This is a genomic window from Clostridium sp. AF15-41 (assembly GCF_003604095.1).
Taxonomy (GTDB): domain Bacteria; phylum Bacillota; class Clostridia; order Lachnospirales; family Lachnospiraceae; genus Coprococcus.
On the sequence record NZ_QTMQ01000010.1, the window covers coordinates 1 to 115,343 of the forward strand.

Consider the following 115,343-nt stretch of genomic DNA (forward strand, 5'->3'; position numbering starts at 1 on the left):
GCCATTCGCTTTCCGGACTTTCGTCCTTCATGCTCATGTCTGTTTGCCCGGCAAATAATTACACAGCATGCCTGCTAGCAGGCATGCTGTGTAATTGCTTGCCGGGGTTATTCACTCATTATATCACTTGTTTTGGCGCACTGTACACTGGACAAACGGCTAGTATTGCACATTTTTTTATTATTTTTCATTCTTTCAAATAAAACACTTGCTTTTTTCAGAATAAATATTTATACTAGTACAGGTATTGAGATCCATACATTTGAGTATGGATTTTCTTTCGGCGCGTGGCTCAGCTTGGTAGAGCGCTTCGTTCGGGACGAAGAGGTCGCAGGTTCAAATCCTGTCGCGCCGATTTTTTTGTGCTTTTTTACGCACAGTTATAAAACAATCCGTTTTTCCGAATCTTAAAAATGGAAGAACACATTACCCATTATTACGCAAGACGTTGGCACTCTATTCTAACGCAACGGTGCTAAGTTCCCCGCCTTTGGCGGCTCACTAAGAACTGGCGTTAGAAAAGGCTTGCTGCATAATAGTAATGTATCCTTCCATTTTTGTATTTCAACACAAGAAACGGATTGTTTTATAACCGCGCATACAGGTAAGCGAATTTTTATCTTGTCACCGACAGTATTTTTCTCTGTTTTAAAGTTCGTTTAAGGATTCCCTTTTAGAATACAAGTAAATTAAATAGTTCCTGTACATCTATATCATCTACCTATTATTTCGTAAGTCGTTTCCACTCTAATCCTCGTGCAGCGATATTTACATTACAAATACGAATTGTGTGATCTCTCTTTCCGATGGAACGATCACAAATAAAGACAGCGACAGCTACCTGATGAATATTTGCGGCAACTCCGCTTCCCATGGCTGGGGTACCGCTGGAGCAAATGGCGCACAGGTAACATTTTCCGCAAGCGACCAGACCTTAGACGGTGGATATCGTTGTGGATACGATCTCCACGCTTGATATGACATTATCTGATAACAGCACCTTTAACGGAACGATCAACATTATCGATAATGCCGATGGTGGTACTGCTGTCTCCGACAATGCCGTTGTTACGATTGATTCCGGAAGCACCTGGAATCTGACTGGTAACTGCACGATCAGCAGCCTTACCAATAATGGCACGATCAATTTCAACGGCTACACCATCACTCTTGCAGATGGCACGGTGTTGAAGTAAATTTCTGAAAGCACCCTATGGTTACTCATAGGGTGCTGAGAAATTGATCCAGCATATACAATGGAACATTCACCATCCAATCTTGTTTTCTAAATTTCGACATAGAAGATCGTATTGCCATTTCAGGTTTATATTTTTCACAAAAAGCTCGCAAACTCTTTGCTCGTAGGTTTTCTTCTGCTTTTACCTCAATAGGAATACACTGCATCTCCTGTTGTATCAAAAAGTCAATCTCCCCACTGGAATTTTCTGTAGAGTAATAATACAATTCTCTATCAGCTGCTTTTAACTGCTGTGCAACAAACTGTTCTGTCAATGCTCCTTTAAATTCTTCAAAAATTCTACACCCATCCAGCAACACTTTTGCTGCAATATTTCCCTTTGCCCCAAGAAGCCCTACATCAATCATAAACATCTTGAAGCTGCTCATCTCCATATATGCAATCAAAGGAATATCCGGTTTACTAACACGATAACTTTTTATAATCAAACCGGCATCTTCCAACCATTGGATTGCTAATTCAAAATCCTTTGCTCTGGCGCCTTCCCTCACACAACCATAAATAAACTTACGATTTTCTTTTGCAAGCTGAGCCGGAATAGAATTCCATACCATCATAATTCTTGGAATTACATCTCTGGGTGCATGCTTACTAAAATCCTCTTCATAATACTTCAGTAAATTCTTCTGGATTTCTCTTACTTCATTAAAGTCATCTGTATCTAAATATGTTTGAATAACTTCTGGCATTCCACCTATATAGTAATATTTTTTTAATAGCTCCGTATATTTTATAGAATAGGCATTTATCATTTCATAATCACGCGATTGTAATAATTTTGCCAACTCATTTTCACCATTTGCGCATAAAAACTCGCTGAAATTCAAAGGATAAAGCTGCATGAAGTCTACCTTTCCAACAGGAAATGAAGTACCACTATGAAGTGCTACTCCTAATAATGATCCTGCAGCAATTATGGCATATTGTGGTGCATTTTCATAAAAATATTTTAACGATGTAAGAGCCTCAGGCGCTTCTTGTATTTCATCAAATATAATCAATGTATCTGCTGCTTCAAAACTTTTTCCATACTCAATTTTAATAGCAGATACAATACGCGCAATATCAAAATCAATTTGAAATACCCTTTTCATAATTTCATTATTATCAAAGTTAATATATACTGTATTCTTAAAATATCGCGCACCAAATTCCTTCATAATCCATGTTTTTCCAACTTGTCTGGCACCTTGGATAATTAAAGGTTTTCTTTTTTTCTTATCCTTCCATTTTTCTAACTTTATAAATAAATCTCTTTCCATAACTTCATACCACCTTTGCACTTATCCGTAGCAGTTATGCCAATATTATATGCTTTTATTTATATTTTATCAACATTTTTCAGGTGGTAATTTGTTCGTCTATAGCATTTTTCAGGTGGTAATTTTTATAAACTCAACAATTTTCAGGTGATAAATATACTCATTCAATTCTTCCATCCTCTATCCTGTACCGGATCGGACACCGCATCGCAACCTTTGGATCATGCGATACGATAATGATCGTTATCCCCTGTCTGTTTAGTTCCAACAATAAATCCATAAGACTATCGGTATTTTCAGAATCTAACGCTCCCGTTGGTTCATCTGCAATAATTATTTTTGCATCCATTGCCAATGCTCTGGCGATCGCAACCCTCTGTCTTTGTCCACCGGATAACTGATTTGTCTTTTTTTGCTCTAGTCCTGAAAGCCCGACAGCCGACAATATCTCCTTTGCTTTATTTTCAAATTTGCGGTTATATCGTCCTCCGATCACTTCGGGCAGACATACATTTCGCAGAACTGTATCGTTTCCAAGAAGTCCAAAATCCTGCATGATCATCCCTATCTTTTGATTGCGTATTCTGCATCTTTCTTTATCAGACATATCAGAAACCAGTTTCCCACAAAAACGATATTCTCCGGAACTCGGCGAATCAATTCCCGCAATAATATGCAGCAGAGTTGATTTTCCGGAACCGGAAGGTCCCGTAATGGCAACCATATCCCCCTCTTCTATTCTCAGATTAATATCCTTTAATGCATGCGTCTCGGTTGCTTTTCCTGCATTATATATTTTTTCAATCTTTTCTAATTCGATCATATCAGTCACCACCCTTTAATAATTCAATCTCCGCCTGTTTTCCGGTGCGCCGGAATCCCATCCATATGCTCAATAGCAAAATAAACAAAAGCACACCTGCTGAAAATCCATAACTAAATATCCCTATGTATCCGTAACTCTCCTGTATTTTTAATACCGTTTTTGTAAACCATGGATATAAAAGTACCGCTATTCCAAATGACACAGCCAGCAAAATTGCACCGGATGAGAAGATAACCGCTATCATCTTCTTTCTTGTCATTCCTAATATATAAAATACTGCAAACTCATTTTTCTTCTGTGCGATCATAAGATACAGATACCCTCCATATCCAAATACTGCGATCAAGGTCAACAAAGCAAATGCCAGCACATACCATGCATTTTCTTCCAGCATATTCTTAAAAGCTCCTGCTGCTATCGTCCGATAAGTATTTAAAGTTCCATAATTTCTCATTTTGCTTTGCAAAGAGGTTGCCAGATTTTCTCCCGATATATGTTCTTCCGGTTCTATCAGGAAATTAACATTTGTCAAACGAGCAAATAATTCATCCATAGCCTTGCCAAATACAATAAATCTGTATTCCGATAAATCTTTCGACGGAACTGCCATATCTCCCAGTTCCATGATATCTCCATAACTGAAAACCACAGGAACCGCACTGTCTTCCTGTAAGATACCCACCACTTCACACGGTATTTTTATCGTATTATCAAAAGCAAGATTGATTTCCGTCTTTGTTCCAACTGGTAATTCCTCTGCCAAAGAATCGCTGACCAATATCGGAACATATCCTTCCGATACATTTTTCAACGCCGCTGATTCCGTATTTAACTGGATAACATCTAACATTTCACTCGAATATAAAACCAGATTTGCGCTGCTCATCTTCCCATCCGTCTGCATATAAGTACCATTTTCAAATGCACATCGATCTACTTTTTTCACACCGTTCGACTCCCGCAGCAGCTCATAAATCTCTTTTGCCGCAGTTCCATTTCCGGTCATTTCCTGCGCATATATTGAATTATTCTTGCTAAAATGAACCATAGAATCAAAGTCTAATGTATATACCGCTTTTACCTGCTTTTTCTCCATCAAATATGAATCGACCGGTTTTAATACAACAAATGACATTTCAAGCATACATATCAACTGAATGAATAAAACGATCTCCCCAAATAACTTCTTTGTATATAAATACCTGCATATCCGAAGAAAATTCATACGATCTCCCCCTTTGTATATAAACGAACCACCTTTCCCATCGGTCTTAACGTGCATAATATCGAAAATCCAAACATAACAGCTAATATATATATCAGGCTGTCAGGCATTGGGAACGCATTTCCATAGACATATTGAAGTAATGGAAATGTAAGATATTGCAGAATAATCGCAATGATACTGCCAACGCCATAATATAAAAGCCAGTGTCCATATATCAATAACATGCACCGTACTTTTGGCATCCCACACAACCACAAAACGGTGATCTCTTTTTTATAAGTTGTGATCCATTCTGCCATGAGTCTGATCACTGTTATCCCGGCGATCATACACAAAAGAAATGCCAGTATTTCATATTGCGTCCGTCCTTCTTCCAGCACATCATCGGAATTGCTATCGGGTAAATATACTTGTGTCGATGGAAACATATCCTGTATTTTTTCTGCATATTTCTTCAAATCCTCATAAGATGCATAATTGAATTGCGCCAAAATCTGTTCCGGTTGAAATTCTTCTTTATAGCATTTATATGGGATCAACATATATTGCATTTCCTCACCGGCTTCTTCCCCTAAAATGTCGATCTGTGACTGTGATGATCTGGCTGAAGCAAAGGACCATGGAATGATCCAGCCCATACCGATTACTTCATATGTATGCTCGCCTGCCTCAAAGCTTCCGCTTCCGGCTATTGCATTTTTCATATTATCAGATACAAAACCAACATATTCACCTGCTGCCTGTTCCTCCTTGTTAAAAAAATTTCCTGAAGTAATCGGGAACCAATTGTTTCCTTTTGTTCCATCCCAGCCTACCAATACTTTTTTGTTTTCCAATCTTGTGAAATATAATACATTTACCATGCCTTTCTTTGAAATGCTGTTCAGATATGCAGACATCTCATCCATATTTATACCGTTTTTCTCGTCTATATCGATCGTCAGAGATGCTTCCGTATTGCTACAGGTAGCCAACTGATACTGTCCAACTGCCAGACCAAGCATGATACTGATACAATATACACATATGACAACGCCCAACAATAACAACCCGGATATGACAGGATTCATGCTTATGTGTTTCTTTAATACATGTCCGAATATCATAGATATGCCCTCCTTCCTAAACAACCTTGCAAGCAGACAATTTTACGGCCATGGCTCATTCCATACACCTGAAAGATCATCCCTTGCAAGTAAATGATTTTCATCATCATACCATCCACATTCCCCTGTTCAAGGCACGCCGGCGCAAACAACATCCTGCCGGATGCAAACAACATACGGAAATGAAATTATAGTCTTCACAGCAAAGGCTGGTATGTTACAATAAATATTGTAGAAGTGTAGATTTATCGAAAATGAACACAAACGATATGGGAATGCGAGGGGATATTTTTGAGTGACTATATTGCAGAATTTATTATAAATATCTGGGTATCATTTCTTTTTCTGATACTTGCAAACGGAAAATTAAACCGGCGAAGCTTCAGATATTCTTATCTGTTACAGATCCTGTCGGTTCTCGTATTGGCAGAATGTGCCTTATTACTGGATGTCATGCAGGCTCCCGTTATCATCAAATCCCTGACTATACTATTGGTCTTACATTACCTGTATACCTGTATATTCTTTACGTTCCAGATCAGCAATCTGTTCTGGGTCGTTATATTCTGCATAGTAGAACTTGCTTCCAAATTCACAGCGACCATATTCCCTGTAGAATGGCTGCACACAGATGCCGATGGGATGCTGACGGATTATGCAGTACAAAGCTCGGTTACGATCCTGTATCTTCTGACCCTTACGGTATTGACATCCATTCTGCTCTGTTTCTCATCCAGAGCCTTCAAGCTCTCACGAACAGAAAAAATAATCTTCGTTCTGTTGTCAGTCTTATGCATCGTGATTGAAAATCTTATCGTTGCCGGTCAGGTAAATATCCATACCGGAAGCCCGGAAACCTATGCAGATCTTCTGTCTGCCATCTGTTTCCTGATCTTGATCTTATTTGTCTCCCTGACAATATACCTGTACCATCTCGGCATAGAACGTGAGAAAAATATCCAATTGTCCAGGCAACAGCTCCTATCAGAAATGGAGCGTAAGCAATACGACCAGATCATCAGCTCCATATCAGAGCTTCGCTATCTGAAGCATGACATCAGCAATCATCTGGACACCCTTCACGCCCTGATGGTAAATCATGCATATCCGGAAGCAGAGGCATTTATCCGGGACCTGACCGCAACCGTAAATAACAACCACTACATTCTTGCGAGCGGCAACTCCACGGTAGACAGCATCCTCACAAATAAACTGATCCAATGTAAATCTGCACAGATTCAGGTTGAATACTCGGTATTTCTGCCGGACAACATTCCGCTATCGGATATTGAATTATGTTCCTTACTTGGTAATTTATTTGACAATGCCATCGAAGCATGTGAACAGCTTCCGGAAACAGAACAACGCTCGATTGATTTTTCGATGAAACCATTTCAGAATATGCTTTCCATCGCCATAAGCAACCGGACAAATGGATATTACAGAATAGATAAGAAGAATCATTTCCTATCAACGAAAACCATAGAGGATACACCCGAACATGGATTGGGGCTGTCGAGAATCCAAAGTATTATAAACGATCATAATGGTATTTTTAACATTCAACCAACGACGGATACCTTTATGATCCAGATATTGTTGCCACTTAAACGAAAGGATGAATTGATCGAATGAATATAAATATCGCTGTACTGGAAGACATTCCAAAACATTATAAACAATTAGCGGAAGTTATACATAACTGGGCTGAGAAAAAGGAATATGCTGTTTCTGTCAAATGGTTTCACGATGAAACTTCTATTTTAGGATCAGCATTTATGAAAGATTGTAATTTGCTGTTTTCCGATATTGAACTGAAAAATGCCGACACGAATATACCTGCCGATGATCACATCAAAAATGGAATCGATATCTGTACACAATTAAGGAAAAACGGATATCAAGGAGATATTATTTTTCTTACAGCCTTCCGTGAATATGTCTTTGACGGATATCAGGCACAGGCAATCAACTATTTATTAAAACCTGTTTCACCTGAAGCAATCGAACGTTGCCTGGATCAGTATATTTCACTGCATTCTTCAGACTATTATTGCCTGCATAAGGACAATAACATCACACGGATTCCGTTCAATGATATCATTTCCATAAGCAGGTTGGGGCATGACTGCTGTATCACAACAGCTTCCGGATTATACACAGAACGAACCTCGCTGAAAAACATGGAACAGCATCTGCCCGAACCATTTATACGGTGTCACAAGTCCTGCATTGTCAATATAAATCATGTCACCTCATTATCCGGCTCCACGATCTATCTTGCAAATAAACAAACCCAGACGGTCGGAAGAAATTATCTGGATGATGTACGAAAAGCATTGCTGCGAATCGCACAATAAAACAGCACCCTATAAGCATGATACCTTTCAAGCAGTCAATGAAAATAACCAATGTCTGCTCAAAAACGTATCACTGCCCACAGAGTGCCTGAAATAATACATCTCTTACTGATTCTTCACATTCTCCACAAATCTCAGGATCTTCTCCCGGTCTTTGCCGATTCCGGTGTCGTTCTCCACACCGGAGCTGGTGTCTGCACCATCCACATGAGTTGCGGCAAATGCCTCTGCCACATTGTCAGGATTTAAACCTCCGGCAAGAAGGGCAAACTTCTCATCGTGCGGAATATCGGAGAGCACAGACCAGTCAAAGGTCTTCCCGCTGCCCGGTGTCTGTGCATCAAAGATATATCCTTTTACTATGTCCGCCTGATGATATCTCTCATAAGAAGACAGATCATGTACATTAAATGCTTTGATAACAGGAATACGGATCTCCTGCAGCAGTTCTTCGCTGACATCCCCATGAATCTGGATCATCTGAATTCCGGCAGCTTCGATCTCCCGGATCTGATCGAGCGTCGGTTCTACCGTTACCGCTACGGATGTGACCGCAGGGTTCAGTTTTTTTATAAGGGAAGATGCTTTTTCTACTGTGATATTCCGCTTGCTTTTCGGAAAGAACATCACCATTCCCATAAAATCCACGCCGGCTTCATTTACATATTCAACTTCCTGTTCTTCTGTGATTCCACAGATTTTTACCAGACTCATAGTTTCTCCATTCTGTCATTTATATGTACGACCTCTTTATCATAGTGGTAGAACAATACTTCTATATAAGAATCGATTATTTACACAGTTCATCTGCCAGTGCATCGATCTGTGCAAGGCTTGCGTCATTTAATGCCGCCTTGATCTGAACTGTTGTATCAGTAAATGTCAGATTCTTGCTGTTTTCAAACATACCCTTCATAACCTTTGCAGCCATTGGAGCCCATGCGCCATTCTCGATCAGACCGATCGTGCGGTTCTGGAAATTACGCTCTGTCAGGTGATTGATGAACTCTCTCATAAATGGGAAAATGTCACCGTTATAGGTCGTTGTTGCAAGCACCAGTTTGCCATAACGGAACGCATCCTCTACTGCCTCTGCCATATCACAGCGGGCAAGGTCATTGACTGCTACCTTTGGACATCCCTTTTCAGTCAGCTTCTTTGCAAGAAGCTCTGCTGCTTCTTTTGTATGTCCATAAACAGATGTGTAAGCGATCACTACGCCATCTGTTTCCACTCCATACGATGACCATGTATCATATAAACCGATGTAGTATCCGAGATTCTCTGTCAGAACCGGTCCATGAAGCGGACAGATGATCTGGATATCCAGTCCTGCTGTCTTCTTCAACAATGCCTGAACCTGTGCACCGAACTTTCCTACGATTCCGATGTAGTAACGGCGAGCCTCACATGCCCAGTCCTCCTCTACATCCAAGGCTCCGAATTTGCCGAAGCCGTCCGCGGAGAATAATACCTTATCTGTGCTGTCATAAGTCACCATAACCTCCGGCCAGTGTACCATCGGAGCCATGACAAATGTCAGCTCATGCTTTCCAAGTGATAAGGTATCTCCCTCTTTCACCATCATTCTTCTATCAGCATAATCTTTTCCAAAGAAGTTCTTCATCATGTTAAATGCTGCCGCTGTTGCAACAACTGTTGCTGTCGGATACTTCTCCATGAAATTTGCAAGATTCGCCGAATGATCCGGCTCCATATGCTGAACCACGATGTAATCCGGTGTCCGGCCTGCAAGCTCCGTTTCCAGCTTTGCTAACCATTCATCCGTAAAATTCTGATCCACCGTATCCATAACGGCAATCTTCTCATCCATGATCACATAAGAATTATATGCCATGCCATTTGGCACAATATACTGTCCCTCAAACAGATCGATCTCATGGTCATTCACACCGATGTACTTAATATCATTTGTAACTGTCATTTTTTCTTCCTCCTGCCATTTCATATATATATTTCTGCCTGCAATCACTCTGTACACCTGCAGTTTTCTTATAACATATGGTATCAACACAGAACCCGATACAATATGTTCTTTGCATTTTTTATCTTATCCGCTTTAATCCACAGACTTCAAGGACTCCGCCATATTGATCCGCTCCAGTCTCACCGACATGAACAGGTTGACACAGCCATTAAAAGCAAACGTCAGAATAATGCTGTACACATAACTAAGCGGTGAAATGTAAGTGTCAAATGAAACCATATCCACACGGATCTGATCCATAACAAAGCTATGCAGAAATACTCCGAGCACCAGACCGACCGCTATTCCGATTGCCGTCAGCACCCAGTTTTCACGGAACACATAAGATGAGGTTTCATTTCTGAAAAATCCAAGCACCTTTACGGTTGCAATCTCCCGGATTCGTTCTGTAATATTGATATTTGTCAGGTTATACAGCACGATAAATGCCAGTGCTGCCGCCGACAGGATAACGACCAGAACGATATAGTCCAGACTCTTCATCATATTGCTGATACGTTCGCGCATATCTCCATTCACGACTACTGCAGAAACTACATTTTCTTTCATAAGATCGGCAGCCACTTCATGTGCATCCATATCAGGCTTCAGATTGAAATAGACGGAATGATATACCGGAGCTTCTCCCATCTGATCCATGTATGTTTCCGGCGACAGATATACATAATTATATACATAATTTTCAAAGATGCCGGAAATCTTTGCCTTGATCTCTTTCATATCACTGTTCCGGATCGTAATGGTATCCCCAACGGACAGATCATACCGGGTTACCAAAGCACTGTTGATAACCGCCTCATCCTTGCCCGGATATGCGACCTTCTCATTCTTACTGTTGTGAAAATCCATATATTTGTCCGAATGCTCCGGTTCTTTCATAATAATTAGATTAATGCTCTTAATGCCATCGGACTCTATCAGATCCCAGCTTGTCTCACCAACAAAATCATAGTCCTGCATATATTTGTCTAATTTATCATACAGATCACCGGCTGCCGCTGATTCCGAACCCGTCTGCGTTGCTTCCTGCTGATCCTTCTGATTTTCCTCAGAAGCTGCATTCGTTTTCTTTACATCATCAACACTCTCTGCAAGGGTCATCGTTCCGTCTAAGATCTGGATCTCATCAAACTGACGATCTGCAAAACCGGCGATCGAATCATTGATACCAAATCCGGTCAGAAGCAGGGCTGTGCATCCGCTGATTCCTATTACCATCATAAAGAAACGCTTCTTATACCGAAAGATATTTCGAACCGATACCTTATGCAGAAATTTTAATCGTTTCCATACAAATGATATTTTCTCAAGGAATACACGTTTGCCCGCCTTCGGTGCCTTCGGCCGCATCAGACCTGCCGCAGTCTCCGACAGCTCATACCGGCAGGTAAACCATGTCGTTCCTACCGAACATGCCAGAGATACCAGCATAGCAATTCCTGCCAGCTTCCAGTCTACAATATATTTTAAGCTAATATTCAGATACATCATATGATATGCTTTCCAGATTACCCGTGGGAATGCATACGTTCCTGCAAAAAAGCCTCCTATACATCCGATAACTGCTGCCAGCCCTGAATAGATCATATATTTGCTCATGATCGTATGCTCACTGTATCCAAGTGCCTTTAGCATTCCGATCATTGTTCGCTGTTCCTCGACCATACGATTCATCGTCGTCATACAGACAAGCACAGCAACCAATACGAAGAACACCGGAAATACCTTTGCTACACCATCCACAATATCGGAATCACTCTCAAAACAGACATAACCGACATTCGTCTCCCTGCCAAGAATATAATAACTGACATCCGGTGCGTCATCTATGGTTACGCCGGCAACCATATCTTCGGTAAGCCCGGTCTGCATCAGAAGCGCCTGATATCGTTTCGTAACACGGTCATGACAGATAGCATCCCAGGCATCCTTTTTCTCGTCCATATAGGTATCGTACGCATCATCGTATAACGCATAGTCCTGATCAAACCTGACATAGACGTCAGTGTAGCATTCACAGTCAAATGCTTCCGGCTTCATATATACAAATCCACTTAATTTACCGGTCCCGAGAGTAGTCGTTCCACGTTCAAAATTAATATAAAGGGAGGACTGTACGGTTCCAGTAACCGTAAATTTCCTATAGCGGAGCTTTGTCTCAGTGGCATCACCATTCGTATCTGCCACGGTAATGACATCACCGATTCTCACATCTGTCAGCTTGTCATCCACTACGCATTCATCATCCGCTTCCGGCAGTCTGCCATCCACCAGACGGATGTCATTCACATGCTCCGGCAATGACAAGGTTTTGAGTGCACGTTCATTATCACCCATACCATCATAAAGCACATCAAATGAATAGCTGCCCTCTGCATACCGGACATCATCCTCACCCGCAAATGCTTCCACATCCTCATCTGTATAGCCAAGCGTAGACACCAGATGCAGATCATAGAATTCCGAATCACTGAGGAAATCCGTAATCGTCTTTACCATAGCCGGCTTGGTCATCTTCAGGCCTGAAAAGAAACCAACACCTAACGCTATGATCGCGAGAATCGCTGCAAACCGTCCAAAACTGTTTTTAATTTCTCGAAATGTCGTACGACGCATCATTGATTTCATAAGACATACCTACCATTCCAGATCTTCTACATTTTTAATGTTATCATTCAGAACAACCTTCTCTACTGTTCCGCTCTTAACTGTGATCACACGATCTGCCATTGCTGTAAGTGCCTGATTATGTGTGATAACGATAACCGTAGTTCCGGTGTTCCTACAGGTATCCTGAAGCAATTTGAGTACGGATTTTCCTGTATTATAGTCCAGCGCACCGGTCGGTTCATCACATAAAAGCAGCTTCGGATTCTTTGCAAGTGCTCTGGCGATCGCTACCCGCTGCTGCTCTCCACCGGATAACTGTGCAGGGAAATTTGCCATACGATCCTCAAGCCCTACCTGCTTTAATACCGTTGCCGCATCTAACGGGTCCTTACAGATCTGTGCCGCAAGCTCTACATTTTCCAGTGCCGTCAGATTCTGCACCAGATTATAGAACTGAAATACAAATCCTACATCATATCTCCTGTATGCCGTAAGCTGCCGCTTGTTCAGCCCGGAGATTTCTTTTCCGTCCAGATATACACTGCCGCCGGACAGCGTGTCCATTCCGCCCAGGATATTCAGAATCGTTGTCTTTCCCGCTCCTGACGCTCCAACAATGACACAGAATTCTCCTTTTTCAATCTCGAAGTTCACATCCCGCAGAGCATGGATCTCAACCTCGCCGGTCTTATATATTTTCTTAACATCCTTAAACTCAACATATGCACTCATGCCGCCTCGCTCCTTTCTATCATGACAGATAATTGTGAATTAAATATTCTCTTTTTTATATGAACAGTATTGACATTACCAACCAGTGGACGCTTCCGCTCGTTTCCCCGCTGTGTAACTTCGAACTAACCTCGGTAAACCTCGCTAAGGTCTCAGTTAGCCCTGCAACGGTACTAAGATGCTGCTAATGCACCATCTAAGGACCGGCGGACTCAAATGCCACTGTTTTGGTAATTCAAACTGTTCATATATAACTTATAATTTTTAATTTCACAATTATCTGTTACTCACTTCTAAGTGCTATTACAGGGTCTTTCTTCGCTGCCATCTTAGATGGGATAAGACCGCCGATCAAAGTAAGCACAACACTAATGATCACAAGGATCACCGCACCCTTTACCGGAAGTGAAGATACATTTGGCACATTTACAAATTTCTCTATCACCTTGCTTATCGGGATATTTAACAGCACCGTAACCAGAATACCGATCGCACCGGATACCAGTCCGATAATAAATGTCTCTGCGTTAAACACACGGGAAATATCCTTTTTCGACGCTCCGATACTTCGAAGAATACCGATCTCCTTCGTTCTCTCCAGTACAGAGATATAGGTAATGATTCCGATCATGATCGATGATACGATCAACGAGATAGCTACAAATGCGATCAATACATAAGTGATCGCATCGATGATCTTCGTAACGGAAGATAGCATCAGCCCGATATAATCGGTATAAGTGATCTCGCTGTCTGAATGTGAATCATTATATTTGTCGATCAGATCTGTCAGCTTATCCTTGTCCGCGAATTCTGAACAATACAGGCTGATAACGGACGGCTTTGCCAGATCCGCAAATCCAAGCTTCTCGATATTATCATCATAGGTTGCGGTAGACTGTGCAAAATAGCCCTGTTCCTTTAACATTTCAAATAACTGCTCATCAGACATCTGTGAAATATATGCCTGCTGTTCCTCTGACAGGTTCATGGATGCAACGATCTGCTGCATGTCCACCTGACTCATGTCGATATCTTCTCCGTTTGAAAACGGAAGTCCTGTAAATACATCGGTATCCGGATTGTCAAGCTGCCGTTTTACGATCTCCGATTTTTCATTTTCGGATACAACATACTCTGCAAGTTCAGCGGTATAACCGATCATTCCCGCATCGATCGATGCTGCATAAGAGGATTCGCTCTGACGGATGATACCACAAACCTGAATATCCAGACCTTTGCTGATCACATCTGCCATATAATCTTCATCGGAACTCTTGTCTGCCCATGTTCCGTCTGCATTTTTTTGATAAATGTCACTCGGCAGAATGAGCTTGAATTTGAGATTTAAAAGATCATCATAGGAGAAGCTCATTTCCTCCGGTGCATCGTAATCTTTACCTGCCATGATCTTCGGAACCATCTCTCCAAGATCAGAAGCATTTCTGACACCTAATGTATATAAGGTAAAATCACTGATCTCGTTATTCTTATCAACGACCAGTACAACTTCATTTTTATTCTGAGGCCAGTGTCCTGCAAGCACATCGTACTGCTGTTCCAACAGCTCCCGATTACTCATTAACTGCTTCCACATATCCATGGAATTATTTCCGTAACTGAATGCCGACATGAAGCCTGACAGGGATTTCTGGGATTCTTCCATATCGCCAAATCCCATCTCTCGCATCATGATACTTGGATTTACCTGCTGTGTACCGCCTGCTGCATTTTCGTTAAATACATACATCGGAGTATCATAGGTATACTTGATATCACTCACGATATCCTTGAATCCATTTGTATCATCTTCAATATATTTCTTAAATGTTTCCAGATCGTTTTCCTTTACCTCTGAGAGCATGGACACCATCATATCGCCCATGACATCACCAGAGTATACACGATCCGGGTCATGATCACTCAGATCTTCTTCCTTTGTATTACCCGCCATTTCCGAGATCAGGTCAGAATAATCCATTGCCTTTTTCTGGATCTCGATTGGATAGGATGACAGGGTTTCCTCCTGCACATCATTGATATAGCCCTGGAATCCACTGGATAATGACAGAATCAGTGCGATACCGATGATACCGATACTTCCGGCAAATGCCGTTAAAAGGGTTCGTCCTTTCTTCGTCAGCAGGTTATTAAAGCTGAGGGAAAATGCCGTAAATACAGACATAGATGTCTTTCTCGGTGCATATGCTTCTTCTGATTCTTTCGCTTCGTCTTCATCTGAAAATGGTGCGGAATCATCTATGATCTTACCATCTAACAGCTTCACGATTCTTGTAGAATATTTGTCTGCAAGCTCCGGATTGTGTGTTACCATGATGACCAGCTTTTCTTCTGCGATCTCCTTTAACAGCTCCATGATCTGGACACTGGTTTCGGAGTCCAGGGCTCCGGTCGGCTCATCTGCAAGCAGGATATCAGGATCATTGATCAATGCTCTGGCGATCGCTACTCGCTGCATCTGTCCACCGGACATCTGATTCGGCTTCTTATAGATCTGATCGCCCAGACCAACCTTTTCCAACACCTCTTTTGCACGTTTTCTACGCTCGGATTTGGATACACCGGATAAGGTCAGCGCCAGCTCGACATTTGCGAGAACCGTCTGATGCGGAATCAGATTGTAACTCTGGAATACAAAACCGATCGAATTATTCCGGTATGAATCCCAGTCTCTTGCCTTGAATTCTTTTGTTGATCTGCCATTGATAACCAGATCACCACTCGTATACTGATCAAGTCCGCCTATAATATTAAGAAGCGTTGTCTTACCACAGCCGGACTGACCAAGTACCGATACGAATTCATTCTTTCTGAAATTAATGGAAATGCCTTTTAACGCCTTTACCACTTCATCTCCGGTCTGATAGTCCTTCACAATCTTCTTTAACTGAAGCATATATTGTTTCCTCCACGAATTATATTATAAAAATTTTACCATCCCAGTTTTAGCATTTCAAGGAAATGGCGGATTCTTTTATAAATGTTTTACATAATGATAAAATACTACGCTGCGACATCAGGGTTATTATGGCGCAGTATTTTTTTATTTTTATCAAGTTTTTGTAAATGGCTTTTATTTTGGAAATAAATAATGTATAATGGCGACAGAGTAGGGTTATCTAACCGGATTTTTACATTATAAATGTGGACAATTCGGGCAGATGAAAGCCCAAAATAATTTTTATAATGGAGGAATTTATAATGTTAGTTTCAGCAAAAGAAATGTTGGAAAAGGCTAAGGCTGGAAAATATGCCGTTGGTCAGTTTAACATCAATAACCTTGAATGGACAAAGGCTGTTCTTCTTACAGCTCAGGAACTTCAGTCTCCTGTAATCCTTGGTGTTTCAGAAGGCGCTGGAAAGTATATGACTGGATTTGAAACAGTTGCAGCTATGGTTAAGGCTATGCACGATTCTTTAGGAATTACAGTTCCTGTAGCTCTTCACCTTGATCACGGAACATATGAAGGATGCTACAAGTGTGTTAAGGCCGGATTCACATCTATCATGTTCGATGGTTCACACTATCCATTCGAAGAGAACCTTGCTAAGTCAACAGAGCTTGTTAATGTTGCTCATCAGCTTGGTCTTTCTATCGAGTGTGAAGTTGGTTCAATCGGTGGTGAAGAAGACGGTGTTATTGGTATGGGCGAGTGCGCAGATCCAGAAGAGTGTAAGATCATCGCTGATCTTGGCGTAGATATGCTTGCTGCCGGTATCGGTAACATCCATGGTAAGTACCCAGCAAACTGGAAGGGTCTTTCATTCGAAACACTTGATGCTATCCAGCAGAAGACAGGTACTATGCCATTAGTTCTTCACGGTGGTACAGGTATCCCTGCTGACATGATCAAGAAAGCTATCTCACTTGGCGTTTCAAAAATCAATGTTAACACAGAGTGCCAGTTATCATTCGCAGATGCTACAAGAAAGTACATCGAGGCTGGTAAGGATCTTGAAGGTAAGGGATTTGATCCTAGAAAGCTTCTTGCTCCTGGTTTCGAAGCTATCAAGGCTACTGTTAAAGAAAAGATGGAACTTTTCGGATCAGTTGGCAAAGCTAACGACTAATTTCTTTCGTAATACGAATATCGTATAACAATAATATGCCCCATATGGATTTATTTCACAGACCACTTGTGTTCTGTTGTATAAACCATATGGGGCATATTGCTGTTACAGGTTTTCTGCCATATATGCCCCAAGGGCGTTCTTACATGCTTTTACCAGATTCCCATAACATGCTGCATAAGCAGGCTGACCAAGGTAATGCCGATCCAACAGCATGCACCTAGCAAAATCGGCTTGCCACCGGTTTTGATCAGCTTAATAACATTGCTGTTTAACCCGATCGCCGCCATAGCCATGATAATGAAGAATTTGGACAGCTCCTTTAACGGTGCAAATACATCCGCATTTACGCCCAGACTGATACAGATCGTTGTGATTATAGATGCGATCACAAAATACAGAATGAACATAGGAAATGCTTTTTTCAAGCTGAATCCATTTGTCTTCTGCTCTGTCTTTGCCGCCTGTCTTGCACGAACTGCCGCAAGCACTAATGTGATCGGTATAATTGCCAGTGTTCTGGTCAGTTTTACCGTTACTGCCTTATTGAGAGTCTCACTTCCAAGATTCCACATGCTGTCCCATGTTGATGCCGCCGCTGTTACAGAAGATGTATCATTGATGGCTGTTCCCGCAAATATTCCAAATGCATCACCGGATGCCGTATCAAATCCTATTGCTTTTCCTATGATCGGGAAGAAGATAGCCGCAAGCACGTTAAAGAAAAAGATAACAGAAATAGCCTGTGCGACTTCATCGTCATCTGCATCTATAACCGGTGCTGTTGCTGCGATTGCGGAACCACCACAGATAGAAGATCCAACACCGACAAGAATCGAAGTATTTGCCGGAACCTTCATCACCTTTCGAAGGATCCATGCGATCAATAAGGATGTACCGATCGTACAGATAATGATCGGAAGCGACTGTTTTCCTGTCTGCAGGATTACTCCGAGATTCATGCCAAATCCTAATAATACAACGGCTGTCTGCAAAACAATCTTTGATGTCCATTTGATACCGGCTTCTGCCTTTCCCTTATCCGTCCATACGAGTGCGATCAACATACCGGCTAATATCGCAATGATCGGTCCGCCGACAACCGGAAACCGTTTTCCAATTAACCATGAAGGAACTGCTATGATAAAACACACCAGAATTCCTATCCAGTTTTTCTTAATAAAATTCATTTATTCCTACCTCACTGTGTTTTTTGCGGATGCTATTATAACACCCGCATACAAAAAATGCCATAAAATTGATTGACATTTTCTATCAACTTGGTATAATAGGCACGAATCGGACGGTATATATGATATACCTTGCAAGGTGTTCTGAATGTTATTCAGGATTCCCGGATGGACATGAATGTTATGAGCCAGATAAGATTATCTTATCTGGCTCTTTTTTTGTGAACAGCACAGCATAGGAGGACTTATAATGGATTTATTAAAAGACAATCTGAAAAAATTATACTTCAAATTTCTGATACCATCACTTGGAAGTGCCATGGTTATGTCTATTTATACACTGACAGATGCGATCGTCATTGGAAAAGGTGTCGGCGCAGATGCTCTTGCTGCCCTAAGTATTACAACACCACTTCTCTGCATCCTGATGTCAACCGGAATCCTGTTTGGTGTCGGCGGCTCTGTACAGATGAGTGTTCACAGGGGAAGTGGTAATCATCAGAAATCCAATCGTTATTTTACAATCTCTTTTTTCCTGATTACGGCTGTTACTACCCTATTATGGCTGATCTATGCCACCTGCATGCCTAAGCTGCTTCATCTGATGGGAGCAAATGACACCTTATTCCCATACGCCATGTCCTACATGCGTTATATCAACATTTTCCTTCCGGTTGCTGTATTTTCAAATTATGTAGCAATCTTTATCCGTGCCGACAATGATCCAAACCGTGCAATGGCGGGAGTTCTGCTTGGCGGCGTCGTAAATATCGCACTGGATATCATTTTTGTATTTCCTATGCATATGGGAATGGGCGGTGCCGCATTCGCTTCCGTTCTCGGTATGACTATCCAGGTAATTGTCGGTGGCTCACACTTTTTCTCACGCAAAAACGGTCTTCATTTCATCCGACCGATTCACACGATTCCCAGTATCCGTCATATTATTGTCGGTGGTATCCCAAGTTTTTTCAATGAATTTGCAAATGGATTCATCGTACTGCTGTTTAATATCCAGATCCTGAAATACTGCGGTGAAAATGCACTCTCGATCTACAGCGTGATCTCAAACTGTGTAATCCTGTTCAACTCCCTGTTTACCGGAGTCGGTCAGTCGATCCAGCCTGTTATCTCTACTAATTATGGTGCAGGAAATGGGGTCCGAATCAAAGGAATAAAAAAGATGGCATATACCACTATCCTTATAATGGGTGCCATCTTCTCGCTTAGTGGAATCTTATTCCCGACTGCGGTCTGTCGTATTTTTATTAAAATGAATCCAACACTGACTGATATTGCAAATCTGGGTATACGAACCTACTTTTTTGCATTCCTGCCATTTGGCATTAACCTGCTGACTTCTTACTATTTACAGGCGATACTGCGATCTGCACAATCCCTGTGCATCTCACTGCTCCGAAATATCATCTTAAGCAGTATCTGTATCCTTGTATTTCCATTGTGTCTGGGTGCATCCAGCCTGTGGTTTGTTATGCCGATCGTTGAAGTCGTAGTGTTATTTGTCAGCCTTGGCTACCTGAAAAGCAAATCTATATAGAACATAAACGCTAAGATATAACTGTAACTCTATCTGCAGTTCTACTCTTAAACAGTTTCGGCTATATTATGGAAGTCGCTCATTAAAGACTCGTATGCAGCTTCGTCCATGCCATAGGAAAAGCATGCAAGTGCACGGAAACAGACCTCAGGTAATCTCTTAAGATTTCCGCTGTTATACTGTTCTGCCACCTGCTGTAATTCATTGATTATGTCATGCTTACGCTTCTGTTCTTCCAGGCTGCCATTCCAGAAACAGCTCATATCATAATCAGATGTATTCCCGCATGGAGCCGTACAGGTGGAACACCCGGGAGAAAGTCGGTATTTCTCCCGGTGTATTTCCTCTATTGTCTCATCATTGTCTTCCTGTAATAACGCACTTGCGATCATCTGATCTGTTTTCTCTGTCCAGCCGGAATTACCGGCCGCACCTACAAGGCCGATCAATGCGCCAATGATCTTATCATTCCTCATGTTGCTAATTCCTTATGTTTCCAAATTTCTATATCTCTAATTCCTCTATATCAATTCTACACATTCTATAAAACTGATATCTATATAAGAGCTTAATTGTATTCTCTATCTTCACACTTTATAAATACCGCTTCAGATATTGTCCGGTATATGAATTCTCACATTCTGCGATCTCCTCCGGTGTTCCCTGTGCGATCACTGTTCCACCGCGAACACCGCCTTCCGGTCCCATGTCGATGATATAATCGGCAGTCTTTATAACATCCAGATTATGCTCGATAACAACTACGGTATTTCCACTGTCACTAAGTCTGCGAAGAATATCCACCAGACGATGAACATCGGCGAAATGAAGTCCGGTCGTCGGTTCATCCAGAATGTAGATCGTCTTTCCGGTTCCACGTCTGGCAAGCTCCGTCGCAAGCTTTACTCTCTGTGCCTCTCCTCCGGATAAAGTGGTAGATGGCTGTCCCAGACGGATATAGCCCAGGCCAACATCCTTTAACGTTTCGATCTTTCGCAGAATGCTTGGAACATTTGCAAAGAACTCGCAGGCTTCATCCACAGTCATATCCAGAACATCATAAATGCTCTTACCTTTATATTTTACTTCCAGTGTCTCACGATTGTACCGCTTGCCACCGCATACCTCACAAGGAACATAGACATCCGGCAGGAAATGCATCTCGATCTTGATGATACCATCACCACGGCAGGCTTCGCATCGTCCACCCGATACATTGAATGAAAATCTTCCCTTCTTATATCCTCTTGCCTTGGCATCCTTTGTATTTGCAAACAGATCACGGATCATGTCAAATACACCTGTATAGGTTGCCGGGTTCGATCTCGGGCTTCTTCCGATTGGTGACTGATCGATATTGATCACCTTATCGAGTGCATCGTAACCCACGATGTGATCATGATGTCCCGGTTTGATACGGCTCTTGTTCAGTCTTCTCGCCAGCTTCTTATATAAGATCTCATTTACAAGTGAGCTCTTTCCCGAACCGGATACACCAGTCACGCATACCATAATACCCAGTGGTATATTCACATCAATATGCTTCAGGTTGTTCTCATACGCATTCTGAACGGTCAGCCAGCCCGTTGGCTTTCTTCGTACCTCCGGTACCGGAATCTTTTTTCTTCCGCTTAAATAATCACCGGTAATCGAGTTCTCATTTTTCATGATCTCCTCTGCTGTACCTTCCGCAACAACATAACCACCATTTTCACCGGCTCCCGGACCGATATCTATAATATAATCTGCTGCACGCATCGTATCTTCATCATGCTCTACCACAATCAGAGTATTTCCAAGATCACGCAAATGCTCCAATGCTCCGATCAGCTTATCATTATCTCTCTGATGCAGACCAATACTTGGTTCATCCAGAATATAAGCAACTCCCACAAGCCCGGAACCGATCTGTGTCGCCAGACGGATTCGCTGTGCCTCTCCACCGGACAATGTGCCTGTAGAACGATAAAGTGCCAGATAATCAAGGCCTACATCGATCAGAAAATGCAGTCTCGCCCGGATCTCCTTTAAAACTGCCCCGCCGATCAGCATCTGCCGGTCTGTCAACTTAATATTATCCATAAAGTTTGTAAGATCCTCGATCGACATTCTGGTCAGATCATCAATATTCTTATCGGCGATCGTAACAGCCAGTGCTGTCGGTTTCAGACGTTTTCCTTTACATTCTTCACATGGCGTGATCGTCATAAAAGTCTCATACTCGGCCTTGGTCGTCTCACCTCCGGTCTCCCGATATCTTCGCTGGACATTCTTGATCAGTCCTTCAAATGTAATATCATAGACGCCTTCTCCACGCTGTCCTTTATAGTGAACCTTTACCGGACGGCTGTTCTTGCCATATAATAACAGATCTTTGATCTCATCACTGTAATCCTGAAATGGTGTGTCCAGTGAGAAATGATATTCCTCTGCCAATGCACGAAGTACTGCATTTGTGAAACTCTTTCCATCATTACAGGACTGCCAGCCCAGCACAACAATTGCCCCTTCATTGATCGACAGCTTGGTATCCGGGATCATCAGATCCGGATCAAATTCCATCTTAAATCCCAGACCGGCACAACATGGACATGCGCCAAATGGATTGTTGAATGAAAAGCTTCTGGGCTCGATCTCATCAATGCTGATTCCACAATCCGGGCAGGAAAAGCTGTCAGAGAAATTCAAGATTTCATTTTCTCCATCTGTATTTATAACCTCAATCTTCATCAGACCTTCTGCCATCCGCAGAGTTGTCTCTACAGAATCTGTCAGTCTTCGTTCCATATCAGGACGAACGACCAGACGATCCACAACAATATCAATATTATGCTTCTTATTCTTATCCAGCTTGATCTCCTCGGATAACTCATACATACTGCCATCAATGATCGCACGGACAAAACCGCTCTTTGCCGCCTTCTCCAACAGCTTCACATGTTCCCCTTTTCTGCCTCTTATAACCGGTGCGAGTACCATGAATTTTGTCCGTTCCGGCAATTGCATGATATCGTCTACCATCTGATCCACGCTCTGTTTGCTGATCACTTTTCCACATTTCGGACAGTGTGGGATTCCTGCTCTTGCATATAACAGACGGAAATAATCATAGATCTCCGTTACTGTTCCGACTGTGGATCTCGGATTCTTATTTGTCGATTTCTGATCGATCGATATCGCAGGCGACAGGCCCTCGATCTTCTCGACATCCGGCTTCTCTGCCTGTCCAAGGAACTGTCTTGCATAGGAAGATAAGGACTCCATATAGCGTCGCTGACCTTCGGCATAGATCGTATCAAATGCCAGTGAGGATTTGCCCGAACCGGACAGACCTGTCACAACGACAAATTTATCTCTCGGAATCTTCACATCTATATTCTTCAGGTTATGTTCTTTTGCACCTTTAATCGTAATATACTTAATATCACCCATTTCGGTTGACCTTCTTTCTGCTCATTTTATTTGAATCTTATAAACATGTATGATCATTATATTTATTATTACTTTTATACAATATGAAAGATACATTACATATTATTCCGTAAGACGCTTCCGCTCGTATCCTCGTGCAGCGGTACATAAAGTTGCAAAAAACGCAACTTAAGTACCGGCCTCGGATAAGGCTTACTTCATAATAGTAATGATATCTTTCATATTAGTTTAACAACTAATATTCAAACAAATAATAATATGATCATACATGTTTATACACTTTCAATTAGTACGACAGCATGATCTGTATTGTATTTTCTACTTATCATAATCTCGTAAAGCTTCTTTATATTTTTTCAGCTCATCACGGACGATCGCTGCCATTTCAAAGTTCAGGTCGGCGGCTGCCATGTTCATCTTCTTTGTCAGCTTATCGATCATTGCTTTCAGCTCTTTCTTTGTCATGGATTCAATATCTTTCTCTGCATCCACAACCGGTTTATCTTCTGTGACTTCATTTGTAATAAGATCACGGATACTCTTCTGGATCGTCTTCGGTATGATCCCATGTTCCTTATTATAAGCATCCTGAATCTTTCGACGACGATTTGTCTCCGAGATCGCACGTTTCATGGAGTCTGTCATCATATCTGCATACATGATAACATGACCTTCTGAATTTCTCGCAGCACGTCCGATCGTCTGGATCAATGAAGTCTCCGAACGCAGGAAGCCCTCTTTATCTGCATCCAGGATAGCCACCAGTGTGATCTCCGGAATATCAAGTCCCTCACGAAGGAGGTTGATACCAACTAATACGTCAAATACACCCATTCTGAGATCACGCACGATCTCTACACGCTCCATTGTATCAATATCAGAATGAAGATATTTGACCTTAATGCCATTCTCACGCAGGAAATCTGTCAGATCCTCTGCCATACGTTTTGTAAGTGTTGTAACCAGAACCTTGTGTCCCTGTTCTGTCTCTTTCAATATCTCTGACATCAGGTCGTCGATCTGTCCTTCTACCGGACGGACATCCACCGGTGGATCCAGCAATCCGGTCGGTCGAATGATCTGCTCGGCCCGGAGCAGCTCATGTTCTGCTTCATATTTGGATGGTGTCGCCGATACAAATAACACCTGATCTAACTTCGATTCAAATTCTTCAAAGTTTAACGGACGGTTGTCCAATGCGGATGGCAGACGGAATCCATAATCCACCAGATTCTGTTTTCTGGAACGATCACCTGCATACATTCCTCCGACCTGCGGAATCGTCATATGCGACTCATCTATGATCAACAGGAAATCATCACCGAAGAAATCCAGCAATGTGCTCGGAGTCTCCCCGGATTCTCTGCCGGATAATGGTCCTGAATAATTCTCGATACCGGAGCAGAAGCCTGTCTCCCGCATCATCTCTATATCAAAATTTGTCCGTTCTTCAATCCGCTGCGCTTCGATCAGCTTATCATTTTCCTTAAAATACTGTACCCGTTCAGCCAATTCCGCTTCGATCTTTGTAAGTGCACGTTCCAGCTTCTCATGTCCGACAACATAATGAGAAGCAGGAAAGATACAGGTAAAATTCAAACTGCGCCTGATCTCCCCGGTCAACGGATCAAATTCACAGATACGGTCGATCTCATCACCAAAAAATTCAACCCGCACAGCATCTTCAAATGTCGATACCGGAAGGATCTCCAGCACATCCCCGTGTACACGGAATGTTCCACGGTGGAAATCCATATCATTTCTGACATACTGGATATCCGTCAGTTCATCGATCACCATATCCCGATCCTTGATCATTCCGACACGGAGCGACAGCATCTGCTCCCGGTATTCATCCGGATCACCGATACCGTAAATACAGGATACCGAGGATACGACCACAACATCTTTTCTGTCGATCAAGGCTGCTGTTGCACTGTGACGCATCTTGTCAATATCATCGTTGATCGCAGAATCCTTCGCTATATAAGTATCAGTCGATGCCACATATGCTTCCGGCTGATAATAATCATAATAAGAAACAAAATATTCTACCGCATTTTCCGGAAAAAATTCCTTCATTTCCGAATATAACTGTGCCGCCAGCGTTTTGTTGTGCGCAAGCACCAGCGTCGGTTTATTCAGTTGTGCTATTACATTTGCCATGGTAAATGTCTTACCGGAACCGGTTACACCTAACAGGGTTTCAAACTGATTTCCTTCTTTAAATCCATCCACCAGCTCTTTGATCGCCTGCGGCTGATCACCGGTCGGCTGATATTCTGATACTAATTTGAAATGATCCATTATGTTCTCCTGATATATCTATATAAATACAATCAATATTCTTATTATTGTTCTCTGTCTAATATATCATTCCATTTAAAAAAAGTACAGAGCAAATCGAATATTTGTTCTTTATTCTGTAAGAACCTTCTGCTTCCCACTGTTTCATCCGCAAAGCGGATTTAAAAAACATGCCATCCATGATATACTATAATTTATCAAAAAATGAACGAGGTGTAACATGAGCGCAATCGTAACATTAAAGAAGGGCGAGGGCAGAACCATCAAAGCCGGCGGCGCCTGGATTTATGACAATGAAATAGATACCATCATGGGGAGTTTTGAAAACGGGGATATCATCATTGTAAAAGACTTTGACGGATATCCGATGGGAAAGGGATTTATCAATACGAATTCCAAGATCACTGTCCGTATGCTGACACGTCACGTCGATACCGAGATCAATGAAGATTTCTTCCGCATGCGTCTGCAGGCAGCATGGGATTATCGTAAGAAAACCGTAGATACAAGCAGCTGCCGTATCGTATTTGGCGAGGCAGACTTCCTACCCGGTATTGTGATTGACAAATTTGAAGATGTGCTAGTCGTTGAGTCACTTGCACTTGGAATTGACAGAGTTAAAAATTTGTTAATAAATATTTTAAAAAATGTCCTTAAATCAGATGGTATAATAATCAAAGGTGTTTATGAGCGTAGCGATGCTAAAGTTAGAATAAATGAAGGGATGCAGCCATTCAAGGGATTCATTGGGGATGAATTCGACACGAACGTGGAAATTATTGAAAATGGCGTACACTATATTGTTGACGTAAAAGACGGTCAGAAGACCGGCTTCTTTCTTGACCAGAAATACAACCGACTTGCGATCCAGCGTCTTTGTAAGGATGCAAAAGTTCTTGACTGTTTCACACACACAGGCTCTTTTGCGCTGAACGCCGGAATTGCCGGTGCCACAAGCGTACTGGGTGTAGATGCTTCCGCACTTGCGGTCAGACAGGCACAGGAAAATGCAAAGCTGAACCATCTGGAGGATTCGGTTACATTTATCTGTAAAGATGTCTTTGATCTGCTCCCTGAACTGGAAGAACAGGGCGAGAAATTCGACGTTGTAATTCTGGATCCACCTGCATTTACAAAATCACGCAACTCAATTAAAAACGCTGTAAAAGGTTATCGGGAAATAAATCTGAGAGCCATGAAGCTCGTTAAAGATGGCGGCTTTCTTGCCACCTGTTCATGCTCCCATTTCATGGACTATGAACTCTTTACAAAAACCATCGGGCAGGCTGCTTCCAACTCTCACAAACGACTGAGACAGGTTGAATTCCGTACTCAGGCTCCTGATCATCCGATTCTGTGGGCTGCAGATGAATCATATTATCTGAAGTTCTACATATTTCAAGTAACCAGCGACAAATAGCTGGAGTTTCAGAGATTGGTTCTCTGTCATTTATCTTACTTGTAATACTTTTGGGAGGTAAACATGAAGCTAATACAGAGAAATAGGGATGCAGCATATCTACAGTATGATAAATATGTCGATTTCGACAATCCCATGGTTATGGAGAAGGCTATGGATCTTACCAAAAACTGCAGATCTGTTTACGAAAAAATAGAAACCATATATTATTTTGTCAGAGATGAAATTGATCACACCTGGGACGCCAAAGATTCCACGATCACGATCTCTGCATCAGATGTTCTGGAAAAGAAAACCGGTATCAGCTATTCAAAGGCAAATCTGTTAGCCGCACTGATGCGTGCAAATGGTATTTACACCGGATTCTGCTACCAGAGGATCAAACGATTCACATATGATAACAAGCTGGCACTTCATGCACTGAATGCAGTATTTGAACCGGATGTCAAGAAATGGATCCGCTTGGACGCCAGAGGAAACAATTACCAGTTTCAAGCTGATTTCTCGATCAACGAACGAAATCTTGGATATGAGATCCGACCGGAGCTTGGTGAATTTGAATTCGACGATCTGATCGCGGTTCCTCTTCCATCGACAATGGCAGTTCTGGAAAAGAGCACAAATGCGATCAAAATGTACTATAACGATCTGCCGGACTACAACGATTAATATTATATTTTACAAAATCATCGGTCCTGCCGACCGACAGTTTTTCCTGATCATTCTAAAAACTGTTCTGTTGGCGCGGTCGATGATTTTTTATGTCTGTCTGAAATGATTTCCGTTGATTTTTCCGGTATCGCAGGGTTTAATTTCCTGTTGTCTTATGGTAGAATTATACACAGTTAAAAATTTTACGAAAAGGGGTTACCGATATGAGTAATGTCACAATTATGAATCATCCTTTGATCAAACACAAAATATCAATGTTAAGAAACGAGAACACCGGAACAAATGAATTCCGTACACTTGTAGAAGAAATCGCTATGCTTATGGGCTACGAAGCACTTCGTGATCTGCCTACAGAAGATGTAGAGATCAAGACTCCGATCGAAACCTGCAAATCTCCTATGATCGCAGGCAAAAAGATGGCAGTTGTACCGATCCTCCGTGCCGGTCTTGGCATGGTAAGCGGCATCCTTGCTCTGGTTCCATCAGCAAAGGTTGGACACATCGGGCTCTACAGAGACCCGAAGACACACGAGCCGCATGAGTATTACTGTAAACTGCCGGATCCGATCGAGCAGAGAACAATCCTTGTTGTTGATCCAATGTTAGCAACCGGCGGTTCCGGTTCCGAAGCTGTTTCATTTATCAAACAGCACGGCGGCAAGAATATCAAATTCATGTGTATCATCGCTGCTCCCGAAGGTCTGGAAAGACTTCAGAAGGATCACCCGGACATCCAGATCTATGTTGGTCAGCTTGACAGATGCTTAAATGAAAATGCTTACATCTGCCCGGGTCTCGGTGATGCCGGCGACAGAATTTTCGGAACAAAATAACAGGAAGGCTTACATTATGAGATATATACACGAGCTTCGCGAAGGCGAAATGGTTTCAGAGGTTTACCTCTGCAAAAACAAGATCACAGGAAAGACAAAATCAGGTAAATCCTACTATTCTCTGCAGCTGGTAGATGCCAGCGGAACAATGGATGGTAAGATCTGGGAACTGAACAGCGGAATTGGGCATTTTGAATCCATGAACTATGTTAAGGTTGACGGTCAGGTTACCTCATTTAACAACACTCTCCAGTTGACAATTAAGAAGATCCGTATCGCTGAAGAAGGGGAATACGATATCAACGACTATATGCCATGCACGAAGAAAAATGTCGATGAAATGTTTGACAAGCTGCTTGGCATTATCGCAACGATCGAAAAGCCTTACTACAAAAAGCTTCTGGAAAGCTTCTTTGTAGAGGACAAAGCTCTTGCAAAAGAATTCAAAAAGCATTCGGCTGCCAAATCCATTCATCATGGATTTGTCGGTGGTCTGTTAGAGCACACTCTGGCAGTTACCAGCATGTGTGACTACTACACTACATACTACCTGATCTTAAATCGTGACCTGCTCCTGACTGCTGCCATGCTTCATGACATCGGCAAGGTCTATGAGCTTTCAACATTCCCGGAAAATGATTACACAGATTCCGGTCAGTTACTTGGTCACATCGTAATGGGTACTATGATGATCCGCGACAAGATTCGTGATTCTGTTCCGGAATTTCCTGCAAAGGAAGCAAACGAACTGGAGCACTGTATCCTCTCCCACCACGGCGAACTGGAATACGGCTCTCCAAAGAAGCCTGCCCTGATCGAAGCACTTGCATTATCATTTGCCGATAATACAGATGCCAAGATCCAGACATTCATGGAAGCATTAGACAGCAAGGACGAGACCGGCTGGCTTGGTTACAATAAAATGATAGAAAGTAATATCCGCAGATCTACAAAATAAAGGATACGATATTTATTTTATGGAACTTAAAAAGAACAGTATATATACAATAGAAATAACGGACATGGGAAATGAGGGAGAAGGCATCGGCCATCTCTCTCTTTCTGATGTAGCAAATAACAAAACAGGCACAGACATTTCCACGAAAGCTTCATCCGAAGATGGAAATAACGTGCAGAATATCACTGTATTTGTCAAAGATACAGTGATCGGTGACGTAGCCGAGATCTCGATCATGAAAGCAAAAAAATCGATCGCCTACGGACGGCTGGTTCGCCTGATCACACCATCCCCTTACCGCGTAACTCCGGTCTGCCCAGTCGCAAAGAGCTGTGGTGGATGCAGTCTTCAGCACATTTCCTATGAGAAGCAGTTGGAATACAAATGGAATAAAGTAAGAGAATGTCTGCGCCGGATCGGCAAGATTGAGAATCCCGATACTCTGATGGAACCAATCTATGGTATGAAAGAACCATACCACTATCGAAATAAAGCACAGTTTCCGGTTGGCAGAGACAAAAACGGCAATATCGTGATCGGCTTCTATGCCGGCAGAACCCATTCGATCATCGATTCCGATACCTGTGCGATCGGTGCAGAAGTAAATGATCAGATTCTGCCGATCATCCGCGCATTTCTCACGGAATATAACATTTCCACTTATAACGAAACAACCGGACAGGGTCTGGTACGTCATATTCTGACTCGTGTTGGGTTTACAACCGGCGAAGTTATGGTCTGTCTCATCGTAAATGGAAAAAAACTACCTCATGCAGATGAACTCATCTCCCGTCTGACAAAAATTTCCGGAATGACTTCAATCTGCCTGAACATCAATACAGAAAAAACAAATAAGATTCTTGGACCAACCTGCAAAACACTGTGGGGCAGTCCATACATCACAGATTATATCGGCAATGTAAAATACCGGATCTCACCTCTATCCTTCTATCAGGTAAACCCTGTGCAGACTAAGGTACTTTATGAAAAAGCATTGGAATATGCAGATCTGAACGGCGAGGAAACCGTCTGGGATATGTACTGCGGCATCGGAACCATCTCCCTGTTTCTTGCTCAGAAAGCAAAACAGGTATACGGTGTGGAGATCGTTCCTCAGGCAATCCTGGATGCCCGTAAAAATGCGGAACTTAACGATATCCACAACGTCGAATTCTTTACCGGAAAAGCGGAGGAAGTCGTTCCTGCCATTTACGAAAAAGGCGGCGATGGTTCCCATGCAGATGTCGTCGTTGTCGATCCACCAAGAAAAGGCTGTGACAAGGTACTCCTTGACACCCTGATCCGGATGAATCCAAAACGGCTTGTCTATGTAAGCTGCGATCCCGCAACCCTTGCCCGTGACATCGCCATCCTCACTCCCGCCGGCTACCACCTCGAAAAAGTCGCTGTCGTCGACCAATTTGGTCACACCGGGCACGTTGAAACTTGCGTTCTCTTAGAGAAGACAAGTGCAACGCACGAAGTCTGAACTTAGAAACGCAGTTGTTCTGGCGAGCGAAGCGAGAGCAGAACCTCCTTGAACCTTGTCAAGGAGCGTTAGCGACGCAGAGAAGCATTAGCACTGACCATGCGATAGCTGTCCACGATTGGCGTGCACGAAGTGCAAAGACAGCGTAGGAAAGAGGAATGTGTAATGCTCCAGATTATGTCCTTAGGCTGTTGGCATACTATATTAAAACGGAAAACATGGTGAAAGATAAGAGCAACGAGAAAATATGAGAAATTTGGAAATGATACAGTCTGGTTATCACTTGACCAGATGGCAGAACTGTTTCAAAGGGATAAATCAACTATATCGAGACATATTAAAAAGATATTTGAGGAAAGAGAATTGGATGCTTGTCAGACATTCGGAAGATAAAAAATTATATCTATAGGAGATACAACAATGTTATACATCATGCGACATGGAAAAACAGACTGGAATGCCATGCGGAAACTACAAGGTCGGACAGACATTCCATTAAATGAAGAAGGACGCCAGATGGCGGAGCATGCCAGAACAGAATATGCCGATATCCATTTTGATATCTGCTACTGCTCTCCCCTTATCCGAGCAAAGGAAACAGCCGAGATCGTATTAAAAGGGCGGAACATTCCGATCATAACGGACGACCGGTTAGAAGAAATGAGTTTTGGCAGCTATGAAGGAACCGCAAACTGCATAACTACTCCCGGCTGTCCAATAAAAGATCTCTTTCTTGATCCGGCAAACTATAAAGTTCCAAAGGATGGTGGAGAAAGCTTTGAACAGCTATTTGCAAGAACAGGAGAATTCCTGAAAGAGGTTGTAAAACCACAACTGGACGAGGGAAAAGATGTCCTGATCGTAGGACATGGAGCTATGAATTCCAGTATCATCTGTCAGGTCAAAGGGATCCCGCTGTCAGAATTCTGGAGCGCAGGAATCGAGAACTGCAAACTGAAACGTATACTATAAATATCATTTATAAATCCAAACAAAAGCAACACAGTTCATTCAATAGCAAATGAGGAGATATTTGAAAATGAAGACCTACAACTTCTATGGTTGGGAACAGGCAACCGTTCCTGCCATAACAAACAAGTATAAAGGAATCCATACACCACAGGATCTGTATGACAGATTATCTGATATCTGGTGTGCTGATACTTGCGCACCAAGACTGCGTGATGGCTGGACACCGGAGAATAAAACCTTGGGGCAGTGTTCTATCACAGCATTTCTGGTTCAGGACATCTTTGGCGGCAAGGTGTATGGCATCCTGCGTCCCGGCGGAAACTATCATTGCTATAACGATGTCAACGGTCATATATTTGACCTGACCAGTGAACAGTTTGGTGATGAGACTCTTTCTTATAAGAACAATCCTGAGCAGTTCCGTGAAGTACATTTTGCAAAAGAAGAAAAACGTTTAAGATATGAATATCTGAAACAACAACTGGCATGCTTAAACCAGCAATCCACTTGCTGATTTTCGTAAGATCAGGTATGCTGAAAAATAAATATGACATCTGAGAAAGGAACCCATACTATGATAGGATTAATCGTCGCACGTTCAAAAAATAATGTAATTGGAAAAAATGGACAGATCCCATGGCGGATCAAAGGAGAACAGAAACAGTTTAAAGAACTGACAACAGGGAATACTGTGGTTATGGGACGTAAGTCATATGAAGAGATCGGACATCCTCTCCCGAACCGAATGAATATCGTTGTGTCAAATACTGCCAATTACTCCGGTGAAAACCTGCTTACCGTTCATTCTTTACAGGAAGCTCTTGATGCTGTAAAAGAGGGAAATATCTATATCTCCGGTGGATATGGGCTGTTCAAAGAGGCACTTCCACTGGTTGATACGATGTATATCACAGAAGTTGATACTGTCGTTGAAGACGGAGATGTCTTCTTCCCAGAATTCAATGCAGATGAATTCGATATTACAACCGGTGAATCCGGTGGTGACGACATTATATTTACCCGCACGACCTACACCCGCAAGAAACTGTAAACAAGGACAACTCACATGAATACACAGACAACGAATGAAAATCCTCTCGGCACTCGACCCGTAAAAAAATTATTAATGCAATTTGCTATTCCAAGTATAGTAGCCATGCTGGTCAGCTCTCTTTATAACATTGTTGACCAGTTTTTCATTGGGCGAAATGTCGGTGAACTCGGAAATGCCGCAACCAATATTTCATTTCCACTTTCCATATCCTGTATCGCGATTGCTCTGCTGTTCGGCATCGGCGGCGCATCTGCTTTTAATCTGGCTATGGGAAAAGGAGAAAAGAAAAAAGCAGTTTATTATATCGGCAATTCCGCTGTCATGCTCTTTGGCTGTGGTGTAATTTTAACCACGATCACCCTGCTGTTCTTAGAGCCTCTGCTCCGTTTCTTTGGATCTCCCGACAATGTACTTTCCTATGCAAAAACTTACACAGGCATTGTTGCGATTGGTTTTCCTTTCCTGATCCTCACGACCGGAAGCGGTCATCTGATCCGGGCAGATGGCAGACCAAAGATCAGCATGATCTGTAACCTTACCGGAGCCGTGATCAACACCATCTTAGATGCTCTGTTTGTATCCGTTCTTCAGATGGGTATGACAGGCGCAGCCATCGCAACCGTTATCGGTCAGGTAATATCCGCCGGTCTTGTCATCTGGTTTTTATCCCACTGTAAGACTGTAACGATAAGAAAAGAACATCTCCGCATCAGTAGACCGATCATAGCGAGAGTCACATCCCTTGGTACTGCTCCTTGCAGCAATCAGCTTGCCATGATGATCGTACAGATCATTATGAACAAATCTCTCAAATACTATGGCTCCCTTTCCATCTATGGCGAAGCAATCCCTATCGCCTGTGCCGGAATCATCACAAAAGTAAATCAGGTATTTCTATCTCTGATTATCGGTATATCACAAGGCTTACAGCCAATCACCAGCTATAACTACGGTGCAGGAAAATACAAACGGGTAAAGTCTGCCTATCTGTTCGCCTCTACCTGTGGATTTGTGATCGCGCTCATTGCGTTTCTATTATTCCAGTTTGTGCCAAGGCAGATCATATCCATTTTCGGAAATGGCTCCGAAAGCTACTTCCAGTTTTCGATCAGCTATTTTCGTATTTTTCTGTTCTTTACGTTTATAAACTTTATGCAGCCGATCACTTCGAACTTCTTTACATCGATCGGCAAACCGAAAAAAGGAACATTCCTGTCATTGACCAGACAAATCCTGTTCCTTCTTCCATTATTAATTATTCTGCCGCTTTTTATGGGTATTGATGGCATTATGTATTCCGGTCCTATCGCCGATGGACTTGCCGGAGCGGTCGCCATCTTCATGGTCTTTAACGAATTCCGCACCAGACCTTTCCGCTAAAGAGGTTGTTGTTGTTCAACCTCTTTTTTACTCACACATCGGGAAACGGACAATAAATCGGGTGCCGATCTCCGGACGGGATACGACCTGGATCGTGCCGGAGTGAGCATCGACGATCCATTTGGCTATGGAAAGTCCCAGGCCGGAACCGCCGGTCTCGCTGTTTCTCGCTTCGTCCGATCGGTAGAATCGTTCAAAGATATGAACGACATCTGACGACTCCATTCCGATGCCCTCATCCTGGATCATATAACTGACATAACCGGATTCCAGCATAACTCCTAATGTAATATCCGCACCATCCGAAGAATACTTTGCCGCATTCTGTACAAAGATCCGGATGGACTGTTTGATCATGGCTATATCACCTGTCATATATGCAGGATCTGTGCCCCGAAACAGATAGCGGTGCTTCTCATCGATCATCTGGGATTCCTCCCAGACCTCACTGACCATCTGATTCAGATCCAGTTTCACTTTATTCAGAGTATTTCTTCCGCTGTCACCCCGCGCAAGGAACAGAAGCTGTTCTACCAGCTCCTTCATGTGCTGGGACTCATTCTTAAGGGCTTCGATGGATTCTGTCAGAACCTTTTCATCCTCTTTTCCCCATCGATCCAGCATATTCACGTATCCCTGGATCACAGCAATAGGTGTCCGAAGCTCATGTGATGCATCCGATACAAACCGTACCTGCCGCCTTTCGTTTTCCTTCATATTCCGAAGCAGGTTATTCAACGCGATCTCAATACTTTTCAATTCCTTGTCTCCGGTATGGACTCCCTGTTCGGCATCATCCGGAGAAATATGTGATATTGCCTGTTCCAGATGATCCATCTGATTCTGGTCAAACGTCTTTGCAGACTTCTTATCGGAACGTTTCTTCTGGTCCTCCATACCATTTTGCTCAAATGACATCTTACTGATCTGTTCTGCCTTTACCGCCAGATCATTTAACGGCTTCAGCTTTCTTCTGACAACAGAAGTCCGGAATAACGCAAAGAACAACACAAATCCTTCTGCCGATAACAGTATGATTCCCGGTACAGCTACCAGATCCCTTACATCCCGGAAATCATATGCATATGATTTCCGGTCATTTCCATCGATCACATATTCCAGTGTATGCTTTTCTTGATTGACATTAAAATAATAATGCTCACCTGTTACCTGACCCGGAAGCTTTGTGGTACACCAGTACATCCAGGTTCCCATAATAAGAAAGGCAATGATAATATTGATTCCTATTACATTGCCTACTTCCTTCAGCCAGAAGCTGATATTTATTTTTCTGGCGATCGAGGTCATCCTCTTATTTTCATTCATCCGTGATACCTTTTCTTATACATTCTTTCAATCTTGCTCTTGTTTCTGCATCTACCCTTATCATCAGACCGTATACTCTATCCCGTTACACCTTCCTATGATTCCCTGATCACATAGCCTACGCCTCGTACCGTTGTGATCAGCTTGATACCGAACCGGTCATCGATCTTCGTACGCAGATACCGGATATATACATCTATGATATTTGTCTCACCGACATACTCATAACCACAGACAATATTCATCAGCTTTTCCCGATCCATGACGATATTCTTATTCTCCATCAGAGTATGCAGAAGCTCAAATTCCCGATTGGTAAGCTCCACCGGTTCTCCCGCCACCATTACCTCATGCCGGTCGGTATCCAGGCTGACCCCATGGATCTCTAGCTTATGTGTCTCCTGCCGGTCGGTGCTTTTCCGCTTCAGCGCTACACGGATACGAGCCAGAAGTTCTTCGATCGCAAATGGCTTCGTAATGTAATCATCCGCTCCCGCATCCAGCCCGGACACCTTGTCCATTACCGCATCCCTTGCAGTAAGCAGCAGGATCGGAACATTATTTCCTTCTTTACGAATACGGCGAAGGACCTCCAGACCATTTAGCCTTGGAAGCATAACATCCAGCACGATCAGGTCAGCATGTTCTGATAGTGCCAGATCCAGACCTGTCCGCCCGTCAAATGCCTTTATTACTTCATAGCCTTCATGAACCAATTCCAGCTCTACAAATCTGGCAATCTTTTCTTCATCCTCTACAATCAAAATCTTCCGGCTCATCTCTACTCCTTGTTGTGACAATTTATTTTAAGGGAGTATCTTGAGTACCTATGTCCATATTCTGATATACTATTATTCCGCAAGACGCTCTCGCTCTGTTGCTCATGTAGCGGTTCTAACCGCTCCACTCCGTGGATCGCTAAGTACCGACATTCGCAAAGGCTTGCTGCATAATAGTATATCAGAACATGGACAATGTATTTTCGTTTCATGTCCCTTAAAATAAATCTGTGTATTGTAAATTAATCTCTCACATTAGTTCTTGTTAATGTCTGTCTTAATAGTTTCTACCGTATCCGCAACCTTGTCACAAGCACTGTTCAGATCTACATTGATATTGTCGATTCCTGCAAAATGGTATCTGCATTCACAGAATAAACCGACCACTAATAACGGGATCGTGATCCAGAATGCGAAGATAATCGCAAGTATCAATACCAGAACAGGTACATTCACCATAGTGCTGCCACGTCTTTCTATGATGAACTTGGAATCAACGCTTTTCTTCAAAAGTCTTCCACACCAGGAAAAGAACTGATCCATCATCTGACCAAAGGTCTTTTTATTGCAGTCTCTAGTATATTCCTGCTGTGCCTGTTCGAATTCTGTTGATGTCTGCTGTGCCTGTTCCGTCGTGTAATCGGTTACTTCCGGTGCTTTTACCTTACCCTTCTTTTCCAGATAAATGATCGCATCCAGCACATCATAATTATTTGCTTCTAATGCCTCCTTGGCTTCCTCATAGCTGACACCTGTTTTTTCTCTTAACTTTTCTACTTTTTCTAAATTATCCATATCTTTTTCCTTCTTTCTCTATTCTCTCCTCAGCTGATGGTATTACTATACCAACCACGAATTAATCTAAAATAGGAGAAAGATTAAAATCAGATTAAAAATCTGACCATTTTATTTTAAAGCTGCTTTTTCGATGGAATAACTGTCAATCAGCTCATCCTCTGCCGTATAGATAGATACGCTTGCGGTTAACTCTTTTATACTTGCCGGATCTGTTACATCACACAGAAGCTTTCCATATGTATGCCCAAGAGCCTCTGTCATATAGGATGGTTCTTCGTCCGTTCCATTTACAAGGATAGTGTCAAATGTTGCCTGAATTAATTCATCTGTCTTATTATAGATTTCAAATGCCAGGCAAGTCTCTGCATCTTCACCCTCTCCGTCAGTCTCTATACCTGTATATGCAATGGTAATCTTATCATTATCAAACACCTGAACTGCACCATCCTTTAATGTAAAGCTCTGATCACCCGAAGCTTCTGCCTTACCAGATAAAGGAACATCCTTAACCTCATAATGTCCAACTGTTTCTCCCGCATCGTTATCAATAAAAAGTATACCATTCAATACGGAAACTGCTTTATCACACTCAATCATACACACATCTTCTTCTGTTGCATTTGCTTCCAGTTCAGGACCAAACAATGGCTGTATCGTCTCTCCGTTAATTGCTACATCCCCAAAATAAATATTAACAGGATCACCCGTCTTATTGGAAACAGTAAACGTCATACCATCAGCTTCCTTGTCATATCCTGTATATGTAAGAGTCACTTTGTCATTATCTAGCACAATGACAGTTACATTCTCCTCTTCTGTTGATGATTCTGTCTTTTGTTCCTTTTTTCCACAACCACACAGACTTGCAAATACACACAAGCCAGCTGCCAGAATATAATGTCTTCTTTTCATAATAATTCATCCTCCACATTTCTATCAAAACCGGGGTACACCACTTCTATCTGATGCGCCCCGATTTTTCACATATTATTTTTTTATTTTGGCCTTAGTATAACTGCTCCATGCAGAATATGTCTTTTTCGAACCTGACTTCTGATAAGAACGTATTCTGACATAATATGTCTTTCCCTTTTTCAATTTCTTAATTACTGCTTTATCGGAAGATTTAACTATATTTGTCATCTTTGTCCCTTTTGCAAAAGTCTTGCCGGTAGAATACTGAATTTGATAACCGGAAATCTTCTTCTGCTTTTTCCACGTTACTGAAAGCTTTCTTCCCTTCTGGTTCGCAATCTTTAACTTAGTTGGTGCAGTCAGACGAAGGATCTTCTTTTCTTTACTAACCGCCTTTGCCGTCTGTCCGTTCACAGATTTATAAGATTCTATTCTATAACTATAAACTGTGCCATGCTTTGACTTCACTGTTGAATCTGTATAAGTATTCTTCGAAGCGCCCTTTACTATCTTAATCTTTTTCCATGACTTGGACCCTAAGTTTTTACGGTAGACAACATAACCGGTAGCATCCGAAACCTTCTTCCATGTAAGCTTGACACCTGTTGCTTTGTTTTCCACCTTGGAAATAGTTGTCTTATTTACCGTGATTATTGCAGGTACATCACCCGGCTCCGTCTTACCGCTGTCGCCCGGTTTTGTCTCACTTCCGTCGCCCGGCTTTGTCTCGCTTCCGTCGCCCGGCTTTGTCTCGCTTCCGTCGCCCGGCTTTGTCTCACTTCCGTCGCCCGGCTTTGTCTCGCTTCCATCTCCCGGCTTCGTTTCGCTTCCGTCGCCCGGTTTTGTCTCGCTTCCGTCGCCCGGCTTTGTCTCACTTCCGTCATCTTTCTTTGCTTCTGTTATCGTAAATGTAGCAGTTTCCTTACAAGATGGATTATACTTTGGATAAATGCAGATCTTCACAATACCCGGTTTAAGCATATTAACGGTTCCACTTTCATCTGTCAGATTACTGACTGTTGCAATACTTGTATCTGAAGATTCCCATACCATCTCGCTATTCTGATTGGTCGAATCAGATTCAGATGAATAGGTCTGATTTCTTAACAGGAACTTGAGCTTCGTACCTGTATCATATCTAGACTCATAATTGGTATAATAATAACCATTATCTGCAGATCCATACCAGTAAACGGCAAAAGACTTAACAACATATTCCGTATGCGACTGACCACATTTTGAACATGTTAATACCACTGATGCATCTGATGCATTTGTAGCACTCACCTGATAGCTATGCCCTAACACAACATTTTTTACTGTATAGTCTGACAGATCATTTATGTTGATCTGATAGAACTGCAATATTTCATTTTTCCATGTATACCAGACCAACTTATCTCCCGCAAGAACAGGAACGCAGTCTGACAGATCACCGGCCAGACTATAGATAGCTCCGACCTGATTTCCGTTTCCATCGATCTTCGTGTAATATACGGAAGAACCTCTATGCCATAACAGCATATAACTGTTTGTTCCAATTTTCACAAACTGCGGTGTATCAGTCGTACCCTGACCCGCTGTATAATTCGTTATCTTGTTTACTTTCACCGCATCTGTACTCTTAGATACAACACCTACAAATATATCCTGACCTGCTGAATATTTGGCGGTACTGTCAATATCAACGCTTCCTGCCGTCAGATATGCAGTATCTGATATCTCAAATCCGCCAACCGTCGCTCCTGTATAATTATCTCCTGATTTTCCCTCAAATGCCATAATATCTGTTGCCTTGCAGGTAGAAAAAACATCGGTGAATCCATTGGAAGTAACTACAGACGGATACCTTACCAGAACGATAGATCTCGGATGTGCATCTCCATGATCAACCGCAACGATCTTACCATTCTCCATCTGAATAAACTGATTAAATGAATGACTGACATAACCAAAACTTACATTCATAACTTTTGTATATGAATCTGTGACCTTCATCGCAGATGTATCTACCTGAATCGTTACATTCGCCTGATGGTTATAACCATCTTTCTTTGACTTATACATTTCATGAGATGTACGGATCATCAGATAATCCCCATAAGCCGCCATTCTTGCAGAGCCGGCATCAAATGGGACTGTCGTATTTTCTCCATACAGTCCACAGGAAGCTACCCGGTTCCAGTCCTTTGTATATTTTGTGATACGATACACTTCTACACTATCCGACTCGTTCTTATTGGTCTGACCGGAAAGAATATAATAATTCCCATTCATCTCATAAAATCCACCAAATAAAGGAAGTTCCTGCGGAACAATCTTCCGTCCGGTGATCGTAAAAGACGAATCAAAATATTCAACGACATAACCGTTGGCATCAGCCCCAGCCTGTACCCGCATATAAGTTCCATTCTCATATGTAAGATATGATCGGATCGGCTTTGCCCACTGACTATACTCATAGTTTTGATCTTCGATATTATCTCCTGTATAAGTTGTACAAGCAACCTCTGCCGCCTGTACCTGCTGTCCTCCACCAGGCGGTCTGTTATTCCACCGGAAAGAATTCCTGCTGCCACTGTAAATCCGGTCACTACAGCAATGATGCTTTTCTTTAACCCCTGTACACCTTTTGTCATATGCCTCTCTCCTTTATAAAACTAATTACATCCTGCTCCATTTTCTCTCAATCTATCATAGCATCCGCAATGTGCCTTATTGCACATTGTGTTTCCCTAAAAAACAAAACCGCACCCCATATATCCTATACAACCGCCAAAGCCCGATGTAAACACGAACCTTGGTTCATTGCTTATACACAATAAGAATATACAGTGTGCAGTCTTGTTATTTTTTATTCTTCCGTCTTCTGTTCGTCTAACACTGTAATGTCAATACCCAGCTCTTTGAGCTGAGCCTCATCTACATAATCCGGAGCATTTGTCATCAGGCAGGATGCATCCTTTACCTTAGGGAACGCGATCACATCACGGATAGAATCCTGCTTTGCCATAAGCATAACCAGACGATCCAGACCATAAGCCAGTCCTGCGTGAGGTGGTACTCCATATTTGAATGCGTCTAACAGGAAACCAAATCTTTCATACGCCTGTTCCTTTGTAAATCCAAGACATTCAAACATCTTCTCCTGAATATCATCCTGATGGATTCTGACAGATCCACCACCAATCTCGTTACCATTTAATACAATATCATAAGCCTTTGCACGAACCTTACCCGGATCTGTATCAATGATCGCCAGATCCTCTTCCATCGGCATAGTAAATGGATGGTGCATAGCTGTGAAACGGTTCTGTTCATCTGACCACTCAAGAAGTGGGAATTCCGTTATCCACACAAATTCAAATACATTCTTATCAAGCAGTCCCATCTGTTCTGCGAGATGGCAACGAAGTGCTCCAAGAGTGTCCCATACAACCTTGTTCTTATCTGCTGCAAATAACAATAAGTCTCCCGGTTCACCGGAAAGTGCTGCTACGATATTGTTCATCTCATCTTCAGTCATGAACTTTGCAAATGACGACTTGTAAGTGCCATCTTCATTAATTGCGATATATGCAAGACCCTTTGCTCCGTATGTCTTTGCAAATTCAACCAGAGCATCGATCTTCTTACGAGGCATAGCGCCCTGTCCCTTTGCATTGATACCACGGACAGATCCGCCATTTTCAAGTGCACCTGTAAATACGCCGAATCCACAGCCTTTAACAACATCGCTGATATCCTTTAATTCCATACCAAAACGAAGATCCGGCTTATCAGATCCGAAACGATTCATTGCTTCGATCCATGTCATACGACGGATTGGAAGCTGTACATCTACATCCAAAATCTCCTTGAATAACTTTGCAAGGAGTCTTTCATTTACATCTATAACATCATCCACATCTACGAAGGATAATTCCATATCCATCTGTGTGAATTCCGGCTGTCTGTCTGCACGAAGATCCTCATCACGGAAGCATCTTGCGATCTGGAAATAACGATCATAACCGGAACACATCAGAAGCTGCTTGTAGATCTGCGGAGACTGTGGCAGTGCATAGAATGTACCCGGATGGATACGGCTTGGTACGAGATAATCTCTTGCACCCTCCGGTGTTGACTTACATAACATAGGTGTCTCGATCTCAAGGAAGCCTTCATTTGCCATGAACTGTCTGGCAATGGTCATAACCTTGCTCTTCATAACCAGATTTCTCTGAAGATCCGGTCTTCTCAGATCCAGATATCTGTATTTCAAACGTAATTCTTCTTTTGTCTTACTGTTCTCCTCAATCGGGAACGGAGGTGTCTCAGCCTCTGATAAGATACGAAGGGAAGTTGCTACAACCTCGATATCTCCGGTTGTCAGATTCTCATTTACCGCACCGGCACGCTTACAAACTGTACCTTCGATTGCTGCTACATACTCGCTCTTAAGCTTTGTTGCCTTCTCAAAGCACTCGCTTCCGCATTTGGATTCCTCAAATATGATCTGAAGAATACCGCTTCTGTCTCTGAGATCGACAAATATAATTCCACCTTTATTTCTGCTCTTCTGAACCCAGCCCATTACGGTTACTTTCTGTCCTTCAAGAGCGTTTGAAACCTCTGCACATCTGTGGGAACGCTTCAGTCCCTGCATTGATTCTGCCATTTTTCTATATCCTCCTGTGGTTCTTATCTTTCTTCTAATACACTTGCAAGCTGATCCAGCGCGATCTCGGTCTGCTCGCCCGTTTCCATATTCTTGATACGACCGGTATTGGTCTCTAATTCATTATCACCAATAATGATCGTGTATCTCGCATTTAATTTATTTGCATATTTCATCTGCGCCTTTACACTTCGATTCATATAATCTGTCTCTACGATATAACCTGCCAGACGAAGATCATATACCAGCTTATAAGCTTTTGCCTTTGCGGAATCACCCATGATACCGACATATAAGTCGATCGGTTTTTCCGGTGCGAGATTGATATTTTCTTTCTCAAGGAAATATAGGATTCTTTCAATTCCCATACCGAATCCAACAGATGGCTGTGCCTCTTTTCCATCAATCTCATATACCAGATTATCGTATCTTCCTCCACCGCATAAGGTGAAGCCCTCTTTATTCACAAATTCAAATACTGTTTTTGTATAGTAATCCAGACCACGAACGATTCCGGTGTCAACCTCAAACGGAATCTCAAGCTCTGTCAGAAGTCTCTGAAGCTCCTTAAAATGAGCATCGCATTCTTCACACAGATAATCAATCGTTCTTGGGGCATCCTTTACGATCGCCTTACAGCCCGGCTCCTTACAGTCAATAACACGAAGCGGATTTTTAACCATACGTTCCTTACAGGTATTGCAGAGTCCCTCTTCATGCCCTTTCAAATAGGAGATCAGTGCATCATTGTACACCTTCTTACATTTTGGACATCCGATACTGTTGATATGCAGCTTCGCATCTGACAGACCGATCTGCCTGATGAGAGTTGATACCAGTGTCATAACCTCAACTTCTGCCATTGGATTTGGAGATCCGACAAACTCAACCCCGAACTGGTGATGCTGACGAAGTCGTCCGCTTTCCGGCTTCTCATAACGGAATGCCGGTGTGATATAGAACATCTTGACCGGCTGTGGTTCTGCATATAATTTATTCTCAACATAAGCACGGATCGCACCTGCCGTACCTTCCGGCTTCAATGTGATACTTCTTCCACCCTTATCAACAAAGGTGTACATTTCTTTCTGTACTACATCGGTCGTCTCTCCAACACCACGCTGGAACAACACCGTATGCTCAAATACCGGTGTGATCACTTCCTTTATATTGAATTTCTCACACAGATTTCTTGCCATTGCTTCTACCTGTGTACGTGTTCTCATCTTGTCACCGAACCAGTCACTGGTTCCTCTTGGTGCCTGAGTTATCATATTCCATCCTCCATCTATTGTTCATATTTTTATACTATACATCAACTGATCTGTGATTTATAGCTTCCTTTTAAAATTGACTGAACCTCATCTAAAATATCGGTTGTATTTATAATTCTCTGAAATGCGAGAAATACATTCATGTCAAAATGCCGCACTTCATCGATCACCATCAATAATGCAGTCTTTGGTTCAAATGCTTTCCGGTATGCACGATCACTTATGAGCGCGACAAACACATCACATACACGAATGATCCTTGCTCCGATCGGGATCTCATCTCCCTGAAGGCAGAACGGATAACCGGAGCCATCGTAGTTCTCATGATGATACAGGATAATATCCGCAATATCATCTCCGTAGCCTTCTTTTTTTACGATATCCGCTCCAAGCTTCGCATGGAGTCTCACATAACGCATTTCCTCAATCTTCATGGAATTGCCACGACCATAGATATATGGTGTAATACGAAGCTTTCCGATATCATGGATCATTCCGGCAACCGCAATCTTATGGATCTCATCTTCTGACAGCCCCAGTTCTCTGGCAAGCTCCGACGACAACCGGCTGACACACATTCCATGACGGATGGCATCATTCAGATCCTGTTCATAGTATTCAATTTCTTTATCTATGTCTAAGTTTATAACTTTATCTGTCATTTTGCAAACGCCTGCTTTTTTCTGTCAATCATTTCATCAATTCTCGCGATATAATCGTCTACACTCTTACAATTTTCCACACGATCGATTCGGGTTCCTGTAATCATCTCTCCAGTAACCGGATCCGAATCACCTTCCCTGCGGATCAGCTTACTGGAGCTTCCCGCACCGATTCCTATAATGTCTGTCCGTTCCTCCATGATCAGGATATTATAGAGACATTCCAGTCCATGTCTTGCATATCCGACATTTTCCAGATTGCCGGCCATATTCTTCTGTCTGTACAGATAATATGGTGCAAGACCCAGTTCCTCTGCTGCCTGACCGACCAGTGATAACTGCTCGTCCACATCACCTGCAAAGCTGTATTTGTCCATCTCCTGTTTCAGATGTGCTGCCCGTTTGATCGCAAGGGTGTGAACCGTAAGGCTCTCCGGTGCAAGCTTCTTCACTTTTTCCAGCGTCCGCTTCACCATCTCTGCATCTTCACCCGGAAGACCTACGATCAGATCCATATTGATATTATCAAAGCCTGCTTCTCTGGCTCTCTTAAATGCTTCTTCTGCCTGCTCCGGTGTATGTGCTCTTCCGATCAGCTTCAGTGTCTCTCCGTTCATCGTCTGCGGATTGATACTGATACGACCTACGCCATGAGCTTTCATCACCTGCAGCTTATCTGCCGTCGTACTGTCCGGGCGTCCTGCTTCGATCGTATATTCCCGAACCTGCGACAGGTCAAAATGCTTCTCGATCATGTTGCACAGACGGTCCATCTGCTCCGCACTGATCGAAGACGGCGTACCGCCACCGATATAAATGGATACCAGTTTCTTCTCTGTATAACTTGCTGCGACATACTCCATTTCCTTTTCCATTGTATCCAGATAAGCATCGACCTTATCCTTATAAACACCGATCGGATAAGAGGTAAAGGAGCAGTACAGACATCTCGTCGGGCAAAATGGTATGCCGATATACAGGCAGTATTCATTCCGCTCGTCGATCGTCTCAATGATCGCTTTCTCACGTCTGGCAATCTTCACACAGGCATCTGCCTTTTCCAGGCTTGCCACATAAGTCTCCTGATACAGCTTCCGTATCTCCTCATCTGTACATCCACGTTCTACCGCTTCCATTGCAATCTTCACCGGACGTACTCCGGTCAGACTTCCCCATGGAAGAACCCTTCCGGTTCTTTCTGACAGCATCCGGTACATGGCACGCTTCAGAATATTACGGAATACCTTTCTGTCATGATAGTCCTGATCGATCACGATATCCGGTTCCACATCCAGACCGCCGTCCTTCATCCAGATTTTTGTCTGATCTTCTGCAAATTCTGCCACAAGTGTTGCAGTAATATCCGCACCAAGTTCAGGCTTCTTCTCTATATTTTCCGGGGTAATAATCTTCACACCCATATAAAACGCCATGAGAATTACTCTCAGGTCATTATTATAATCTTCTACATTCTGAATCAGACAAATCATGCCAATCTAGTTCCTTATCGTTATTTATGAAAAAAATGGATTGAACTTCTTTTCTCTGCCAATCCTTGAAGTTCCGTTGTGTCCCGGATACACGGCTGTTTCCTCCGGCAGTACAAGTAGCTTCGTCTCGATCGCCTCTAACAGATCCTGTTCATTTCCGGTTGGAAAATCCGATCTGCCAACCGATGAGGCAAATAATGTATCTCCGGTAAACAGCAGATGTCCTTCTGCAAAATAATAACACATTCCACCTACCGTATGTCCCGGCACACTGATACATCGTACTACAGTTCCAAGAACTGCAACCTCCTGTCCATCCTGCAGATAAATATCTGCTGACGTCTCAAGTGGATGACCAAACATTGCAGACAGATTTCCTGTCCTGCTCTCAAGTACCTGCTTCTCGTCCTCGGAAGCATATGCTTTTACTCCTGTCAGCTTTCTCAGATCATCCAGCGCCCCGATATGATCATAATGTCCGTGTGTCAGGAAAATGCCAACACAGGTAAGTCCCGCATCTGTCAGACTCTTATAAATAAAATCTGCATTATCCGCCGGATCAACCACGATTGCTTCCTTTGTTTCTTGATTACTTACGATATAACAGTTGGTTCCCAAATCACCCAACTGATATAATTTCACTTCTAATTCTGCCATTCGGATCTCCTATCCCACTGTTCTCTCTATATCAATAATACTGTCAACATTTCGAATCTTTGCAATGATCGCGTTCAACTGATCGACCGATTTGATCGAGAAGCTGATCGTGATTGTCGCCTTACCTTGCTTACTTGTCCGGCTGTTGATACTGTTAACACTGATATTAGCCTCACTTAAGATCTTCGTGATATCAAAAAGGATTCCGCTTCTGTCATCTGCATAGATATTAATCTCTGTCAGGTAAGTATTATCTGCAACCGCATCCTGCTGCCATTCTGCATCAATGATCCTGTTTCTGTCTTCCTCACTCATGCAGAGCACATTTACACAATCTGTACGATGGATCGAGATACCTCGTCCTCTGGTAATAAATCCGATGATCTCATCACCCGGTACCGGCGAACAACACTTGGAGAAACGAACTGCTACATCATCTGCACCCTTTACGATGATTCCTCCCTGCCCGTGGGACGAATGAGGTGTCCGCTTTAATGCATATGCTTCCAGAATCTCCTTATCATCCGGCTGTTCCGTATGATCCTTGTTATATTCTTCGATCAGTTTATTGACAACCTGACCTTCTTTGATTCCACCATGACCGACTGCCGCCATCGTAGCTTCCCAATCGGCAAAATTATATTTCTTATAAACACGTTCCTGATATTCCGGCTTGGAATACAGGGAATAATCAAGCCCCTTTGATTTACAATATGCAAGGATCAATTCCTTACCGCGGCTGATATTCTCATCCTTAAACTGATGCTTGAACCACTGATTGATCTTCGTCTTTGCCTGTGCACTCTTTACGATATTCAACCAGTCTCTTGACGGTCCTGCCGAATTCTGGGATGTTATGATCTCTACCCGGTCACCATTATTTAACTTGGTATCGATCGGAACCTGCCGTCCGTTAATCCGCGCACCCACCATCTTATTACCGACTGCCGTATGAATAGCATAAGCAAAATCAATCGGCGTAGATCCGCTTGGCAGATTCTTGACATCACCTGCAGGCGTAAAACAGTATACCTGTTCCGCGAACAGATCCAGGTCTGTCTTAACGAAATTCATGAACTCCTTATTATCCGAAGTGTCTCTCTGCCACTCCAGGATCTGACGAAGCCATGACAACTTTTCCTCTTCCTTCTGCATAACCGTACCGGTTATGTTCTCTTTATATTTCCAATGTGCAGCAATACCATATTCAGCCGTCCGGTGCATCTCAAATGTACGGATCTGTATCTCGAATGGTTGTCCTTCCGGTCCGATCAACGTCGTATGAAGGGATTGATACATATTTGACTTTGGCATTGCGATATAATCTTTAAAACGTCCCGGAATCGGCTTATACATCTCATGGATGATTCCAAGTGCTGAATAGCAGTCCCTGACAGTCTCTACCTTAATTCGAACTGCGAAGATATCATAGATCTGATCCAGCGTCTTGTTCTGGTTCTTCATCTTCTTATATATACTGAACAGATGCTTTACACGACCGTCTATCTCCGCATCCAGATGCGCATTATCGATATGCTTCTTTACATCTGCAACGATACGTTTGATATAGGCTTCCCGTTCATGCATTCTCGCATCGATCTGTGCTGTCAGATCCTTATATACCTCCGGCATCAGATACTTCATAGACAGGTCATCCAGTTCTACCTTGATCTTGCTGATACCAAGACGATGTGCGATCGGTGCATAGATATCCATTGTTTCACGCGCTTTTTCCACCTGTTTTGCAGGTGACTGATACTGTAACGTTCTTAAGTTATGCAGTCTGTCTGCCAGCTTGATCAGGATAACGCGGATATCCTTTGCCATAGATAAGAACATCTTTCTCAGATTCTCTGCCTGTACCTCGATCTTATCCGTTGTCATCTTTAACTGGGTCAGTTTGGTAACACCTTCCACCAGAAACGCTACTTCTTCTGAGAACTCTGCCGCGATCTCCTCCGAGGTCATAACCGTATCTTCTACTACATCGTGAAGGATTCCTGCAACGATCGTTTCCTTATCCAGCTCCAGTTCTGCAAGAATAATAGCAACACAGAGTGGATGCATGATATATGGCTCCCCGGACTTCCGAAGCTGTCCTTCATGCGCCTTGGATGCCACCTTATACGCCTTCTCAATCATCGAAATATCTGTGGATGGATGATAGGTCAGAATCTTCTTGATCAGTTCCTTATACAGATCCTCCGGCGGAGTAAAATCCGCAGGTGTAGACAAATCGATATCTCTTTTTTCCCTCACCGGTTTGTTCTCCATTGCACTCGCCTTTGCCGCAAGCTCTTTTAATTCATCCATGCTTTCTGCTTTATCTTTTACGTTTTCCATGATCTTCACCACTTTTCCCAATTCGAATTTTTCTATTCCGATTTCATCTGTGAATCAGATGATCATTTTTATTTGCCATCATAGCAGATGACAGAAGCCACATCATACTTGGCAAGCTTCTCTCTGCCCTTCAAGCCTGCAAGTTCGATCAAGAATATGATTTTTACCACTTCGCCGCCCAGTTCTTCTACCAGTCTTGCAGCCGCCTCCATGGTTCCGCCGGTTGCGATCAGATCATCTACAAGGACAACCTTCTGTCCCGGCTTGATCGCATCCTTATGCATCTCTATCGTAGCACTTCCGTATTCCAGATCATAGGATGCCTCAATCGTCTCTCTAGGCAACTTGCCCTTTTTTCTTACCAGTGCAAATCCCTTTCCATTCTTATATGCAAGAGGTGTTCCAAAGATAAATCCCCTGGACTCCGCCCCGGCTATTACATCATAATCTACGCCCTCAAGCAGACCATCTAATGAATCTATCGCCAGCTTCAATCCATCCGGATCTCCGATCACACTGGTAATATCTCTGAAAATAATTCCCGGCTCCGGGAAATCCGGTATACTTGTAACATATTCTTCTATCTTTTTCATAATCTTCCTCCTACATATATATGTATATTCTACATTTATTTACATTTTCCTTTTCCGCCATCCACATAATATCAAAAGGCCGGTTAAATCTTTAACCCTCATGCTTTCGATATTCGAGCAAACGAATCTGCAGCGTTCTTCTTCCCGCAAATTCATTGATATCCGGATAATAGGCAATATCTAATACAACATGACCGGGCATTCCTTTTAGTATTTTATCACATTCATTTGCTCCAAACCACTGTTTTATGTTAGAAATAAACACTTCCGGGGCAAAACTTATGCCCTCGATCGTGCCACCGTTTTCCATCAGGAACGTAACCCGTAGAACATTCTGTCTTTTCCCCATGATCCTCGCACTTTTTACATACACACCACTCTGGGCAAATACCGGTTTTTCATTTCCTTTTCCAAATGGTTCCAGAAGCTCCAGTTCTTCCGTCAGTGATATACTTACATAATCAAGCGGCATAGGTACATCGATCCGAAGCTTCGGGGTAAGCAGTTTTTCATCTAATGTACAATTCGTATTCATCTTTTCACGAAGTCTGGCAAGATTCCGCTTCTCCATGGAAAAGCCCGCTGCCATCTCATGTCCGCCGAACTTCGTGAAATAATCACTGCATTTATTGATCTCATCATACATATTATAGCCTTCGATCGAACGACCCGATCCCTTAATGATTCCTTCTTCCTCACCATCCGTAAATAACAGCACCGGCCGATAATACCGTTCCTTGATCCTGCCTGCGATAATCCCGACCAGACTTTCATGAAGCTTCGGAATATACATAACAAGCACTTTATCAGATAATGCCGCAACCCCCGTCTCCGGGACTGCGCCCATCAGAAGGCGATCCGATTTCTCAAGCAGCTCGATCGCGGTCTTCGTTCCCTGCTCTGTCATATCTTTTCTGGCATTATTGATATTCAATAACTCAATCGCCCGTTCATTTGCCTTATAGCTGTCGGTTTCGAGCAGGAACTCCAAACTGGTTTTTGCATCCCCGAGTCTGCCCGCCGCATTGATACACGGTCCAATGATAAATCCCAGATCAAATGCTGACAGCTTCTTTCCATCTCTGCCACTGTTTGTGATCAATGCCTTTAAACCATAATTGCTGCTATCGGACAACCGGCGCAGCGCTTCTCTGACAATGATGCGGTTCTCATCTACCAGATTCATAACATCACAGACAGTTGCAATTCCAAGTATCTCAATAAATGCCTCACATTCCGTCTCCGGTATCCCGCACATCCGGTACAGAAGCTGGATAAATTTATATGCCACCCCAGCGCCGCACAACTCCTTGCACGGATATTCACACCCCGGCTGCTTATGATCGATCACCGCATCCGCTTCCGGTACTTTATAGATCCGGATATTTTTTTCATCTGTATCATATGGAATATCATGATGATCCGTAACGATCACTCGCATACCATATTCTTTCGCTTTTCTCACCGCATCAAATGCCGCAATCCCATTGTCACAGGTAATGATCGTACTAATCTGATCGGCTGCCGCCGCATCTACCATACGGATATTGATTCCATATCCATCGTAGATCCGGTGTGGGATATCATAATCTATCTTATCTCCTGCGGATATACCATTTTCATACTCCCACACACGCTGCAAGCCTTTATATAAGATATAATTTGAACTCACACCATCCACATCATAATCAGAAATGATCCGTATCCTTTTTTTGTTCCGAATCTCCTCAAGCATAAGGTTACAACCCTTTTCCATATTTTTCATCAACCCGGGATCATGCAGACGATCAAGACTTCCATTCAGATAGGTATCGATATCCTCATCCGTTATCACATCCCGGTTTCGGATCACCCTGACTGTTACCGGATCGATATGAAAACGTTCCCCGATTCCGAAAAAATCGGCTCGTTTCCCATATACCGTCCATTCCATATCATATTTTATCGGTGGTTTTATCTCTGTTGCCATATCTGTCTTCTCCTGTCCGTCTCACTTGTATTTTCCCTTATAAAAGCAAAGGAATTATACACCAGCCCTAAAAAACGCGTCAACACCTTTGCAGTTTTGTTTATTCGTGTATATACGCATTTTATGCACCTATCAGGTTATGTACCAATACACCTTACAGGTTGTTTATTTGATTTTTTATTCTAAATATAATGTATAGTGGAGGTAGTTTTATGGAAAATTTATATGCCAAAATCGGACAACGTATTGTGCAGATACGACACGCAAATAATCTAACTCAATACCAGCTCGCTGAAATGCTTGATATTTCTGTAAAGCACTGCAGCGCAATCGAACGAGGCAAATCCAGTCTCTCATTAGAGAAAATGATCGATCTCTGTGATATCTTTAATATCGATCTGGATTACTTGATCCGCGGTGTGCAGAAAACTGACGATATACCATCTTATATCCCACACACCGTAGTGGAGATCATGACATCTGATGACGAGGAAAAGAAACAACATTTCCGGGACTATATAGAGATTTTTAATGCTATTTCAAATTCTCAATCACAATAACCGACAATCTTCACATCCGGGTATTTATATTAAAAAAGAAGCAGTTGAAATCTAATATATCCGAATCCTTCGGTACATACCAGCCTCCAACTGCTTCTTTTTATAATTATTTGAAATATTTGTCGATGATCTCATTTGCCTTATCCGTATCATCTGTAACACAGTAAACAACATAATTGCCATCTTCCTTGATAATCGCTTTATCCAGACGACTCGTCTCTGACGGCTTATAGTCTGCATAGGATGTTGTCTGCTTTGCCTTTCTGTCTTCGCATGCTGACTTTACGGCATCCGCAGAGCTCTGATCTGCTGCTTCAAATACCGCAATCTCCTCTGCAGTTGCACCTGTTGATACAACAACTACACTGTTCTTTACCTTATCCGCATCAATCCCATAATAAGTAAGCGCCACATTTGTATCTAACTCGGACAAAGAATCTTCAAACGTCAATCCGTTCTTTAATTCATTTGCCATATCTGTCACGTTTATATTCAGCGCTTCCTTCGAATCACCGTTTCCACCTACCGTTGTGCCACATCCTGCAAGCATACCTGCAATACCAAGAATTGCACACATCTTTAAAATCTGATTCTTCATCTACTCAATAACACTCCTTGTCTGTTCTTCTGTTTTTTCTATATCACAATATCATCCATTCCGGATCTACTGTCTTACATATACATTCTGTCTGATGTATTCCAGCCATTTCTTACAATATTCCTGATTACAATGTCTCCCATCCGTACTTGCATCTGCCGGAAGAACACCGTCTACCGTAACACTGCTTGCTACATCCAGATATATGATATCTCCATAGTCCTTACACATTCTCTTTAACAGCTTATTAAATTTCTTGACATTTTTATTATTATAGATCTCATCCTCATCCGATAGCTTCTTTGAAACCGGAAGGATATTTTCTACATAAATCGTTGCATCCGGTTGGATCTCTCTGACTGAATCAATAAATGTCTTATAGTCCTCAATAAAAATATCATCATAAACCCACCCCAACTCATTAAGTCCGAAGGATATATAGATATTATCATACTGCTTAAGCTTTAAAGCTTCTAATGTCGTTATCATTCCCTTATCTGTCGAAACGATTGAATCCGTCATAACTTTTTCGATATTCAGACCCTTCGAACAGAATGCATCCAGATTACTCATCCCCGTATATAAACTCAAGCCTTCTGTCCTGGAATCTCCAATGATAACTGCGGTATCAAAATAAGCATCATCCGTTGCATTTGCCGGTTTGAAAAGCTTTTTATCATACCAGTCATCTCCCTTTGATGAGAGATCCGGATCTTTATCATTTATATATTTTAAAGTTGCTCCGCCTTCTGCTTCCGAAGTAGACGCTTCCTCACCGGTCGTTACTGTTTCCGTTGTCGGTTCTTCTGTTGTCGGCGTCTCTGTCGTTACTCCTGTTGTAGCTTCTTCCGTATCCTCTGTTGTCGGTTTCTCCTCCGTTCGATCTGCATCGGACTTTGTTGCAACATTTTCCGTGTTCACATCCCTGCCGAAATCTATAATTTCCTGTCTATATTTTGTAGCAAATATCGCAATGGAGCTCGCCAGAAAAATTACCGCGATCGCAATAATTTTACATCTGTCGACCTGTGCGTTATGCTGCTTTGCGTTATATCGTTTATCATTGTCCATTATCTGTGCTTCCTCTTTTGATCTTACATTCTAATAAAAGGAAAGGGTTATTACCCCGATTTAATCAGTGTTCACATTATAACATACCACTTTACATAAGTGTACAGATTTTGAAATTTCTACATAATTCGCAGTTTTAGTCGTTTTTCGACTTTTCCCATTGTTGAAATTAACAAATCTTGTTTCATTTTTATGGACACTTTTTAACTTAAGTGTTACTATTCTATTAGATTTTTGAGATGAGTCTGTTTTCACACTCACACATACATATTATTATCTTGCAGACTTTTTCCATTTTATGTATCTTATATTCAAATATTTATCACTTTATATGGGAGGCAACTATGAGCTTTAGCGCAAAAAACTATGATTTTAAAGGCGAAACCTGTATTGAGCTTATCGCAGGAGATTTTCGTGCGTTGATCGCACCTTTTAACGGAAGTAATGTAATGAAGCTGGAAAACACAGCTCTTGATATTGATATTTTAAGAAATGATCTGTCACTTTCTCCGGCAGAATTAAAAGCTGCTGCCGAAGTATATGGCATGCCTACCTTATATCTTCCAAACAGATTATCTCATGGAAATCTGAAAACCTCAGATGCCATGTATCATTTTCCTTGTAACGATCCACTCGGAAACCATCTTCACGGTTTCCTTCACAAACGCTGCCATACAATTGATGACATGTATGTAGAAGGTGAAAGTGCTGTTGCAAAGACATCTTATGTATATGATGAAAATGATGAATTTTTCGAGACTTTCCCTGTCAGCTTCAAGGCTGAATTTGTTTTTACACTGACAGCAGACGGACTGGATTATTCCTTTACACTGACCAACCTTTCCAAGGTGCAGATGCCTTATGGTGTATGTAACCACATTGCATTCAAAGCACCATTTACAAATGGCGGAAGCGGCGCAAATGTTCGTTTACAAGTTCCAATCGGTGACAAATGGGAACTCAGCGACACCTGCATCCCGACCGAGAAAACACTGCCGCTTACCAGATATGATATGATGTACAAAGAGGGTGACATGGTTCCTGTTCTTCAGGATATCGACAACGACCTCTATACCGCGGAGATGAATGAATTAGACGGCAAACCATTCTATGGCGTCATCGTTACAGATAAAGTTACAGGTGTCCGTGTCTGCTACGAAGTATGTGATGTTATGAAATACTGGATCATGTGGAATGATCACGGCATGAAAGAATTCTTCTGTCCGGAACCTATGAGCTGGAACATTGATGCTCCGAATCTCTCCGGCGACCCTGCCGTAACCGGCTACACCGAACTGGCTCCTGGCGAATCCAAAACCGTAACCGAGCGAATCTTTGTCCGGTAGAAAATAGTTTATAATAAAGCATTAACTTTATATCTATCATCATACACAGGTTTGACAGTAAAAAAAGACATACATATTCCTGTAGCAGACCTCTTTTCACGTCGGTACTTAATGAACCGCAAAAGCGGTGAATTTAGAACCGTTACGTGAAAATAGAACGAAAGTGTTCTGCGAAAGGAATGATATATGTCTCTTTTTATTGTCAGACCGTCATGCAAACAGGGCCTTAGCTAAAAAACACGGCATATGTATTCTGTGTAAGGAATAGCATATGCCATGTTTTCATATAAGGCTCGGTCTTATTCGTTCTCTACCGTTCCGCCGATATACCATTTTCCGCCCTTCTTGTAACAGATCAGTGACATCTTGTCATCCTCTGTCTCTGTCTCTCCAAGGTAGTTTATTGTCATGGTATAATCAACATCACAGATATAAGCACATCTTACTTTGCTTGCTACAGATGTATCACCATACAGACCTTCGCACATATTCTTGATAGTTGCTCTGTTTGCCTTCTCTGTTGATGTGATCTTGTAATCAATAGAATACTCAACCCCCATAGAGGTCAGAAGCTCGAAGCTGCTGGATAATGTTGCTACATCATTATCCGCAACGCATTCTTTGTCAACAAGCGATACAATCTTTGCTGTATCTGCTTCTTCGATTCCGGTCATGAAATCATCAACCAGCTTTTTACTCTTCTTTGCTCCACCGATTGAACCGGAAAATAAGAATATTACTGCCGCTGCAATTACCACAAGTGCAATAATGATTCCAATAACTGCTCCTACGCCGGATTTCTTCTTTTTGGTTGGCTGCTGATAATCTGTGCCATATGCATTTCCCGCATAACCGTTCTGCATAGGATCTCCCTGATACTGTGGTCCACCATACTGTGGATCCATCCCCATTCCCTGCTGTGGCTGTGCATCATATGTAACACCCTCCGGCTGCTGTGGCTGGTCATTCCCCGCAAGTTTAAAACCACCACTTGTACCTACTGCTGCCCCACAAACAGGACAAACAGATTCATTTGTCTCTGCTCCGCAATTTGGACAATTCATAATCTCTCCTCCTAAAAGTAAAAAATAATAAATAGTATTTGTGAACTTTTTATGTCTGTTCACATTTTGAGTGTATCAGATGATGATTCTTTTTACAATGATTATTTTTCCACTTTTATCCTGGGTTTTGTTGTCAAATATACTATTTTATTATATAATATGTCCATATGACTGTTTTTATAAAGGGCGTGCTATGTCCTTTGTAAGGGAGAGATCATGAAGCAGCGGATACTGCCTGATAACGGCAGACACTACTTATCTTAATACACATGAAAGGAAGGTATATATTACATGAAGTTTGGTTATTTTGATGATGCCAACAAGGAGTATGTCATCACATCTCCTAGAACTCCTTATCCTTGGATCAACTACCTTGGAACACAGGATTTCTTCTCACTGATTTCAAATACAGCGGGAGGTTACAGCTTCTACAAAGATGCTCGTCTTCGTAGAATTACAAGATACCGTTATAACAATGTACCTATCGATATGGGTGGTCGTTATTTCTATATTAACGAGAATGGTACAATCTGGAATCCGGGCTGGTCACCGGTTAAGACAGAGCTTGACGAATACGAATGCCGTCATGGTATGGGTTACACAGTGATCACCGGTAAGAAGAACAACTTAAAGGCAGAGGTTACTTTCTTCGTACCTCAGAATTATGCCGGAGAAGTTCAGCAGGTTGTTCTTACAAATGAAAGCTCAGAAGAGAAGACATTCTCATTCTTCTCATTTGAAGAGTGGTGTCTCTGGGATGCACAGGATGACTGCACAAACTTCCAGAGAAACTTCAGTACAGGTCGTGTAGAGGTTGTTGGTTCTACAATCTACCACAAGACAGAGTACAGAGACAGACGTGATCATTTCGCATTCTACACAGTAAATGACGAGATCGACGGTTACGATACAGACAGAGATTCATTCATCGGACTTTACAATGGTTTCCACAACCCACAGGCTGTTGAAGCCGGTAAGTCAAATGATTCATTTGCAGATGGATGGTCACCAATCGCTTCACACTACAAGAAGATCACTCTTGCTCCGGGCGAGACAAAGACTCTTGTATTTATTCTTGGATATGTTGAGATGCCTGTTGACCAGAAGTTCGAAGCTGATGGCAAGACAATCAACAAGGTTAAGGCTCTTGAGATGATGGAGAAATACAACACTCCTGAGAAGGTTGCAGCAGGTCTTGCAGAACTCAAAGAGCACTGGAACAACCTCTTAAGCATCTTAAATGTTAATACTCCTGATGATAAGGTTAATCGTATGGTTAATATCTGGAATCAGTATCAGTGTATGGTTACATTCAACCTTTCACGTTCAGCTTCATACTTCGAGTCCGGTATCGGCCGTGGTATGGGATTCCGTGATTCCAACCAGGATATACTTGGATTTGTTCATCAGATCCCTGATCGTGCAAGAGAGAGAATTATTGATATCGCTTCTACACAGTTCCCGGATGGCGGATGCTATCATCAGTATCAGCCACTTACAAAGAAGGGTAATGCAGATATCGGTGGTGACTTCTCAGACGATCCATTATGGCTGATCCTTTCTGTATCTGCATACATCAAGGAGACAGGCGACTGGGGTATTCTTGATGAGATGGTTCCATATGACAACGATATGTCCATCGCTAAACCGATGCTTGACCACTTAAAGGTTTCTTTCTACAAGATCGTAAACAACCTTGGACCACACGGACTTCCACTTGCAATGAGAGCTGACTGGAACGACTGTATCAACCTTTCATGCTTCTCCGATACACCGGGTGAAAGTTTCCAGACATACACCAACCCTAAGTTCGCTGCTGAAGGCGGATACTCAAAGGTTGCTGAGTCAGTTATGGTTGCTACACTCTTTACATATGCAGGTCCTAACTATGTTGCTATTCTTAAGCACCTCGGAATGGACGCTGAAGCTGAAGCTGCTCAGGCTGAGATCGATAAGATGAAAGCTAACATCATGGAATCTGCTTGGGATGGCGACTGGTTCTTAAGAGCATACGATGCAAACGGTGAGAAGATGGGATCTAAGGAATGTAAAGAAGGACAGATCTTCATCGAGCCACAGGGCTTCGCTATTATGTCAGACATCGGTAAAGATCAGGGCTGCGACAAGAAGACACTTGCTGCTATTGATGAGCGTCTGAATACACAGTACGGACTTGTACTTAACAATCCTGCATTCACAAAGTATTACATCCAGTATGGTGAGATCTCAACATATCCGGGCGGATACAAAGAGAATGCCGGTATCTTCACACATAACAATGCATGGATCATCTGTGCTGCTGCTTACGCAGGCGCCGGCGATCAGGCATTCAAATATTACTCAGAGATTGCTCCTGCTTTCACCGAGGAGACATCTGATATCCACAAGACTGAACCATATGTATATGGTCAGATGATCGGTGGCAAGGATGCCGGTTCCGATATCGGAAAGCCGGGCAACCACTTTGGTCAGGGTAAGAACTCATGGCTTACAGGTACAGCTGCTTGGAACATGGTAGCTATTTCACAGTACATCTTAGGTATCTCAGCAGACTTCGATGGTCTTAAGATCGATCCATCTATTCCTGCTGCTTGGGATGGTCTGAATGCTACACGTCAGTTCCGTGGTGCTACATATGATATCAAGGTTACAAATCCGGATCATGTAAATAAGGGTATCAAGAGTGTTACTGTAGATGGCAATGCTATCGAAGGCAATGTTCTCCCTGTATTCGGTGATGGCAAGACTCATGCTGTAGAAGTAGTAATGGGCTAATCCATATAACAAATTTCATATAACCATATAATAAAGACCCATATAGATTTATTACACAGATTTCAATTCTGCTATAAACTATATGGGTCTTATTATTTCTTCTGTAAAAATGTGCTCCGTCTATAACGGCATTTCTCTTATAACCTTTACCATAACCGCAACACGATCACGGAATGTATGTCCATTCAATGCAATCTTCTGTCCGGCTTTCGCCTTTGCATCGCGTTCTTCTTCGTGTTTCAGATAATAATCGATCTTTTCTTTCAGATCCTCTCGTCCATGATATGTCACAACATTATCCCCAAACAACTCATGTATTTCTGGAATATCGTCGCTGATTATGAATGCGCCAACGGCCAATGCGTCAAAGATACGATTTGAGATAATTCCATTTTCTCTCATATCATCCCAATGATCATTTAGAAGAATCTTTGCATCATGATATGCCTGTCCAACCTTACTGTTATCCATATAATCACTGACAACATAATCCTGAACCGGAAAATTTTCCCAATGTCTTCCATATACTGTCAGCTTATGTTCTGTCGGAATAAGATCCTTTAAGATTGGTCGGAATACATGCCGGGAGTTTCCTACAAACAACAATTCATATTGCTTATCATGTCCTTCTTCATATACCATCGCACTGTCATCTACACACTGCTGTGCAACTCCCGATGGCACATGAAGCTTCGAGGCAAACTCATCATGCATTTTCTGAGAAGCGAAGAATACATAGTCATAGGAATTATATTCGTCTATCGTCACATCATCCGGATGTGAAATATTCCACATGATATATTTCCTGTTATCTCCCATCGGTCTGTAATAAGGATTTTTCCCTCTCAGCACGATTACATAACCCGCCCGGCTCTGATCATACCAACGGTCTCTCGGAAGAACATTTGCCTTATACCCAAGCTTTTCAAATTCCTTTTTCATTCCAACAGCAAAATGCTGGTCTCCCCAGTATTTTTTTGATTCATCATCCGGCATCGCCCCACATATATCGATCTCATCCGAACAGACAGGTACATCAAAACACCCACTGATCATCTGAACAAATCCATGCGCAGCATCCTCATATATATGATTCTTTATGACATATGCTTTCTGTTCCGCAAGATATTCTTTCTTCTCTGCCGGCGTCTTTTCATTCATACAGCTAAGATCATACAAATCGTAATCCAGATCAAACCTACAATCCATATCAGCCGCCTTATCCTGTCCGGCTTCCATCTCCAACTTCAGACAAACTGTATTATCTTTCTGCTGCCATAATATCCTGATCAGATCATTCTTGCAGTTATACACTGCTTCGATATCATAATCCGGACAAACAGGAACCAATATATCTGTATCAACCCCTACGTTATACCAATCCTTCTTCGCAGTCCGGCTGAGTATCTTCACTTTACAGCCAAGTGCTTCAAGTGCTGCCCCAAAGAATAATGCATGATAATATTCCTCTGCATCTGTACCGGTCTTCGCATCCGACACGGCAAATGCAATTGTCAATTTCTGTTCTGTGAACATATGTGACTGACTGATCTTATCATTGAATAACTGCTTTGCAAGGTATCTCTGCCATTTACCCTTAAATACCATCATGTTATGAATACGTCTTTGCTTCTTTTCTTTTGCATCATCTTTCTCCTGCGTTCCGAATTCATAATGATATACTACAGAACCGGGGCAGTAATAATTTTTATATCCGGCTAAATGCAATTTTAAACATAAATCGACATCCTCATATCCGTATATATATTTTATATCAAATCCTCCGACTTCATCAAATGCATCTTTTTTAACCAGCATAACCGCCGCCGTTACTGCTGCGCGTTCCTGAAGTTCCAGACTTATATCCGAATCCGGCTCCCCGTTTTTCAGATTATATGGTTGAATAAAATGTGCCTTTTCCCGTATAACATCCTTAAACCCAATTCCGGCATGCTGAAGCATGTATGATTTTTCCTCATTTGCCGATCCGACAGGGATCTCCGGATAAACCAATTTTGCTCCAATTGCACCGGGCTGATCTGCTTTCTGTATGGCAATTAATAATTCATCCAGCCATCCATCCGTTACCTGAGTATCATTATTCATAAATAAAAGATACTCGCCCTTTGCCTGTTTTGCTGCATAATTATTTGAAACGGAAAATGACAGATTTTCATTTTGCTTAATTATTGTCATATCATATACCGACCTATAGGTCTCCAAATAATCCACAGACCCGTCTGTTGATGCGTGATCCACAAAAATAATTTCTATATTTTTATAAAAATGACAGTTAACGAACGACTTCATCAATCGTTCCAAATTCTTTTTCCCATTTTGATTCAATACTATGATCGACACAAGCGGTCGTTTTTCTTCCAGAAAACGAATCTCCTGAATATACTTTAATTCATCGTTCTGTTCCGGCGACGGATCTGCCTTCCAAAACATCCACTCGGTTTTTCGTTCAAACTGCCGTTCCTGTAATCTTGCAAGATCTGCCATAAGACATCCTCCGGCTGCATCCTCACGCAGTTTCTTCATCTGTCTGTTAACCTTGGCAAGCTCCGCATTCACTGTTTTCTTTTCTGCATTTAGCTGTTTGATCTTATCTGAAAGATCAGTATTTTTTTTCTTGAGTTCAGTTATTTGTTTTTTCAGACTTGAAGCTTCTTTCTTAAGTGCTTTTATTTCAGCAAGCGCATTTCTCCATTTGTGAAGAAATCCCCGGATACCGGGTAGTTTTGCGATAAAATTCTTTATTCCTTTCAAAGTTATCTTTTCTCCTGATTTTATGATTTTATGTTGCTATATATCTTTTTCCTTAATTGTTAATTATAGCATACCCTGTCTTTGCTATGCAAACTCATCCTGTCACTTTCAAAAGCCACCTTCAAAAGCCCACTGCCAAAAGAATGAGAGAAGGATCATGTATTCAAAAAATATATCTTTAATATCGTTCCGTTTTCAAATATTAATTCTGTCAGTATTATCTCCGGAATGCTTGACACCTACATTCCGGTAACTTAAAATTAATCATATATCAATAGTTATTTGGGGGAAATTTCATGAAAAAGTTAACACTGATCATTCCCTGCTACAACGAGGCAGATGCCCTTCCTCTGTTTGCGGCAGAGTTAAATAAGGTCATAGTTCAACTGACAAACTATAATACAGAAGTTCTTCTGATCAATGATGGTTCATCCGATCAGACATTGACTGTCATGAAAGAAATCTGTGCATCCGACTCTCACTACAAATATATCTCATTTTCCAGAAATTTCGGAAAAGAGGCAGCCATGTATGCCGGTTTCTGTAATTCCGACGGTGACTATGCCGCTGTTATGGATGCTGATATGCAGGATCCACCATCTCTGCTTCCCGAAATGTTAAACTGTCTGGAAACCGAAGATTATGACAGTGTTGCGACCAGACGTGTCTCTCGTATAGGTGAACCACCGATCCGTTCTTTCTTTGCCAGAAAATTCTACAAGCTTATCAACAAAATTTCTGATGCAGATATTGTAGATGGTGCAAGGGATTTCCGTTTGATGCGAAAAGAAATGGTAGACAGCATTGTTTCTATGTGTGAATACAACCGTTTCTCAAAAGGTATTTTCGGGTGGATCGGCTTTAAGACCAAATGGATCCAATATGAAAACGTCAACAGAATCGCGGGAGAAACCAAATGGAACTTCTGGGGACTCGTTAAATATGCGATCGACGGTATTATCAACTTCTCGGAAACTCCTATGTCCTTTGCCTCCGGTCTCGGTATTTTTCTGACCATTTTGTCATTTATCATGGTCATATTTATCATTATCCGAAAAGCAATATTCGGTGATCCGGTTGCCGGCTGGCCATCTCTCGCCTGTATCATTATATTCATTGCAGGCTTACAATTCCTCTGCATGGGAATTATGGGAAAATATATGGCAAAGACCTATCTGGAAGTAAAAAATCGTCCACATTATATTATTTCCGAAACAAATAAAGAACACATAGATCGAATAAATTAATTTGTATAGAAGGCGCATCCATTGAAAAAAATATTACTTACTTTACTTACCCTGACTCTGTTCTTTCTTCTGTTTTCCGCACAGACCAGGATAACCGTATCAGCCGCAGAAAACAGTTCCTCTGATAAAACAACGATCAAAGTATCCGCCAAAAATGGCAGTGATATCTCGGACAAACTGCGTGAAGCTCTAATCAATGCAAGAGATCTTGCTGAAAGCTCCGGCCAGATCATAACCGTCAAGGTAAAAAAGGGAGATTACTATCTCTCAAAGTCCCTGCACATATATAGCAACACAACCCTTGATGTAACAGATGTACATTTTACTTATCAGGGTACTAAAAAGATCAACATGGTCATCAGCGGAACAAATGCCCCATACCGCGGCTATGAACATTTCAATTCCAGTGAAGGCTGTTCCGGCTATGATGCCTTTGAAAATATCACGGTACTTGGTGGAATATGGGAAAGCACACCCGAAAATGCCGGCAGTATGATCCGGCTCTTTCATGCCAGGAATGTCACTCTGGATGGCTTGACACTGATTGGCGGAGGCTGTGTACATCAGATGGAGGTCGCTGCCATCGATGGTTTCTATGTCCGCAACTGTACTTTTCTGGATCATGGCAAGAGCGCAGACTCCACAACTAATTTTCAAAAACAGGAATCCATCCAGCTTGATATGCCATACAGTAATCTGGTATATCCCGGTGTCTATCAGGATGGTACGCCTATGAAGAATGTCGAGATCACACATAACACTTTCCGAAATATTGCCCGCGGTGTCGGAACACACACGATGCTTTGTGGATCTTATCATGAAAATATTAATATCAGTAATAATACATTTGAAAATGTATTGGAGGAATGTATCATTTGTCTGAACTATGTAAACTGTCAGATCAAGGATAATACGATCACAAACTGCGGTGGTGGTATCCTTGTTGAAAATGCAAGAGATTACGATCGTTCCATGAATACTTCGATACTGGACGGAAGTAAAGTGTATGCCGGCGCAACCATCCACGACCTGAATACCGAGATCAGCGGAAATACCATACAGATCGTCTACCATCCGACAACCCTGATCGTAGCCGGAATCTATGTATACGGAAAGGATATATCTGATGATGCTCTTGGTGGAGACGGCTATCCTCTGCCTAAAGGAAATCATTATATCAGCTCTATATCTATCCGGGATAATACGATCATAACCGCAGGTGATGGCATAACCATATCCGATGCCAGAAATTGTGAGATAGCAGGGAATTCCATCAAAGGCGCAAAATTTTCAAAGAAAGATCCATATGCCAGATACAGAGACGGAATTCGAGTTGATAAACAAAGCTCCGATATCTCTATAACAGGAAATTCTATTAAGAATATGTCCAGAAACGGTATTGTAATATATGATCGTTCCTCTCTGTCCGGCATAGTAAACAACAATATTAAAAGCTGTTCCAAGTCTGGAATCAAATTAACAGAACACAGTATCTGTGCAAATGATATAACAAATAATATAATAAAAAAATGTTCTTTCGGTGGTCTGATAGTTGAAAACAACAGCACGACTTCCGATATCATCGGGAATACACTCTCAGCGGTAAGCGGTAATCCCGCCATCAAAATCAGCAACATGAGTACTGTCCGTTATATCAACTCCAACCAGATTTATGACCTGGGGGAGTACAGAAAAAAAGAGGTTGCCTCGGGCATCGTAGTAAGCGGCAGATCAACTTCAAAAGGAATAGAAAGCAACCGGATCTATGCATCCAAGTCTAAATACTCCTCCGGTTACGGCATTCTGATTGATTCAGATTCCAGATTATCTGAATCAGTCAGCAACAACACAATTTCAAATACAAACGAATACTCTATTGCCGTTAAAAGCTATTCCAAGATAGCAGGTCAGATTAATCGTAATGATATCACCTCTGCCAGAAAAAGTGCTATTGCTGTTACCGATTCCTCCATAATCTGTGATAATATCGAAAGCAATCATATCTCAGGCAGCGGTACAAACGGTATCTTACTTGATAAAAAAGCAACCGTCCGGAACAGCATCGCCGGTAATGTTATTACAGAATGTAATAACTATGGCATCAATATCCAGAGTATAGAAAACGACCTGACCGTTGCCCACAATGAACTGAATGAAAATAAGAACGCTGCTATTAATATTTCCGCAGGAAAAAAGAATCTGACCACTATATCAGGAAATATATTATCCGGCTCAGCTTCAATCAGTGGTATCCGGCTATCCAAATGCAAAGTATCGATTGCATCCAATGAATTTGAAAAATTCAAATACGGAATCCATGCTGCAGCTTCCGTTTCAGGGTCAATCTATGATAATATATATAGTGATATAGTCAAAAAAGAAATCTACATCGATAAAAAAGCCCAGAAAATGAATACAGTCATTTCATCAACAGTCGAAACTATGACAGATAATGGAAAAAATAAAGCAACGATCACATGGGATGCTGTAAAGGGAATGGACGGATACGAATTACAATACAGCACATATGCAGATTTTTCCAGCAAACAGGTTATCCACCTGAATGCAAAACAGACATCTTATACCCTGCACGATCTGCCAAATAACAAACCGGTTTATTATCGGATCAGGGCATATAAAACAGTGGAAAACATCTGTATTTTCGGAAATTTCCAGACGAACTATTTTATTCTCAGATAAATGGGATCATATTTATAACTGAAAGGGGACATATATATGAAAAAACATCTTATCCTGCTTGCTTCAGGACTGCTGCTTGTTTCCGGTGTTGCTTATACAGCAGATACACAGACATTTGCAGCCAACTTAACAGCTACTGAAAGCACAGCATCAAATGACACCTCACCGGAACTATTTGCAAATTCATACTCTGTTTCCGGCGACACGATTACGGTCTCCGCTAAAAACGGAAGTGAAATCGGCACAGTATTAAATGACGCATTAAAAGCTGCACGCGATCTTGCGGATTCCAACGGACACATAATCACCGTCAATGTTCCGGCAGGAAGTTATACTCAGGACATTGCTTTACATATCTACAGCAATACAACACTGAACCTGACAGGTGTAAGTATCAAATGCACAGCGGATACACCGATCAACATGATCACCACCGGAACAAACGGCGCATACAAAGGACAGAACAACTATAATACAAGTTCATTATGTAGCGGCTATAACGGATTCAAAAACATAACCATAAACGGCGGAACATTCATCAGCATTCCATCAAACGACTCAACAATCGTGCGTCTTTCCCATGCAACCAATGTCCATTTAAACGGAATCACCTTAAAAGGAGGCGGCTGTCTTCACCAGATGGAAGTAGCTGCAATCAACGGCTTCTATGTAACGGGCTGTACATTCCGGGACAATGGAAAAGCAACCGATATCAATAACCACGAAAATCAGGAAGCACTTCAGCTCGATATGCCATGCCGTGAGTTTGTATTCCCAAATATATACGAAGACGGCACTCCGATGAAAAATGTCGAGATTACCGGTTGCACATTTAAAAATGTTGCAAGAGGTCTCGGAAGCCATACGATGCTGATCGGCGCTTACCATGAGAATATTAAGATAAACAACAATACCTTTGATAACGTACTGGAAGAATGCATTATCGGTCTGAACTATTATAACTGTGAAATTAAAAATAACACGATCAAGAACTGCGGTGGCGGTATCCTTGTTCAAAACTATAAAGCTGCCGCTAACACGATCAACACCTCAATTCTGGATGGCAAGAATAAATATAAAGCATCCTTCCGCTATAAACTCAATACAGTTATCAGCGGCAATAATATCTCCCTCCGTTATTCTCCTAGCTGTATTACACCAGAAGGAATCAAAGTCTCCGGATACAAACAGGAAAGTGGAAAAAAGGGCGGTGACGGATTCATTCTTCCTGCCGGAAACTACTATATCAGTGGTGTAACTGTTTCCGACAACACAATCCACACCTCCGGTCATGGCATTCATTTCCTTGATGCTCACGGATGTAGTGCATATGATAATACAATCATTGGGCAGAATTTTTCTTCCAAAGATCCGTCCAAAAACGATCATGATGGCATTCTGGTAGAAATGGGTTCCAAAAATATTATCATAAACAATAACCATATATCCGGAATGACCAGAAACGGTATTCTCGTACAGAAGTCATCTTCCGTAAAGGGGATCTCCAAAAATATTTTTTCCAAATGCGGCGGACGCGGAATCCAGATATATGATAAAAGCCAATGCACAGAAGGCATATCGGATAATCAGATCAAAAGCTGCAAACGAGGTGGCATCTTTATCAGCAATAACTGCACCTCGGGAAATATCACCGGAAATAAAATTTCATCTTATAACGAAGAAGGCGGTATCTCTGTTTATAATAACTGTACAACAGGCAAAATCGCAAATAACACGATCACTGATACCAGAAAAAACGGTAAACATACAAATCTGGCCGGTATAAAGATCAGTTTAAAATCAACCACCGGCTCCATGACGGGAAATAAGATTCTGTCCGGTGCCGCAAAGTACTCATCCAACCGTGGAATTGTCCTTTACAATTCTTCCAAGGTAAAAGGATCGATCAATAAAAACACGATCGAAAAATGTAGTGACTCAGCTATCGTGGTATCTCTGAAATCTCAGGTTACCGGAAGTGTTAATGGCAATAAGATATCATCTGCTGCCAAATACGGAATTCAGACCCTGAATAAATCATCTATTGGCAAGGCAATAGCATCCAACACGATCAAAAATGCCAAAACAAGCGGTATCTTGATCGGAAGTATCTCAAATACTTTGAAGATCGAAAAAAATAAAATATCAGGCTGTTCAAATGCAGGAATCTATATCCAGCCTGCAACAACAAAATACAAAATTACCGCTACAAACAACACAATTACCGGAAATAAAAAAGGATCCGGCTTCACCATAAGAAAAGCCAAAATCCTTATCAACAAAAATAAGATTTCCAAAGTTACATTTGGCGTATATGCAGATAAAAAATGCAAAGGCAATGTCTATGCAAATAAAATCTCCAAGATCACCAAAAAAAAGGTCTACACCGACACAAAAAAAGTGAAGCTTAAGAAATAAACCTCTTCTATACTAATGAGGAAGGTTATACTATTATTACGCAAGTCGTTTGCACTCTATTCTCGCGTAACAGTACTAAGTTCCCGCCTCACGGCGGATCATTAAGGACTGACGCGAGAAAAGGCTTGCTTCATAATAGTATAACCTTCCTCATTTTGTACATTAAGTCTGCTCTATAAGAAATAAGACATTTCTTGTCTAAAGTAACAATAAAACAAACCGGCGGTAAGTATATAGATACACTATTATGTACCGCTGCACGAGGATTAGAGCGAAAGCGTCTTGCGAAATAATATGTGTATTATATACTTACCGCCGGTCATAAAAATATCACTTATAGAACAAGACCCCTATATACTTTATGCATCAGACCTGTTCACTCTGTATAACTTCGAACTAAACTCGGCTAGCCTCGTTAAGATCTCAGTTACTCACGTCGGTCCTTAGCGACCCACCAAATGGTGGGAGCTTAGTACCGCTACGTGAAAATAGAGCGCGAGCGTTCTGCGGCATAAATGTATATATGTCTTTTTTTGTATACATAAACAGACCCGTGAGCATTATATATGTACATCATTATGCAGCAAGCCTATCCGAGTGCCGGTACTTAGGTTGCGTCTTTTGCAACCTTATGTACCGCTGCACCGAGGATAGAACGAAAGTGCCTTGCGGAATAATGGATGTACTATATAACGATCACGGGTCGTACATATATTATTAGTCTAATGTGACTTTAACCTTTTTGAGGTTCCAGATCTCTTTTGCATACTCTTCGATTGTTCTGTCTGATGAGAACTTACCGGAGCATGCTGTATTCAACATAACCATCTTAGCCCAGTTCTTCTCGTCTCTGTAAAGAGTATCGATCTTTCTGTGAGCTTCTACATAAGAAGCAAAATCCTTAAGGATGAAGTATACATCTTCGTTGATAAGTGAATCATACAGATCTCTGAAACGATCCGGATCATCAGAAGAATACATACCATTGATAAGCTGTGTAAGAACAGTTCTTACTGCTGCATCATTGTTGTAAATATCCTTTGGATTGTATCCACCTTCACGCTCATACTTCATAACTTCTTCAGCTCTTAAACCGAAGATAACTGCATTTTCTTCACCAACTTCTTCAACAATCTCTACATTTGCACCATCCATGGTTCCAAGTGTAACTGCACCGTTTAACATAAATTTCATGTTACCGGTACCGGATGCTTCTCTGGAAGCTGTTGAAATCTGCTCGCTGACATCTGCTGCTGCGAAGATCAGCTCTGCATTGGATACTCTGTAGTTCTCGATGAATACAACCTTGATCTTACCCTTGATAGATGCATCATTGTTGATAACATCTGCAACAGAGTTGATCAGCTTGATGATAAGCTTTGCTCTCTTATAACCGGCGGAAGCCTTTGCACCAAAGATATATGTTGTTGGATACATATCATATGACGGATTTGTCTTCAGCTCGTTGTACTGATACATAACATGTAAAATGTTAAGAAGCTGTCTCTTGTACTCATGAAGTCTCTTAACCTGTACATCAAAGATAGAACGAGGATCTACATCCACGCCATTATGCTCCTTGATATAATTTGCAAGACGGATCTTGTTCTGGTACTTGATATTCATGAATTCCTGCTGATACTTCTCATCAGTAGCATATACTTTTAACTTCTTCAGATTTGAAAGCTTAACGATCCATTCATCACCGATCTTATCTGTGATCCAGCTTGCAAGAAGCGGATTACCATGAAGAAGGAAACGTCTCTGTGTAATACCATTTGTCTTATTATTGAACTGCTCAGGTCTCATCTCATAGAAGTCCTTCAGCTCTCTCTCTTCCAGAATCTTTGTATGAAGTGCTGCAACACCATTTACAGAGTAAGAACCTGCGATAGCAAGATGTGCCATCTTAACCTGACCATCATAAAGGATAGCCATGTTCTTAACCTTATCCTGGTTGCCCGGATACATAGACTGGATCTTCAGTACAAATCTTCTGTTGATCTCTTCTACGATCTGATAGATACGAGGAAGTAATCTTGAGAATAATTCGATCGGCCATTTCTCAAGAGCTTCAGCCATGATCGTATGGTTAGTGTATGCACATGTTCTGGTTGTGATATCCCATGCATCATCCCACTCAAGACCTTCTTCATCCATAAGGATTCTCATTAACTCTGCTACTGCAACTGTTGGATGTGTATCATTCATCTGGAACGTGATCTTTTCCGGAAGCTTATGAATATCACTGTTTTTCTCTTTGAATTTCAGGATTGCTCTCTGAACAGACGCTGAAATGAAGAAGTACTGCTGTCTCAGTCTTAATTCCTTACCTGCATAGTGATTATCATTTGGATAAAGGACTTCAACAATTGTCTTAGCAAGGTTCTGCTGCTCAACAGCCTTTTCATATTCACCCTTGTCAAATGAATCAAGACAGAACTCCTGATCTGCTTCTGCATCCCAGATACGAAGTGTATTTACAACATTGTTGCCATAACCGACAACCGGAACATCATATGGTACGGCACGAACGGTCTGATAACCATCCTGAATAAAGTAATTTCTTCCGTCTCTGTTCTCAACTCTTACATAACCGCCAAATTTAACTTCTACAGCGTACTCCGGACGCTTGATCTCAAATGGGTTGCCATCCTTTAACCAGTCATCCGGCAACTCGATCTGATAACCATCTTTGATTGCCTGCTTGAACATACCATAACGATAACGGATACCACATCCGTATGCCGGATAACCAAGTGTAGCAAGAGAATCCAGAAAACATGCTGCAAGACGTCCCAAACCACCATTACCAAGTGCTGCATCCGGCTCTTGATCCTCAATCAGATTCAAATCAAATCCAAGTTCATCTAATGCTTCTTTTACTGCATCATAGTATGTCAGATTGATCAGATTGTTTCCCAGGGCTCTACCCATCAGGAACTCCATGGACAGATAGTAAACTGTCTTAACATTCTTCTTCTCATATTCCTTATGTGTTGCTATCCATCTGTCTATTATGTCGTCCTTAACAGCGTAGCTGACAGCCTGGAATACCTGCTGTGGAGTTGCCTCTTCGATTGGTCTTCTGTACAATGTCTTTACATTTGTAATAACCTCTTTTTTGAAGCCCTCTTTGTCGAAATCAATCAACTTTTTCATTTATCGTATCCTCCTTGAAAATTGCACGCCAGAATGCATCCCTGACGATTTTTCTATAATCAGATGCCGATATTATTCGCATCCTTTATATCTCTTTCACCCTAATTCATCATAATATCCAGTTTTACCATGAGAAATTTTGGAAGAAACCTATATCATTTTAACAAAAAAACATGTATTTCTCAATACATGTCTTAATTTTTTGTAGAAAAATACATATTTTTTAGACCAAAGTCTAATTAATCTTGCAATTTTACAATGATTTTTCAATTATTTTCTGTTTTTATAGTTATTTATACGCTCTTGCCCTATGGGGCATACCAATATCTGAACAGTTTCATAAGGGGTTTTCCTTCTAATAACCGCCTGAATAATAGCCGCCACAAGGGAAACAGCACATATTTCCACCACAACAGGAGAGACAAAGCAGGGTAGTGCAGAAAGTATTACAGCATTTTGTCATATCCCGGCCTGACATATCCATGCCATAACCCTGTCCTTGATCCATATACCATTTCGATCCGCTCTTGATCTGTTCGTATGCACGCTTGTATTCCATATTATCCGGCTCTAGCTGTATCGCCCTTTGAAGCATCTCAAGCGCCCGGATCTGATTACCAAGTCCGGCATTGCATACACCAGAATAATAATGCCATTTTGCATTATGATCCTGGATCTGGTTCAATACTGTTCTTGCTTCCTCATAACTGCCTGACCGCAGATAATTTCTTGCCGCCTGAAAATATCTGGAATCCTGATCGTTCGGATCATAGTCCTCCCGTCTTCCGCCGGCATATCCGCCGAACCCGCCAAACGGGTCAAAACCGCCATAGAAACCGCCAAACGGATCTGACTCATCATAAGTAGTTCTTCCACCGCTGTTGCTGTTTCGGTAACTGCCCGAACCATATGAACCATTTCCATATGGGCTGCCATATCCACTTGCTCCGTATGGATTTCCATAACCGGTATCACCATCCATGATCGCCTTATATGCCTGCTGGATCTCTTTGAACTTCTCCTCAGCCTCGGCTTTATTTGGATTGTTGATATTCGCATCCGGATGATATTTTCTGCTCAATCGTCTGTATGCACTTTTTACTTCATCATTACTGGCACCATGCGGCAATCCCAGTACTTCATAAGGATCTTTCATTTATTCTCCATTCTGCCTGTTATCTGCTTTGCTACCGCATCTTTCGGCAGTTGCTTTATAATAATTATTCCATATGCCAGAATACACGATATTCCTGAGAATTTCCACATTTTTTATAATCGGAAGCTTCTCAAATTCTCTGGCACATTCTGCCGCCTGCATCATCAGGACTTCTTTTACCCAGTCTGCAAGCTTCTGCCATTCCTCCACCGGAATGTCCTCTGTCTTCATTTCTTCACTACATGTAAGCTTGTGTATCAATGGATTAAAGCTGTGTTTTTTTCGGTCCTTTTCAATATCATCGTAAGCGTCCAGAATATATACAAATCTTCCAAGATAATAACCGATCTTTCTCAGATTTTCTTCCCATGCATCAGCTTTTACGGCAAATATCTCTGCCAGCACTTCACCAAAATATCCTGATAACCGATCCAGATCTTCACTGTTTTCTTTCTCAAGCTTGCTGATCTTTGCAAGCCGATCTGCAATAGTATCAATCTTTTGTCTGTAATCATATAATCGACTGTCTTCCTTTTCCAACTCTTTCTTCGGTATTAAAAGCTCCGCATACAGCTTACGAAACAGCTTCTTATCATCTGTCCAGTCATCCATGCATTTGTAATATGTAAGTATACGGTTCATATCCGCTGCATAATCGGAGTACAGATTTCTGGCATATTCATGCTTTGTCATCGGATGGACCACACACCTTTTTGTACCCCGCTCCTCTGACGGCTCATACAATCCGGTAAGCAGCAGCACCAGAAATGTCATATCGTAGCTTAATGACAACTGACCTTTTGCGCCCTGATCTTCTTTTAACGCCCTGCACAACCCGCAGTAATACCTGTGGTATTCGTCAAATTCTTTAAATTTCATTTCCTGCTGGTTTACTACTATATATCCAAACACGTGCCTGTCTCCAATCAGCTTTTCTTAATAAAAGTATTCCCACATTTCGGACATCTTATCTCGATCCTGCCCTTGCCTCGTGGAATCCGGATCATCTGCTCACAACGTGGGCAGGTGAAGATCTTATAATCTTTTCCGGCTTCTTTGCTTTTTTTCATCCGTTTAAATACATTTCGAACGCCTGTCGTGTGGCTTAGAAACCACTTATTTTCTGCCGCACGTTTGTCATATTTCTTAGAAAAGATACGCACATATCCATAGATAAAAGAAGCAAGTCCAAGGAAATACAAAACTCCTGTCTTCGCCCAGACATCTATGATGATCAGGATCAATCCCATCCAAGTCAGAAATGATGAAAACTGATCATTTCCATATCTTGTTCGCATAAAGTTGTAAATCTTATCTCTCATATAAGCACCACTCTTTCTTTACTCTGCAGATCTGCTGCCATTTCAGCACCTTCAAATCATGTATTCTATCTATATATTTCCGATCCGACGATCGTAATATTCTGCCTATCCAAGGATCATTGCAGATTCCTGTAACTGTCTGTAAGCATCCTTTATATTGCCCGCTTCTATATCCGTGATCCGGTCAGCATCCGTCCGACATACCAGTTTCTTTAAGTATTCCAAATCTCTCCGAATCTTCTTGATCTGAGCCTTATCCAGATTCTGACTTTGTACCTCTAACTGATTTTCTACTTTATATACATATGCTTCAGCTTCGTTCCAGATATCCATATTTTCCTTGTTGCCCTGAGTCTCTTTCTCGTACCGCATGGCATCTTCCCTTGCCCGACGGATCTCTTCCTCTGAAAGATTCGTGCTGGATGTGATCACGATCTGCTGTTCCACGCCTCTGCCAAGATCCTTTGCAGATACCTTTAGTATACCATTTACATCAAGGTCAAATGTAACCTCGATCTGCGGAACTCCTGCAAGTGCTCGCTTGATCCCACTCAGGCGGAAGTTGCCAAGTAGCTTATTATCTCTGGTATATTTGCGTTCGCCCTGATACACCTTTACCTCTACATCACGCTGGAAATTTCCGGCCGTCGTAAAGATCTTGGATACCCTGGTCGGAATTGGTGAATTTCTTGGGATCAGTACATTTGCAATACCACCTAAAGTCTCGATTGACAGAGACAATGGTGTTACATCCATCAACAAAATATCATTTACCTTATTCGTAACGGTCAGACCACCACTGAGCTTTCCTCCCTGAATCGCAGCTCCCATCGCAACGCACTCATCCGGGTTGAGATTCTTCGAAAGCTCTTTTCCGGTTATCCTCTTAACCTCGTCCATAACGGCAGGGATTCTGGTTGACCCACCAACCAATAATACCTTATCTAAACTTCCGGCTGATATACCTGCATCCCGAAGTGCCTGATTGACCGGACCGTCTGTCCGTTTTACAAGATCATCTGTCAGCTCATTGAACAACTCTCTGGTTATGAGCATATCGAGATGCTTCGGCTCGTTCTTTACGACCGTGATAAACGGAAGATTGATATGAGTCTGCAGCGTGCTGGATAATTCTTTCTTTGCCTCTTCGCATGCTTCCCGGATACGCTGTACCGCGGTTATATCTTTCTCCAGATTGATCCTTGTTTCTTTCTTAAATGACTTTATCACATACTGCACCAGACGCTCGTCAAAATCATCACCACCAAGATGATTGTCACCTGCAGTTGCCAGAACCTCGATCACATGATCTCCGATCTCGATCACGGATACATCAAAGGTTCCGCCACCAAGGTCATATACCAGAATCTTCTGTGCCTGTCCGTTATCCAGACCATAGGCAAGTGCCGCTGATGTCGGCTCGTTAATGATTCGAAGTACATTTAACCCTGCGATCTTTCCTGCATCCTTTGTCGCCTGTCTCTGGCTGTCATCAAAATACGCCGGAACCGTGATGACCGCATCATGAACCGGCTCACTCAGATAGTTTTCTGCATCTGCTCTTAACTTTGACAGAATGATCGCCGATATCTCCTGTGGTGAGTAATCTTTTCCATCTATTCTTTTTCTATATGCCGTTCCCATTTCTCTCTTGATCGATGCAATGGTTCTGTCTACATTTACCGTAAGCTGTCTCTTCGCAGCATCCCCCACCAGTCTGTCGCCATTTTTCGTAATGGCTACTATCGATGGTGTGGTACGGTTGCCTTCGGCATTCGGTATGATCGTCGCCTGTTCTCCTTCCAGAACGGCCACGCAGCTATTTGTCGTTCCTAAATCTATTCCTATTACCCTGCTCATGTATGATCTCCTATTCTGCATCAATTATTTAAATTATTTTTCCTTACACTTTTTCTAGAATGTATGATAGACAAGTTTTTTGAATAAATTGTGTATAGTTTATAAAGCAAGTATAAAGTGTTTCATAAAACTTTGGCTGCTGACAAATACGAAAACATGCTATAATGAGCATTGCTATGGAATGTGTCTTCACATACCGGCATAATGCGAAAATACTGTTTATTTCCGCAAATATCTAACAAACAGAAAGTGGTGTTTTTATATGCGAGAGAAAACAAAAGCAATTCTTTATATAATTCTGGCCGGTGTCGGTTTTTCTTTTATGAATGTATTCGTACGATTATCCGGCGATCTTCCTACGATTGAAAAAGCATTTTTCCGTAATCTGGTCGCAACATTCATCGCGCTTGTTGTCCTGATCCGAAGTGATCTCGGACTGCATTATGAGAAACGGCACATTCCGATGCTGTTTATGCGGTCGATCTGCGGCACACTCGGTATCATGTGTAACTTCTATGCAGTCGATCACATGAACATCGCCGATGCTTCGATCTTAAATAAGCTGTCACCGTTTGCCGCTGTTATCTTCTCGATCTTCCTGTTAAAGGAAAAGGCAAGTCTGAAACAATATGCTGCTCTGATCGGTGTATTCATCGGTGCTTTATTTGTTATCAAACCATCCCTGAACTTCACTGATTTTGCTCCGGGTCTCATCGGTTTTACCGGCGGTATGGGTGCAGGCGCTGCTTATGCGGCAGTAAGATATCTAAGCAACCACGGTGCAAAGAATCCACAGATCGTATTCTTTTTCTCCGCATTTTCGACTCTGGTCATGCTGCCGTTTGTGATCGCCTTTTATAAACCGATGTCATTTTTCCAGTTGTTCTGTCTGTTAATGGCAGGTGCCTCCGCTGCTGTCGGTCAGTTCTCGATCACGGCTGCTTATTCACATGCTCCGGCAAAGGAAATATCGATCTTCGATTATTCGCAGATCATCACCTCGGCAATCCTTGGTTTCATCTTCTTCAGCCAGATACCGGATGCACTGAGCTTTATCGGGTATGCCGTTATCATCGGCATTTCTTATCTGAACTGGCGCGCAGGATTAAAAGCAGATACAGCCGGCAAGTAAATTTAGATATTATTTATATGGCTAACAGATTTGTATTAAACGAAACATCTTATCATGGAGCAGGTGCGATCACAGAGATCGCTACAGAGGTCATCGGCCGTGGCTTCAAGAAAGCATTTGTCTGCTCTGATCCTGATCTCATTAAGTTCGGTGTTACTAAGAAAGTAACAGATGTTCTGGACAACGCTGGTCTTGCATATGAGATCTATTCCAACATTAAACCAAACCCAACCATCGAGAATGTTCAGTCAGGTGTTGCTGCTTTTAAGGCTGCTGAAGCTGATTACATCATTGCGATCGGTGGCGGATCATCCATGGACACAGCAAAGGGCGTTGCTCCTACCAAGAATAAATCCGTACCTATCTTCGCTGTACCTACAACAACCGGAACTGCTGCCGAGGTTACGATCAACTACGTTATCACAGGATGTTGGAATTCCAGCCAACTTAAAGGATATCGTAAAGCCGGAGGATATTCCTTTCCTTGCTCAGTCTGCATATGGCGATGCATGCCGTCCGGGCAATCCAAAAGAGACAAGCGTAAAGGATATCACCAAGCTGTACGAGTCATTGATCTAGGATTTATATAAAAACGGGGATGTAACATCGAGGGCATCATAATCATTATTTCGCAAGGCGCTTTCGCTCTATCCTCATGTAACGGTACTAAGCTCCCGCTTATCAGCGGATCGCTAAGGACCGACATTCGGACTGGCTTGCTACATAATATTATGATGCCCTCGATGTTACATCCCTGTTTTTATGCTATCTGTAAAATAATCCTACAGCTAACCGGTCTTTTACTTTTTTCTCCTTTTTTTAATGCTCATTACTCCAATGGCAGCTCCACCACTGACAAATAAAAGAACAACCGCCAAAACAGGTACACTGTTATCACCTGTCTGTAAAGACTTCGGTTCATCTTTTAACTTTGGTATTATTACAGCTTCTGCTTTGATCTCTTTCTTTCCGGCTTCATCGCTGTAATACTTTCCGCAACCATCACAATACCAATATTCAACATTTCCTTCAGACTTTTTCGTAGCAGCCTTAGCATCAACATGCTTGAAATCTGAATGATTTTCTGAATCTATTTCTCCATAAGCTTCACCACATACTTCACACTTTGCTTTTTCACTACATGTAGCTGTACCGCCTTTATGTCCTTTTGCTTTAACCACCGAACCGGATGAAAGCTTTTTCCCGCATCCCTTGCAGTAGGTATCTCCGGTATAGCCATCTTTGGTACAGGTTGCTGACTGTTTCTTTCTGACCTCGGTTTCTCCTGCATGATTATCAGAATTATATTCACCATATTCTGCTCCGCAGCTTGTGCAAACTGCTTTCTCATGACAGGTTGCTGTGCCTCCGCTATGTTCACAGTTATAGCTGCATTTCTGACATACACCATCTTTCCATTCATGCTTTTCTTTTGCAACACTTACGAGGCTGCAGCAATTCCATTTCTTCTCGTGTGTATCAGCTGTCTGAATCCACTCCTCTGTTCCCGTATGATTGCTCGGATTCAGATCTCCATAACTTTCTCCACAAACCTCACACTTTGCTTTTTCTGTACAAGTTGCTTTGCCGCCGCTGCACTTTGCGGTTTCAGAAGCGTTACAGCCATTTGTCTCACATTTCCGGATATGCATTCCTGCAGCAGCATCATCATGTTGCCATTTCCCAAATGCATGTTCTGATCTGCCTGCCGCAATTGTATATCCACATACATTACATGTAGCAGCAGTCGTACAATCTGCATCATCATTTGATATATGCGCTGTCTTGGCAGTCACACTTGATGCCTTATCCGGACAATTTGTATCGTCACATTCCTGCCAATGACCGCTTTCATCACTGTTCCAGATACTGTTACTATAACTATGTTCATGTATGGAAAGATATACTCCATCTCCACTACCTACTTTTGAAACAGTTTATGTATATACCTTTCCTGCTTCAAAAACATAGTCATCCATGCGCGCTTTATCTGTTCCCCCATTTCCTACGATCCAAACTCTATCATCTGGTGTTGGATTTGTAATAACATAATCATATGTTCCTGACGGAATTGTAATTTTGGCTGATGAACCATATGGGATACTATTTTGCGTATCCCTTGCTCCATCTGCATTTCCAGGTATTTTGTATTCGAACCTGTCGTACACAGATGACGGGACATCATCATTTCTACTAAGCGGACCACTATCTGGTATTACATCACCATACGTATCATGGTCTTCATCCAGCAAAAATTGAAATCCTGAGCTGTCTTCCCAATCACAGTTATTAACCAATATGATTGTAGCCGTACCTGTCTGTGTCTGCGAATCTTCTGCATGCACAGTATAAGCAGTTGACACACCTCCTGTTAATAATGCGCAGCCTAACAATAAACTGCTTACAATTCGTTTTCTCATTTCTTTACCCTCCATTTCTAAATGATAAACCTCCGCTTCGCACTGTATTAATCTCCCTGACCAAAAGGCTCTGCATAACCCCAACAGAAATAACCTTTTGTATAATTGAAACCAGTACATATGTTAATTATAACATATACGATATTTGAATGTCATCAATCAAAGTGTACAAAAAGGACGGCTACAAAAACAGGGATGTAACATCCCTGTTTTTTATTTTATTTACATCTCACGGAATCTCTTATATCTTGCAGCAGCAATTTCTTCGCCGCTCATTCCATCGAATTTCTTCAGGAATTCCTTGGCATTCATCTTAATGAATTTACCGATATATGGGACAGATTCTTTATCTGCTCCGCCATACTCAGGAATAACCTTCTCGATCACACCAAGTCTTGAAAGATCCTGTGCGGTAAGCTGCATAACCTCTGCCGCCTCCTCTGCACGATTGCTGTCCTTCCAGAGAATTGATGCATAGCCTTCCGGTGAAAGAATGGAATATACTGCATTTTCAAGCATCCATACTTCATTACCAACCGCCATAGCAAGTGCTCCACCACTACCGCCTTCACCGATCAGGATACAAAGTACAGGAACTTTAAGGGCTGACATCTCGTAAAGGTTTCTTGCGATTGCTTCACCCATACCACGCTCCTCTGCTTCCAGTCCACAGAATGCACCAGGTGTATTTACAAATGTGATGATAGGACGATTGAACTTCTCTGCCTGTTTCATCAGACGAAGAGCCTTACGGTATCCATCCGGAAGCGGCATACCGAAGTTACGCTCCATACACTCTGTCATGCTGGAACCCTTTACCTGTGCGATCACTGTTACAGGCTGTCCATCGATATGACCGATACCACCAACGATCGCTTTATCGTCATTCATTGTTCTGTCTCCATGGATCTCATGGAAATCTTCACAGATATAATCAATATAATCAAGTGCGCAAGGACGAGTCATCTGTCTTGTACCACGAATTTTCTCCCAAGGAGTCTTATTCTCAACAGAAGTCAATCTCTCCTTTAAGATCTCGCTGATATCAAACTTCTCGTCTTCTTCCTTATCGAAGTTTGCATAACCGGTTCTCTGTTTATGTGTAACGATCAACTGATACATGGTATCCTTCATCTTATCTCTGGTGATAATACCATCAATAATACCATGCTCTACCAGGAACTCTGAACGCTGGAAGCCTTCCGGAAGATCCTGTCCGATCGTCTGCTTGATAACACGAGGGCCTGCAAATCCAACCAGAGCACCAGGCTCACCTAAGATGATATCGCCAAGCATTGCAAAGCTGGCTGTTACACCACCGGTTGTAGGATCTGTAAGGATCGATACATATAACAATCCGGCTTCCGAATGTTTCTTCAATGCTGCGGAGGTTTTTGCCATCTGCATCAGGGAAATGATACCCTCCTGCATTCTAGCACCACCGGAACAACAGAACATGAATACAGGAAGCTTTTCTTCTGTCGCACGCTCAACCGCTCTGGCAATCTTCTCACCAACAACATAGCCCATACTGCTCATCAGGAATCTGGCATCACAGATACCGATCATAGCCGGCTCACCATTGATCAGAGCCTTACCGACTGTAACCGCTTCTTTCAGTCCTGTCTTTTCCTGCGCAGCCTTAACCTTATCCTCATATCCGGCTGTATTTAACGGATTTGACATCGGCATATCTTCAAACCATGGTTCAAATGACTTTGGATCTGTTACCATCTTGATACGGTTCTTTGTCTTAACACGGAAATAAGAACCACATTCATAACAGATATATTTTGCCTTTACAACTCTCTGCTTATCAAGCTCAGCTCCACACTTCGGACATTTTACAGTCTCCGGTTTTGGCTGTTCTGTTTCGACAGCCTTCATTTTTTCCATCTCGGCTTCTTTTGCCTTTTTCTTAATAAATAACATTTCTTTTTACTGCTCCTTATATTTCTGTAAAAGAATACATGCATTATGTCCGCCAAATCCAAGAGAATTGCTGATCGCACAATCAACCTCCTGCTCATATGGCTCTTTACAATAATCAAGATCCAGTTCTTCTTCACTCTCATGAAGACCACGGGTTCTGTGGATATAGCCTTCCTCGATCGTCTTTGCTGTAACGATACATTCGATCGCACCTGCTGCGCCAAGAAGATGTCCTGTCATAGACTTTGTAGAATTAATCTTGATGTCCTTTGCATGATCGCCAAATGCTTTCTTGATTGCTCTGGTCTCAACCAGATCGTTTAAATGTGTACTGGTTCCGTGTGCATTGATATATGCAACATCCTCCGGGGATACGCCTGCATCTTTTACAGCATTTAACATAGCTTTTGCAGGGCTCTCGCCTGAATCTTCCGGTGCTGTGATATGGAATGCATCACTGGAGCATCCGTATCCGCTGATCTCTGCATAAATCTTTGCGCCACGCTTCTTAGCATGTTCCAGTTCCTCTAAGATCACGATACCGGAACCTTCACCAAGAACGAAACCATCTCTCTCTTTATCAAATGGAATTGAGCATCTGTCCGGATTATCAGATGATGACAACGCTGTTAATGCATCAAATGTCGAGATACCGATCGGTGAAACTGCTGCTTCTGTACCACCGGCGATCATTACATCTGCATCTCCATACTGAATTGTACGGAATGCTTCACCGATACTGTTTGTACCGGATGCACATGCTGTAACAACATCAATACTCTTTCCCTTGCAGCCAAGCTGAATCGCAATATTACCTGCTGCGATATTGCTGATCATCATAGGTACTGTAAATGGGCTTACACGATTCGGTCCCTTTGTCATGATCTTCTCATATGCACTTTCAAGTTCCTGAAGACTTCCTACACCGGAACCAACACAGGTTCCAACCATGTATGGATCTTCTGCTGTCATGTCAAGCTTTGCATCTGCAACTGCTTCCTTTGCTGCTGCAACCGCGAACTGTGAAAATCTTGCCATTCTTCTTGCAGCCTTTGGATCAATATAATCTTTTGCTACAAATCCTTTTACTTCACCTACAACCTTGCACTTATATTCTGATGCATCAAACTGTGTAATCGGTCCAAAACCATGTCTGCCTTCTTTTAAGCCGTTCCAGAACTCATCCACATTCAAGCCAAGTGGAGTAACCGCTCCCATTCCTGTAATCACTACTCTTCTACTCATATTCAATAATTCTCCTTAATATAAAGTATGATTTCCATTTTCTTCCATATGTATACCATCCAGATTATCTGTGAAAGATATAGAAGAAATCCTGCATTGTTAAATTCTATAAAAATTTACTTTGTCAGCTTATGTATAAACCACACATACTGCACAGAATGCATGGTTACGCCGATATTGTACTACATTTTACAAAAATATGGAAATAAATCTTGTAAAGTTTTTATTAATTATCTCACGATTTCACGACATACTTCGTCTTCCGACAACATTTCTCCACTATTTTTCTTTTCGTATTGAATAGAAAAGATAAATTTCTTACTGATGAAATAATTCAAAAAGATCACAAGGATCGATGTAAACACCTTAACGCCCATCGCATTCCATTTCAGTCCGGTGACAAGCGCAAAGATAATTCCCGTTTCGATCAGAAGTGTAGATACCCGGCTTAGATAGAATAATGCCAGTTCGATAAAATATGCCTTTACCGTGGCTGCCTTTGTGTGGAATACAGATTTGCGGTTTGTCGCAAATGACACATAGTTGTACAAAATCCACGACATATAATTGGCATAGATCTCATTTATCCCGCATTTGTACATAAAAAACCAGGCAGACCCTAAGTTCACTGCCCCTACGAGTATGCCCCATGCGATATATATGTATATTTCCTTTGGTATTTTGCGTAAAAGTTTCATACCATTCTCCCTATAGTCCTGATATCGGAAGCTGCTTGAGTGTCGTCTCTTCTTCCGGAAATTCCCGGACGATTCGATCATACATTTTACGGTTAAAAGCTTCCCTTTCTTTATAATTGAATTTCAGAATGTTCTTATAGCCCCATAAATGTGTGAAGATATCCTGTTTCTCGATCTGTGCCGAACCGGGAAAAAAAGATGATATCTGCTTTCCCTGCTTCTCTGCGCACATCGCAAGAAGCCGCTGTTCCGCAAATACCATATGGCAGAGATTCTCCTCTGTCTCCAGACAATTCTCCATAAATGTGATCGAACTGTCAACATAATAATTCTTAAACGCTTCATCCGCAATATATAACATACAGGTATTGACCGGAAGAACCTCAAAGCTCCAGTCCGGGTCAAACCGATACTCCTGCTTCATATGGAAAAACTCTTTTCCCGGATACACATCAGGGAATATCCCTTCTCTGTGTATTGCACAGATATCCGTATCTTTTATAATATTCCGTATATCCTTCCAGATGATCAGATCCAGATCCACCATGACAGCAGGCATCTGCATTTTTTTCAATGAATATAATTTGCCGGCTGCCCAGAACACCTTTTCCGGTACCGCTTCCGGCACTGTAATTTCCTCGATTCCGAGATTCCAGATGTGCGCAAGTCCCAGCTTCTCGATAAATACTCTTGTCTCTGCATCCGCACACAAACGGATCCCCCCATTGTGTTTTCTCCACATCAATGCCGAAAGAATCATCGTAAGGACTTCATAGTCCTGCATCCAATATTCTTCCGCTTGTTTTCCCGCCATATACGGTTTTGACCATAAGGAATGAAATCCGTCCATATGTTGTCCTTTCAAGATAATTGAAAACCAGCTAAATATTGATTAGCTGCAGGCTCTTGACCTTCTCAGCCAAGGGGTGCTTCCGCTCTATATTAAATCCAGCCCATAGCCAAATGTGCTGTTTCCGCCTTTTCTGCTGCATGGTCGTTTTGACCGGTTTATAAGCTGCCATTCCGGCGGCATATAATACCAATGCGGAATATCATAATCATCTGCCCCGCCATCTGTTGCCTGATAAAATGTCGGTGTGTACCGGCTGCCTGCCAGATAATTCCGGTTACTGCCTGTTAAAAAGCTTCGATTGCTGCCTGCTAAAAATCCACGCTGGCTGCCATTCTCGTATTCCCACTCATACATCCAAGGTCGATTACTGCTTGTCCAGAATTCACGATTGCTGCCCGTCAGATAACCTCGGTTGCTGCCATAGGAAAAGCTGTTCTGACTTCCAAAAAGGAATCCCTGCTGACTTGTACCAGAAAATCTACCTTGACTTCCAAAGAAATTTCCACGTTGACTTGTACTAAACAGACTTCTCTGACTACCACCGAATAGACTTCTCTGGCTACCATTCTCATATTCCCACTCATACATCCAAGGTCGATTACTGCTTGTCCAGAATTCACGTTCACTACCAACAAAAGTTCCATGTTGACTGCCTGCTAATATTTTGCTCTGGCTTGTACCGAATAAGCTTCGTTGACTGCTCATCTGGCTTCCAGATACATCCGTACGATTTCCTTTACCGCCATTCTGCGAACCCTGTATCCTCACGTTCTCTGCTTTCTTCTTATAATCAACCGGGATCAATATATTTCCGTTAAATTCCACACTAAAAGGCCTGCCATTCCACATCACATATGTGCGATACGGATACAGCCTGCCCTCATGTGCGATCAACTTCATATAAACAGGAATTCCACCTGTTTTTTCTTCCAACTGTCTTGCCTGTTTTCTTGTTGCCTTTATAAAATAACCACCCGAAGGCAGTCTGTCATTCAGGATGGAATTCAATTCCTCATTCCACTCTATATAAACATTAAATTCCCCATTATCATTACGATAGTTTCGCATATCAAAAAAAACCAGACCGGCAGCCACTGGAAGCATGTTAGAAATTCTGTTATCAAATTGTGAAAGTTCCTCTCCGGCTCTCTTCAAAAACAATGAATACACGAAACTCATTCAAATCTCCATTCTGACACCCACAAATATGCTGTCCCAATTTTTCTGTCTCACAGGCGTCATTTGTTCGCCCTTCACGCTAAAAAAGCGCTACAATCCCATACTAAATACTCATGATATTATGGTAAACCATTTACCCATTTATTTCAAGAAAAATCACACTTTCTTGCAATGAAAAATCAGCAGAATCAGGACTTCAAAAGCCACAAATATTAACAGCCGCAGAATTCCTGCAAATAGAATAATCATCTTTAGACAGTAGATAAAAGCCGGACACTATCTTTGGTTTAAAAAGATAGTGTCCGGCTTTTATCTATCTACACTTTACGCATCTTTATTATCTGCTAATGCTGCTGTGATGATCGCCATAGAATAAACCTCATCTGCTGTACATCCTCTGGACAGATCGTTGATAGGAGAATTAAGTCCTAACAGGATCGGGCCATATGCTGAGAAGTTACCCATTCTCTGTGCGATCTTATAACCGATATTTCCTGCATTGATATCAGGGAAGATAAAGGTATTTGCATTTCCTGCAACCTCTGACTGTGGACATTTCTTCTTTGCAACTCTAGGTGATACGGCTGCATCGAACTGGATCTCACCGGAGATTGGAAGATCAGGGTTACGCTCCTTTGTCTTTCTTGCTGCATTTCTCATCTTATCCACATCTTCGCCCTTACCGGAACCATAGGTTGAATAGCTTAAGAAAGCAACCTTTGGATCTACACCGAAGATTCTTGCACAACGAACAGTCTCCTCTGCGATCTCAACCAGCTCATCTTCATTTGGCTTAATGTTGATACCACAGTCACCCATAGCGAACACTTCATTACCACCTGTTGCAAACGGACGTACCAGAATGAAACAGGATGAAACCAGTGTGTTGCCCGGTCTTGTCTTGATCAGCTGTAAAGCAGGTCTTACTGTATCTGCTGTTGAATATGTAGCACCACCGAGAAGCGAATCTGCAATCCCCATCTTAACAAGCATCGTACCAAAGTAGTTGTTCTGATACAGGATCTCTCTTGCCTGCTCCGGTGTCACGCCCTTGCTCTTTCTGAGTTCACAGAACAGCTCGACCATCTCATCCATACGATCAAAATTCCTTGGATTAATGATCTCGGAACCTCTTATATTAAAACCGCTTTCCTCTGCAACTTCATAAATCTTATCAGGATCTCCTACAAGAATCGGATGCAGGAAGTTACTTGCAAGAAGTCTTGAAGATGCTTCCAGAATACGGGGATCAGTACCTTCAGTCAAAACAATTGTTTTTGGATTTTTCTTCAAAATATCGATCAATACACCGAAACCAAAATTTTTACGTTCTTCCACGATTATAGTCCTCCATTGATTATTTATACGAATCATATATCATGCATTATATACACGTTCCGTATATTTTCAGTATTAAAAGCTATACTTGCGCATAGCGAGTCATCTTACTTTTATTATATTGATTTTTAACGAATAAACAAGGTTTTCCATCGAAATAATTGTACCTTTTTTTGAACAATTTTAAAATTAGCTCTTGACAAATATATCATACCAGTGCAATATGAATACAATAAAACAAACCAATGAGCAAGAAGAGTAGCTTATGAACAACATGTCCAGAGAACTGCAGGTGGTGAGATTGCAGTGATGATTTCTTAAGTGAATGGACTTGCGAGGGCAAACCGAACGAGCGAATCTAGTAGGGGCGACGGAGACTTCCCGTTATAGAAAGTACATATATGTTAGTATATGGTTGAGTGCATCAGATTTTGATGAATATAGGTGGCACCGCAGGAGTGTTGTATTTGTATCTTGTCCTATAAGCGTTTTGCTTTTGGATGAGATTTTTTTATACAATCTTCTGATGGTGCTTTTTCTTTTTATAAAAAGCAGATCAGGCAAAGCGCACCTCACCATACATGAACAATTTCAAATAACTTATTAAACTATTATTTATGAACGAGGTGAAACATATGATACGACCAACACTTAACGAAGCAAAAGAATATGCGAAACAGGGATATCACATGGTTCCGGTCTGTTATGAGATGCTCTCTGATATCATCACTCCGATCAATCTGTTGAAGAAACTGAAAGCGGAAAATGAGCATTGCTACATTCTGGAAAGCGTGGAGAATCAGGAGCTCTGGGGAAGATACACCTTCCTTGGATACAGTCCAAAACTGGATATCACCTGTATGAACGGAACACTGACATTAAAGGATGAGAACGGAGCAGTCATCAAAGAGGCCTCCGGCATCCATCCGGAAGTCTTTATCCGTGAGGTTTTAAAAGATTATAAGAGTCCGAAGATCGAAGGCTTCCCTACCTTCACCGGCGGACTGGTTGGATATTTCTCTTATGACTATCTGAAATACAGTGAAAAGAAGCTGGTGCTTGATGCAAAGGACGAGGAAGGATTTCAGGATGTCGACCTGATGTTATTTGACAAGGTGATCGCATTTGACAATGTAAGATCCAAGCTGATCCTGATCGCCAATGCCGGCACAGCAAATATCGAAGAAGGATATCAGAAAGCCTTACAAGATATCAAAGAAATGAAAGAACTCATTCTCCATGGCGCAGAAGCCGATATTCCTGCTCCCGTTCTTAAGACAGAATTCAAACCATTATTTGACAAAGAAGCCTACTGCCGGATGGTAGAAAAGGCAAAGCACTATATATATGAAGGAGATATTTTCCAGGTCGTGCTTTCCAACCGACTGGAAGCCGAAATGGAAGGAAGCCTGTTCGATACCTACCGGCTGCTCCGAAGCACAAACCCATCTCCTTACATGTTCTACTTTGACGGTGACACGATCGAGGTTGCCGGGGCTTCCCCTGAAACTCTGGTCAAGGTAGAGGATGGCGTTCTCCATACATTTCCTCTGGCAGGCACAAGACCAAGAGGAAAGACAAAGGTCGAAGATCTGGAACTGGAAAAGAGCCTGATGGCAGATGAAAAGGAACTTGCAGAACACAATATGTTAGTGGATCTCGGAAGAAATGATCTCGGAAAGGTCAGTCAGTTTGGAACGGTCGAAGTCGAACGATATATGTCCATCCAGCGTTATTCACACGTTATGCATATCGGCTCTACCGTACGCGGAACACTCCGTGAGGATCTGGATGCGATCTCCGCTGTCGATGCGGTTCTTCCGGCCGGAACCTTATCCGGTGCACCGAAGATCCGGGCATGTGAGATCATCAACGAGCTTGAAAATAACAAACGAGGTATTTACGGCGGCGCGATCGGTTATATCGATTTTTCAGGAAATCTGGATACCTGCATCGCGATCCGAATCGCATACCGCAAGGGGCATAAAGTATTTGTCCGTTCCGGTGCCGGCATTGTAGCCGACAGTGTACCGGCAAACGAATTCCAGGAATGCATCAACAAAGCAAAAGCCGTAACGGATGCATTGATTAATTCTCAGAAGATACGAGGTGACGAAGCATGATATTACTGATCGATAATTATGACAGCTTTTCCTACAATCTGTATCAGCTTGTAGGAAAGATCAATCCTGACATCAAGGTGATACGAAATGACGAATATACCTGTCAGGAGATTGAAGCAATGAATCCGGATAAGATCATCATTTCACCGGGTCCCGGAAGACCTTTCGATGCAGGTATCTGCGAAGAAGCCATCTCCTATTTTGCCGGCAAGGTTCCGATCCTTGGTGTCTGTCTCGGACATCAGGCAATCTGTGAAACCTACGGTGCAACGATCACATACGCCAAAAAGCTGATGCATGGCAAAATGTCCGTTGCAAATGTCGACATCAACTGCAAACTGTTCAAGGGACTTCAAAAAAGGATCGAGGTTGCCAGATATCATTCCCTTGCCGCTTCCGAAGAAAACTTCCCGGATGTTCTTACCGTTATCGCCAGAACCGATGATGATGAGATCATGGCAGTCAAACACAAAGATTATGAAATATATGGTGTTCAGTTCCATCCGGAATCGATTCTGACACCAAAAGGAACCATCATCTTACGAAACTTTTTAGAGGCATAACCTGACATTTGCAGGTTACAATACACTACTTTGATTAAACATTTCGCCATTACCAACTAGGGGACGCTTCCGCTCGTTTCCACTCTGTGTAACTTCGAACTAACCTCGGCTTAAGCCTCGCTAAGGTCTCAGTTACCCCTGCAGCGGTACTAAGATGCTGCTAATGCACCATCACACCACAGGGGTGCGCTTTCGTTCTAAGCTCGTGCAAGCACTCACTAAGTACGAAATGTGAGTACCGGCGGACTCAAATGTCCCTGTCTTGGTAAGTCAAAATGTTTAATCATAACAATTCTATACATAACCTGCAAATGTCTTATTAAAAGATAATATCAAGGAGGAAATGAATATGATTACAGAGGCAATCGCAACAGTAGTAAATGGTGAAAATCTAGACAAAGAAATGGCTGCGGCCGTTATGGATGAAATTATGAGCGGAGAAGCAACACAGGCACAGATCGGAAGCTTCTTAACAGCCCTTCATATTAAAGGTGAAACAATCGAGGAGATCACAGCATTTGCTGAGATCATGAGAAAACACTGTGGTGAATTTACACCGGATGTCGATGAGGAGATCGACATCGTAGGAACCGGTGGAGACTGCGCAGGAACCTTCAATATCTCAACTGTTTCCTCATTAGTAACAGCCGCAGGCGGTGGTAAGGTGGCAAAGCATGGCAACCGTGCAGCATCCAGCAAATGCGGAACAGCCGACTGCCTGGAAGCCCTTGGCGTCAACATCGCAGCAGACTGTAAAGTCAGCGAAGCCTGTCTGAAGGATCTTGGTACCTGCTTCTTATTTGCACAGAAATATCACACAGCAATGCGATTTGTCGGCGCTCCAAGAAAAGAGATCAAGATTCCTACAGTATTCAATATCTTAGGACCTCTTGCAAATCCGGCAAAAGCAAATCTTCAGTTACTCGGTGTCTATGATGCCTCCCTTGTTGATCCGCTTGCAAAAGTACTCAGCAACCTCGGTGTAAAACGTGGTATGGTCGTTCATGGAAACGACGGTCTGGATGAAATCTCAGCGGTTGCAACAACAACTGTATGTGAATTCAACGATGGCACATTTAACACCTATACCTTAGACCCAACCGCATACGGCTTCACCCTCTGTGACAAAGCCGAACTGGTCGGTGGTACACCGGAAGAAAATGCACAGATCACAAAGGATATCTTATCCGGCAAGATCACAGATGGCAAGCGTACAGCCGTTATCTTAAATGCCGGTGCGGCTTTGCATATCACAAACCGGATCTCACTTGAAGAAGGCTTCGCCCTTGCAGCCGATATTCTGGCAAATGGCAGCGGTCTGAAGAAACTGGAAGACTTTATAGCAGCAACAAACGCTTAATTATTTGTAAAAGCAAAACACATAACCGACCCGGAACCTTTAATCTCCGGACCGCTATGGAGGAATATATATGATCTTAGATGAAATAGCAGCAAAAACAAAAGAACGGATTGCCAGATGCAAAGAGCAGATCTCATTTGAAGAAATGAAGGCAAAAGCTCTTGCAATCGTAGAAAAGGAAACAGAGAACGGAACAAAACCTTATACCGTTTTTCCTTTCCGTAACAATCTGGCAAAGCCGGGAATCTCCTTTATCTGCGAAGTAAAAAAGGCTTCTCCTTCCAAAGGACTGATCGCACCGGATTTCCCATATATCGAGATTGCGAAAGAATATGAAGCCGCCGGTGCATCCGCCATATCCGTGCTGACCGAACCATTTTATTTCCAGGGAAGCAACGAATATCTGACAGCGATCCATGAAGCAGTATCCACTCCGATCCTGCGGAAGGATTTCACCGTCGATCCTTATATGATCTACGAGGCAAAAGTGACCGGTGCCTCTGCGATCCTTCTGATCTGTGCGATCCTTACCGACGAACAGCTCAAAAGCTATTACGAGCTTGCAACAAGTCTTGGCCTGTCCGTTCTGGTAGAAGCACACGATGAAGAGGAAGTCAGACGTGCGATCGCGATCGGTGCAGATATCATCGGTGTGAATAACCGTGATCTGAAAACCTTCATCGTTGACATCATGAACAGTGTAAGACTTCGGACATTGATCCCGGATTCGATAAACGGCAAACCGGTCGTCTATGTATCCGAAAGCGGCATCCGCACACCGGAGGACATCGACCGTTTAAAGGGAAATGGCACAGATGCAGTATTGATCGGAGAAACCTTTATGCGAAGCCCTGATAAGAAAGCCGCATTTGCATGGTTACGGGGTGAAGCTATAGGATAGAACCGGATCCTGTTTCTGCAGGAACAACGAACTTTATTTGAAAGCATTAATGATATTTATAATATAGAAACAACACATACAGGAGGAAACATATATGTCAAAAGGACGTTTTGGAATCCATGGCGGACAGTACATACCGGAAACACTGATGAACGCCATGCTTGAGCTTGAAGAAGCATATAAGAAATACAAAGATGACCCGGAATTCAACCGGGAGCTGACAGAACTGTTAAATGAATACGCCGGCAGACCTAGCCGTCTGTACTATGCCAAGAGAATGACAGAGGATCTCGGCGGTGCAAAGATCTACCTGAAGCGCGAGGACTTAAACCATACTGGAGCACATAAGATCAACAATGTTATCGGTCAGATGCTCCTTGCAAAACGAATGGGTAAGACAAGAGTTATCGCCGAGACAGGAGCCGGTCAGCATGGTGTTGCAACTGCTACAGTTGCTGCCATGATGGGTATGGAATGTGAAATCTTCATGGGCAAGGAAGACACCATCCGTCAGGCTTTAAATGTCTACCGTATGAAATTATTAGGAGCAAAGGTTCACCCGGTAGAAACCGGTACAGGTACATTAAAGGATGCCGTTTCCGAAACCTTCCGTGAATGGACTTCCAGAATCGATGATACTCATTATGTTCTGGGTTCTGTTATGGGACCTTATCCTTTCCCTGAGATGGTTCGTGATTTTCAGGCTGTTATCAGCAAGGAGATCAAGGAACAGCTTATGGAGAAGGAAGGCAGACTGCCGGATGCCGTTCTCGCCTGTGTCGGCGGCGGTTCCAATGCGATCGGCGCATTCTATAACTTTATTCCGGATAAGAGCGTTCGCCTGATCGGATGTGAAGCAGCCGGACGTGGAATTGATACATTTGAGACAGCCGCAACGATCAATACCGGAAGACTGGGTATCTTCCATGGTATGAAATCCTACTTCTGTCAGGATGAATTCGGACAGATCGCACCGGTTTATTCTATTTCAGCAGGTCTTGACTATCCGGGAATCGGGCCGGAACATGCATACCTGCATGACATCGGCAGAGCAGAATATGTCGCTGTTACAGATGACGAAGCTGTTGATGCATTTGAATATCTGTCCAAGATCGAGGGTGTTATCCCGGCGATCGAGAGTGCTCATGCGGTTGCCTATGCAATGAAGCTTGCACCACAGATGGACAAAGACCAGATCATGGTTATTAACATTTCAGGACGAGGCGATAAGGACGTTGCCGCCATCGCCAGATACAGAGGGGAGGATCTCTATGAGTAATATTAAAAATGCATTCAAAAACGGAAAGGCGTTCATCCCATTTGTTACATGTGGTGACCCTGATCTTGAAACAACAGAACAGATCGTATATGCCATGGTAGAAGCAGGTGCAGACCTGATCGAGCTTGGTATCCCATTCTCAGATCCAACCGCAGAAGGGCCTGTTATCCAGGGTGCAAATATCCGCGCACTCGCAAACCATGTTACGACAAATGATGTATTTGACCTTGTGAGAAAGCTCCGTAAGACAGTCACCATCCCTATGGTATTTATGACTTATGCAAATGTTGTCTTCTCTTACGGCTCTGAAAAATTTATCAGCATTTGTAAGGAGATCGGCATTGACGGACTGATCCTGCCGGATATCCCTTACGAAGAAAAGGATGAGTTCGACGGTATCTGTAAGAAGTATGATCTGGATCTGGTATCCATGATCGCACCAACCTCTCACGACCGTATCAGCATGATCGCAAAGGAAGCAAATGGATTTATCTACTGTGTTTCTTCTCTCGGTGTTACCGGAACAAGAAGCAAGATCACGACCGATATCGGTGCTATGACCAAGCTGGTCAAAGCCGCAACGGATACTCCGTGTGCGATTGGCTTCGGAATCTCAACACCGGAGCAGGCAAAGGAAATGGCTGCTCACGCTGACGGCGTGATCGTCGGCTCTGCCATCGTCAAACTCTGCGCCAAATATGGCAGGGACTGCGTGCCTTACATCAAAGACTATGTCGCAAGCATGAAGGACGCCATTCGGTAGACGAACGCCCATGTAAAACCATGTGACTATATAAAAAGAACTGCCTTACTTAGACTCGCTGTGGTTTCTATGATCTGCATATACGTGATTCGCAAATGTTCCTGTGCCAACTCGCCTTTCAGGCTCAAACAGGCACCCACATTTGCTCGTATATGCATCTCATTACGAAATCCTCGCTAATGTCTTAGTAAGGCAGTTCTTTTATATAGACCGTATAGTTTTACATGGGCTGATTTTTTCTCATCTCCTTAAAATCCTATATTTGTAGTCTTAATACTGCTGTATATCTGTATATGCCTGCCGATATTGTAACTATGTACACAATCTATATATTTTCCCGTTTCTTAGCCGGTTTCTCACAAATATTTAATATTTAATCCGATTGACACTACCATACGTTAACTTTATAATTGTTACGGCGACAGAAGTCGACATAATAATGAAGTTAGTTGGAGTATCACATGGTTTTTTCCAGTTTGACATTTTTATATATTTTTTTACCGGTTACAATGGTTATCTATTATATTGTCCCGAAGCAGTTACGGAACCTGTTCATACTGATCAGCGGTCTGTTCTTCTACGCATGGGGCGAACCAATCTATGTATTTGTACTGATCGCATCGACAATGATCGATTATTTTGCAGGTCTGGTCATTTATAAGGCAGGCGACCGTCAGGCACTTCGAAAGCTTGCACTGATCATATCGATGGTCATGAATCTGTCCTTACTTGGCTTTTTCAAATATAGCAATTTCATCATAGAAAATATTAATAACATATTCGGAACGCACTATGGTTCACCGACCTCTCTGCTTCCGATCGGTATCAGCTTCTTTACCTTCCAGTCCATGTCGTATACGATTGACCTGTACCGGAAGAACATCTCTGTTCAGAAGAATCCGATCACCTTTGCAGCCTTTGTCACGTTGTTCCCACAGATCGTAGCAGGTCCGATCGTTCGTTATGAAGATGTAGCTGCCGAGCTGAATGAACGTGTGATTGACATCGACCTGATCTGGGACGGTGTTCTCCGCTTTGCGGTCGGTCTTGGCAAGAAGGTTCTGATCGCAAATAATATCGGTGTTGTCTGGACAAATGTCAAAGCTATGGACTTATCCGAGCTTCCGGTTGCAACCGCATGGCTTGGTATTGCCGCTTATACCTTACAGATCTATTTTGATTTTTCCGGGTATTCTGATATGGCGATTGGTCTGGGTAAGATGCTCGGTTTCCATTTCCCGGAAAATTTCAATTATCCGTATATGTCGAAGAGTATCAGTGAATTCTGGCGCAGATGGCATATGACCCTCTCCGGCTGGTTCAAGAGCTATGTATATTTTCCTCTCGGCGGAAGCCGCAAGGGACTTGCCCGTACGATATTCAACACCGCAGTTGTCTGGTTCTTAACCGGTGTCTGGCATGGTGCAAGCTGGAACTTCATTCTGTGGGGTTCTCTGTACGGTGTTCTGATCATTATAGAAAAGCTGGTTACAACTGCTCTGACAAAAGCAGGAAAGCAGGATATCTTTACAAAGATTCCTTCTATTATAAAACGTGTTTATGCGATCGTCCTCGTCATGCTTGGATGGGTACTCTTTGATACATCAACGATCGCACAGGCATTCTCCTATATGGGACGGATGTTCCGCTTTGGCAGTAGCTTCTACGACAGTTATACCATATATATCCTTGTGAACTTCGGATTGTTATTCATCATTGCAATCATCGGTTCTACGGATCTGCCAAAGAAGCTGGCTATTAAGCTCGCAGACAAAGTTCCGGCTGTCGGCAATTACGGAAGCGTCATTTTGATGGCGATTCTGATGCTGCTTTCCACCGCCTACCTTGTCAACGCAAGCTATAACCCATTTTTGTATTTCAACTTTTAAAAAATGAGCCATGCAGCATCTGCAACCCATATAGATGTTGGGAGCTTGCTCACAATCATCTATATGAGGTTCGGATGCTATACGGCGAATGCCGTAAATCGAGCCGTTAGGCGAGATTGGCATGGCGATAGCCTTTTCGAGCCGTCAGGCGAGATTGGCATGGCGTTTTGCAAACGCCTATTTATAGAATTTTGTGAGGTGAGCCCTTATGCATAAAAAAATCGGAATTATCATATTTGCATGTATCATCATCGCTCTTCCCATTTTGACACTTGTTAAGCTGCCAAAAGAGAAAGCGCCTTTTTCCGAAAATGAAAATCGTTATCTGTCGGAATTTCCAACCGTCAGTCTTTCCTCCATCAAGGACGAGACATTTATGAACGGTTTTGATTCCTGGTTCTCTGACCGGTTCTATGGCAGGGAACAGTGGATCTCAGCCATGAATGATTCTGAACGATTGATGGGAAAAACAGAGATTTCAACTGTATATACAAAGGATGATCAGATGATGCAGGTGCTTTCAGATTATGATGATATCGGCGCCGCGTACAATGCTGATAAGATCCATACAAATCTTGCTGTTATTAACAGCTTCGCTGCAAAGCATCCGGAGGTTCCAACCTACTTCATGCTGTGTCCAACCTCTGTCGGTATCTATGGAGACTCCCTGCTGCCTGCAGCTGTTATGAATGTATCAGTTGACGAAAAAGACATGATAGAATCCTGTTATCGCGAGCTGTCCGGCGTGACACCGATCAATATATATAATACATTAAAAGAACATGATAGCGAGTATATCTATTATCGTACCGACCACCACTGGACATCCCTTGGTGCTTACTATGCATATCAGTCTGCCGGAGCAGAGCTTGGATATACTCCTTATGAACTGAAAGATTTTACAAAGGAAACCGCCAGTACAGAATTTCAGGGAACCCTGTTCTCAAAGACCTTGGATCAGTCTGTTACAAAAGATGAGATTGATTTCTACACTCTGGCAGATAATAGTGTAACACCATCCATGACGACATCGAATGGATTTGACAAAGAAGATTCTCATGACTCCATTTTCTTTCGCGACTATCTGAATGTCAAAGACAAATACGCATCCTATACCGGACAGAATGTTGCAGTTGCAACGATCAGCCGTAACAAAGCATCCGATGCGGAAAATGCTTCAAATACTTCGGATTCCGGAAAGCGTTCCATCCTTGTGATCAAGGACAGCTATGCGAATTCAATGATGCAGTTTCTGATCAATAACTACGATACCGTAACCATGATCGATCTGCGATACACGAATCAATCGATCAGCAATCTGGTAAATGTCGAAGACTACGATCAGGTATTATTCTTATACAACTGTATTACTTTTTCCGATGAAAACGACATCATAAAAGCGGGCTTATAAAAGGCCCGCTTTCTCTATATCCCTTCATTTGTAAATGGAGGTATAAAACTCTCTGATGCCGTTTCTCCTTCCTGGATGAAACCATTTTCTACACCAATCGAGATCGCATAATCAACCAGTTCATCATATTCCCGCTCTGTCAGTTTGCGGTTCAGTTCCGGGAACTTCTCACCGATACCCTCCATCGGAGTGTACTGGTTCATAATGCTGATGTAAATATTATTTCCATATGTTTTATATAAGTAACGGACGACCGCCTTGGAATCCTCGATACATCCCGGCAGCTCCAGATGACGGACAATAACACCACGCTTCATGATGCCATCCTCGTCAAATGTCGTCTGATCGCCTCCAACCTGTCGTACCATCTCCACCAGTGCCCGCTTCGCCACCTCCGGATAGTCCGGTGCGTGACTGTATCTTGCTGCCAGATCTGCCGACATATATTTGAAATCAGGCAGGTAAATGTCAATGTATCCATCCAACAGCTTCAGGGCTTCGATCTCCTCATACCCGCTGCAATTATAGACAAACGGAAGATCGAACCCCTGCTTCTTTGCCATATCGATTGCCTCTATGATCTGTGGAATAAAATGATCCGGCGTTACCAGATTGATATTATTGGCTCCCTGCTCTTTTAACTCAAAGAAGATTTCCGATAAGCGCTTTATCGTGATCTCTTTTCCATTCAAGCCCCCGGATATATCATGGTTTTGGCAATATGCACATCCAAGTGAACACCCGGAAAAGAATACCGCGCCCGATCCGTTCTCTCCGGAAATGCAAGGCTCCTCCCACATATGCAATGCCGCCCTTGCGGCTGATATTGATAATGTTTCATTACATGCCCCTGTCTGTCCGTTTATGCGGTTCACCCCGCATTTTCTCGGACACAGGTGGCAGCTTTCCAGTAATTTTCTAAGTTTCATCCTATCTTTCCCACGATCGTCTGTGCGAATTCCTTCAGCTTTGATTCCGGCATATCCTCGATCTTACCTTCATCCATCAGACCGGCAAGTGCAGGGTCGATTGGAAGCTTTACGACCGTCTCGATACCGAAACGATCCTGTATCTCCTCTACTTTACTCTCACCGAAGATGCTGTGTTCTTTGCCGCAATCCGGGCATTTGAAATATGACATATTCTCAACCAGACCTAAGATACGGATTCCCATATCGTCTGCCATACGGACTGCCTTCTCCACAATAAGAGACACCAGATCCTGTGGTGTTGTAACAATAACTGCGCCATCAACAGGCAGAGACTGGAATATCGTAAGCGGTACATCTCCGGTTCCGGGCGGACAATCAACCAACATATAATCAATATCTCCCCATACAACATCTGTATAAAACTGTTTTACTGCTCCCGCGATGATCGGACCACGCCAGATAACCGGTGCCGTCTGATCTTCGATCAACAGATTAATTGACATCATCTTGATTCCGGTCTTTGTTTCAACCGCATACAGGAAATCATCGCCTCTCTCCGGTTCTTCATTTATTCCAAATGCTGTCGGAATCGAAGGTCCGGTAATATCTGCATCCAGAACCGCCGTTTTATAACCAAGACGATTCAAGGTAACTGCAAGGGATGTCGTTACGGATGATTTTCCAACACCGCCTTTTCCACTGATAACTGCTATAATATGTTTGATCTTTGTTCCTTCATGTGGTGTTTCAAGTAAACTCTGAGGAGCAGTTCTTGATGAACAGCTCTCTCCACAACTACTACAATTATGATTACAACCTTCTGCCATTTTCTTATACTCCAAATTTCATTTCATATTTTTTCAAGTCTTACAAATACATATACTTTCTATATGAATCGCCATGCACTTATTCATACTGACGGAACCATGCACATTCTTCCTCATTGCACTGTACGCCTTCCGGGTTTTTCAAATTGATGTGAAATACATGTCCGCTATCCGGATGTTCCTCTCCAAATGACCGGATCACGTGCCGGATACCCAGCGTCTCCATTCGTCCATCCAAATAAATGGTATGAAATCTCAGATTATCATTTACACTGTACATCAGATATGCCGGTGGAAAATCTTTCGTCAGATACTCAAGCTGTGAAAGAAACAATTTTCTCTGCTCTTCAGATACTGCATAACTTCCATCTTCCTTCTTCATATACCAGTCAGAAATATTATCCTCCAGTTTGTCCATCTCATATGCTCCGCAGTTCAGGCACACAGCCTTTGGAAGTCTGTCATATGTAAAGAAATCCAGCTTGCTCCGATACGCTGCATTCCCGGCAATAATGCAATAATTTGCCGTAAGCTGCGCTCCTGCTGAATCCCCCAGCATATAAAACTTTTCCATATCCAGATGAATCACCCCTGCATTCTCATGAATATATCGGATAAGATATGCCACATCTTCGATTGCTGCCGGATATTTATTCTGAGGTGCCAGTCGGTAATTAAAATTTACAACCGCAAATCCCTTTGATGCCAGATGGCAGCAATAATAACTATACAGCTCTTTATCTCCATAAAACCATCCACCGCCATGAACGCTGACGATCACCGGATATGTTGTCTGCGCATCCGGCTCAGCCGGATAATATATATCAAATAAACTGTTTGATGCATAACGTTCAGAATCAAGATTCAAAGCATCGTCCGGATCATTATAATAAATGATTCTTTCATTATCTTCTCTCTGGAAAGATTCATTCCATTTTTTTACGTCTATCGCTTTCTTATAATCCAGATTCTTGATCTGAATTACATTATCCGGATATGCCAGCCCTTCATCCCGCTTTGCATCACTGGCACTCCATGCATGCCGCATATTTAACCATGCCGGAAGCTCTGCATTTTTATTTCCTTGATTTATAATTTCTGAAACATTTTTCATATTATTCTATTTCCTCTAATATCACATAATATATGAGTCTATCTTACTCTCTGACAAATACGAATGCAAGAAAACAATAAACTTCCAGTAAAGATTTAATTAAATTAAGCACGATTCTCTTGTAATCAATGGTTTTCTCGTGTAATATTTGACCATAGTAAAAAATGTATATGACAGAACAGGAGGCTTTTATATGAATAAACTAAAAACCATCTTTCGTTCCCTACACTGGAAAAATATCCTCGGGCTGACCATTGCCGGGCTTATCAATGCCTTCGGTATTACGATATTTTTAAGTCCTGTTAATCTCTATGACAGTGGCATATCCGGTACTTCCATGCTGCTAAGCCAGATCACTCCGGAACACCTGTCACTTTCTGTTTTCCTTATTATTTTAAATATTCCACTATTCTTATATGGCTGGAAAAAGCAGGGATCTACCTTCACCATCTATGCGATCTATGTAGTTGCAATCTACTCTCTGGGTGCATGGTTGATTACAGATGTCCTTCCTGTCGATGTCCGATTTGTATCTCCGCTTGCAGGCTCCGATCTGCTTCTGTGCGCACTCTTTGGCGGTCTGATCTCTGGTGCGGGAAGCGGACTTGCGATCCGTTTTGGCGGTGCAATGGATGGTATCGAGACACTTGCGATCATATTTGCCAAACGCCTTGGCATCACCGTCGGAACCTTTGTTATGGCATATAATGTAATGCTTTATATCATCTGTGGCATTATCCTGAACAGTTGGATCCTGCCTCTCTATTCCATCGTTACATATATGGCTGCACTTAAGACTATCGACTTTATCGTAGAAGGTATTGACCGTTCCAAAGCCGCCTATATCATTACAACGAAGCCACAGGAAATCTGTCAGGAACTCTCGGATACATTTTCCTGCGGTATAACGATGATCGATGCAAAGGGCTTCTATTCGGATCAGGAAAAGACCATGATCTACATTGTTGTAAACCGTTTCCAGATTGGAAAGATGAAGAATATTGTCCATGAACTTGACGATAAAGCCTATGTCTCCATCAGCGAGATTGCCGAGGTTTACAGCTTTAACAAACAATAATATCTCAATAACTTATTTGCGCAACAGAAACAGGCACCGGTATTATCACCAGTGCCTGCCTTGCATAAATACTTATGTGTTTATATGCCTGTGAATTATTCAGCAAGCTTTTTTAAAGAGATATTTGATACTGTGATTGTAGATGCAGGGGTATCAACATCCGCAATCTTACCCATAGAGAGGAAGAATCCAGCATCAGTATCTGTCTCTTCATTCATTGTGAATGTAATGGTTTTTACAACCTCTTCATTCTTTGGAAGAACAATTGTTTCTCCACCATACCATTTATAAGTGTTGCTCATGAAATTCAATAATACCGTTCTTGCTTCGGTTGACTTTAAAGTAATACTTGCTTCATAGGTCTTTCCATTTTCCAATGCCAGTCCCGTCTGCTTCAACTGTACATTCCAGTCAGCAGTTCCAACATCTGATAATTCATAAGTGATAACACCCTTATCAACTGTCTGTGTTCCAACAGCATCACCCATAATACCACCTTCCCAGTTTGAAAGTCCATTGTCTCCCTCTGAGAAATCTGCGTTCTTGATCAGATTCACATCTGACTCCGTCTCATCAACCTTTGGAGCATCAATTTTCTCAAGAATAATATCATCAATACAGATTCTATGCTGCTGTTTGATCTGAACACCGCCTACAGCACCCATAGAAATACTTAAAATTGTTCTAGGATCACTCTTGTTCTTCATCTTGAACTCAACAACAATAGACTGATATTCATCTGTAAGATCAACTGTCTTTGATCCTGAATATGGTGTCCAGTCATCATCAGATGAACCATCTCTCTGAAGTGCAACCATAAGCTTACGGTTCATATCTGATTTTGCCTTTAATGATAGTCTGTACCACTGACCTTCTTCAAGACTAATATTGTTCTGCTTTAACTGGATCATCCAGTCCTGAGCACCTGTATCCTTGATCGTAAAATCTGCTGCACAATCTTCTGTCTGACTGTCGACTACATAAGATACATCTGTGCTGCCTTCTGCATATACTTCGTAACCGGAGAAACCTGCCTTAAAACTTCCGTTCTTAATCAGTGTATTTTCAACAACGCGAACATTGTCCAAATAGATCGTTCCCTTATTTCCAAGGAAATATGTTATCGTCTTAAGTGCATCAGTTAACTCTTCCGGTGTTTTAAATACATAGTTAAATGTCTGTTTGTCTGTTGTTACATCTGCAGTAAATGTTTCACCTGCAATAACTACATCAAGCTGCATATCTGTATCTGCCTGTGCGTCAAAGCTCAATGCATATTCTGTCTCACTGTTAAGTGGAAGACCATCCTGTGAAAGGATTACATCCGCTTTATTCTTTGTATCAGCCTTTACCATAAGACGACGGCCATCTGCCAATCCTGTTACGCTAACTACTGCCTGGCAGTTATTTGTCACAGTCCAGTCACCGAGACGATTCTTACCTTCCTGAAAACCACCATTGTAAATATAGTTACCATCTGATAAAGGTTTTTTACTATTATCAATTTCCTTCTGTGCTGTCTTTTTAATTGATACATTTGTAATGTATACAGTAGCTGTTGAATCTGTAGCACCGAAATTGAACTCCAGACGTGCATTTGCATCCGGCTTATCCATCATGGTGTATGTATAAGTATAGGTCTGCTTCTCTGTTTTCAGGTCAACAACCGTATCATTCAGATAACGCTTGTAGGAACGATCTGGTGCAGATACATCTACTTTCATAGTACGTGCTTCATCTGCCCATGCATCAAATGTTACTGTATATTCGCCACCTTTTTCTGCAGGAATTGATGGCTGAACAAGCTGAATACTGTAATCAACTGTTCCTGCATTATCTGTATGTATTTCAATTGTCTTGTCATTAATAACTGCATTTCCTTCTCCTTCTAAAGTGGTAAGGAATTTCCAGTCTATGTCATCTGTGAGATCTTCTGTCTTAGCAAAATCTCCATTGTTTACATAGTTTCCATTTGCATCCGGATCACGGATAATTACTTCGTTAACAGGTTTTTCTACATCTTCATTGTAGCTGTCCTTCTGATATACTTTTACATAATCAATACTATAACTCTGAGTATTGATATAATCTGCATCATCATCCGGATATCCAACCCATGATCCACCAACTGCAAGATTTAAGATCATGTAAAATGGCTGATCAAATGGTGCCGGATAAGCAACCTCTGTCTCACCTTCAACTGCTGTGAACCAGTCACTTGTCTCATGATATTTTACTCCATCTACATACCATGTGATTTTACCTGGCTGCCAGTCGCATGAAAATGTATGATATTCATCTGCAAAATTTCCATCTTCTAATGTATATGTCCCCTGTTTTTCAGCATGTGGACTTCCATAATGAATCGTACCATAAACCTTATTTGTTTCCTGACCCATAACTTCCATAGCATCAATCTCTCCACATCTTGGCCACTGTCCATACAGATTTTCATCTGTTGGCATCATCCAGAAGGCCGGAAGGAAACCTTTTCCGCTTGGAACCTTAGCTCTTACCTCAAACAATCCATATGTAAAATCATGCTTACCCTGAGTATTGATTCTTCCTGAAGTAATAGAATATGAACCATCTTCATTCTTTGTCTTGACAGGCTGGATAACCAGCTTTCCATCCTTTACATATACATTCTGATCAGACTTTACATATGCCTGTAATTCACTGTTTACCCATCCTGGTGCATGCTCTTCATAATTCCAGTCATCCTCATTTAACGCATCACCATCAAAGTCATCTTCCCATTTCAGATTATATCCATCATAAGAAAGCTTGTTGTCTTTGTCGTCCGGCTTATTTGGGGTCTCTGGCTTGTTTGGTGTCTCCGGCTTGTTTGGTGTCTCCGGCTTGTTTGGTGTCTCTGGCTTATTTGGTGTCTCCGGCTTGTTTGGTGTCTCCGGCTTGTTTGGTGTTTCTGGTTTATTGGATGGCTTGGTGGTCTTCTTTTTAATAGTAATTTTACATTTTGCCTTCTTTCCGCTGCCATCTTTAGCCGTAGCTGTAATTGTAACCGTTCCAGCCTTCTTACATGTAACAACACCCTTCTTACTTACTGTTGCAACCTTCTTATTGCTTGAAGTAAACTTTACACCCTTTACACTGGTTTTTTTAGGTGAAACTGTTGCTTTTAATTTTACCTTCTTGCCAACCTGTGTTTTCACCTTGCTTTTATTGAGCTTTACAGATTTAACAGGTGTTCCAACAATAACCTTCAAAGTTGTCTTTTTCTTCTTATTCACCTTGCTTCTTACTGTTATAGTTGCTTTTCCCTTTTTCAGTGCTTTGATTTTACCGGTTTTACTTACCGTAGCAACCTTCTTATTTGAAGATTCATAGGTTACCTTTTTACTGATTTTTCCATTTACAGTTACTTTTGTTTTCAACTGGTATGATTTTTTTGCTTTTAAAACAAGTGTTTTTGTCTCAGGCTTTACAATCGATACCATCTTGATTGTTGCTTTTTTTGTTGTTGCAGCCATAACCGGCATCTGGATGGTGCTTACCAAAAGAGTAAGAGCCATTAAAAAAGCAATAATCTTTTTTGCATTTTTCATAAATACATACCTCCCGTATAGATTTTTATTATGCAAATAGTATAAGAAGATTACAGTTTTCTTTATATCGTTTATATTACTTTTATATCGTTTTATTGACCATAGCCATGTTTTATGATACAATTTATACAAATTTACTAATAGTCATTTTGTTTTATCTGTCATATTTACTATATAGTCTTATGACTGCTTTATACGAATGGGGATAGGATATGCAACTAAAAAAAGAACTTGTATACCGAGAATTTGTTCAAAGGGAAAATAATCTTCTGCGGGCTCCATACAATCCGGAGGTTTCCTTTTATGCAGCGATAAAAGAAGGAGATGTAGCAAAGGTTAAACAGCTGTGTCAGGAATCCTTATTAGATAAAGAAGGATTAGGCACCTTGTCCGACCACTATCTTCAAAACATAAAATACCATTATGTCATTACAACAGCAATTATTGCACGTTACTGCATTGAAGGTGGTATGGAATTGTCAAATGCCTACAGTCTGAGCGATTTCTATATCCAAAAAGCGGACCGTTGCAAAACGCCAGAGGAAGTTGCAGCACTTCATCCTGCCATGTGTATGGATTATGCGAAACGAATGCGAAACCTTCGAAAATCCAAAATATCATCACTCCATATTGCTGTCTGTCTGGATTATATCTATGATCATCTTCATACTCATATCACAGCAGAACAGCTTGCTAAGCTGACAGGATTAAATATCTCCTATCTATCCCGGCTTTTTAAAAAGGAAACCGGTCAGACAATCAGCAACTATATTCGTGATAAAAAAATTGAAACAGCGAAAAATATGTTACTTTATTCTGATTTCTCGCCTTCTGAAATTGCATCAATTCTGGCATTTCCCAGCCAGAGTTATTTTACAGAAGTATTTCGAAAGACAACTGGAGTCACTCCAAGAAAATATCAGGAATCTTTTTTACGAACAACTGCCCTTGGAAAATAATACAACAACTATCTGTGCATATCTTGTGTTATACTGGATATGCACATTTTATATTGTAAGCTTATTTCAAGGAGGCACATATGTCTGTATTATCATCTATAGAACCACAAAATGTATTTCATTATTTTGAAGAAATCTGCTCCATCCCACATGGCTCCGGTCATACCGATGCGATCAGTAATTATCTGACAGCATTTGCCGAAGCGCATGAACTGAAATATATCAAAGATGCTTCCAACAATGTCATTATCTTTAAGCCGGGAACCTCCGGCTATGAGACTTCTGCCCCTGTCATACTGCAGGGACATATGGACATGGTTGCTGTGAAAGAAAAGGACTGCCCGATCAATATGGATACCGACGGTCTGAAACTCAAATTGGAAAATGGCATTATCAGCGCAGAAGGCACGACCCTTGGCGGTGATGATGGAATCGCTGTCGCATTTGCACTTGCAATACTCGACTCCCACGATATTCCACATCCACCATTAGAAGCTGTCTTTACGGTTGACGAGGAGATCGGTATGCTCGGTGCGGCAGCTCTTGACTGTTCGCCACTCTCATCCCGTATCATGTTAAATCTTGATTCCGAAGACGAAGGCTATCTGCTTGTCAGTTGTGCAGGCGGCGCAACCGCAGATGTTCAGATCCCCGTTATATGGGAAAATACGAACGAAAAGGCATCGGCCTATAAACTCTCTGTCTCACATGCCTGTGGCGGTCATTCCGGTGTCGAGATCAACAAGCAAAGTGCAAATGCCAGCAAGGTGCTGGGACGTGTTCTGAACGCACTTGCAAATGATTTTGATATGAAATTATCCACGCTCTCCGGCGGTTTAAAAGATAACGCCATCCCGACCGATGCAGAAGCTGTCGTTATCTTTTCTGATACCGATATGTCTGACATAAACACACCAGACCATGCAAATATTCCAGCAAATTCTGTGCACTCAAGCCTTCAGGATCTCATCTCCAAATGGAATCAGATCATCCGTCATGAATACACCCATACAGACCCGGATATCTGTATCACCTTAGAGCCTGTTGATCTTCCGGCAGCCACAATGACGGATACATCTACCCATACCGTGATCGATGTCTTAATGACTTATCCAAATGGTGTCCGGAAAATGAGCAAAGATATCGCAGGGCTGGTTCAGACTTCCCTGAACCTCGGTATCCTGTCAACGATCAAACCAGACGATCAATCAACAAATGGCATAGTATCTTTTAAAAGCTCCGTCCGAAGCAGTATCGGAAGTGAAAAAGATGCTCTGCTTAACAGCCTGAAATCTCTCGCCACTCTTGCAGGCGGAACACTGACAATAACCGGAGATTATCCTGCATGGGAATACCGGGAGGTGTCTCCTCTTCGCGATCTGATGGTAAAAATATTTAAACAGCAATATGGAAAAGAACCTGTGATACAGGCACTCCATGCCGGTGTAGAATGTGGAATCTTTGCGTCGAAAATGCCGGGACTCGACTGTGTATCCTTCGGACCGGATATGGACGATATCCACACAACCAATGAATCCATGAACGTTGAAAGTGTCCGCAGAACATGGGAATATACCTTAAAGATATTGAAAGAATTGAAATAATATATCTTAAAAAAAGGAGCTGACACCTAACAATTCTATTGTTATCGTGTCAGCTCTTATCATAAAAGAATCTGAGAGAAATTAATAATATTTTATCTTACTTAGTATATAAATGTTATTTGTTGTTTGTCATCACTTGTTTGACTGCTTCCAAGCCCTACAACCCTCAAACTAACACTTTTATTCTTATCTATTGTGTTAGTAAGATTCATTGTAGTGTTTTTATTGTTCTTGTATAACTTAATTGATGATGAATATGCCGCCCAACTACCTGATATATTAGAACGGACTTGTCCATAACAGTACTCCATTTTACCAAATCCAGATGCATTCTTTGCATACACTATTTTTCCTGTTGATGTTTTTGTATATATACCATGAACGCTCCAGATAGATGGATGTACATACATTGTCTTTAAAGTTCCAGCCGCCTCTGCCTTTGGAACACTCGTAGGAGCTATACAAAATATTGCCATTAATGCTATAACAAGAATCTTTACCTTCATTTTCATAATTACCCTCCCTTATTCCTCTCTCAGATCCTTTAAGATTCTTTGTCTTTTTAATTGAATAACATCCATAAAAATTGCCACTATCTGAATAAACAGAACAAATGCAAGCACCAGTGCTATGCTTTTCCAGCCATCAACTAACACAATATTTTTTGTTATTTCTGACAAATATAAGCGGCACAAAAGTGTCACTATAAAGACAGCTACAATAGATACAACAATTCCCTGACCAATCTTGGTCAGAAGCATCGGCAAAATAATACTGCTGTCTGTGCGGCCAATTGCCTTCAGGATGGCAAAGTTGTGTCTGCGTCGAACGAATGTCAGTGCATGAATATATAAAACTGCCAGGAAATTAATTACCATAATGATTACAAAAATTCCATAAGTACCACCCTGAATCGTTTTCTTATTATCCTGATCCCGGATGTAATCTGTCAAAGTATCAAAAAAAGAATATTCATATACAGGTGCATGTGTATTCAGAAACTCTGCTGCCTTTAACTCATAACCCGACTTTACATTTATATTAATAAGTACATTTGTATAATCGAATTGTTTTTTAAACAGCTCTTCAGGAACAATGATAGCGATTCCATTCTGATCCTTCCAGTTTAAGAATCTGCTTCTTCCGAAAACCGGTACTTCTCCCTCTGAAAATACCGGTCCTTCTTCCTCCTGACGACCCGCATACTTTAGTGTATCCGGGATATCATTTAAAATACAATCTTCTGTATTCTTATAATTATCAATTATGATCACTCCTCCAGATTGGACAAACTTATTATAGCTGACCTCCTGTGACATCTCTATTTTTCGGTTATATTGTTTTTCACTGACACCAACAATCTCACACCACACACCCTTTTCATCATCTGAAAATATCAAATCATCTGCATAGTCCATATTGATAAGAGAAGGATCAATGAAAAACTCACCCATAGTATCATAAACCTCATCATAGTAGGAAACGCCCGGTATCAGATTTTCAAAATCGTCCATATGACTGACATCATCGGATATTAGTGAAAACTGTACATCCTGACTTTCCTCAGACAATAACTGATATGATACATAACGATTTACCATAAGAACCAGCATCGTTACCATTCCGATCAAGACAAGAGACAGGAATGAAAATACCTTTTCATAATCTCCGGTATCCCGAATGGAATACCGCATCATGATATTTCCTTTTTCAGATCCACGTTTATCCTTTACCTTATAATTGTTCTTTCCACCTTTCATAATATCGATCATTTTCATTCTTGAACGATATATTAATACAGGACAGATTCCAACTATAAAATCCAATACACAGATTCCCCAAATGACCATATATGAAATTGGCTGGAACTGTGGAGCGAAATGTTCCAGTGGGATGGTTCGTAATGACTGTATAAGCTTAAAGATCAAAATGGTAATATATCTTCCAAGTATAAGTCCAAGCACACATCCAATAATTATCAGAATGAAACCCTCCAGGAAATATGCCGAAAAAATATAGCTATTTGAAAATCCAAGACTCATTAGGATTCCCTGCTGATTACTTCTTTCACTCATATACGACAGGAAAATATGAATACCAAGAATGAGTGAAGTAAGTATGATTAGTATGATAAAACCCATGAGGAGTTGTCCAATATTGGTATCCTCCAGCCCGCCTGATCTGTCAATCTCTATCGCATTCAGATCTCCATTTGTAATCATATGGTATCCTTCCATAAATCCATGGGCGGTATCACCATTAAAAATCTGTTTGGAACTCAGATCCATATATTTTTTTATTGCTTTATATCCCGGCTGATAGTCCCGTCGATCATTAAAATGAATATAGATGTTGTATAAATTTCCCCGTATACTTCCATTTACGATCGCAACCTTATAGACATCCTGTGTACTATAATCATAATCATTTAAAATTCCACTAATCGTATAGGTCTGATCCTTGAAGGTAACTGTGTCTCCCAGATCAAATTGTTTTGCAATATATACATTTTTGTATTTGGCTGTTGCCGATATAGCAATCTCATTTTCTTTTTGGGGAAAAATGCCCTTTTCTAATTGGTAATGATTCATAGTGATCGAAGCTGCATCACTATCCACGATGCATAATTCATTATTTACATTTGCAACTATTTTTTCTACACCAAGTGTTGCCTGATCCTTATACTGCTCCAATATCCAGTCACGAACCTTATATGTTACATTATGTAAAGTAATATTATATTCTCCATTTGTCTGATACGCATTTTGCAGCCGCATATCCTGAAATGATATATATGCATTGATCGAGAAAAAGATAAGCATAACAGAAAAACAAATACTTATAATTGCCCGAACCGCTTTTTTCCTGTTGTGCAGGATATTGTGAAATATCAATCGGCACTTCATATTGTTTCCCCTCCTTAATTCTGCTGGATTCTTCCGTCAACAAGATGAATACAGTGATCTGCCTGCTTTGCAATATCAGCATCATGCGTCACCATGAGCAAAGTCATGCCATATTCATTTGTTGTCTGTTTCAACAGATCAATGACACGTCTGCTGTTCTCCGAATCCAGATTACCGGTTGGTTCGTCTGCCAGAATGATCCTGGGTTGATTGATCAATGCCCTCGCGATTGCAATCCGTTGTTGTTGTCCACCTGATAACTGATCCGGATATTTATTTAAAAGATCTTTTATATCTAATTGTTCTGTCAATGTATCAAAATAATCCTTCTTACATTTCTTTACACATTCATTTGCGATCATAATATTATCCCGACATGTAAGAACCGGTATTAACTGAAAAAACTGGAATACCATTCCAATCATTTCCCGACGATATCGTAAACAGTCTTTTTTACCATAGTCCAATATATTCCTGTCTTCAACCAATATGCTTCCAGAATCCGGCTTATCAATCAATCCGATCATATTTAATAATGTTGTTTTTCCGCTTCCACTTTTGCCTGTAATAACTGTAAATGTATTTTCCTGAATATCTGCACTAACGTCATTAAGCGCCAGACAACAGGAATCTCCTTCTCCATACTTTTTTGTCAAATGTTCTATTTTTATCATGATATCCACCTCTCTGCGCTCAATATTTTTATTTAACAAAAGCACGTCATATTTTCCATTTACAGTCGATTTTTCTTATTATAAACAACATGGAAAATATGACGTGTTTCATTATTTGAAGAATCACTTTCTACTTTTAGCCCCTCTAGCTAACCCTATGCTTATTGGCAAAAGCCGCTAATCCTTCAGGCTCTTCCGGCTGATAATACTTATTTCTACATATATCAGATACCAGTGGTGCGATCACCATAGCCACGGCACAGAGTTGTGCGCCAAACTTACAGATTAGTTTGGTTACTGTCTTCTTCATAAGTATCTCCCCCTTTCTTCTTTTTTGCCCTTTAATCACAACGGCTAAAGCCCAAACCGTGTCTTTATTTTAGCACATCTTTTTCAAATTGTGACGATTTTGGAGTGAGTGGTCGAAATTCGGGAGTGAACGGTAATTTTTGTACCATTCACTCCCGAATTTCGACCACTCACTCTAAAAAAATACATTTTTTACTATTTCATGTTATACTGATTTTATTAATAAAAAGGGGGATTTTTGCTGATGAAACAACCCGGAACATATCTGGCAGATATATTAACAGAAGACGGACAGATACCAAAAGAACAACAATCCATATATGCTTATCTCTTTGACTATCTGATCGAGTCTCTCTTATATGATATCATAGTTCTTATCTTCGGTCTGCTCGTCCATCGATTTGGCATTACCATTTGCTATCTTCTGGTTACTATCCCGATCCGTCATTTTGCCGGAGGCTTCCATGCAAATACAAGACTTGGGTGTACCCTGCTTTCATATGGCATTTATCTGGCGACTGTTTTTCTCGGTCCGGTTCTTGTACCATATATAGAACCTGTCGGGCTGCTTATTCTATATCTGATTTTCTGGGGTATGATCCTCCCTGTTGCACCGGTTGATACAAAGAACAAACGATTATCTGTAGATCAGCGAAAAAAATTATTTCACCGATGTATAATAACCTGTATAATTATGAGTATCCTTATGATCGTCCTCTATATATGCAGACAGATACTTTATATGGGAATGGTTACAATCTGTATGATGGAAGGCGTAATAAGTGTATACATCGGTATCTGGAAAAACAGGAGGAATTTATGACCTTTCGACTCGGCATCTGTGATGACACTCAGTTAGATATTGCCTGTCTGACAGAACACATTAAGCATTATATGATATCTTACAATATCCAATTTGAAATCGAATCATTCCAATCCGGCGAAGCCCTTTTACAGGCACAGCGGAAACATCCATTTCAGATTCTTCTGCTGGATATCGAAATGCCCGGAATCAATGGCATGACGATTGCAAGATATCTGCGTGATGAATTATATGATGAATCATTTATTGTATTTGTAACATCCTATCCTGAATACATGCAGGAAAGCTTTGAAGTACAACCATTTCAGTTTCTTACAAAACCGGTAAGCTATGTAAGAATTGAAAAATTACTGTCTGATATTATCCGTCGTTATCAACATTCACACATAACTAAAATTGTGATCGATACAAATGGAGAAGAACATCTGATCCCCGTTAATAACCTTTTATATATTCAGGCAGTGAAAGGTGAAAAACGGTATCTTGAATATCATCTGACTGATGCTATTCTATATGGCGAGGGAACCATTCAGGAATGGGAAAATCGTCTGGCAACACACAGCTTTTATTCAACTTATCGTGGATATCTGATCAACATTGGTCATATCCAGATCATTCAGCAGACACATGTTTTAATGGATAATGGTGAACAGCTTCCGATCAGCAGAAGAAAGATAAGTCCATTACAGCAGTTATATGCAGATCGAATCATACATGTATTAAACTAATTATTTTTATAGAGGAAAGAGAATCAATGTCAACATACATTACATTGTTAAGTTCTATAATTGATAACATCGTATTATATTTATACTTTCAGACGATGTTTGAAAAAAGAAAAGATAAAGTACGCTTTTACTGGCTGATACTTGCATTTTTATTATCTGATTTTATCTTCTGGAAGATAACTGCGCCTTTTAATGGTGATGTATCAAACATGGTTACCTTTTTCCGTACCTCACTGACAAATCTGAGGACCTTTCTTCTCTCTTTCTTTTTTGTCTCCGGGTTTATTTATCGTGTATTGGTAATTGTAAGCTACTCCATTATAATCTCAATCTGTGAGGAGCTTGCCTACTATATTATTGCTCATTTTACGGATGTTACGATCCAATTCGACACCCTCCCTGAGATAACATTTACATCCATTTCTTTTATATGTGATCTGTTAATAATCTTGATTATCATGATTATTCACATTATTAAGAAGAAAAAAGCCGGTGTAAAGTCAAAAAAATATGCAGCACTTCTGATTCTTATTCCAGCCTTATCCTGCATATTGGTTCTATTGCCATCCTTTTTCCACATGAATAAAACCAACCCTGATGCTTACCTGATCCTTGTTATCTTTCTGCTTATTATTAATATCGTAAACTACATTCTTCTTCAGAGCGTCTTAAAAGCTGAATCACTTGCCCAGGAAGCAGGACAGCTTACCGAGCAGGTAAACTATCAGCGACAGAAATACCAGCAGCTTGGAGATGCCTATAAAAACATTCGTGGATTCATGCATGATATCAAGAAGCATTTATTCTATATTGAGACCTGTGTAAATGAAGAACACTATGATCGTATCATTCCATATGCAAGAGAAACCATGTCCGATCTGGAAGCCAGATATTGTACTGTAAATACAGGAAATCTGGTCATCGACGCTTTTATAAGCAATCTTATGCTTCGGACTGCCCGACACAACATCAAACTCACAACCAAACTAAAAATCGACAATGACCTTGTTCCATGTGACGATTATCATATGACTATTATTCTTGGAAACCTGTTAGATAATGCATTAAATGCCTGTCTGGAAGAACAGAGTGGAGAAATCAATATCAATATTCAGACGATTGAACATACCTTTACGATCTATATTACAAATACCTACCATTTTCCTATTGGAGAAAAACCACCGGAAGATATAGAAAATCTGGACTTTATTCATGGATATGGTTTGAAGAATGTAAAAAATTCTGCTGAAGCCTGCGGCGGATTTTGCCTGATCAATTACGAAAATGGAATCTATTCCGTAACGGTTATTATTCCTGAAAAAAAGAGAACTACCTGAATCAAAAATATATATTCCTAAACCGAAAAAAAGCCCCAACCCAGCAGCTTCAAATATCTGCCAAATTAGGACTTTTGTAGTGGGCCGCCGGGGGCTCGAACCCCGCACACCCTGATTAAGAGTCAGGTGCTCTACCAAATGAGCTAGCGGCCCGAAGTCTTTTTTAATTTGTTATCTCGCCGACAACGAAATTGATTATATAACATAGTTTATCCAAATGCAAGCATTTTTTTCAAAAAATTTTAACTTTTTTTAATATCGGTTATTTGCATAGATTTTATGCGGATTTTTGTACTTTTTCCCTATTGATTTTTATCTTCTTCTATTGTAGCAGTGCGGTTTCTTTTCTCTATTACAACAATCCTGATTTAAAATCTTTTTTACTTCCTCATACCCCTTATACAGGCAGACACACCACCGGTTAAATCCTTTATTACAATAACTACGGGCTGTCACTTTTTTCTGAAATTTCTGATTCCGCATCGTTCACCCCTCCAAACCGAATTACTTTTTTCATCCATCAACGCCTTCCATCCTTCCGGTAAAAAAGTCCTCTATAACACATTATATGAAGAAACTGAAATAAGTTCCTTTATTTCGCAGATTTTCTTATGAAAACCCACGAAAAAACATAAAAAAAGCCGCCCTGCTATTTACTTTAAAACCCTAATATTGATATAATGGAACAATGAGCAATGCAGAATTATATATATGTAGAACGAGCGGAAGCTTGCTTACGGCGAGTTCTATATATATGTAATTCTATAGTGCGAAGCACTACAACGAGCCGTCAGGCGAGGTGGGCATTGCGAATTGACCACATAGTGGGCATTGCGAATTGACCACATGGTGGGCATTGCGAATTGACCACATGGTGGGCATTGCGAATTGACCACATAGTGGACGTTGCGAATTAAGATTATTTTGGAGGAACACCCTCGTGAGACTTAGAAACGTAAAAGGCTCCAGAGAGACAATTGCCGACAACAAATATGTCGTGCATAACGAAGAAAGCATGAAAGGCAAATGGAGCGAATTTTTTGGAAATACAAATCCTATCCACATCGAGATCGGTATGGGAAAAGGACAATTTATTATGGAGCTTGCCAGACAGAATCCGGATATCAACTATC

Annotated in this window: 89 protein-coding genes, 2 tRNA genes, 2 pseudogenes and 1 other annotated feature (1 of these 94 running past the window's edge); of the genes and pseudogenes, 41 read left to right on the plus strand and 52 right to left on the minus strand. The window is 41.7% G+C overall.

Annotated features, from left to right (window positions below; translation table 11 throughout):
• The 4 genes from DWW43_RS12190 to DWW43_RS08135 form a co-directional block, all read left to right on the plus strand.
• On the plus strand, positions 1 to 203 hold a 203-nt coding region (locus DWW43_RS12190; protein ID WP_207666008.1), incomplete at its 5' end, for a hypothetical protein.
• Positions 204 to 281: 78 nt separating this feature from the next.
• Positions 282 to 355 (plus strand) — tRNA-Pro (locus DWW43_RS08130).
• 435 nt (positions 356 to 790) lie between these two features.
• Complete coding sequence (locus DWW43_RS12030; protein WP_133302408.1) at positions 791 to 976, plus strand: hypothetical protein; 186 nt, start codon at positions 791 to 793, stop codon at positions 974 to 976.
• Positions 954 to 1,196, plus strand: coding sequence for a hypothetical protein (locus tag DWW43_RS08135; RefSeq protein ID WP_133302409.1), 243 nt, complete (start codon positions 954 to 956; stop codon positions 1,194 to 1,196). Before DWW43_RS12030 ends, DWW43_RS08135 begins: the two co-directional genes overlap by 23 nt.
• Before the next feature lie 25 nt (positions 1,197 to 1,221).
• Here DWW43_RS08135 and DWW43_RS08140 read toward each other — a convergent pair whose 3' ends face one another.
• The 4 genes from DWW43_RS08140 to DWW43_RS08155 form a co-directional block, all read right to left on the minus strand.
• Complete coding sequence (locus tag DWW43_RS08140) at positions 1,222 to 2,520, minus strand: AAA family ATPase (RefSeq protein WP_008401801.1); 1,299 nt, start codon at positions 2,518 to 2,520, stop codon at positions 1,222 to 1,224.
• A gap of 160 nt (positions 2,521 to 2,680) precedes the next feature.
• Positions 2,681 to 3,343: an ABC transporter ATP-binding protein gene (locus tag DWW43_RS08145; protein WP_008401800.1), complete on the minus strand. Its 663-nt coding sequence runs from the start codon at positions 3,341 to 3,343 to the stop codon at positions 2,681 to 2,683.
• Position 3,344: 1 nt separating this feature from the next.
• Complete coding sequence (locus tag DWW43_RS08150) at positions 3,345 to 4,571, minus strand: ABC transporter permease (protein WP_165853046.1); 1,227 nt, start codon at positions 4,569 to 4,571, stop codon at positions 3,345 to 3,347.
• Entirely contained in the window at positions 4,568 to 5,680 is a 1,113-nt protein-coding gene (locus DWW43_RS08155) for an FtsX-like permease family protein (protein WP_119963264.1), read from the minus strand. The genes DWW43_RS08150 and DWW43_RS08155 overlap by 4 nt, the downstream gene beginning before the upstream one ends.
• Positions 5,681 to 5,971: 291 nt before the next feature.
• Between DWW43_RS08155 and DWW43_RS08160 the strand changes: the two genes are divergently transcribed.
• Together DWW43_RS08160 and DWW43_RS08165 are read left to right on the plus strand one after the other, a co-directional pair.
• Positions 5,972 to 7,315, plus strand: a complete 1,344-nt coding sequence (locus DWW43_RS08160) for an ATP-binding protein (RefSeq protein ID WP_119963265.1) — start codon at positions 5,972 to 5,974, stop codon at positions 7,313 to 7,315.
• On the plus strand, positions 7,312 to 8,040 hold the full coding sequence (locus DWW43_RS08165; RefSeq protein WP_119963266.1) for a LytTR family DNA-binding domain-containing protein: 729 nt from the start codon (positions 7,312 to 7,314) through the stop codon (positions 8,038 to 8,040). Before DWW43_RS08160 ends, DWW43_RS08165 begins: the two co-directional genes overlap by 4 nt.
• A 105-nt stretch (positions 8,041 to 8,145) precedes the next feature.
• Here the strand turns inward: DWW43_RS08165 and DWW43_RS08170 are convergent, their stop codons facing one another.
• The 5 genes from DWW43_RS08170 to DWW43_RS08190 form a co-directional block, all read right to left on the minus strand.
• Complete coding sequence (locus DWW43_RS08170; protein ID WP_119963267.1) at positions 8,146 to 8,754, minus strand: phosphoribosylanthranilate isomerase; 609 nt, start codon at positions 8,752 to 8,754, stop codon at positions 8,146 to 8,148.
• Positions 8,755 to 8,830: 76 nt separating this feature from the next.
• A complete protein-coding gene (locus DWW43_RS08175) occupies positions 8,831 to 9,985 on the minus strand; it encodes an FprA family A-type flavoprotein (RefSeq protein ID WP_119963268.1) in 1,155 nt (384 codons plus the stop codon).
• Between the two features lie 135 nt (positions 9,986 to 10,120).
• The gene (locus DWW43_RS08180) at positions 10,121 to 12,676 is read right to left on the minus strand and encodes an ABC transporter permease (protein WP_207666009.1); all 2,556 of its coding nucleotides are present in this window, start codon (positions 12,674 to 12,676) and stop codon (positions 10,121 to 10,123) included.
• A 9-nt stretch (positions 12,677 to 12,685) separates the two neighbouring features.
• Positions 12,686 to 13,390, minus strand: a complete 705-nt coding sequence (locus tag DWW43_RS08185; RefSeq protein ID WP_008401792.1) for an ABC transporter ATP-binding protein — start codon at positions 13,388 to 13,390, stop codon at positions 12,686 to 12,688.
• 283 nt (positions 13,391 to 13,673) lie between these two features.
• The gene (locus DWW43_RS08190; RefSeq protein WP_008401791.1) at positions 13,674 to 16,307 is read right to left on the minus strand and encodes an ABC transporter ATP-binding protein/permease; all 2,634 of its coding nucleotides are present in this window, start codon (positions 16,305 to 16,307) and stop codon (positions 13,674 to 13,676) included.
• 305 nt (positions 16,308 to 16,612) lie between these two features.
• On the opposite strand from DWW43_RS08190, the gene fba reads away from it, so the two are divergent.
• Positions 16,613 to 17,482 carry a class II fructose-1,6-bisphosphate aldolase gene (gene fba / locus DWW43_RS08195; RefSeq protein ID WP_021944348.1) on the plus strand — a complete coding sequence of 290 codons (870 nt, stop codon included), beginning with the start codon at positions 16,613 to 16,615 and terminating at the stop codon, positions 17,480 to 17,482.
• 152 nt (positions 17,483 to 17,634) lie between these two features.
• Here the strand turns inward: fba and DWW43_RS08200 are convergent, their stop codons facing one another.
• Positions 17,635 to 18,672 (minus strand): YeiH family protein, encoded by a 1,038-nt coding sequence (locus DWW43_RS08200; RefSeq protein WP_008401789.1) that lies wholly within the window; start codon positions 18,670 to 18,672, stop codon positions 17,635 to 17,637.
• A 250-nt stretch (positions 18,673 to 18,922) separates the two neighbouring features.
• Here DWW43_RS08200 and DWW43_RS08205 point away from each other — a divergent pair, with 250 nt between their 5' ends.
• Positions 18,923 to 20,230 carry an MATE family efflux transporter gene (locus DWW43_RS08205; RefSeq protein ID WP_008401786.1) on the plus strand — a complete coding sequence of 436 codons (1,308 nt, stop codon included), beginning with the start codon at positions 18,923 to 18,925 and terminating at the stop codon, positions 20,228 to 20,230.
• 47 nt (positions 20,231 to 20,277) lie between these two features.
• On the opposite strand, the gene DWW43_RS08210 is transcribed toward DWW43_RS08205, so the two are convergent.
• From DWW43_RS08210 to uvrB, 3 genes are all read right to left on the minus strand, one after another.
• The gene (locus DWW43_RS08210) at positions 20,278 to 20,706 is read right to left on the minus strand and encodes a hypothetical protein (protein WP_119963269.1); all 429 of its coding nucleotides are present in this window, start codon (positions 20,704 to 20,706) and stop codon (positions 20,278 to 20,280) included.
• 118 nt (positions 20,707 to 20,824) lie between these two features.
• Positions 20,825 to 23,662, minus strand: a complete 2,838-nt coding sequence (uvrA, locus tag DWW43_RS08215) for an excinuclease ABC subunit UvrA (protein ID WP_008401783.1) — start codon at positions 23,660 to 23,662, stop codon at positions 20,825 to 20,827.
• Between the two features lie 318 nt (positions 23,663 to 23,980).
• Entirely contained in the window at positions 23,981 to 25,969 is a 1,989-nt protein-coding gene (gene uvrB, locus DWW43_RS08220; protein ID WP_008401782.1) for an excinuclease ABC subunit UvrB, read from the minus strand.
• A 220-nt stretch (positions 25,970 to 26,189) separates the two neighbouring features.
• Here uvrB and DWW43_RS08225 point away from each other — a divergent pair, with 220 nt between their 5' ends.
• The 10 genes and pseudogenes from DWW43_RS08225 (at position 26,190) to DWW43_RS08275 (ending at position 34,747) form a co-directional block, all read left to right on the plus strand.
• The gene (locus tag DWW43_RS08225; RefSeq protein ID WP_119963270.1) at positions 26,190 to 27,389 is read left to right on the plus strand and encodes a class I SAM-dependent rRNA methyltransferase; all 1,200 of its coding nucleotides are present in this window, start codon (positions 26,190 to 26,192) and stop codon (positions 27,387 to 27,389) included.
• A gap of 63 nt (positions 27,390 to 27,452) precedes the next feature.
• The gene (locus DWW43_RS08230) at positions 27,453 to 28,058 is read left to right on the plus strand and encodes a transglutaminase family protein (protein WP_008401776.1); all 606 of its coding nucleotides are present in this window, start codon (positions 27,453 to 27,455) and stop codon (positions 28,056 to 28,058) included.
• Positions 28,059 to 28,264: 206 nt separating this feature from the next.
• Positions 28,265 to 28,894: a uracil phosphoribosyltransferase gene (gene upp, locus DWW43_RS08235; protein ID WP_008401775.1), complete on the plus strand. Its 630-nt coding sequence runs from the start codon at positions 28,265 to 28,267 to the stop codon at positions 28,892 to 28,894.
• A gap of 16 nt (positions 28,895 to 28,910) precedes the next feature.
• Entirely contained in the window at positions 28,911 to 29,852 is a 942-nt protein-coding gene (locus DWW43_RS08240) for an HD domain-containing protein (RefSeq protein WP_119963271.1), read from the plus strand.
• Positions 29,853 to 29,871: 19 nt separating this feature from the next.
• A complete protein-coding gene (gene rlmD / locus DWW43_RS08245) occupies positions 29,872 to 31,341 on the plus strand; it encodes a 23S rRNA (uracil(1939)-C(5))-methyltransferase RlmD (protein WP_119963272.1) in 1,470 nt (489 codons plus the stop codon).
• A gap of 264 nt (positions 31,342 to 31,605) precedes the next feature.
• A pseudogene (locus DWW43_RS12340) lies at positions 31,606 to 31,707 on the plus strand (cell filamentation protein Fic); the annotation flags it as partial.
• A gap of 54 nt (positions 31,708 to 31,761) precedes the next feature.
• Positions 31,762 to 32,313: a histidine phosphatase family protein gene (locus tag DWW43_RS08260; RefSeq protein WP_119963273.1), complete on the plus strand. Its 552-nt coding sequence runs from the start codon at positions 31,762 to 31,764 to the stop codon at positions 32,311 to 32,313.
• A gap of 67 nt (positions 32,314 to 32,380) precedes the next feature.
• Positions 32,381 to 32,827: a hypothetical protein gene (locus tag DWW43_RS08265; protein ID WP_243104438.1), complete on the plus strand. Its 447-nt coding sequence runs from the start codon at positions 32,381 to 32,383 to the stop codon at positions 32,825 to 32,827.
• Between the two features lie 60 nt (positions 32,828 to 32,887).
• On the plus strand, positions 32,888 to 33,364 hold the full coding sequence (locus DWW43_RS08270; protein WP_119963275.1) for a dihydrofolate reductase: 477 nt from the start codon (positions 32,888 to 32,890) through the stop codon (positions 33,362 to 33,364).
• 15 nt (positions 33,365 to 33,379) lie between these two features.
• Complete coding sequence (locus DWW43_RS08275) at positions 33,380 to 34,747, plus strand: MATE family efflux transporter (protein ID WP_119963276.1); 1,368 nt, start codon at positions 33,380 to 33,382, stop codon at positions 34,745 to 34,747.
• Between the two features lie 27 nt (positions 34,748 to 34,774).
• On the opposite strand, the gene DWW43_RS08280 is transcribed toward DWW43_RS08275, so the two are convergent.
• From DWW43_RS08280 to recJ, 13 genes are all read right to left on the minus strand, one after another.
• Entirely contained in the window at positions 34,775 to 36,073 is a 1,299-nt protein-coding gene (locus tag DWW43_RS08280; protein WP_119963277.1) for a HAMP domain-containing sensor histidine kinase, read from the minus strand.
• Between the two features lie 95 nt (positions 36,074 to 36,168).
• Positions 36,169 to 36,852, minus strand: a complete 684-nt coding sequence (locus DWW43_RS08285; RefSeq protein WP_008401766.1) for a response regulator transcription factor — start codon at positions 36,850 to 36,852, stop codon at positions 36,169 to 36,171.
• Positions 36,853 to 37,107: 255 nt separating this feature from the next.
• Complete coding sequence (locus tag DWW43_RS08290) at positions 37,108 to 37,647, minus strand: DUF4342 domain-containing protein (protein ID WP_008401765.1); 540 nt, start codon at positions 37,645 to 37,647, stop codon at positions 37,108 to 37,110.
• A 111-nt stretch (positions 37,648 to 37,758) separates the two neighbouring features.
• Positions 37,759 to 38,562, minus strand: a complete 804-nt coding sequence (locus DWW43_RS08295) for a hypothetical protein (protein ID WP_119963278.1) — start codon at positions 38,560 to 38,562, stop codon at positions 37,759 to 37,761.
• A gap of 75 nt (positions 38,563 to 38,637) precedes the next feature.
• Positions 38,638 to 40,965 carry a fibronectin type III domain-containing protein gene (locus DWW43_RS08300; RefSeq protein WP_119963279.1) on the minus strand — a complete coding sequence of 776 codons (2,328 nt, stop codon included), beginning with the start codon at positions 40,963 to 40,965 and terminating at the stop codon, positions 38,638 to 38,640.
• Positions 40,966 to 41,419: 454 nt separating this feature from the next.
• On the minus strand, positions 41,420 to 43,225 hold the full coding sequence (aspS, locus tag DWW43_RS08305; protein ID WP_119963280.1) for an aspartate--tRNA ligase: 1,806 nt from the start codon (positions 43,223 to 43,225) through the stop codon (positions 41,420 to 41,422).
• 23 nt (positions 43,226 to 43,248) lie between these two features.
• Complete coding sequence (gene hisS / locus DWW43_RS08310; protein WP_119963281.1) at positions 43,249 to 44,499, minus strand: histidine--tRNA ligase; 1,251 nt, start codon at positions 44,497 to 44,499, stop codon at positions 43,249 to 43,251.
• Between the two features lie 41 nt (positions 44,500 to 44,540).
• Positions 44,541 to 45,161 (minus strand): HD domain-containing phosphohydrolase, encoded by a 621-nt coding sequence (locus tag DWW43_RS08315; RefSeq protein ID WP_008401760.1) that lies wholly within the window; start codon positions 45,159 to 45,161, stop codon positions 44,541 to 44,543.
• Positions 45,158 to 46,651, minus strand: coding sequence for a coproporphyrinogen dehydrogenase HemZ (hemZ, locus tag DWW43_RS08320; RefSeq protein ID WP_119963282.1), 1,494 nt, complete (start codon positions 46,649 to 46,651; stop codon positions 45,158 to 45,160). Before hemZ ends, DWW43_RS08315 begins: the two co-directional genes overlap by 4 nt.
• A 24-nt stretch (positions 46,652 to 46,675) precedes the next feature.
• Positions 46,676 to 47,308, minus strand: a complete 633-nt coding sequence (locus DWW43_RS08325; protein ID WP_008401758.1) for an MBL fold metallo-hydrolase — start codon at positions 47,306 to 47,308, stop codon at positions 46,676 to 46,678.
• A gap of 9 nt (positions 47,309 to 47,317) precedes the next feature.
• Positions 47,318 to 49,582, minus strand: coding sequence for a bifunctional (p)ppGpp synthetase/guanosine-3',5'-bis(diphosphate) 3'-pyrophosphohydrolase (locus tag DWW43_RS08330; RefSeq protein ID WP_243104441.1), 2,265 nt, complete (start codon positions 49,580 to 49,582; stop codon positions 47,318 to 47,320).
• Positions 49,583 to 49,719: 137 nt separating this feature from the next.
• On the minus strand, positions 49,720 to 50,244 hold the full coding sequence (locus DWW43_RS08335) for an adenine phosphoribosyltransferase (RefSeq protein ID WP_008401756.1): 525 nt from the start codon (positions 50,242 to 50,244) through the stop codon (positions 49,720 to 49,722).
• A 91-nt stretch (positions 50,245 to 50,335) separates the two neighbouring features.
• On the minus strand, positions 50,336 to 52,213 hold the full coding sequence (gene recJ / locus DWW43_RS08340; RefSeq protein WP_119963283.1) for a single-stranded-DNA-specific exonuclease RecJ: 1,878 nt from the start codon (positions 52,211 to 52,213) through the stop codon (positions 50,336 to 50,338).
• A gap of 212 nt (positions 52,214 to 52,425) precedes the next feature.
• Between recJ and DWW43_RS08345 the strand changes: the two genes are divergently transcribed.
• Positions 52,426 to 52,773 (plus strand): helix-turn-helix transcriptional regulator, encoded by a 348-nt coding sequence (locus tag DWW43_RS08345; protein WP_049941097.1) that lies wholly within the window; start codon positions 52,426 to 52,428, stop codon positions 52,771 to 52,773.
• A 106-nt stretch (positions 52,774 to 52,879) separates the two neighbouring features.
• Here DWW43_RS08345 and DWW43_RS08350 read toward each other — a convergent pair whose 3' ends face one another.
• Together DWW43_RS08350 and DWW43_RS08355 are read right to left on the minus strand one after the other, a co-directional pair.
• Positions 52,880 to 53,371: a DUF4358 domain-containing protein gene (locus tag DWW43_RS08350; RefSeq protein ID WP_119963284.1), complete on the minus strand. Its 492-nt coding sequence runs from the start codon at positions 53,369 to 53,371 to the stop codon at positions 52,880 to 52,882.
• Between the two features lie 66 nt (positions 53,372 to 53,437).
• Positions 53,438 to 54,442, minus strand: coding sequence for a GDSL-type esterase/lipase family protein (locus tag DWW43_RS08355; protein ID WP_119963285.1), 1,005 nt, complete (start codon positions 54,440 to 54,442; stop codon positions 53,438 to 53,440).
• Between the two features lie 344 nt (positions 54,443 to 54,786).
• Here DWW43_RS08355 and DWW43_RS08360 point away from each other — a divergent pair, with 344 nt between their 5' ends.
• Positions 54,787 to 55,788 (plus strand): aldose 1-epimerase, encoded by a 1,002-nt coding sequence (locus DWW43_RS08360; RefSeq protein WP_119963286.1) that lies wholly within the window; start codon positions 54,787 to 54,789, stop codon positions 55,786 to 55,788.
• Between the two features lie 299 nt (positions 55,789 to 56,087).
• Here the strand turns inward: DWW43_RS08360 and DWW43_RS08365 are convergent, their stop codons facing one another.
• Positions 56,088 to 56,852 carry a hypothetical protein gene (locus tag DWW43_RS08365; RefSeq protein WP_044945546.1) on the minus strand — a complete coding sequence of 255 codons (765 nt, stop codon included), beginning with the start codon at positions 56,850 to 56,852 and terminating at the stop codon, positions 56,088 to 56,090.
• Positions 56,853 to 57,143: 291 nt separating this feature from the next.
• On the opposite strand from DWW43_RS08365, the gene DWW43_RS08370 reads away from it, so the two are divergent.
• Positions 57,144 to 59,627, plus strand: a complete 2,484-nt coding sequence (locus DWW43_RS08370) for a glycosyl transferase (RefSeq protein WP_119963287.1) — start codon at positions 57,144 to 57,146, stop codon at positions 59,625 to 59,627.
• Between the two features lie 120 nt (positions 59,628 to 59,747).
• Here the strand turns inward: DWW43_RS08370 and DWW43_RS08375 are convergent, their stop codons facing one another.
• Positions 59,748 to 62,399, minus strand: coding sequence for a glycosyltransferase (locus DWW43_RS08375; protein ID WP_119963288.1), 2,652 nt, complete (start codon positions 62,397 to 62,399; stop codon positions 59,748 to 59,750).
• 296 nt (positions 62,400 to 62,695) lie between these two features.
• On the opposite strand from DWW43_RS08375, the gene DWW43_RS08380 reads away from it, so the two are divergent.
• From DWW43_RS08380 to DWW43_RS08390, 3 genes are read left to right on the plus strand one after another with little or no spacing between them, the layout of a single operon-like run.
• Entirely contained in the window at positions 62,696 to 63,646 is a 951-nt protein-coding gene (locus tag DWW43_RS08380; RefSeq protein ID WP_119963289.1) for a glycosyltransferase family 2 protein, read from the plus strand.
• Positions 63,647 to 63,667: 21 nt separating this feature from the next.
• Positions 63,668 to 66,346: a right-handed parallel beta-helix repeat-containing protein gene (locus DWW43_RS08385; protein WP_119963290.1), complete on the plus strand. Its 2,679-nt coding sequence runs from the start codon at positions 63,668 to 63,670 to the stop codon at positions 66,344 to 66,346.
• Between the two features lie 36 nt (positions 66,347 to 66,382).
• Entirely contained in the window at positions 66,383 to 68,764 is a 2,382-nt protein-coding gene (locus DWW43_RS08390; protein ID WP_119963291.1) for a right-handed parallel beta-helix repeat-containing protein, read from the plus strand.
• Positions 68,765 to 69,481: 717 nt separating this feature from the next.
• On the opposite strand, the gene DWW43_RS08395 is transcribed toward DWW43_RS08390, so the two are convergent.
• The 5 genes from DWW43_RS08395 to dnaK all read right to left on the minus strand — a co-directional run bounded on the left by DWW43_RS08395 (position 69,482) and on the right by dnaK (position 76,264).
• Positions 69,482 to 71,926, minus strand: a complete 2,445-nt coding sequence (locus tag DWW43_RS08395; protein WP_008401742.1) for a glycogen/starch/alpha-glucan phosphorylase — start codon at positions 71,924 to 71,926, stop codon at positions 69,482 to 69,484.
• Positions 71,927 to 72,281: 355 nt separating this feature from the next.
• Positions 72,282 to 73,082: a DnaJ domain-containing protein gene (locus tag DWW43_RS08400; protein ID WP_008401741.1), complete on the minus strand. Its 801-nt coding sequence runs from the start codon at positions 73,080 to 73,082 to the stop codon at positions 72,282 to 72,284.
• On the minus strand, positions 73,083 to 73,994 hold the full coding sequence (locus tag DWW43_RS08405) for a DUF5685 family protein (RefSeq protein ID WP_119963292.1): 912 nt from the start codon (positions 73,992 to 73,994) through the stop codon (positions 73,083 to 73,085).
• Between the two features lie 14 nt (positions 73,995 to 74,008).
• Positions 74,009 to 74,404, minus strand: coding sequence for a hypothetical protein (locus tag DWW43_RS08410; RefSeq protein WP_021944313.1), 396 nt, complete (start codon positions 74,402 to 74,404; stop codon positions 74,009 to 74,011).
• 105 nt (positions 74,405 to 74,509) lie between these two features.
• Positions 74,510 to 76,264 carry a molecular chaperone DnaK gene (gene dnaK, locus DWW43_RS08415; RefSeq protein ID WP_008401738.1) on the minus strand — a complete coding sequence of 585 codons (1,755 nt, stop codon included), beginning with the start codon at positions 76,262 to 76,264 and terminating at the stop codon, positions 74,510 to 74,512.
• 262 nt (positions 76,265 to 76,526) lie between these two features.
• On the opposite strand from dnaK, the gene DWW43_RS08420 reads away from it, so the two are divergent.
• Positions 76,527 to 77,396 (plus strand): DMT family transporter, encoded by an 870-nt coding sequence (locus DWW43_RS08420; protein ID WP_119963293.1) that lies wholly within the window; start codon positions 76,527 to 76,529, stop codon positions 77,394 to 77,396.
• A gap of 17 nt (positions 77,397 to 77,413) precedes the next feature.
• Positions 77,414 to 77,975: pseudogene (locus DWW43_RS08425) on the plus strand (iron-containing alcohol dehydrogenase).
• A gap of 221 nt (positions 77,976 to 78,196) precedes the next feature.
• Here the strand turns inward: DWW43_RS08425 and DWW43_RS08430 are convergent.
• The 8 genes from DWW43_RS08430 to pta all read right to left on the minus strand — a co-directional run bounded on the left by DWW43_RS08430 (position 78,197) and on the right by pta (position 87,097).
• Entirely contained in the window at positions 78,197 to 79,192 is a 996-nt protein-coding gene (locus DWW43_RS08430; RefSeq protein WP_119963294.1) for a hypothetical protein, read from the minus strand.
• Positions 79,193 to 79,333: 141 nt separating this feature from the next.
• Positions 79,334 to 79,816, minus strand: coding sequence for a DUF2436 domain-containing protein (locus tag DWW43_RS08435; protein ID WP_165853047.1), 483 nt, complete (start codon positions 79,814 to 79,816; stop codon positions 79,334 to 79,336).
• Positions 79,817 to 80,038: 222 nt separating this feature from the next.
• The gene (locus DWW43_RS08440; RefSeq protein ID WP_118663089.1) at positions 80,039 to 81,748 is read right to left on the minus strand and encodes an acetyl-CoA carboxylase carboxyltransferase subunit alpha; all 1,710 of its coding nucleotides are present in this window, start codon (positions 81,746 to 81,748) and stop codon (positions 80,039 to 80,041) included.
• A gap of 6 nt (positions 81,749 to 81,754) precedes the next feature.
• A complete protein-coding gene (gene fabF / locus DWW43_RS08445; RefSeq protein WP_117807902.1) occupies positions 81,755 to 82,993 on the minus strand; it encodes a beta-ketoacyl-ACP synthase II in 1,239 nt (412 codons plus the stop codon).
• 230 nt (positions 82,994 to 83,223) lie between these two features.
• Positions 83,224 to 83,691: a GtrA family protein gene (locus DWW43_RS08450; RefSeq protein ID WP_008401732.1), complete on the minus strand. Its 468-nt coding sequence runs from the start codon at positions 83,689 to 83,691 to the stop codon at positions 83,224 to 83,226.
• Positions 83,692 to 83,701: 10 nt separating this feature from the next.
• Complete coding sequence (locus DWW43_RS08455; RefSeq protein WP_243104439.1) at positions 83,702 to 84,541, minus strand: DUF6734 family protein; 840 nt, start codon at positions 84,539 to 84,541, stop codon at positions 83,702 to 83,704.
• 87 nt (positions 84,542 to 84,628) lie between these two features.
• Positions 84,629 to 85,723: a hypothetical protein gene (locus tag DWW43_RS08460; RefSeq protein ID WP_119963296.1), complete on the minus strand. Its 1,095-nt coding sequence runs from the start codon at positions 85,721 to 85,723 to the stop codon at positions 84,629 to 84,631.
• Between the two features lie 324 nt (positions 85,724 to 86,047).
• Entirely contained in the window at positions 86,048 to 87,097 is a 1,050-nt protein-coding gene (pta, locus tag DWW43_RS08465) for a phosphate acetyltransferase (RefSeq protein WP_119963297.1), read from the minus strand.
• Positions 87,098 to 87,297: 200 nt separating this feature from the next.
• Positions 87,298 to 87,546 (plus strand) — a binding site (T-box leader).
• A 150-nt stretch (positions 87,547 to 87,696) separates the two neighbouring features.
• Between pta and trpE the strand changes: the two genes are divergently transcribed.
• The 8 genes from trpE (at position 87,697) to DWW43_RS08505 (ending at position 97,350) form a co-directional block, all read left to right on the plus strand.
• Positions 87,697 to 89,184 carry an anthranilate synthase component I gene (trpE, locus tag DWW43_RS08470; RefSeq protein WP_119963298.1) on the plus strand — a complete coding sequence of 496 codons (1,488 nt, stop codon included), beginning with the start codon at positions 87,697 to 87,699 and terminating at the stop codon, positions 89,182 to 89,184.
• Positions 89,181 to 89,747 carry an aminodeoxychorismate/anthranilate synthase component II gene (locus DWW43_RS08475; RefSeq protein WP_119963299.1) on the plus strand — a complete coding sequence of 189 codons (567 nt, stop codon included), beginning with the start codon at positions 89,181 to 89,183 and terminating at the stop codon, positions 89,745 to 89,747. The genes trpE and DWW43_RS08475 overlap by 4 nt, the downstream gene beginning before the upstream one ends.
• A gap of 349 nt (positions 89,748 to 90,096) precedes the next feature.
• Entirely contained in the window at positions 90,097 to 91,107 is a 1,011-nt protein-coding gene (gene trpD / locus DWW43_RS08480) for an anthranilate phosphoribosyltransferase (protein WP_119963300.1), read from the plus strand.
• Positions 91,108 to 91,177: 70 nt separating this feature from the next.
• Entirely contained in the window at positions 91,178 to 92,008 is an 831-nt protein-coding gene (trpC, locus tag DWW43_RS08485; RefSeq protein ID WP_119963301.1) for an indole-3-glycerol phosphate synthase TrpC, read from the plus strand.
• Between the two features lie 94 nt (positions 92,009 to 92,102).
• A complete protein-coding gene (gene trpB / locus DWW43_RS08490) occupies positions 92,103 to 93,287 on the plus strand; it encodes a tryptophan synthase subunit beta (protein WP_008401721.1) in 1,185 nt (394 codons plus the stop codon).
• A complete protein-coding gene (gene trpA / locus DWW43_RS08495; RefSeq protein ID WP_008401720.1) occupies positions 93,280 to 94,050 on the plus strand; it encodes a tryptophan synthase subunit alpha in 771 nt (256 codons plus the stop codon). The genes trpB and trpA overlap by 8 nt, the downstream gene beginning before the upstream one ends.
• 461 nt (positions 94,051 to 94,511) lie before the next feature.
• The gene (locus tag DWW43_RS08500) at positions 94,512 to 95,939 is read left to right on the plus strand and encodes an MBOAT family O-acyltransferase (protein WP_119963302.1); all 1,428 of its coding nucleotides are present in this window, start codon (positions 94,512 to 94,514) and stop codon (positions 95,937 to 95,939) included.
• A gap of 208 nt (positions 95,940 to 96,147) precedes the next feature.
• Positions 96,148 to 97,350: a DHHW family protein gene (locus DWW43_RS08505; protein ID WP_008401717.1), complete on the plus strand. Its 1,203-nt coding sequence runs from the start codon at positions 96,148 to 96,150 to the stop codon at positions 97,348 to 97,350.
• Positions 97,351 to 97,364: 14 nt separating this feature from the next.
• On the opposite strand, the gene DWW43_RS08510 is transcribed toward DWW43_RS08505, so the two are convergent.
• The 3 genes from DWW43_RS08510 to DWW43_RS08520 all read right to left on the minus strand — a co-directional run bounded on the left by DWW43_RS08510 (position 97,365) and on the right by DWW43_RS08520 (position 100,223).
• Entirely contained in the window at positions 97,365 to 98,279 is a 915-nt protein-coding gene (locus DWW43_RS08510) for a radical SAM protein (RefSeq protein WP_119963303.1), read from the minus strand.
• The gene (locus tag DWW43_RS08515; protein WP_119963304.1) at positions 98,276 to 99,109 is read right to left on the minus strand and encodes an Mrp/NBP35 family ATP-binding protein; all 834 of its coding nucleotides are present in this window, start codon (positions 99,107 to 99,109) and stop codon (positions 98,276 to 98,278) included. Before DWW43_RS08515 ends, DWW43_RS08510 begins: the two co-directional genes overlap by 4 nt.
• Before the next feature lie 79 nt (positions 99,110 to 99,188).
• Entirely contained in the window at positions 99,189 to 100,223 is a 1,035-nt protein-coding gene (locus DWW43_RS08520) for an alpha/beta hydrolase (RefSeq protein ID WP_119963305.1), read from the minus strand.
• 193 nt (positions 100,224 to 100,416) lie between these two features.
• Between DWW43_RS08520 and DWW43_RS08525 the strand changes: the two genes are divergently transcribed.
• A complete protein-coding gene (locus DWW43_RS08525) occupies positions 100,417 to 101,301 on the plus strand; it encodes a YitT family protein (protein ID WP_008401711.1) in 885 nt (294 codons plus the stop codon).
• Between the two features lie 95 nt (positions 101,302 to 101,396).
• On the opposite strand, the gene DWW43_RS08530 is transcribed toward DWW43_RS08525, so the two are convergent.
• A complete protein-coding gene (locus tag DWW43_RS08530; RefSeq protein WP_008401710.1) occupies positions 101,397 to 104,870 on the minus strand; it encodes a carbohydrate binding domain-containing protein in 3,474 nt (1,157 codons plus the stop codon).
• Between the two features lie 212 nt (positions 104,871 to 105,082).
• Between DWW43_RS08530 and DWW43_RS08535 the strand changes: the two genes are divergently transcribed.
• Together DWW43_RS08535 and DWW43_RS08540 are read left to right on the plus strand one after the other, a co-directional pair.
• Complete coding sequence (locus DWW43_RS08535) at positions 105,083 to 105,829, plus strand: AraC family transcriptional regulator (protein ID WP_008401709.1); 747 nt, start codon at positions 105,083 to 105,085, stop codon at positions 105,827 to 105,829.
• An 80-nt stretch (positions 105,830 to 105,909) separates the two neighbouring features.
• Positions 105,910 to 107,433, plus strand: a complete 1,524-nt coding sequence (locus DWW43_RS08540; RefSeq protein WP_119963306.1) for an aminoacyl-histidine dipeptidase — start codon at positions 105,910 to 105,912, stop codon at positions 107,431 to 107,433.
• Between the two features lie 101 nt (positions 107,434 to 107,534).
• Here DWW43_RS08540 and DWW43_RS08545 read toward each other — a convergent pair whose 3' ends face one another.
• From DWW43_RS08545 to DWW43_RS12100, 4 genes are all read right to left on the minus strand, one after another.
• A complete protein-coding gene (locus DWW43_RS08545) occupies positions 107,535 to 107,945 on the minus strand; it encodes a hypothetical protein (protein WP_008401707.1) in 411 nt (136 codons plus the stop codon).
• 12 nt (positions 107,946 to 107,957) lie between these two features.
• The gene (locus DWW43_RS08550) at positions 107,958 to 110,339 is read right to left on the minus strand and encodes an ABC transporter permease (protein ID WP_008401706.1); all 2,382 of its coding nucleotides are present in this window, start codon (positions 110,337 to 110,339) and stop codon (positions 107,958 to 107,960) included.
• 14 nt (positions 110,340 to 110,353) lie between these two features.
• Positions 110,354 to 111,013: an ABC transporter ATP-binding protein gene (locus tag DWW43_RS08555; RefSeq protein ID WP_179960553.1), complete on the minus strand. Its 660-nt coding sequence runs from the start codon at positions 111,011 to 111,013 to the stop codon at positions 110,354 to 110,356.
• A 145-nt stretch (positions 111,014 to 111,158) separates the two neighbouring features.
• Positions 111,159 to 111,323, minus strand: coding sequence for a hypothetical protein (locus DWW43_RS12100; RefSeq protein ID WP_156782870.1), 165 nt, complete (start codon positions 111,321 to 111,323; stop codon positions 111,159 to 111,161).
• Positions 111,324 to 111,566: 243 nt separating this feature from the next.
• Between DWW43_RS12100 and DWW43_RS08560 the strand changes: the two genes are divergently transcribed.
• The 3 genes from DWW43_RS08560 to DWW43_RS08570 are packed head-to-tail and all read left to right on the plus strand — an operon-like array spanning position 111,567 to position 114,210.
• Complete coding sequence (locus tag DWW43_RS08560) at positions 111,567 to 112,145, plus strand: accessory gene regulator B family protein (RefSeq protein ID WP_008401703.1); 579 nt, start codon at positions 111,567 to 111,569, stop codon at positions 112,143 to 112,145.
• The gene (locus DWW43_RS08565; protein ID WP_008401702.1) at positions 112,142 to 112,873 is read left to right on the plus strand and encodes a LytTR family DNA-binding domain-containing protein; all 732 of its coding nucleotides are present in this window, start codon (positions 112,142 to 112,144) and stop codon (positions 112,871 to 112,873) included. Before DWW43_RS08560 ends, DWW43_RS08565 begins: the two co-directional genes overlap by 4 nt.
• A gap of 26 nt (positions 112,874 to 112,899) precedes the next feature.
• On the plus strand, positions 112,900 to 114,210 hold the full coding sequence (locus DWW43_RS08570; RefSeq protein ID WP_243104440.1) for a GHKL domain-containing protein: 1,311 nt from the start codon (positions 112,900 to 112,902) through the stop codon (positions 114,208 to 114,210).
• A gap of 80 nt (positions 114,211 to 114,290) precedes the next feature.
• Here DWW43_RS08570 and DWW43_RS08575 read toward each other — a convergent pair.
• Positions 114,291 to 114,363 (minus strand) — tRNA-Lys (locus DWW43_RS08575).
• A gap of 787 nt (positions 114,364 to 115,150) precedes the next feature.
• Between DWW43_RS08575 and trmB the strand changes: the two genes are divergently transcribed.
• Positions 115,151 to 115,343: the start of a tRNA (guanosine(46)-N7)-methyltransferase TrmB gene (gene trmB, locus DWW43_RS08580; protein WP_119963307.1), read on the plus strand. 455 nt of this gene lie beyond the right edge of the window; only the first 193 of its 648 coding nucleotides appear in the window; the start codon lies at positions 115,151 to 115,153; its stop codon lies off the right edge, out of view.

Bases quoted from the DNA above. Each gene is read 5' to 3' on its own strand.
- DWW43_RS08280 (WP_119963277.1), bottom strand. From the start codon at position 36,073: ATGAATGAAAATAAGAGGATGACCTCGATCGCCAGAAAAATAAATATC.
- DWW43_RS08180 (WP_207666009.1), bottom strand. From the start codon at position 12,676: ATGAAATCAATGATGCGTCGTACGACATTTCGAGAAATTAAAAACAGT.
- DWW43_RS08205 (WP_008401786.1), top strand. From the start codon at position 18,923: ATGGATTTATTAAAAGACAATCTGAAAAAATTATACTTCAAATTTCTG.
- DWW43_RS08520 (WP_119963305.1), bottom strand. From the start codon at position 100,223: ATGAAAAATGTTTCAGAAATTATAAATCAAGGAAATAAAAATGCAGAG.
- trpA (WP_008401720.1), top strand. From the start codon at position 93,280: ATGAGTAATATTAAAAATGCATTCAAAAACGGAAAGGCGTTCATCCCA.
- aspS (WP_119963280.1), bottom strand. From the start codon at position 43,225: ATGGCAGAATCAATGCAGGGACTGAAGCGTTCCCACAGATGTGCAGAG.
- DWW43_RS08150 (WP_165853046.1), bottom strand. From the start codon at position 4,571: ATGAATTTTCTTCGGATATGCAGGTATTTATATACAAAGAAGTTATTT.
- DWW43_RS08315 (WP_008401760.1), bottom strand. From the start codon at position 45,161: ATGACAGATAAAGTTATAAACTTAGACATAGATAAAGAAATTGAATAC.
- trpB (WP_008401721.1), top strand. From the start codon at position 92,103: ATGTCAAAAGGACGTTTTGGAATCCATGGCGGACAGTACATACCGGAA.
- DWW43_RS08140 (WP_008401801.1), bottom strand. From the start codon at position 2,520: ATGGAAAGAGATTTATTTATAAAGTTAGAAAAATGGAAGGATAAGAAA.
- DWW43_RS08500 (WP_119963302.1), top strand. From the start codon at position 94,512: ATGGTTTTTTCCAGTTTGACATTTTTATATATTTTTTTACCGGTTACA.
- DWW43_RS08170 (WP_119963267.1), bottom strand. From the start codon at position 8,754: ATGAGTCTGGTAAAAATCTGTGGAATCACAGAAGAACAGGAAGTTGAA.
- DWW43_RS08410 (WP_021944313.1), bottom strand. From the start codon at position 74,404: ATGAGAGATAAGATTTACAACTTTATGCGAACAAGATATGGAAATGAT.
- DWW43_RS08515 (WP_119963304.1), bottom strand. From the start codon at position 99,109: ATGGCAGAAGGTTGTAATCATAATTGTAGTAGTTGTGGAGAGAGCTGT.
- DWW43_RS08570 (WP_243104440.1), top strand. From the start codon at position 112,900: ATGTCAACATACATTACATTGTTAAGTTCTATAATTGATAACATCGTA.
- DWW43_RS08260 (WP_119963273.1), top strand. From the start codon at position 31,762: ATGTTATACATCATGCGACATGGAAAAACAGACTGGAATGCCATGCGG.
- DWW43_RS08545 (WP_008401707.1), bottom strand. From the start codon at position 107,945: ATGAAAATGAAGGTAAAGATTCTTGTTATAGCATTAATGGCAATATTT.
- trpC (WP_119963301.1), top strand. From the start codon at position 91,178: ATGATCTTAGATGAAATAGCAGCAAAAACAAAAGAACGGATTGCCAGA.
- DWW43_RS08175 (WP_119963268.1), bottom strand. From the start codon at position 9,985: ATGACAGTTACAAATGATATTAAGTACATCGGTGTGAATGACCATGAG.
- DWW43_RS08345 (WP_049941097.1), top strand. From the start codon at position 52,426: ATGGAAAATTTATATGCCAAAATCGGACAACGTATTGTGCAGATACGA.
- DWW43_RS08265 (WP_243104438.1), top strand. From the start codon at position 32,381: ATGAAGACCTACAACTTCTATGGTTGGGAACAGGCAACCGTTCCTGCC.
- fabF (WP_117807902.1), bottom strand. From the start codon at position 82,993: ATGAGTAGAAGAGTAGTGATTACAGGAATGGGAGCGGTTACTCCACTT.
- DWW43_RS08145 (WP_008401800.1), bottom strand. From the start codon at position 3,343: ATGATCGAATTAGAAAAGATTGAAAAAATATATAATGCAGGAAAAGCA.
- rlmD (WP_119963272.1), top strand. From the start codon at position 29,872: ATGGAACTTAAAAAGAACAGTATATATACAATAGAAATAACGGACATG.
- DWW43_RS08550 (WP_008401706.1), bottom strand. From the start codon at position 110,339: ATGAAGTGCCGATTGATATTTCACAATATCCTGCACAACAGGAAAAAA.
- DWW43_RS08525 (WP_008401711.1), top strand. From the start codon at position 100,417: ATGAATAAACTAAAAACCATCTTTCGTTCCCTACACTGGAAAAATATC.
- DWW43_RS08450 (WP_008401732.1), bottom strand. From the start codon at position 83,691: ATGAAACTTTTACGCAAAATACCAAAGGAAATATACATATATATCGCA.
- DWW43_RS08370 (WP_119963287.1), top strand. From the start codon at position 57,144: ATGAAGTTTGGTTATTTTGATGATGCCAACAAGGAGTATGTCATCACA.
- DWW43_RS08390 (WP_119963291.1), top strand. From the start codon at position 66,383: ATGAAAAAACATCTTATCCTGCTTGCTTCAGGACTGCTGCTTGTTTCC.
- uvrA (WP_008401783.1), bottom strand. From the start codon at position 23,662: ATGGGTGATATTAAGTATATTACGATTAAAGGTGCAAAAGAACATAAC.
- DWW43_RS08225 (WP_119963270.1), top strand. From the start codon at position 26,190: ATGAGCGCAATCGTAACATTAAAGAAGGGCGAGGGCAGAACCATCAAA.
- hemZ (WP_119963282.1), bottom strand. From the start codon at position 46,651: ATGATTTGTCTGATTCAGAATGTAGAAGATTATAATAATGACCTGAGA.
- DWW43_RS08230 (WP_008401776.1), top strand. From the start codon at position 27,453: ATGAAGCTAATACAGAGAAATAGGGATGCAGCATATCTACAGTATGAT.
- DWW43_RS08300 (WP_119963279.1), bottom strand. From the start codon at position 40,965: ATGCGGGTACAGGCTGGGGCTGATGCCAACGGTTATGTCGTTGAATAT.
- DWW43_RS08285 (WP_008401766.1), bottom strand. From the start codon at position 36,852: ATGAGCCGGAAGATTTTGATTGTAGAGGATGAAGAAAAGATTGCCAGA.
- DWW43_RS08190 (WP_008401791.1), bottom strand. From the start codon at position 16,307: ATGCTTCAGTTAAAGAAGATTGTGAAGGACTATCAGACCGGAGATGAA.
- DWW43_RS08435 (WP_165853047.1), bottom strand. From the start codon at position 79,816: ATGAGAAAACGAATTGTAAGCAGTTTATTGTTAGGCTGCGCATTATTA.
- DWW43_RS12100 (WP_156782870.1), bottom strand. From the start codon at position 111,323: ATGAAGAAGACAGTAACCAAACTAATCTGTAAGTTTGGCGCACAACTC.
- DWW43_RS08380 (WP_119963289.1), top strand. From the start codon at position 62,696: ATGAAAAAGTTAACACTGATCATTCCCTGCTACAACGAGGCAGATGCC.
- dnaK (WP_008401738.1), bottom strand. From the start codon at position 76,264: ATGAGCAGGGTAATAGGAATAGATTTAGGAACGACAAATAGCTGCGTG.
- DWW43_RS08330 (WP_243104441.1), bottom strand. From the start codon at position 49,582: ATGGAGAACAAACCGGTGAGGGAAAAAAGAGATATCGATTTGTCTACA.
- fba (WP_021944348.1), top strand. From the start codon at position 16,613: ATGTTAGTTTCAGCAAAAGAAATGTTGGAAAAGGCTAAGGCTGGAAAA.
- DWW43_RS08535 (WP_008401709.1), top strand. From the start codon at position 105,083: ATGCAACTAAAAAAAGAACTTGTATACCGAGAATTTGTTCAAAGGGAA.
- DWW43_RS08360 (WP_119963286.1), top strand. From the start codon at position 54,787: ATGAGCTTTAGCGCAAAAAACTATGATTTTAAAGGCGAAACCTGTATT.
- DWW43_RS08530 (WP_008401710.1), bottom strand. From the start codon at position 104,870: ATGAAAAATGCAAAAAAGATTATTGCTTTTTTAATGGCTCTTACTCTT.
- DWW43_RS08335 (WP_008401756.1), bottom strand. From the start codon at position 50,244: ATGAAAAAGATAGAAGAATATGTTACAAGTATACCGGATTTCCCGGAG.
- DWW43_RS08325 (WP_008401758.1), bottom strand. From the start codon at position 47,308: ATGGCAGAATTAGAAGTGAAATTATATCAGTTGGGTGATTTGGGAACC.
- DWW43_RS08240 (WP_119963271.1), top strand. From the start codon at position 28,911: ATGAGATATATACACGAGCTTCGCGAAGGCGAAATGGTTTCAGAGGTT.
- DWW43_RS08155 (WP_119963264.1), bottom strand. From the start codon at position 5,680: ATGATATTCGGACATGTATTAAAGAAACACATAAGCATGAATCCTGTC.
- DWW43_RS08505 (WP_008401717.1), top strand. From the start codon at position 96,148: ATGCATAAAAAAATCGGAATTATCATATTTGCATGTATCATCATCGCT.
- DWW43_RS08355 (WP_119963285.1), bottom strand. From the start codon at position 54,442: ATGGACAATGATAAACGATATAACGCAAAGCAGCATAACGCACAGGTC.
- DWW43_RS08455 (WP_243104439.1), bottom strand. From the start codon at position 84,541: ATGGACGGATTTCATTCCTTATGGTCAAAACCGTATATGGCGGGAAAA.
- DWW43_RS08440 (WP_118663089.1), bottom strand. From the start codon at position 81,748: ATGTTATTTATTAAGAAAAAGGCAAAAGAAGCCGAGATGGAAAAAATG.
- DWW43_RS08295 (WP_119963278.1), bottom strand. From the start codon at position 38,562: ATGAAAAGAAGACATTATATTCTGGCAGCTGGCTTGTGTGTATTTGCA.
- trpD (WP_119963300.1), top strand. From the start codon at position 90,097: ATGATTACAGAGGCAATCGCAACAGTAGTAAATGGTGAAAATCTAGAC.
- hisS (WP_119963281.1), bottom strand. From the start codon at position 44,499: ATGATAACTCAGGCACCAAGAGGAACCAGTGACTGGTTCGGTGACAAG.
- pta (WP_119963297.1), bottom strand. From the start codon at position 87,097: ATGATTCGTATAAATAATCAATGGAGGACTATAATCGTGGAAGAACGT.
- DWW43_RS08275 (WP_119963276.1), top strand. From the start codon at position 33,380: ATGAATACACAGACAACGAATGAAAATCCTCTCGGCACTCGACCCGTA.
- DWW43_RS08540 (WP_119963306.1), top strand. From the start codon at position 105,910: ATGTCTGTATTATCATCTATAGAACCACAAAATGTATTTCATTATTTT.
- DWW43_RS08165 (WP_119963266.1), top strand. From the start codon at position 7,312: ATGAATATAAATATCGCTGTACTGGAAGACATTCCAAAACATTATAAA.
- DWW43_RS08510 (WP_119963303.1), bottom strand. From the start codon at position 98,279: ATGAAACTTAGAAAATTACTGGAAAGCTGCCACCTGTGTCCGAGAAAA.
- DWW43_RS08290 (WP_008401765.1), bottom strand. From the start codon at position 37,647: ATGGATAATTTAGAAAAAGTAGAAAAGTTAAGAGAAAAAACAGGTGTC.
- DWW43_RS08365 (WP_044945546.1), bottom strand. From the start codon at position 56,852: ATGAATTGTCCAAATTGCGGAGCAGAGACAAATGAATCTGTTTGTCCT.
- DWW43_RS08270 (WP_119963275.1), top strand. From the start codon at position 32,888: ATGATAGGATTAATCGTCGCACGTTCAAAAAATAATGTAATTGGAAAA.
- DWW43_RS08350 (WP_119963284.1), bottom strand. From the start codon at position 53,371: ATGAAGAATCAGATTTTAAAGATGTGTGCAATTCTTGGTATTGCAGGT.
- DWW43_RS08460 (WP_119963296.1), bottom strand. From the start codon at position 85,723: ATGAGTTTCGTGTATTCATTGTTTTTGAAGAGAGCCGGAGAGGAACTT.
- DWW43_RS08200 (WP_008401789.1), bottom strand. From the start codon at position 18,672: ATGAATTTTATTAAGAAAAACTGGATAGGAATTCTGGTGTGTTTTATC.
- recJ (WP_119963283.1), bottom strand. From the start codon at position 52,213: ATGGCAACAGAGATAAAACCACCGATAAAATATGATATGGAATGGACG.
- DWW43_RS08565 (WP_008401702.1), top strand. From the start codon at position 112,142: ATGACCTTTCGACTCGGCATCTGTGATGACACTCAGTTAGATATTGCC.
- DWW43_RS08555 (WP_179960553.1), bottom strand. From the start codon at position 111,013: ATGATAAAAATAGAACATTTGACAAAAAAGTATGGAGAAGGAGATTCC.
- trpE (WP_119963298.1), top strand. From the start codon at position 87,697: ATGATACGACCAACACTTAACGAAGCAAAAGAATATGCGAAACAGGGA.
- DWW43_RS08475 (WP_119963299.1), top strand. From the start codon at position 89,181: ATGATATTACTGATCGATAATTATGACAGCTTTTCCTACAATCTGTAT.
- DWW43_RS08395 (WP_008401742.1), bottom strand. From the start codon at position 71,926: ATGAAAAAGTTGATTGATTTCGACAAAGAGGGCTTCAAAAAAGAGGTT.
- DWW43_RS08210 (WP_119963269.1), bottom strand. From the start codon at position 20,706: ATGAGGAATGATAAGATCATTGGCGCATTGATCGGCCTTGTAGGTGCG.
- DWW43_RS08400 (WP_008401741.1), bottom strand. From the start codon at position 73,082: ATGAAAGATCCTTATGAAGTACTGGGATTGCCGCATGGTGCCAGTAAT.
- DWW43_RS08420 (WP_119963293.1), top strand. From the start codon at position 76,527: ATGCGAGAGAAAACAAAAGCAATTCTTTATATAATTCTGGCCGGTGTC.
- upp (WP_008401775.1), top strand. From the start codon at position 28,265: ATGAGTAATGTCACAATTATGAATCATCCTTTGATCAAACACAAAATA.
- DWW43_RS08185 (WP_008401792.1), bottom strand. From the start codon at position 13,390: ATGAGTGCATATGTTGAGTTTAAGGATGTTAAGAAAATATATAAGACC.
- uvrB (WP_008401782.1), bottom strand. From the start codon at position 25,969: ATGGATCATTTCAAATTAGTATCAGAATATCAGCCGACCGGTGATCAG.
- DWW43_RS08560 (WP_008401703.1), top strand. From the start codon at position 111,567: ATGAAACAACCCGGAACATATCTGGCAGATATATTAACAGAAGACGGA.